The 115343-nt window shown below is 39.0% G+C and carries 99 protein-coding genes, 5 tRNA genes and 3 rRNA genes (2 of these 107 cut by a window edge); 55 read left to right on the top strand and 52 right to left on the bottom strand.

Annotated features, from left to right (window positions below):
• Both H9L23_RS20385 and H9L23_RS20380 read right to left on the bottom strand, forming a co-directional pair.
• Nucleotides 1-1289, bottom strand: the 5' portion of a protein-coding gene (locus H9L23_RS20385; RefSeq protein ID WP_187592049.1) for a hypothetical protein. Its footprint begins 85 nt before the window's first position; only the first 1289 of its 1374 coding nucleotides appear in the window; it begins with the start codon at nucleotides 1287-1289; the stop codon falls past the left edge of the window.
• Between the two features lie 56 nt (nucleotides 1290-1345).
• Nucleotides 1346-1867: a ComF family protein gene (locus H9L23_RS20380; protein WP_246474750.1), complete on the bottom strand. Its 522-nt coding sequence runs from the start codon at nucleotides 1865-1867 to the stop codon at nucleotides 1346-1348.
• Between the two features lie 1201 nt (nucleotides 1868-3068).
• Here H9L23_RS20380 and H9L23_RS20375 point away from each other — a divergent pair.
• The 5 genes from H9L23_RS20375 to rrf all read left to right on the top strand — a co-directional run bounded on the left by H9L23_RS20375 (nucleotide 3069) and on the right by rrf (nucleotide 8438).
• Nucleotides 3069-4589 (top strand): 16S ribosomal RNA (locus H9L23_RS20375).
• A 251-nt stretch (nucleotides 4590-4840) separates the two neighbouring features.
• Nucleotides 4841-4915: transfer RNA gene (locus H9L23_RS20370), tRNA-Ile, on the top strand.
• Nucleotides 4916-4930: 15 nt separating this feature from the next.
• Nucleotides 4931-5003: transfer RNA gene (locus H9L23_RS20365), tRNA-Ala, on the top strand.
• A gap of 364 nt (nucleotides 5004-5367) precedes the next feature.
• Nucleotides 5368-8244: ribosomal RNA gene (locus H9L23_RS20360) — 23S ribosomal RNA — on the top strand.
• A gap of 82 nt (nucleotides 8245-8326) precedes the next feature.
• Nucleotides 8327-8438 (top strand): 5S ribosomal RNA (gene rrf / locus H9L23_RS20355).
• Together the 16S, 23S and 5S rRNA genes with 2 tRNA genes alongside form the textbook arrangement of a ribosomal RNA operon.
• A gap of 742 nt (nucleotides 8439-9180) precedes the next feature.
• On the opposite strand, the gene rlmN is transcribed toward rrf, so the two are convergent.
• The 4 genes from rlmN to H9L23_RS20335 all read right to left on the bottom strand — a co-directional run bounded on the left by rlmN (nucleotide 9181) and on the right by H9L23_RS20335 (nucleotide 12461).
• Nucleotides 9181-10236: a 23S rRNA (adenine(2503)-C(2))-methyltransferase RlmN gene (gene rlmN / locus H9L23_RS20350; protein WP_187592048.1), complete on the bottom strand. Its 1056-nt coding sequence runs from the start codon at nucleotides 10234-10236 to the stop codon at nucleotides 9181-9183.
• An 88-nt stretch (nucleotides 10237-10324) separates the two neighbouring features.
• Nucleotides 10325-11299, bottom strand: a complete 975-nt coding sequence (gene rluF, locus H9L23_RS20345; protein ID WP_187592047.1) for a 23S rRNA pseudouridine(2604) synthase RluF — start codon at nucleotides 11297-11299, stop codon at nucleotides 10325-10327.
• A gap of 36 nt (nucleotides 11300-11335) precedes the next feature.
• Nucleotides 11336-11848 (bottom strand): NADPH-dependent FMN reductase, encoded by a 513-nt coding sequence (locus H9L23_RS20340; protein ID WP_187592046.1) that lies wholly within the window; start codon nucleotides 11846-11848, stop codon nucleotides 11336-11338.
• Between the two features lie 115 nt (nucleotides 11849-11963).
• A complete protein-coding gene (locus tag H9L23_RS20335) occupies nucleotides 11964-12461 on the bottom strand; it encodes a DinB family protein (RefSeq protein ID WP_187592045.1) in 498 nt (165 codons plus the stop codon).
• A 177-nt stretch (nucleotides 12462-12638) separates the two neighbouring features.
• Between H9L23_RS20335 and H9L23_RS20330 the strand changes: the two genes are divergently transcribed.
• Nucleotides 12639-12878, top strand: coding sequence for a hypothetical protein (locus H9L23_RS20330; RefSeq protein WP_187592044.1), 240 nt, complete (start codon nucleotides 12639-12641; stop codon nucleotides 12876-12878).
• Nucleotides 12879-12917: 39 nt separating this feature from the next.
• Nucleotides 12918-13205 carry a type II toxin-antitoxin system RelE/ParE family toxin gene (locus H9L23_RS26975; protein WP_187595540.1) on the top strand — a complete coding sequence of 96 codons (288 nt, stop codon included), beginning with the start codon at nucleotides 12918-12920 and terminating at the stop codon, nucleotides 13203-13205.
• Here H9L23_RS26975 and H9L23_RS20320 read toward each other — a convergent pair.
• Nucleotides 13202-13891, bottom strand: a complete 690-nt coding sequence (locus H9L23_RS20320) for a helix-turn-helix transcriptional regulator (protein ID WP_187592043.1) — start codon at nucleotides 13889-13891, stop codon at nucleotides 13202-13204. The two genes, H9L23_RS26975 and H9L23_RS20320, sit on opposite strands and share 4 nt — an antisense overlap.
• A gap of 141 nt (nucleotides 13892-14032) precedes the next feature.
• Between H9L23_RS20320 and H9L23_RS20315 the strand changes: the two genes are divergently transcribed.
• Nucleotides 14033-16510, top strand: coding sequence for a hybrid sensor histidine kinase/response regulator (locus H9L23_RS20315; protein ID WP_187592042.1), 2478 nt, complete (start codon nucleotides 14033-14035; stop codon nucleotides 16508-16510).
• Here H9L23_RS20315 and H9L23_RS20310 read toward each other — a convergent pair whose 3' ends face one another.
• The 4 genes from H9L23_RS20310 to H9L23_RS20295 form a co-directional block, all read right to left on the bottom strand.
• Nucleotides 16511-17842, bottom strand: coding sequence for a sigma-54-dependent transcriptional regulator (locus tag H9L23_RS20310; RefSeq protein WP_187592041.1), 1332 nt, complete (start codon nucleotides 17840-17842; stop codon nucleotides 16511-16513).
• Nucleotides 17843-17913: 71 nt separating this feature from the next.
• On the bottom strand, nucleotides 17914-18228 hold the full coding sequence (locus H9L23_RS20305) for a hypothetical protein (protein WP_116169014.1): 315 nt from the start codon (nucleotides 18226-18228) through the stop codon (nucleotides 17914-17916).
• 79 nt (nucleotides 18229-18307) lie between these two features.
• Complete coding sequence (locus H9L23_RS20300) at nucleotides 18308-18619, bottom strand: hypothetical protein (RefSeq protein ID WP_025145419.1); 312 nt, start codon at nucleotides 18617-18619, stop codon at nucleotides 18308-18310.
• Between the two features lie 81 nt (nucleotides 18620-18700).
• A complete protein-coding gene (locus H9L23_RS20295) occupies nucleotides 18701-19015 on the bottom strand; it encodes a hypothetical protein (RefSeq protein ID WP_187592040.1) in 315 nt (104 codons plus the stop codon).
• Nucleotides 19016-19447: 432 nt separating this feature from the next.
• Between H9L23_RS20295 and H9L23_RS20290 the strand changes: the two genes are divergently transcribed.
• The 25 genes from H9L23_RS20290 (at nucleotide 19448) to feoB (ending at nucleotide 54289) form a co-directional block, all read left to right on the top strand.
• Nucleotides 19448-19520: transfer RNA gene (locus H9L23_RS20290), tRNA-Thr, on the top strand.
• A 120-nt stretch (nucleotides 19521-19640) separates the two neighbouring features.
• Entirely contained in the window at nucleotides 19641-20807 is a 1167-nt protein-coding gene (locus H9L23_RS20285) for an amidohydrolase family protein (protein ID WP_187592039.1), read from the top strand.
• 198 nt (nucleotides 20808-21005) lie between these two features.
• Nucleotides 21006-22127, top strand: coding sequence for a Fic family protein (locus H9L23_RS20280; protein WP_187592038.1), 1122 nt, complete (start codon nucleotides 21006-21008; stop codon nucleotides 22125-22127).
• The gene (locus tag H9L23_RS20275; RefSeq protein ID WP_187592037.1) at nucleotides 22128-23090 is read left to right on the top strand and encodes a D-2-hydroxyacid dehydrogenase family protein; all 963 of its coding nucleotides are present in this window, start codon (nucleotides 22128-22130) and stop codon (nucleotides 23088-23090) included.
• A gap of 53 nt (nucleotides 23091-23143) precedes the next feature.
• Entirely contained in the window at nucleotides 23144-24100 is a 957-nt protein-coding gene (locus H9L23_RS20270; protein WP_187592036.1) for an NAD(P)H-dependent flavin oxidoreductase, read from the top strand.
• Between the two features lie 109 nt (nucleotides 24101-24209).
• Nucleotides 24210-24515, top strand: a complete 306-nt coding sequence (locus tag H9L23_RS20265) for an acylphosphatase (protein WP_187592035.1) — start codon at nucleotides 24210-24212, stop codon at nucleotides 24513-24515.
• Nucleotides 24516-24594: 79 nt separating this feature from the next.
• Nucleotides 24595-26073, top strand: coding sequence for a lipopolysaccharide biosynthesis protein (locus H9L23_RS20260; protein WP_187592034.1), 1479 nt, complete (start codon nucleotides 24595-24597; stop codon nucleotides 26071-26073).
• Between the two features lie 56 nt (nucleotides 26074-26129).
• Complete coding sequence (gene dut, locus H9L23_RS20255; protein ID WP_187592033.1) at nucleotides 26130-26564, top strand: dUTP diphosphatase; 435 nt, start codon at nucleotides 26130-26132, stop codon at nucleotides 26562-26564.
• 110 nt (nucleotides 26565-26674) lie between these two features.
• Nucleotides 26675-28369, top strand: a complete 1695-nt coding sequence (locus tag H9L23_RS20250; RefSeq protein ID WP_187592032.1) for a tetratricopeptide repeat protein — start codon at nucleotides 26675-26677, stop codon at nucleotides 28367-28369.
• On the top strand, nucleotides 28347-29138 hold the full coding sequence (locus H9L23_RS20245; RefSeq protein WP_187592031.1) for a DUF4292 domain-containing protein: 792 nt from the start codon (nucleotides 28347-28349) through the stop codon (nucleotides 29136-29138). The genes H9L23_RS20250 and H9L23_RS20245 overlap by 23 nt, the downstream gene beginning before the upstream one ends.
• A 187-nt stretch (nucleotides 29139-29325) precedes the next feature.
• A complete protein-coding gene (locus tag H9L23_RS20240; protein WP_187592030.1) occupies nucleotides 29326-30621 on the top strand; it encodes a murein hydrolase activator EnvC family protein in 1296 nt (431 codons plus the stop codon).
• A gap of 43 nt (nucleotides 30622-30664) precedes the next feature.
• A complete protein-coding gene (locus tag H9L23_RS20235) occupies nucleotides 30665-31024 on the top strand; it encodes a Sec-independent protein translocase subunit TatA/TatB (protein WP_187592029.1) in 360 nt (119 codons plus the stop codon).
• Between the two features lie 11 nt (nucleotides 31025-31035).
• On the top strand, nucleotides 31036-31236 hold the full coding sequence (locus H9L23_RS20230) for a Sec-independent protein translocase subunit TatA/TatB (RefSeq protein ID WP_029986031.1): 201 nt from the start codon (nucleotides 31036-31038) through the stop codon (nucleotides 31234-31236).
• Between the two features lie 18 nt (nucleotides 31237-31254).
• The gene (gene gatA, locus H9L23_RS20225) at nucleotides 31255-32673 is read left to right on the top strand and encodes an Asp-tRNA(Asn)/Glu-tRNA(Gln) amidotransferase subunit GatA (protein ID WP_187592028.1); all 1419 of its coding nucleotides are present in this window, start codon (nucleotides 31255-31257) and stop codon (nucleotides 32671-32673) included.
• A 199-nt stretch (nucleotides 32674-32872) separates the two neighbouring features.
• The gene (locus H9L23_RS20220) at nucleotides 32873-34276 is read left to right on the top strand and encodes a lytic transglycosylase domain-containing protein (protein WP_187592027.1); all 1404 of its coding nucleotides are present in this window, start codon (nucleotides 32873-32875) and stop codon (nucleotides 34274-34276) included.
• 290 nt (nucleotides 34277-34566) lie between these two features.
• Nucleotides 34567-36888: an NADP-dependent malic enzyme gene (locus H9L23_RS20215; RefSeq protein WP_187592026.1), complete on the top strand. Its 2322-nt coding sequence runs from the start codon at nucleotides 34567-34569 to the stop codon at nucleotides 36886-36888.
• Between the two features lie 6 nt (nucleotides 36889-36894).
• Nucleotides 36895-37479, top strand: coding sequence for a Holliday junction branch migration protein RuvA (ruvA, locus tag H9L23_RS20210; RefSeq protein ID WP_187592025.1), 585 nt, complete (start codon nucleotides 36895-36897; stop codon nucleotides 37477-37479).
• A gap of 11 nt (nucleotides 37480-37490) precedes the next feature.
• Entirely contained in the window at nucleotides 37491-44693 is a 7203-nt protein-coding gene (gene sov / locus H9L23_RS20205) for a T9SS outer membrane translocon Sov/SprA (RefSeq protein ID WP_187592024.1), read from the top strand.
• A gap of 113 nt (nucleotides 44694-44806) precedes the next feature.
• A complete protein-coding gene (gene gcvH, locus H9L23_RS20200; RefSeq protein WP_025145401.1) occupies nucleotides 44807-45187 on the top strand; it encodes a glycine cleavage system protein GcvH in 381 nt (126 codons plus the stop codon).
• Nucleotides 45188-45197: 10 nt separating this feature from the next.
• A complete protein-coding gene (locus H9L23_RS20195) occupies nucleotides 45198-45623 on the top strand; it encodes a VanZ family protein (protein ID WP_246474749.1) in 426 nt (141 codons plus the stop codon).
• 45 nt (nucleotides 45624-45668) lie between these two features.
• Nucleotides 45669-45794: a hypothetical protein gene (locus H9L23_RS26930; RefSeq protein WP_262892374.1), complete on the top strand. Its 126-nt coding sequence runs from the start codon at nucleotides 45669-45671 to the stop codon at nucleotides 45792-45794.
• Between the two features lie 149 nt (nucleotides 45795-45943).
• On the top strand, nucleotides 45944-48760 hold the full coding sequence (locus H9L23_RS20190; RefSeq protein ID WP_187592023.1) for an outer membrane beta-barrel family protein: 2817 nt from the start codon (nucleotides 45944-45946) through the stop codon (nucleotides 48758-48760).
• A gap of 324 nt (nucleotides 48761-49084) precedes the next feature.
• Complete coding sequence (locus H9L23_RS20185) at nucleotides 49085-51856, top strand: outer membrane beta-barrel family protein (protein ID WP_187592022.1); 2772 nt, start codon at nucleotides 49085-49087, stop codon at nucleotides 51854-51856.
• A 97-nt stretch (nucleotides 51857-51953) separates the two neighbouring features.
• On the top strand, nucleotides 51954-52169 hold the full coding sequence (locus H9L23_RS20180; RefSeq protein WP_025145397.1) for a FeoA family protein: 216 nt from the start codon (nucleotides 51954-51956) through the stop codon (nucleotides 52167-52169).
• A 5-nt stretch (nucleotides 52170-52174) separates the two neighbouring features.
• Nucleotides 52175-54289, top strand: coding sequence for a ferrous iron transport protein B (gene feoB / locus H9L23_RS20175; RefSeq protein ID WP_187595538.1), 2115 nt, complete (start codon nucleotides 52175-52177; stop codon nucleotides 54287-54289).
• 587 nt (nucleotides 54290-54876) lie between these two features.
• On the opposite strand, the gene H9L23_RS20170 is transcribed toward feoB, so the two are convergent.
• Complete coding sequence (locus H9L23_RS20170; RefSeq protein ID WP_025145395.1) at nucleotides 54877-55353, bottom strand: Lrp/AsnC ligand binding domain-containing protein; 477 nt, start codon at nucleotides 55351-55353, stop codon at nucleotides 54877-54879.
• Between the two features lie 346 nt (nucleotides 55354-55699).
• On the opposite strand from H9L23_RS20170, the gene H9L23_RS20165 reads away from it, so the two are divergent.
• The 3 genes from H9L23_RS20165 (at nucleotide 55700) to H9L23_RS20155 (ending at nucleotide 57476) form a co-directional block, all read left to right on the top strand.
• Nucleotides 55700-55844 (top strand) — tRNA-Asp (locus H9L23_RS20165).
• A 187-nt stretch (nucleotides 55845-56031) separates the two neighbouring features.
• Entirely contained in the window at nucleotides 56032-56340 is a 309-nt protein-coding gene (locus H9L23_RS20160; RefSeq protein ID WP_187592021.1) for a hypothetical protein, read from the top strand.
• Nucleotides 56341-56459: 119 nt separating this feature from the next.
• Nucleotides 56460-57476, top strand: a complete 1017-nt coding sequence (locus H9L23_RS20155) for a LacI family DNA-binding transcriptional regulator (RefSeq protein ID WP_187592020.1) — start codon at nucleotides 56460-56462, stop codon at nucleotides 57474-57476.
• Between the two features lie 57 nt (nucleotides 57477-57533).
• Here the strand turns inward: H9L23_RS20155 and frr are convergent, their stop codons facing one another.
• The 5 genes from frr to nagA form a co-directional block, all read right to left on the bottom strand.
• Entirely contained in the window at nucleotides 57534-58097 is a 564-nt protein-coding gene (frr, locus tag H9L23_RS20150) for a ribosome recycling factor (protein WP_187592019.1), read from the bottom strand.
• A 42-nt stretch (nucleotides 58098-58139) separates the two neighbouring features.
• The gene (gene pyrH, locus H9L23_RS20145; protein ID WP_187592018.1) at nucleotides 58140-58844 is read right to left on the bottom strand and encodes a UMP kinase; all 705 of its coding nucleotides are present in this window, start codon (nucleotides 58842-58844) and stop codon (nucleotides 58140-58142) included.
• Between the two features lie 138 nt (nucleotides 58845-58982).
• A complete protein-coding gene (locus H9L23_RS20140) occupies nucleotides 58983-62252 on the bottom strand; it encodes a TonB-dependent receptor (RefSeq protein ID WP_187592017.1) in 3270 nt (1089 codons plus the stop codon).
• A gap of 130 nt (nucleotides 62253-62382) precedes the next feature.
• Nucleotides 62383-63345, bottom strand: a complete 963-nt coding sequence (locus H9L23_RS20135) for an MBL fold metallo-hydrolase (protein WP_187592016.1) — start codon at nucleotides 63343-63345, stop codon at nucleotides 62383-62385.
• Between the two features lie 10 nt (nucleotides 63346-63355).
• Complete coding sequence (gene nagA / locus H9L23_RS20130) at nucleotides 63356-64447, bottom strand: N-acetylglucosamine-6-phosphate deacetylase (RefSeq protein ID WP_187592015.1); 1092 nt, start codon at nucleotides 64445-64447, stop codon at nucleotides 63356-63358.
• 85 nt (nucleotides 64448-64532) lie between these two features.
• Between nagA and H9L23_RS20125 the strand changes: the two genes are divergently transcribed.
• The 4 genes from H9L23_RS20125 to H9L23_RS27130 all read left to right on the top strand — a co-directional run bounded on the left by H9L23_RS20125 (nucleotide 64533) and on the right by H9L23_RS27130 (nucleotide 67167).
• Nucleotides 64533-65738, top strand: coding sequence for a purple acid phosphatase family protein (locus tag H9L23_RS20125; protein ID WP_187592014.1), 1206 nt, complete (start codon nucleotides 64533-64535; stop codon nucleotides 65736-65738).
• Nucleotides 65739-65807: 69 nt separating this feature from the next.
• Nucleotides 65808-66326 (top strand): helix-turn-helix domain-containing protein, encoded by a 519-nt coding sequence (locus H9L23_RS20120; RefSeq protein ID WP_187591635.1) that lies wholly within the window; start codon nucleotides 65808-65810, stop codon nucleotides 66324-66326.
• Nucleotides 66327-66361: 35 nt separating this feature from the next.
• Complete coding sequence (locus tag H9L23_RS27180; protein WP_187592013.1) at nucleotides 66362-66721, top strand: IS3 family transposase; 360 nt, start codon at nucleotides 66362-66364, stop codon at nucleotides 66719-66721.
• Nucleotides 66637-67167 carry an IS3 family transposase gene (locus tag H9L23_RS27130; RefSeq protein WP_449427094.1) on the top strand — a complete coding sequence of 177 codons (531 nt, stop codon included), beginning with the start codon at nucleotides 66637-66639 and terminating at the stop codon, nucleotides 67165-67167. Before H9L23_RS27180 ends, H9L23_RS27130 begins: the two co-directional genes overlap by 85 nt.
• A gap of 120 nt (nucleotides 67168-67287) precedes the next feature.
• On the opposite strand, the gene tsf is transcribed toward H9L23_RS27130, so the two are convergent.
• The 8 genes from tsf to pnuC all read right to left on the bottom strand — a co-directional run bounded on the left by tsf (nucleotide 67288) and on the right by pnuC (nucleotide 73412).
• A complete protein-coding gene (gene tsf / locus H9L23_RS20105) occupies nucleotides 67288-68133 on the bottom strand; it encodes a translation elongation factor Ts (protein ID WP_187592011.1) in 846 nt (281 codons plus the stop codon).
• 129 nt (nucleotides 68134-68262) lie between these two features.
• Nucleotides 68263-69096 carry a 30S ribosomal protein S2 gene (rpsB, locus tag H9L23_RS20100; RefSeq protein WP_025145384.1) on the bottom strand — a complete coding sequence of 278 codons (834 nt, stop codon included), beginning with the start codon at nucleotides 69094-69096 and terminating at the stop codon, nucleotides 68263-68265.
• 18 nt (nucleotides 69097-69114) lie between these two features.
• Nucleotides 69115-69501 (bottom strand): 30S ribosomal protein S9, encoded by a 387-nt coding sequence (gene rpsI, locus H9L23_RS20095; protein ID WP_187592010.1) that lies wholly within the window; start codon nucleotides 69499-69501, stop codon nucleotides 69115-69117.
• 3 nt (nucleotides 69502-69504) lie between these two features.
• The gene (rplM, locus tag H9L23_RS20090; protein WP_010602007.1) at nucleotides 69505-69948 is read right to left on the bottom strand and encodes a 50S ribosomal protein L13; all 444 of its coding nucleotides are present in this window, start codon (nucleotides 69946-69948) and stop codon (nucleotides 69505-69507) included.
• A gap of 386 nt (nucleotides 69949-70334) precedes the next feature.
• On the bottom strand, nucleotides 70335-71162 hold the full coding sequence (locus tag H9L23_RS20085) for a hypothetical protein (protein WP_187592009.1): 828 nt from the start codon (nucleotides 71160-71162) through the stop codon (nucleotides 70335-70337).
• Between the two features lie 49 nt (nucleotides 71163-71211).
• Nucleotides 71212-71745, bottom strand: coding sequence for an ORF6N domain-containing protein (locus H9L23_RS20080; protein WP_187592008.1), 534 nt, complete (start codon nucleotides 71743-71745; stop codon nucleotides 71212-71214).
• A 42-nt stretch (nucleotides 71746-71787) separates the two neighbouring features.
• Nucleotides 71788-72753, bottom strand: coding sequence for an AAA family ATPase (locus H9L23_RS20075; protein WP_187592007.1), 966 nt, complete (start codon nucleotides 72751-72753; stop codon nucleotides 71788-71790).
• Entirely contained in the window at nucleotides 72750-73412 is a 663-nt protein-coding gene (pnuC, locus tag H9L23_RS20070; RefSeq protein ID WP_187592006.1) for a nicotinamide riboside transporter PnuC, read from the bottom strand. The genes H9L23_RS20075 and pnuC overlap by 4 nt, the downstream gene beginning before the upstream one ends.
• Before the next feature lie 148 nt (nucleotides 73413-73560).
• Here pnuC and H9L23_RS20065 point away from each other — a divergent pair, with 148 nt between their 5' ends.
• Nucleotides 73561-74649, top strand: a complete 1089-nt coding sequence (locus tag H9L23_RS20065; RefSeq protein WP_187592005.1) for a mechanosensitive ion channel family protein — start codon at nucleotides 73561-73563, stop codon at nucleotides 74647-74649.
• A 72-nt stretch (nucleotides 74650-74721) separates the two neighbouring features.
• Here the strand turns inward: H9L23_RS20065 and H9L23_RS20060 are convergent, their stop codons facing one another.
• From H9L23_RS20060 to H9L23_RS19995, 14 genes are all read right to left on the bottom strand, one after another.
• On the bottom strand, nucleotides 74722-77013 hold the full coding sequence (locus H9L23_RS20060) for a Tex family protein (protein ID WP_187592004.1): 2292 nt from the start codon (nucleotides 77011-77013) through the stop codon (nucleotides 74722-74724).
• Nucleotides 77014-77129: 116 nt separating this feature from the next.
• Nucleotides 77130-77507, bottom strand: coding sequence for an iron chaperone (locus H9L23_RS20055; RefSeq protein ID WP_187592003.1), 378 nt, complete (start codon nucleotides 77505-77507; stop codon nucleotides 77130-77132).
• Nucleotides 77508-77540: 33 nt separating this feature from the next.
• Entirely contained in the window at nucleotides 77541-78116 is a 576-nt protein-coding gene (locus tag H9L23_RS20050) for a pentapeptide repeat-containing protein (protein WP_187592002.1), read from the bottom strand.
• Nucleotides 78117-78473: 357 nt separating this feature from the next.
• The gene (locus H9L23_RS20045; protein WP_025145374.1) at nucleotides 78474-79460 is read right to left on the bottom strand and encodes a pyruvate dehydrogenase complex E1 component subunit beta; all 987 of its coding nucleotides are present in this window, start codon (nucleotides 79458-79460) and stop codon (nucleotides 78474-78476) included.
• Nucleotides 79461-79656: 196 nt separating this feature from the next.
• On the bottom strand, nucleotides 79657-80013 hold the full coding sequence (locus tag H9L23_RS20040; RefSeq protein WP_187592001.1) for a bleomycin resistance protein: 357 nt from the start codon (nucleotides 80011-80013) through the stop codon (nucleotides 79657-79659).
• A 2-nt stretch (nucleotides 80014-80015) separates the two neighbouring features.
• Complete coding sequence (locus H9L23_RS20035; RefSeq protein WP_187592000.1) at nucleotides 80016-80465, bottom strand: nucleotidyltransferase; 450 nt, start codon at nucleotides 80463-80465, stop codon at nucleotides 80016-80018.
• Nucleotides 80446-80664: a hypothetical protein gene (locus tag H9L23_RS20030; protein ID WP_187591999.1), complete on the bottom strand. Its 219-nt coding sequence runs from the start codon at nucleotides 80662-80664 to the stop codon at nucleotides 80446-80448. Before H9L23_RS20030 ends, H9L23_RS20035 begins: the two co-directional genes overlap by 20 nt.
• 29 nt (nucleotides 80665-80693) lie before the next feature.
• Nucleotides 80694-81251, bottom strand: a complete 558-nt coding sequence (locus tag H9L23_RS20025) for a GNAT family N-acetyltransferase (protein ID WP_187591998.1) — start codon at nucleotides 81249-81251, stop codon at nucleotides 80694-80696.
• A 2-nt stretch (nucleotides 81252-81253) separates the two neighbouring features.
• Complete coding sequence (gene tnpA / locus H9L23_RS20020) at nucleotides 81254-81694, bottom strand: IS200/IS605 family transposase (RefSeq protein WP_187591997.1); 441 nt, start codon at nucleotides 81692-81694, stop codon at nucleotides 81254-81256.
• 116 nt (nucleotides 81695-81810) lie between these two features.
• Nucleotides 81811-84672 carry a PD-(D/E)XK nuclease family protein gene (locus H9L23_RS20015; RefSeq protein WP_187591996.1) on the bottom strand — a complete coding sequence of 954 codons (2862 nt, stop codon included), beginning with the start codon at nucleotides 84670-84672 and terminating at the stop codon, nucleotides 81811-81813.
• Between the two features lies 1 nt (nucleotide 84673).
• The gene (locus tag H9L23_RS20010; RefSeq protein WP_187591995.1) at nucleotides 84674-87892 is read right to left on the bottom strand and encodes a UvrD-helicase domain-containing protein; all 3219 of its coding nucleotides are present in this window, start codon (nucleotides 87890-87892) and stop codon (nucleotides 84674-84676) included.
• Between the two features lie 76 nt (nucleotides 87893-87968).
• A complete protein-coding gene (locus tag H9L23_RS20005; RefSeq protein WP_187591994.1) occupies nucleotides 87969-88763 on the bottom strand; it encodes a tRNA threonylcarbamoyladenosine dehydratase in 795 nt (264 codons plus the stop codon).
• Nucleotides 88764-88771: 8 nt separating this feature from the next.
• The gene (locus H9L23_RS20000; RefSeq protein WP_187591993.1) at nucleotides 88772-89773 is read right to left on the bottom strand and encodes a PDDEXK nuclease domain-containing protein; all 1002 of its coding nucleotides are present in this window, start codon (nucleotides 89771-89773) and stop codon (nucleotides 88772-88774) included.
• Between the two features lie 140 nt (nucleotides 89774-89913).
• Entirely contained in the window at nucleotides 89914-90570 is a 657-nt protein-coding gene (locus tag H9L23_RS19995; RefSeq protein WP_187591992.1) for a TatD family hydrolase, read from the bottom strand.
• Between the two features lie 271 nt (nucleotides 90571-90841).
• Between H9L23_RS19995 and H9L23_RS19990 the strand changes: the two genes are divergently transcribed.
• Nucleotides 90842-91375, top strand: coding sequence for a thioredoxin family protein (locus H9L23_RS19990; protein ID WP_187591991.1), 534 nt, complete (start codon nucleotides 90842-90844; stop codon nucleotides 91373-91375).
• Nucleotides 91376-91462: 87 nt separating this feature from the next.
• Here H9L23_RS19990 and H9L23_RS19985 read toward each other — a convergent pair whose 3' ends face one another.
• The 7 genes from H9L23_RS19985 to H9L23_RS19955 all read right to left on the bottom strand — a co-directional run bounded on the left by H9L23_RS19985 (nucleotide 91463) and on the right by H9L23_RS19955 (nucleotide 97169).
• Entirely contained in the window at nucleotides 91463-91672 is a 210-nt protein-coding gene (locus H9L23_RS19985) for a hypothetical protein (protein ID WP_187591990.1), read from the bottom strand.
• A 129-nt stretch (nucleotides 91673-91801) separates the two neighbouring features.
• Complete coding sequence (locus H9L23_RS19980; RefSeq protein ID WP_187591989.1) at nucleotides 91802-93535, bottom strand: glycoside hydrolase family 3 protein; 1734 nt, start codon at nucleotides 93533-93535, stop codon at nucleotides 91802-91804.
• A 91-nt stretch (nucleotides 93536-93626) separates the two neighbouring features.
• Complete coding sequence (gene nadD / locus H9L23_RS19975) at nucleotides 93627-94199, bottom strand: nicotinate (nicotinamide) nucleotide adenylyltransferase (RefSeq protein ID WP_187591988.1); 573 nt, start codon at nucleotides 94197-94199, stop codon at nucleotides 93627-93629.
• A gap of 136 nt (nucleotides 94200-94335) precedes the next feature.
• Entirely contained in the window at nucleotides 94336-94527 is a 192-nt protein-coding gene (vapB, locus tag H9L23_RS19970) for a type II toxin-antitoxin system VapB family antitoxin (RefSeq protein WP_187591987.1), read from the bottom strand.
• Between the two features lie 36 nt (nucleotides 94528-94563).
• Nucleotides 94564-95130: a guanylate kinase gene (gene gmk, locus H9L23_RS19965; RefSeq protein WP_187591986.1), complete on the bottom strand. Its 567-nt coding sequence runs from the start codon at nucleotides 95128-95130 to the stop codon at nucleotides 94564-94566.
• A gap of 79 nt (nucleotides 95131-95209) precedes the next feature.
• A complete protein-coding gene (locus H9L23_RS19960) occupies nucleotides 95210-96073 on the bottom strand; it encodes a YicC/YloC family endoribonuclease (protein WP_187595537.1) in 864 nt (287 codons plus the stop codon).
• Between the two features lie 367 nt (nucleotides 96074-96440).
• Entirely contained in the window at nucleotides 96441-97169 is a 729-nt protein-coding gene (locus H9L23_RS19955) for a lysophospholipid acyltransferase family protein (protein WP_187591985.1), read from the bottom strand.
• Between the two features lie 70 nt (nucleotides 97170-97239).
• On the opposite strand from H9L23_RS19955, the gene H9L23_RS19950 reads away from it, so the two are divergent.
• From H9L23_RS19950 to H9L23_RS19940, 3 genes are read left to right on the top strand one after another with little or no spacing between them, the layout of a single operon-like run.
• Nucleotides 97240-97953: a hypothetical protein gene (locus H9L23_RS19950; protein ID WP_187591984.1), complete on the top strand. Its 714-nt coding sequence runs from the start codon at nucleotides 97240-97242 to the stop codon at nucleotides 97951-97953.
• 4 nt (nucleotides 97954-97957) lie between these two features.
• On the top strand, nucleotides 97958-98674 hold the full coding sequence (locus tag H9L23_RS19945) for a hypothetical protein (protein ID WP_187591983.1): 717 nt from the start codon (nucleotides 97958-97960) through the stop codon (nucleotides 98672-98674).
• Between the two features lie 7 nt (nucleotides 98675-98681).
• A complete protein-coding gene (locus H9L23_RS19940; protein ID WP_187591982.1) occupies nucleotides 98682-99392 on the top strand; it encodes a hypothetical protein in 711 nt (236 codons plus the stop codon).
• A 315-nt stretch (nucleotides 99393-99707) separates the two neighbouring features.
• Here the strand turns inward: H9L23_RS19940 and rnc are convergent, their stop codons facing one another.
• The 3 genes from rnc to H9L23_RS19925 form a co-directional block, all read right to left on the bottom strand.
• A complete protein-coding gene (gene rnc, locus H9L23_RS19935; RefSeq protein WP_187591981.1) occupies nucleotides 99708-100436 on the bottom strand; it encodes a ribonuclease III in 729 nt (242 codons plus the stop codon).
• Nucleotides 100437-100531: 95 nt separating this feature from the next.
• Nucleotides 100532-101785, bottom strand: a complete 1254-nt coding sequence (gene fabF, locus H9L23_RS19930; RefSeq protein ID WP_025145352.1) for a beta-ketoacyl-ACP synthase II — start codon at nucleotides 101783-101785, stop codon at nucleotides 100532-100534.
• Between the two features lie 21 nt (nucleotides 101786-101806).
• Complete coding sequence (locus H9L23_RS19925) at nucleotides 101807-102043, bottom strand: acyl carrier protein (protein WP_008508386.1); 237 nt, start codon at nucleotides 102041-102043, stop codon at nucleotides 101807-101809.
• Between the two features lie 158 nt (nucleotides 102044-102201).
• Between H9L23_RS19925 and H9L23_RS19920 the strand changes: the two genes are divergently transcribed.
• The 7 genes from H9L23_RS19920 (at nucleotide 102202) to H9L23_RS19890 (ending at nucleotide 110736) form a co-directional block, all read left to right on the top strand.
• The gene (locus H9L23_RS19920) at nucleotides 102202-102621 is read left to right on the top strand and encodes an IPExxxVDY family protein (protein ID WP_025145351.1); all 420 of its coding nucleotides are present in this window, start codon (nucleotides 102202-102204) and stop codon (nucleotides 102619-102621) included.
• Between the two features lie 152 nt (nucleotides 102622-102773).
• Complete coding sequence (pyk, locus tag H9L23_RS19915) at nucleotides 102774-104204, top strand: pyruvate kinase (protein WP_187591980.1); 1431 nt, start codon at nucleotides 102774-102776, stop codon at nucleotides 104202-104204.
• Between the two features lie 194 nt (nucleotides 104205-104398).
• Nucleotides 104399-104641, top strand: a complete 243-nt coding sequence (locus tag H9L23_RS19910) for a GIY-YIG nuclease family protein (protein ID WP_187591979.1) — start codon at nucleotides 104399-104401, stop codon at nucleotides 104639-104641.
• 2 nt (nucleotides 104642-104643) lie between these two features.
• A tRNA-Ser gene (locus tag H9L23_RS19905) sits at nucleotides 104644-104731 on the top strand.
• 303 nt (nucleotides 104732-105034) lie between these two features.
• Nucleotides 105035-107656: a phosphoenolpyruvate synthase gene (gene ppsA, locus H9L23_RS19900; protein ID WP_187591978.1), complete on the top strand. Its 2622-nt coding sequence runs from the start codon at nucleotides 105035-105037 to the stop codon at nucleotides 107654-107656.
• Nucleotides 107657-107837: 181 nt separating this feature from the next.
• A complete protein-coding gene (locus H9L23_RS19895) occupies nucleotides 107838-109973 on the top strand; it encodes a S9 family peptidase (protein WP_246474748.1) in 2136 nt (711 codons plus the stop codon).
• A gap of 91 nt (nucleotides 109974-110064) precedes the next feature.
• Nucleotides 110065-110736 carry a Rossmann-fold NAD(P)-binding domain-containing protein gene (locus H9L23_RS19890; RefSeq protein WP_187591977.1) on the top strand — a complete coding sequence of 224 codons (672 nt, stop codon included), beginning with the start codon at nucleotides 110065-110067 and terminating at the stop codon, nucleotides 110734-110736.
• Nucleotides 110737-110814: 78 nt separating this feature from the next.
• On the opposite strand, the gene H9L23_RS19885 is transcribed toward H9L23_RS19890, so the two are convergent.
• Nucleotides 110815-111576: a M57 family metalloprotease gene (locus H9L23_RS19885; protein WP_187591976.1), complete on the bottom strand. Its 762-nt coding sequence runs from the start codon at nucleotides 111574-111576 to the stop codon at nucleotides 110815-110817.
• 324 nt (nucleotides 111577-111900) lie between these two features.
• Here H9L23_RS19885 and H9L23_RS19880 point away from each other — a divergent pair, with 324 nt between their 5' ends.
• Both H9L23_RS19880 and H9L23_RS19875 read left to right on the top strand, forming a co-directional pair.
• Nucleotides 111901-112425: a DinB family protein gene (locus H9L23_RS19880; RefSeq protein ID WP_187591975.1), complete on the top strand. Its 525-nt coding sequence runs from the start codon at nucleotides 111901-111903 to the stop codon at nucleotides 112423-112425.
• A 47-nt stretch (nucleotides 112426-112472) separates the two neighbouring features.
• Nucleotides 112473-112715 (top strand): phage tail protein, encoded by a 243-nt coding sequence (locus tag H9L23_RS19875; protein ID WP_187591974.1) that lies wholly within the window; start codon nucleotides 112473-112475, stop codon nucleotides 112713-112715.
• 53 nt (nucleotides 112716-112768) lie between these two features.
• Here H9L23_RS19875 and H9L23_RS19870 read toward each other — a convergent pair whose 3' ends face one another.
• Together H9L23_RS19870 and H9L23_RS19865 are read right to left on the bottom strand one after the other, a co-directional pair.
• Nucleotides 112769-112948 (bottom strand): hypothetical protein, encoded by a 180-nt coding sequence (locus tag H9L23_RS19870; protein ID WP_090765130.1) that lies wholly within the window; start codon nucleotides 112946-112948, stop codon nucleotides 112769-112771.
• Between the two features lie 186 nt (nucleotides 112949-113134).
• Nucleotides 113135-113836: an SAM-dependent methyltransferase gene (locus H9L23_RS19865; protein ID WP_187591973.1), complete on the bottom strand. Its 702-nt coding sequence runs from the start codon at nucleotides 113834-113836 to the stop codon at nucleotides 113135-113137.
• 278 nt (nucleotides 113837-114114) lie between these two features.
• On the opposite strand from H9L23_RS19865, the gene H9L23_RS19860 reads away from it, so the two are divergent.
• Nucleotides 114115-115343, top strand: partial view of a DUF6600 domain-containing protein gene (locus tag H9L23_RS19860; protein WP_187591972.1) — the 5' portion only. It continues 484 nt past the right edge of the window; only the first 1229 of its 1713 coding nucleotides appear in the window; it begins with the start codon at nucleotides 114115-114117; its stop codon lies off the right edge, out of view.

Here is a 115343-nt window from a genome sequence, read left to right as displayed (position 1 = left end):
TCGGTACTTAAATCAGCACCTTTCTTTCTGGCCGGACTGTTTACCGAGAGCTCAAAATTTTCCATTTCCTTGTTGATAAAGGATGGGTCAATATTCAAAATATTACCGTTGCTGTTATAAGTACTGTTGGTAGATCGGATTAAATTGCTCCATAAATTAACCTGAACTGCTGCGGCGGTCTTCTTTTGAATGTCCAATTCATTAGTTAAACTGCCCCAAATAATGTTATTTGTTAAATCTAACTGGAGTTTATTGTAGGTATTCGTAGATAAATAATCTGAAAAGCTTAGGGATGCTGTTTTGCGGGGAAAATTTAAATTATAACCGGCAAATGTATTTTGTTTAAGGTTATAGTTCCCTCCTCCAACAGCATATATAAGGTAATTGCCACAATTGTACATCAGATTATTAAAGGCCAACAGTTCCGAATGGTAACCAATATAGGCTGCTACCTGCATATTTTTGATGATACTATTGCTCAAAATTAATTTAGGATCGGCGTTTGATGATAATGAATCAGAAGTAATCCCTACCGAAGCATTTTTAATTATCGCATTTTTAACTGATCCGTTCCCTGTCCTTTTCAAAAAAATCCCTTTCCATTGGCCTGGCTCTTCAGTATACAGTTTCTCCAATCTATCGCTGCAAAACACCACCGGGTCGGTAACCGTTCCATTAACCCATAAATTTCCTTCTATATTTAAGCTGGCATCCTTATGAAAATATACTTTAGCGCCCGGTTGTATGGTCAGCGATGATCCACTTTTAACCGTTAAAGCCCCGGTTATAATATAAGGTAGCGACTTTGTCCAGGTGGTATTGGCAGCAATGGTTTGACTGTTAATAAATACCGCATTCTGGCCATAAGCTAAAAGATTTACAACCTGTCTATTCCCATTGGTATTTAATATGATCGAATCCTGCACTAAAAATGGCAAATTCTCTGTATTTGGGTTAATGGTAATCTTAACAAATAGATTAACAGAATCCTGACCGTTTATAACCAGGTCATTTTTGTTAAAGGTATTTTCTCCATTAATATTAATGCTAAATGCAGAACCATTCCTTCCGGCTAGCATAATTTCTGAAACCTTTACTGCATCCTTATTATTATTTACGATGGTTAACCGCTTCGTTATAGAACCAATTGATGTAAAAATGGTATCGAAAAGCAATTGCGGATTCGCAATAGTTAGTTTTGCTGCTGTATCGGTGGTAATGCGTTCCCCTTTCCGGCAGGCAGATACCAGGCACAAGGTCAATAACACTAAACTTATATTCGAACGCATAAATCAAACTTAGAAAAATGTTTGAGTACTTACAACAGTACCAGAATATAATCAGGTTATTCCGCAAAGGCCAGTGCGGCGATGCTTACTTTTGCGGCTCCACTATTCAATAATTCATTTGCGCAGGCCTCTAAAGTTGCTCCTGTTGTAATTACGTCATCAACCAGTAGGATATGTTTGCCAACGATGCTGGCTTGATCATTTACTTTAAAAACATCCTGCATATTCTCATAGCGGTTGTAGCGGCTCTTTTTGGTTTGGCTTTCGGTAGCATGGTTGCGTAATAAAATTTCTTCACTAAACGCGATCTCCATTTTTTCTGCTATCCCTTCGGCAATAAAACTACATTGGTTATATCCCCTGTGTTTATATTTTTTACGGTGCAGGGGTACCGGAACAATTAGATCAACACTTTCATAAAGTACACTAGCCTTTAACCTTTCGCCAAGCATATTCCCCAAAAGTACGCCAACATCCGTCCTGCCATTGTATTTCAGGTTATGGATCAGGTTTTGCACCTTAGCCCCTTTTCTAAAATACAACATAGCCATTGCAGCATGCATTGGTACCCTCCCCATAATTGTTTGGCCACTCTGTTTTCTGCATGTTGATGGTAATCGGTAAAAGGCAGATCGTAAAGGCATTTCGTGCAGATTAAATGCTCGCTATGGTACAGCGCTACACCACAAGCGTTGCAGAGGTTTGGAAATAGCAAACCAAATAAATCATCACACCATTGTTTAACCAGTAACATATAACTAATTTATAAAATATTTGGATAACTTCCGAAGTTACATAAATCTAGGCGTTGGAGAACTTCGGTAAGTCTAGCTATTTTTTCAGCAAAGCAGGTTTCGTGCTACTATATAAGCATGTTCCCGCTATCCGCTTCAAAGCCTTGGTTCGTTCCTCACCTTCGTGTTTTCCGCTGCTATCGGGTTTAGGTGGCGGAGGGCGGGAGTTATTTACGAAGTTTCTAAAGGCAGAGCGTCGGGGGAACTTCATAAGTCTTTAGGCTTATTATATGCTTTATATATATAAGCCTATTATGTTTTCAAGACCTGATCGGTTTGATAAACCCGTGCTAAACACCTATTCTTCCAAAAAGTTTTAAGCGCAGCGAAACTTTTTGTTGCTGTAAACCATCAACTTACGTAATACCGTGCAATATTCCATGCAAAACCTTTGGACGGAAGGATATTTTTCCTACTTTTGCATCCCGCTTCGGAGGAAGGGTTTTAGTTGAAAGGATGGCTTAGAGAGATGGAGTGCAGGATTTATTTTAAAATAAATATTGCGGAAGAGAAAAAGATTGCTACCTTTGCAGCCCGGTTCGGAAGGACGGAAAGCTGGTTAACACCAGCATATTGAAATAGGGGGAAGAAGAAAAAGAAGGCTAAAAAAATAAAATTTATTTTATTTGGAAGTTCGGAAAAGATCCTTACCTTTGCACTCCCAACCGAAAGGAAGGGCGAAAAAGTTGAAGCAGCGGATGTTGCACAAACAACAAAACAAGATTGAAAATACCGGCACGAAGATAAAGACTAACAAGACTTTAACGGAGTAAAGGTTTAACAATATAAAGATCGGCCGTGAGGTTTACCAGATCAATAAGTTCTTAAAAGAGATGTCAATGTAGCGTAGCGGGGTAATGGAGTACTAATCAAAGTACATGATTATTTTGCTTTATTTTAAAGGTGGTGTCTAACAGACAACATAACAAAAAGAAGACTATTTTTAACAATAGTTAAAACTGGTCAGCATCTTACAACACATTTTACAATGGAGAGTTTGATCCTGGCTCAGGATGAACGCTAGCGGCAGGCCTAATACATGCAAGTCGAACGATAGATAGAAGCTTGCTTTTATCGAAAGTGGCGCACGGGTGCGTAACGCGTATGCAACCTACCTTAATCTGGGGATAGCCCGGAGAAATCCGGATTAACACCGCATAAAAACACAGGATAGCATTATCCAATGTTCAAATATTTATAGGATTGAGATGGGCATGCGTGTCATTAGCTAGTTGGCGGGGTAACGGCCCACCAAGGCGACGATGACTAGGGGATCTGAGAGGATGGCCCCCCACACTGGTACTGAGACACGGACCAGACTCCTACGGGAGGCAGCAGTAAGGAATATTGGTCAATGGAGGCAACTCTGAACCAGCCATGCCGCGTGCAGGAAGACTGCCCTATGGGTTGTAAACTGCTTTTATCCGGGAATAAACCTACTTACGTGTAAGTAGCTGAATGTACCGGAAGAATAAGGATCGGCTAACTCCGTGCCAGCAGCCGCGGTAATACGGAGGATCCAAGCGTTATCCGGATTTATTGGGTTTAAAGGGTGCGTAGGCGGCCTGTTAAGTCAGGGGTGAAAGACGGTAGCTCAACTATCGCAGTGCCCTTGATACTGATGGGCTTGAATGGACTAGAGGTAGGCGGAATGAGACAAGTAGCGGTGAAATGCATAGATATGTCTCAGAACACCGATTGCGAAGGCAGCTTACTATGGTCTTATTGACGCTGAGGCACGAAAGCGTGGGGATCAAACAGGATTAGATACCCTGGTAGTCCACGCCCTAAACGATGAACACTCGCTGTTGGCGATACACAGTCAGCGGCTAAGCGAAAGCGTTAAGTGTTCCACCTGGGGAGTACGCCCGCAAGGGTGAAACTCAAAGGAATTGACGGGGGCCCGCACAAGCGGAGGAGCATGTGGTTTAATTCGATGATACGCGAGGAACCTTACCCGGGCTTGAAAGTTAGTGAATGATCTAGAGATAGATCAGTCCGCAAGGACACGAAACTAGGTGCTGCATGGCTGTCGTCAGCTCGTGCCGTGAGGTGTTGGGTTAAGTCCCGCAACGAGCGCAACCCCTATGTTTAGTTGCCAGCACGTCATGGTGGGGACTCTAAACAGACTGCCTGTGCAAACAGAGAGGAAGGAGGGGACGACGTCAAGTCATCATGGCCCTTACGTCCGGGGCTACACACGTGCTACAATGGATGGTACAGAGGGCAGCTACATAGCAATATGATGCGAATCTCACAAAGCCATTCACAGTTCGGATTGGGGTCTGCAACTCGACCCCATGAAGTTGGATTCGCTAGTAATCGCGTATCAGCAATGACGCGGTGAATACGTTCCCGGGCCTTGTACACACCGCCCGTCAAGCCATGGAAGCTGGGGGTACCTAAAGTATGTAACCGCAAGGAGCGTCCTAGGGTAAAACCGGTAACTGGGGCTAAGTCGTAACAAGGTAGCCGTACCGGAAGGTGCGGCTGGAATACCTCCTTTCTGGAGTAGCACCGCCTACCCGCAACGCAACATGATATTTCAAATAAGGTAGAAGGTAGAGGGTAATAAGGCTGAAGGTCTTAATACTTGATACTGAATACTTTTAAAAAACAAAAGAAACACCCAGAAGAAAACGGTGGGCATACTATAAAGGTATAGCGCAACGGAGACAAGAAGGGTAAGCCAAAAAGGGAAGCAGTAGCGGTAAGATACTATATACTGCGACTAAGTAAAGCCTACCTTAAACAAGAAGTCCCGTAGCTCAGCCTGGTTAGAGCACTACACTGATAATGTAGGGGTCTCCAGTTCAAATCTGGACGGGACTACATTTAAATCCTTTTGGGGATTAGCTCAGCTGGCTAGAGCGCCTGCCTTGCACGCAGGAGGTCAACGGTTCGACTCCGTTATTCTCCACAGAATACATACCTTATTATCGGGATAGATAATATACATTGACATAAAGATTAAGAAAGAAGAAAACGCCACGGGGCACATACAAATAAAAGTATGAAACGGTTCGAGACCGCAGTTTTTTACTAACGAAGCTGGAACGAAGCTTAGGTTGGGGACAATGAAACCCTCCGCCTTTATACCTTCGGCCTTCAGGTTCAGTAAAGTTCTTTGACATATTGGAAGAAGTTAAAAAAGAAGAGCAAACAACAATAGGCGACTGTTGTGTTTGTGCTCACTTAAAGGGATCGCAAGAGACCAATAAGTATGAGACATCATAACAAGAGCAAAAAAAGCATACCATACGGCGCAAAAGGCGTATGAGTAGAAGAAAGTAATAAAGAGTACACGGGGGATGCCTTGGCTCTCAGAGGCGATGAAGGACGTGATAAGCTGCGATAAGCTTCGGGTATTTGCAAATAGGAATTAATCCGAAGATTTCCGAATGGGGCAACCCGGCATGTTGAAGACATGTCACATATAATGAGCAAACCTGCCGAACTGAAACATCTAAGTAAGCAGAGGAAGAGAAAATAACAATGATTTCCTAAGTAGTGGCGAGCGAAAGGGAAAGAGCCCAAACCATTAATGTTACGGCATTAGTGGGGTTGTAGGACTACGATGTGTCATTAGCAAACAGAAGTGGAATGGGATGGGAAGCCCAGCGATACACGGTGATAGCCCGGTACACGTATAGAATGCTAGGCTAGTAGTATCCTGAGTACCGCGAGGTCGGAGACGCCTTGTGGGAATCTGCCGGCACCATCCGGTAAGGCTAAATACTCCTGAGAGACCGATAGTGAACCAGTACCGTGAGGGAAAGGTGAAAAGAACCCCGAACAGGGGAGTGAAATAGAACCTGAAACCGTGTACTTACAAGCGGTCGGAGCATCCAAGTGGTGTGACGGCGTGCCTTTTGCATAATGAGCCTACGAGTTACTCCTCTCTGGCAAGGTTAAGTGCTTCAGGCACGGATCCGAAGCGAAAGCGAGTCTGAATAGGGCGTATAGTCAGAGGGGGTAGACGCGAAACCTTGTGATCTACCCATGGACAGGTTGAAGGTGCGGTAACACGTACTGGAGGACCGAACCGATAAACGTTGAAAAGTTTCCGGATGATCTGTGGGTAGGGGTGAAAGGCTAATCAAACTGGGAAATAGCTCGTACTCCCCGAAATGTTTTTAGGAACAGCGTGGATATTAAGTTTCATAGAGGTAGAGCTACTGATTGGGTGCGGGGGAGTCAAATCCTACCAAATCCAGACAAACTCCGAATGCTATGAAATATGATCTGCAGTGAGGCGCGGGGTGCTAAGGTCACGCGCCGAGAGGGAAAGAACCCAGACCATCAGCTAAGGTCCCCAAGTTACAGTTAAGTTGAACTAACGAGGTCCGATTGCACAGACAGCTAGGATGTTGGCTTGGAAGCAGCCATTCATTTAAAGAGTGCGTAACAGCTCACTAGTCGAGCGATCGGGCATGGATAATAAACGGGCATTAAACTGTACACCGAAGCTATGGGATTGAAATATATCGGTAGGGGAGCATTCTAGCGACAGCGAAGGTACCTGGTAATGGGTGCTGGAGTTTCTAGAAAAGCAAATGTAGGCATAAGTAACGATAAGGTGGGCGAGAAACCCACCCACCGAAAGGATAAGGTTTCCTGATCAACGCTAATCGGATCAGGGTTAGTCGGGACCTAAGGAGAACCCGAAGGGGAAATTCGATGGACAACTGGTTAATATTCCAGTACTTTTTATAACTGCGATGTGGGGACGGAGTAGTGACACTGCCGCGATCTGACGGAATAGATCGTTAAAGACAGTAGGTATTAGATTGGTAGGCAAATCCGCCAGTCTAGCTGAAAGTCGATAGTACCGCAAGCCTTCGGGTGAGTGGATAGCGCAGGTAATCAGACTTCCAAGAAAAACCGCTAAGCTTCAGGTTATAAAAACCCGTACCGCAAACCGACACAGGTATCCGGGAAGAGGATTCTAAGGTGCTCGAGTGAATCATGGCTAAGGAACTCGGCAAAATGGCCCTGTAACTTCGGGAGAAGGGGCGCTGGCAGCAATGTCAGCCGCAGTGAAAAGGCCCAGGCGACTGTTTAACAAAAACACATGGCTTTGCAAAATCGAAAGATGAGGTATAAGGCCTGACACCTGCCCGGTGCTGGAAGGTTAAGAGGGGATGTCATCCGCAAGGAGAAGCATTGAATCGAAGCCCCAGTAAACGGCGGCCGTAACTATAACGGTCCTAAGGTAGCGAAATTCCTTGTCGGGTAAGTTCCGACCTGCACGAATGGTGTAACGATCTGGGCGCTGTCTCAGCCATGAGCTCGGTGAAATTGTGGTCCCGGTGAAGACGCCGGGTACCCGCAACGGGACGGAAAGACCCCATGCACCTTCACTACAATTTAACATTGACATTGGATACAGGATGTGTAGGATAGGTGGGAGGCTTTGAAGCGGCGTCGCTAGGCGTCGTGGAGCCAACGTTGAAATACCACCCTTTCTGTATTCGGTGTCTAATCCCTTCTTAAGGGAGACATTGTTTGATGGGTAGTTTGACTGGGGTGGTCGCCTCCAAAAAGGTAACGGAGGCTTTCAAAGGTAAGCTCAGTACGCTTGGTAACCGTACGCGGAGTGCAATAGCATAAGCTTGCTTGACTGTGAGACATACAGGTCGATCAGGGTCGAAAGACGGATATAGTGATCCGGTGGTTCTGCATGGAAGGGCCATCGCTCAAAGGATAAAAGGTACGCTGGGGATAACAGGCTGATCTCCCCCAAGAGCTCATATCGACGGGGAGGTTTGGCACCTCGATGTCGGCTCGTCACATCCTGGGGCTGGAGAAGGTCCCAAGGGTTCGGCTGTTCGCCGATTAAAGTGGCACGCGAGCTGGGTTCAGAACGTCGCGAGACAGTTCGGTCCCTATCTGTTGTGGGCGTAGGAATTTTGAGTGGGGCTGACCTTAGTACGAGAGGACCGGGTTGGACCAGCCTCTAGTGAATCTGTTGTTCCGCCAGGGGCATTGCAGAGTAGCTACGCTGGGAATAGATAAGCGCTGAAAGCATCTAAGTGCGAAACTAGCCACGAGATGAGAATTCCATATAGGACCGTAGCAGACTACTACGTTGATAGGCTACAGATGTAAAGCTGGCGACAGCACAGTCGAGTAGTACTAATCATCCGAAGCTTTCAAAGCAAACAGACTGTTGTTTGTTCTTCATAATAACTTCTTTCAATAATATGTCATTTAAGCTCGAGATAGCTTATCTAAAGAAATTTAGGTGCCTATATCGGTGGTGTCCACCTCTTCCCATTCCGAACAGAGAAGTTAAGCCCACCAGAGCCGATGGTACTGCGGTAACACGTGGGAGAGTAGGTCGGTGCCAAATCTTAAAAGAAACCCTTTAACAACAATGTTAAAGGGTTTTCTTCGTTTATAAGCTTTTTTGCAGAACGTTTTATTTCCCACCATTTGATATTAACTGTTCAGGATTATTTTCAAAAAATTAAGTAGTGAAAAAGGGTTAAGGTAATTACCAGGTTCTATTTCTTAATGGCCTTAATTTCTTAATGGTAAAAAGATCTATGCGTTATTTCCCACCATTAAGGAGTTAAGAAAAGTTAAGGGTTTGCTCCCAAAGATAAAGCTGATTTATGCAGATCAATTCCAGCATCCATTTTACATCTTCCATCTTTTACATCTTCTATGTTCTGTCCTGGCTAAAATAGCCCTGATGGCAGCGGTACCGATTATTAAGTAGTGAAGAAGGGTTAAGGTAATTACCAGGTTCTATTTCTTAATGGCCTTAATTTCCTAATGGTAAAAAGATCTATGCGTTATTTCCCACCATTAAGGAGTTAAGAAAAGTTAAGGGTTTGCTCCCGCAGATAAAGGTGATTTACGCAGATGAATTCCATCATCCATTTTACATCTTCTGTCCAGGCTAAAATAGCCCTGATGGCAGCGGTATCCCTTTTGGGAAAATATGAATTGTTTAACAGATAGGTTTCCCAAAAGGATTTAGCGTACAGCAGGACCGAACCCAACCCATGCGCAAAGAAACCTGCGCTCCAAATAATACTTTATTCGATGAAAGCTATTTATATTGTTAGGATATAAAAATGATTGGACTAAGCGTTCGCCTCTTCCTTAACGGCCAATTGCCCGCAAGCTGCATCGATATCTTTACCACGGCTACGGCGGATATTGGTATTAATGCCTTGGCTTTTTAAATAATTTGAAAAAGCATCAATTTTATCCCCTTCAGCATTGGTGAAATCAGCAAAAGAAATAGGGTTATATTCTATCAGGTTTACTTTACAAGGAATATGTTTGCAAAACTTTGCCAAATCCATTGCATCCGAAATTTCATCATTAAAATGATTAAAAACGATGTATTCGTAAGTGACCGGATTTTTGGTTTTAGCAAAATAGTATTTAAGGGCATCTGCCAAAGCTTTTAGCGAGTTAGCCTCGTTTATTGGCATAATTTCATTACGCTTTTTGTCATCAGCTGCATGCAGTGAAAGTGCAAGATTAAATTTAGCACCGTCATCACCTAATTTTTTGATCATTTTGGCAATGCCTGCTGTTGATACAGTAATGCGCTTATAGCTCATATTTAGGCCATCAGGAGCAGTGATACGCTCGATGGACCTCAATACGTTTGCATAATTTAATAATGGCTCACCCATACCCATATACACAATATTGGTAAGAGGGTTGTTGTAATTCTGTTTTGCCTGCTTGTCAAGCAGCACTACCTGGTCATAAATCTCGTCAGCGTTTAAGTTACGCTTACGATCCATGTAGCCTGTTGCACAGAACTTACAGGTTAAGCTACAGCCCACTTGCGAGCTCACACAGGCAGTCATGCGATCTTCCAATGGGATTAGAACACCTTCAACAATATTGCCGTCGGCTAACCTGAATGTATTTTTGATGGTATGGTCATTACTGAACTGGGAGTTGTTAACCTGAACAGCATTAATGGCAAAAGAGTCGTCTAAAGCTTTACGAAGATCTTTAGATAGATTACTCATCTGCTCGAAACTCGTAGCCGATTTTTCCCAAAGCCACTGGTATATCTGCTTGGCCCTAAATGCAGGCTGTTGCATCGCTACAAGGTGTTGTTGCAATTGGGGAAGATCTAATGCACGGATATCGGTTTTTTTTGCTGTTACCATTTGTTGCAAAGGTACTTAAAAAGCCGTTAAGCTGAAAGACTAAAGCTAAAAGGCTACTAATCAGTGCGTAATTTTACAATTGCTTAGCTTATCTTCCTCTGCTTCTTGTATTTGACTTACCTGCAGGCTTACCTTTTGCTGGCCTTGAGTTTCTGGTACCAGTATTGTTTTTACCCGTAGGTTTTGAACCTGAGTGAGCACCCGGTTTTTTGCCCGAAGATTTTTGACCTGATGGTTTGGGTTTAAATGCTTTTTTGGGCTGTTCTTCTCTAAGTTCAGGGATTTCCTCCCAGGCATTTGTTTTTTTCTTGGGGGCACTTTTTGTTTTGGGTTTAGCCTCAGAGGATGAGTTTTCGACACTTTTGGTGATGGCTTTCATCTCTTCTTCGGTAAGTTCCCTAAATTCTCCAGTTGGAATACCTTTAAGGCTAATATTCATGATCCGTGTACGCTCAAGTTTGGTTACTTCGTAATCAAAATGCTCGCACATTCTACGGATCTGTCTGTTTAAACCTTGAATCAAGATAATATTGAAAACAAAGGTACTGATCTGGCGAACCTTGCATTTGCGAGTATTTACGCCCAAAATAGGAACGCCGTTACTCATTTCGAAAATAAAATCTTCTGTTATGGGTTTATTAACCGTAACTATATATTCTTTTTCGTGTTTATTCCCAGCCCTTAAAATCTTGTTTACAATGTCACCGTTATTGGTCAGGAAAATAAGGCCGGATGAATCTTTGTCCAATCTTCCGATTGGAAATATTCTTTCGCTATGGTTAACGTAATCTACAATATTATCGCGTACACTGGATTCAGTGGTACTGGTAATGCCAACAGGTTTATTAAATGCCAGCAGGATGAAATTACTTTCTTCTTTAGGTTCTATGTTATGGCCATTTACCATTACTTTATCGCCTGCAAGAACCTGATCGCCTACTTTAGCTCTTTTCCCATTAATAAAAACGGTACCTTTTTCGATATAACGGTCTGCTTCACGGCGTGAACATAATCCACTTTCGCTGATGAATTTATTTAAACGGGTGGCAGAGTTATTATTCATGCTGCAATTTTACGGAATTAAATTGTGTTATCCATTCTATAGGGCAGCAACAAATGCATGAATGGTACTTTTAAGCTTTGTTAAAGTTTCGAGATCTGTAATTTCAGCTTCCTTGTTAATCTTGGCTTTTGCAAAAGGAATAAGCTGAGCAGATATCTTCGCCTCAAGAACGGTTAAAATATCTATTATGGACCGATAGGCTTTTTCACCCTGAGTAGAAGCAACAATCGCTAAAACGGGTTTGCCGGACAATGATGCGTTGCTCACTGTCCAGTCGAGAAGGTTTTTTAACGAACCGGGTAGCCCCATCGCATATTCAGGCGTAGAAATGATGATGCCATCTGCTTCCTGGATAGTCTTACGAAGATCATAAATAACCTTTGGTGGATCTTCTAAATCTAGATCAGGGTTGAAATGTGGAATATTGGCAATGGAAGGAAAAAGGGTTACTTCAAAATCTTTACCTAAAACCTGGCTGATGGCTGCAATATAAAGTCCATTGGTTGAAATAGATTTCGTACTACCCGAAATCGCAAATATTTTTTTCATTGCTAAAAATAGCAAAGCGCGGATAAATTAAGAAGCGGGACTGGTAATCAGATAGTCATTTCAATGAACCATTGAAACGCACCAGGTTTCAACAGTTCATCAGAAAAATAACAACCTAAAAACTCTGATCATCGGCACTTGGGCCATAACTTCCCGGAATTGGAATATCCAGTAACCTCAAATAAACACCCAATTGTGCCCGGTGGTGGGACGTTTGGTTTAAAGAGTGGCGAATGGTTTCATATTTAGAATAATCGGCCAAAACTTGTTTCCCCATACTCAGTATCCAACGCCCATTCAAATTTTCTTCGGTAGCTTTTTCTAAATCAGCTTTTCCGGCTGCGTAATTTTTCTCCAAAATTTTAACCAGGTCATCAGCATTTTCTACATGAGGTTCTGTGTAGGGCTCGGTTTCAAAATCCAGCCCATCCGTAGTTAAAGCCAAGGAAACCCAGCGCGGAAGGTCGGCGATATGGACCGCAAGCGATTTCATTTTCATGCTTTTTTCGTGTGGTGCCCAGTCAAATTTATCTGCTGGTACAATGGCCAGGAATTTTTTTGTGGTATTGAATTCATCAGCCAACTCTTTCAATAATAATTTAATAACGTCCATATTTTTCTGTTTTGTTTTTTCTACTGTGTGTAACTCCATAAGTAATAAATCAGCAATGCTCATGATTTTTAATGTTTGTTTACACAAAGAAAATACGGACCACTGACAACCCTATGGCAGTGTAAAAAAATAATTTAATTGAGAAATGTTTTATTCAAAAAACGTATTATTCTGATAATGACGACATTAACCGTAAATATTGAAAACGAGAAATCTGAAAAAGAGGTAAAGGCTGTACTTGATGCCTTGGGCTTGAATTATGAGGTCGCATCTAACACTAAAGTCAAGAGAAAAGCATCAATTAAGGCTGAAAACGCAATCTATAACCACCTAAAAGATTCTTTTGAGCAAATCAAACTTCATCAGGAAGGGAAAATAAAACTTCGTGATGCCAAAGATTTTTTAGATGAACTTTAAGGTTAAAACGGTTCCTAATTTAAAAGGGAAGTTAAAAAAATCTTTAAGAAACATCGCGGCATAAAATCTGATTTATTAAAGCTTATTAACGATTTAGAGAGAAATCCTGAATTAGGAGCCTACTTAGGTCAAAATATTTATAAAATTCGTTTATCTATTTCTGGTACGAATAAGGGTAAATCTGGCGGAGCAAGAATTATTACTTATGTCGTTGTCATTGATAAAATAGTTTATCTTGCTGAAATATACCTCAAAAGCGACCATTCGACTGTAAATATTGAAGACGTGATACAACGTTTGAATGATGCAGGAATTATTAACACTTAATAATTTACCGGTAGCAAATGCATGTAATCGCTTAATGGAATATGCTGGGTTTTTCTGAAAGGAATCCCCAGATTTTTGAGGCAGATAATCCGTGTGAGGTTAAAATCGCGGTATTGGTTACGGAAGTGGCACCAGGCAATGAGGTGCCAGCTAAATGCATAAAAAATTAATCCAATAGTCTCAACTTCTCTTTTGCTTACCTCTTCCTTATTGTTTTTATAATCGAGTTCAATAAGGTGTTTTTCTGCAATGGCGTGCTGAATAAGAGACAGGTATTCAAAGTTGAAAATCAATCTTTCAGGAATCTGCAATTTGATATGCTGATTTAAAGTTTCCAGCTTTTCTTTTTGACTTGTTTTTAATACTGCTTTTACCTTCGTTAGTGCAGAAGAGTAATGCGTACGTATGGAGTTATCAGCAAAACCATTTACCAAACTTTCTACCAGTAACAATGCATTGGCTTCATCCATATTAAAGGAAACAGGTGGCAAAAAATAGCCTTGAACAAGATAATAGCCTTTATGCTGCTCAAAACTTACCGGTATGCCCTGCTCGCAAAGCGCTTTAACATCGCGGTAAACCGTGCGTATACTCATGTTAAACCTTTCTGCAATTTTCTCTGCAGTTATATATTTTTTGGATTGGAGTAAAGTCAGGATTCCAAAAAGGCGGTCGATACGGTTCATGTTTGGTTTTTTTTAGGCGATGATAAAATTAAAGCTTTTTAACCAATTTTCTTATGGTACGTTATTTGTAAAAGATAAACAGATACCAATTCTAATCGATAAGCCGTTGTAATAATGGTTTAAGGTAATAATCTGAATTAAATGGCGGCTGTTATTCAAAAGCGTTTCTTCCGGGCAATAAAAAGTAAAGTAATTATAGGTTTTCTATTTGCCTGTTTTGCGCTGCTATTGGCATGGGGTATCAGCAAGTTTGCCTTTACCAGGATGCTTAATACCGTGGAAGAAATTTCTGCGCCGAATGACCGTTTAAGGATTGTTAATGATCTTTCGCATAAAATTGCAAGGTTAGACCAGCTGCAGCGCGATGAAGCGTTTAATAAACAGGGTACCTATAGTTTTTTAAAGGAATCACGTAAACTAAGATCCAGCCTGGATACCCTGCGAAAATTATACCGTGGCGATTCTGCACAACTGGCAAGGATAAAATCGATCAAAAATTTACTCTCCGACCGGGATAAACAGTTTGTGAACTACCTTAAAGTGCGGGAAACACTGGTGAATACCAAATCCTTCTCGGATGAAGTGCAGAAACTAAACGAACTGGTGGCTACCCGGACAAGGCAAACCGATAGCGCGGTGTTGACAACCGAAACCACTACCTCAACCACTACGGTTGCGCCGGAGGAAGAACAAAAATCGCGCGGATTCCTGAGTAAACTCTTTGGAAAGAAGAAATCTGACGTTTACAAAATCATCAACGAAGAGTTTAAGGTTAAACGCGATACCTTAAATGCAAAAGCTGAAGACAGCATCATGAAAAGCATGACGGGTTCACTTCGAAATATCGAACTGGAACAACGTCAGAAAAGTCAGAAGTTTTTAAAACGCGAAGCCGATTTATCAAGTGCCAGTAATGCCTTAACAGCGAAAATGCTGCAGATTTTACGTGAAGTAGAAGGCGAAGCTGTTGCACAGGTTGATTTAAATGGCATTCAGGCCAAAGAGGTGGTTAACGATGGGATTACGCAGATTACTACCATAATTATCATTTTCTTTTTGTTGACCGTAATCTTGCTTTACCTGATCCTGGCAGATATTACCAAAAGCAATAGATATAGAAAGGCCTTAGAGCTGGCGAAAGATGAAGCTGAATATCATGGCAAGGCAAAACAGCGCTTTCTATCCAACATGAGCCATGAGATCAGAACCCCATTGCAATCTATTTTAGGCTATGCCGAATTGATTACTCAACAGGATGTACCTAATAAAAAGGATGTTGATGCCATTTATCAGTCTTCTATCCATTTGCTTCAGATTGTGAATGAGGTGTTGGATTATAACCGGATTATTTCTGGAGAATTTAGCTTTAATAATCAGGTGTTTAATATCAGAAAAGCTTTGGATGAGGTAGTTTCGGTAATGCGGCCTTTGGCAGAGCAGAAATCCCTTCAGTTAAATGCTGTTCTTGATCTGGCTGACCTTGAATTTGTAAAAGGTGATGCTTTCAGGTTAAAACAGATCTTATTCAATTTATTGGGCAATGCCGTTAAATTTACCTTAAAGGGCGAAATCCGCCTGTCTGTTTCTTATAAAAAGCAAGGCGATGATCTGCATTTTCATTTCGCGATAAAAGATACCGGAATTGGCTTCGAAGAGAAAGATATTCCTAAAATATTTAATGAATTTGAGCAAATAGAATCTCCGGAAAAATATATCATCAATCAGGCAGGCACTGGCCTAGGGTTGCCCATCGTTAAATCATTGATCGAGACTCAGGGAGGAAGAATTTATGTTAAAAGTAAACCTGGAATTGGAACCACATTTAATATTTACATGAAATATGAAAATACATCTGAAAGGGTAAATGATGCTTTGGATCTAGAACATTACGCCATTGTTAACCCCGGTTCTGTTTGGGTAATTGATGATGATAAGCTGATTCTTGACCTATGTGGAATGATTTTCGAGAAAAACAAAATTCCCTACAGGAGTTTTACCCAGGTAGCCGATATTCTTCATACCGAACCGGAACCCGATTTAAAATATGTTTTGATTGATATGCGCATGCCAGAAATGACTGGTTTCGAACTTTGTCATTTGTTAAAAAAGAAACTGCCCTCTAATATTAAGTTCTATGCCATTACCGCGCAAGTTCTGCCAGAAGAGCGTGAAATGGTTTTAAGTGAGGGCTTTGACGGGCTGATTATGAAACCGTTCAGGGCAGTTGATATTCTTTCGATTTTTGATAAAACGGAAATCTTAGCCGAACAGCCCGAATTTGATTTCTCATCTATCGAAAAAATGACTTTTGGCGATCAGCAGATGCTTGAAAAAATCCTGAACCGTTTTAAACAGGATTCTATTGACGATGCAGCCGAACTGAAAAAACATATTGCAGAAAATGACCAGGAAAAAAGCAGGTTACTGGTCCATCGTTTGGCCGGGCGAACGGCGCAGATGGGTGCTAAAACCCTCGCAAATGCTTTCCGTACCCTGGAAATAGAAATTGCCGAAAAGGGGTTAACCGATTATAGCAAAGCCGAAGTTTTGGTGCAGATTAAAAAATTGGATAGCCTGATTGCTTTTATAGCGCAAATGGATTATGCCAATGCTGAATAATTATTCAATCCCGTAGCGCTCCATTTTTGCATATAATGTTTTACGGTCGATATTTAAAATCTTTGCTGCTTTTGATTTATTGTGCCTCACTTTGATTAAAGTTTCGGTAATCAGTGTTTTTTCGTTCTGTTCGTTTACCGCTTTCAGGTCAGATGAATTGCCCGGGGCCGATTGATGTTGAACCGAAATCATCATTTCATCAGGTAATGCTTCAATTTGGGCAACATCACCAGGGCTCAATAATACCATACGTTTAATCACATTACTCAGCTCGCGCAAATTGCCAGGCCAATCGTAACTTAACAATAATGCTTTAGCTTCAGCAGATACGCTTTTAACGTTCCGTTCTAAATCGCGGTTTGATAGCTGAATGAAGTGATTGATGAACAGTTCCAGATCTCCACCTCTATCGCGCAATGGCGGAAGCTGGATTTTAAATTCATTTAAGCGATGGTATAAATCTTCCCTAAATTCTCCCTGTTGCATGCTGTTGGTCAGATCATCATTTGTAGCCGTAATAATGCGAACGTTTACAGGGATTTGTTTGGTACTGCCTAAAGGCTGTATCACCCTTTCCTGTAATGCACGAAGCAGTTTAATCTGCACTTCGTAACTCAGGTTACCAACTTCATCCAGAAACAATGTTCCTCCGTTGGCGGCTTCAAACTGACCTTTTTTATCATTTAATGCACCTGTAAAGGCGCCTTTAACGTGCCCGAATAATTCACTTGCGGCAAGATCTTTTGATAAAGCGCCGCAATCTATTGCCACAAAAGGTTTATCTGCCCGCTTACTCTGTTGGTGTAAAGTTCTGGCTGCAAATTCTTTTCCGGTTCCACTTTCACCCTGTATAATTACCGACATATCAGTAGGTGCAACCAGGTTAATGTGACCATATAATTTATCGGCAATGGCACTTTTACCCTTAATAAAATCGCTGTTTATTTCTTTAGGTTCATCACTTTTGATATTCTTTTTTGCTAAAGAATTTTTGATCACCATCAATAGCTCATCGGGGTTAACCGGTTTGGTGATGTAATCAAAAGCGCCTAACTGAATTGATTTTACCGCGGTACGAACATCATTAAAACTGGTCATAATGATTACCGGGATAGATAGGCCCAGATCACGAAGATGGGTAAGCACTTCAAAACCTGTCCCGTCGGGAAGGCGGTAATCAATTAATAGTAAGTCGAATTCACTGTTCTCTACTTGTTTAAAAGATTGCTTTACATGGGTTACAAGGGTAACCTCGTGACCGTTTTTTGTTAAAAAACCTTCAAGTAATTGAGCAAATGTTGTATCGTCTTCTAGAATCAGGATTCTCGCCATTTAACAAAAATAAGAAAAGCCGGACATAATCCGGCTTTCTTTTGTAATAGGTAGATGTAATATTTGGGTTTTTATTGTACGGGTTTACCGTCTTTATCAATTTTAACCGAACCAGTTTCTGCTTCTTTTTTAACATTGATCAAGTAGTATTCCTTTGTTCCTTCTTTAACAGACCAAGCTTCAGTAGCAGTCCATCCTTTATAAGCATCAGATTTTAATGCTGTTGTTACCGGCTCAGGTAATTCTTCCAATTTAACCGGAGTTTTTACCGCACTATCTTGAACTGCAACAATTGCAGCATTTTTAATTGTATTTACTTCACTTGCCTGTACTGCTGAGAATCCTGCAAAAGCTAAGAACGCAGCTGATAAAATTAATTTTTTCATCTTGTTTCTTTTTTAGTTTATGCGCAGCCCGAAGGCCGCGCTTATATTGATTATGCCTTTATGGCGTATTTATTTGAGATTATTGAACTGGTTTACCGTCTTTGTCGATTTTTACCGAACCGGTTTCAGCTTCTTTTTTCACGTTGATTAAATAATACTCTTTGGTACCTTCTTTAACCGACCATGCTTCAGTAGCAGTCCATCCTTTGTAAGCATCAGATTTTAATGCGGTGGTTACCGGAGCAGGAAGTTCTTCCAATTTAACTGGAGTTTTTACTGCACTATCTTGAACTGCAACAATTGCAGCGTTTTTGATTGTATTTACTTCACTTGCTTGTACTGCTGTGAATCCTGCGAATGCTAAAGTAGCGGCTAAAATGATCTTTTTCATGATATTCTGTTTTAAATATGATTGGTAACTTTCGTTACTGTTTAAATACTTATTAATTATGGAGCGCTAATTTTATATTGATTATTGAACTGGTTTACCGTCTTTGTCGATTTTTACCGAACTGGTTTCAGCTTCTTTTTTCACGTTAATTAAATAATACTCTTTAGTACCTTCTTTAACTGACCATGCTTCAGTTGCGGTCCAACCTTTATATGCATCAGATTTTAATGCGGTTGTTACTGGCTCAGGAAGTTCTTCCAATTTCACTGGAGTTTTTACTGCGCTATCTTGAACTGCAACAATTGCAGTAGTTTTAAAATCTTTTACTTCACTTGCTTGTACTGCTGAGAACCCTGCGAATGCTAATACTGTAGCTGCTAAAACGAATTTTTTCATGGTATATATTTTAAAATTTATTTGTGTAACAATACTTGCTAATGTTTCATAATGGTGCCAAACCAGTTTTTTTATTTAAATAATTGATTTACAGTTGATTGTTGTTGTGCCAAAGTTTTAATGTTGTGGAGTTTCTCCACACTTTGTGGTGAATGACTACAAGTTTTGCAGTTATTTGCTGCATACTTATCGCTGCTTGGCATCGTGATACCCCACTTAAATTGGATTTGTAATGAAAAAGCACAGCTTTCAGCGTATGATCATGCCATCAAGTGTAACCTTATATCATAGAAGCAGATTTTAAGTGTAATTTAGAAATAGCAACGCTTGAAAACCTCTGATTGTTAAACAGGAATATCTGACGAGGCAAAAAAATAAATTTCAACTTTTGAAAAAAGAAGATTTTTTTCTATCATTGCAGCCCGATTAAAAGCCTCCTTAGCTCAGCTGGTAGAGCAACTGACTTGTAATCAGTAGGTCATTGGTTCGATTCCGATAGGAGGCTCTTTTTCTTTTCCAATTTTCTAAATTCTTTAGAGAAAATTTAAAAATCATTTCATTTTCAAAAATAACCCTGGCTTAGAAAAATATTTTTTTAGCTGCTGGTATTGCGCTAATTTGCAGCATGCTAAAATACTTTTCAGCCGATTGGATTTTTCCTGTTGCTTCGGCTCCGGTTAAAAATGGGGCGGTAGCTGTACGCCCGGATGGCGAAATTGTTGGAATCTTAACTCAAGAAGAGATCGTAAACCTTGGTCTGGATGTTACAAAACATAAAGGAGCCATCGTTCCTGGTTTTATCAATACCCATTGCCATTTAGAACTTTCGCACATGCTGGGGCAAATTCCTGAGCATACCGGATTAGTAGAATTTGTGCGCAGCATCATTACAAGCAGGCAAGGCGATGCAGGGCAGATTAAAGCTGCGATGGAAACTGCCGACCAAAAAATGTTCGAAAACGGTATTGTAGCTGTTGGCGATATTTCCAACCAAATTTCCTCTAAAGAGGTAAAAGAAAACAGCAAAATCCATTACCATACCTTTATAGAGGCTTTGGGCTTTAATCCTGAACGTGCAGGTGCTATAATGGATCAAGTTAAGAGTATTAAGCAAGATTTTGAACCACTGCCAGCATCTATCGTTCCACATGCCCCCTACACTGTATCTCCAGAATTATTTGAATTAATCAGGGATGAAGCCGAAAAAGCCAATACTCTTATCAGTGTGCACAATCAGGAAACGGACAATGAAAATGCTTTTTTCGAAAATAAAACAGGCGGATTTTTAGATCTATATCAGTTTTTAGGATTGGATATCACGTTTTTCGAGCCAAGCCATAAAACCTCATTACAAAGCTGGCTACCTTATATTAAGGAGCAAAAAACTTTATTGGTACACAATACCGTTTCTAACAAAGCCGACATCATGTTTGCAAAAGCGCATAACCCGAATTTATATTGGTGCCTTTGTCCGCAGGCTAATCTTTATATCGAAAATGCCCTACCCAATGTTGATTTACTAATAAATGAAAAAGTGAAAATTACTTTGGGTACCGATAGTTTGGCGAGCAACCATCAGCTTAATATCCTGTCTGAAATGATTACCCTACAAAAACATAAGCAGGTTACTTTTGAAAAACTTTTAAGCTGGGCAACTATAAATGGAGCAGAATTTTTAGCGCTCGATAAGGATTTAGGAACAATAGAGCCTGGCAAAAAACCGGGGTTGAATCTGATCCAGCTTTCAGCTAATTGTATAATCGAAAGTGATAATGTAGAAAGATTAATTTAATTGGTCTTACGCCTTAAATTGTTGTTTTTTTAAGGCGAAGATCTAATTTGCATTAGATTTTAATAGTATTTCATCTTTTTCACCTTAAAAAAGTAATTTTTTAAGGTGAAATGTGTTTCCCTTTGCTTATTTGAGGTGATTTTGTGCTTTGACATTAAATATCCGGATTTTTAATGTCAAAAATGATTATATTTGAATATGCCATTTGCTATTAATCCAGATCGTACCAAACCCTGGAACTCGCTTCCTGAACTTCCAGTTGATTCAGTTATCTACCTTGACGTTGATATTCTATTACAACTTGGCAATAGTAAAGCAGCATTAGGACGTCTTCAAGGTAGAAGTATTGCTATTCCCAATCAAGGGCTGCTGATTAATTCAATTAGTTTGCAAGAAGCAAAAGCATCGAGTGCGATTGAAAATATTTTCACTACGGATGATGAACTTTATAAAGCATATAGCGAAGAAAATGTCGGTCAAGTAAATGGTCCGGCAAAAGAAATTCTATATTATAGAGAAGCATTATGGGAAGGTCATCAATATCTTCAGGAAAATAAACCTATCGATAGGGAATATTTTATTAAAATGTACCGGATTGTTAGTCGGTTCAATGATGGGATACGGCCACCAGTGGCTCAAATTGTAATTAAGGAAGGTGGATCTGGTCCTAATGCCGGAAAAGTGTTTTATACACAACCCAGGGGAGCGGGTATAATCGAAGCTAAAATGGATAACCTGATTAAATTTCTTAATGATGAAATAAACTACCCGTTGGACCCATTACTTAAAATGGCCATAGGACATTATCAATTTGAGGCAATACATCCATTTCGTGATGGTAATGGCAGAACAGGAAGGATTTTTAATATTAATTATTTAACGCAAAAAGGATTACTAGACTACCCCATACTTTTTTTAAGCAAGTATATTATGGAGAATAAAGAAGCATATTATGCTGGTCTTGCAGGAATTACTCAGCGTGGAAGTTGGAAAAATTGGATACTTTATATGCTTAAGGCTGTTGAAGTAACAGCGAATATTACTTATGATAAAATAAATGATATCATTTCAGCTAAAGAGTCAATTACAGCCGCTGTTTTGGAAAATACAGATATCCAGCGACCAGATTCATTAATTAATTCAATATTTACGCAGCCCTTTACCCGTGTTCAACATTTGGTTAAAAAAGGTATATATGCAGAAAACACTGCAAGAAAGTATTTGGATCAATTAACCGAAATGGGGATTCTTGAAAAGAGATTGGTAGGCAAAGGACATTATTTTCTTAATTTAGAGTTGTACAGAATTCTTTCAGAATAAATGAAAATAGCCATATTAGACGATTATCAGGATGCGGTTAGAAAATTGTCGTGTTTTAGTTTATTGCAGCAGCAGGAAGTTGTTATTCTTAACAAGACCGAGAGGGATCTCGATGTCCTGGCAGAAAAAATAAAAGACGTTGAAGTATTAGTTTTGATCAGAGAGCGGACAGCCATTACTAATGACTTACTTTCCAGATTACCCAAACTGAAGCTGATTAGCCAAACCGGGAAAATTTCCAATCATTTAGATTTGATTGCCTGCTCTAAATATAAAGTGGCGGTGGCTGAAGGCATTGGTTCTCCGATTGCTCCTGCCGAATTAACATGGATTTTGTTAATGAATGTTTTAAGGCAGATTCCCAATGCCATTGAAGGAATGAAAAAAGGCAATTGGCAGGTGAATATCGGTGAAAGTGTGAACGGAAAAATCATCGGGATTTGGGGGTATGGAAAAATCGGTAAAATTATAGCAGGTTATGCAAAAGCTTTTGGCGCAAAGGTTTTGGTATGGGGCAGTGATCAATCGAGATTGAACGCGATAGGCGATGGCTTTCAGGCTGCAGAAAGTAAAATCGATTTTTTTAAAACTGCCGATGTGATTACACTTCATCTACGTTTAAACCAAGAAACCAATGGGATTGTAAAAGAGGAGGACTTAAATTTAATGAAAACTTCTTCGGTGCTGATCAATACTTCCCGGGCAGAACTTATAGTAACGGGAAGCCTTATTAAAGCTTTAAAAGCAGGTAGGCCGGGTTTTGCGGGTATAGATGTTTACGAAAGTGAACCCGTTTACCATGTAGATTTTGAATTGCTTAACATGCCGAATGTAGTTTGTACCCCACACCTTGGCTATGTAGAAAAGAACAGTTACGAGCTCTATTTTAGCAAAGCGTTCGAAAATATCATCAATTACATCAACGGAAAACCGACAAATATTGCCAACCCCGAAATACTTTAAGCATGAACGGCCATGGTACGTATCACCACGTATCATAACCTAATAAAACTCCTATGAACCCAATATGTAAACTTTTCAACATAAAATATCCTATTATCCAGGCCGGAATGGTTTGGTGCAGTGGCTGGAAATTGGCTTCGGCAGTTTCAAATGCAGGTGGTTTGGGTATTATCGGTGCAGGCTCCATGTACCCGGAGGTTTTAAAAATACACATCCAAAAATGCAAATTAGCTACCGATAAACCTTTCGCGGTTAATATTCCTTTGCTCTATCCCAACATCCAGGAAATTATTGAGGTAGTAATAGAAGAAGGAGTAAAGATTGTGTTTTCTTCTGCAGGTAATCCGGCAACATGGACAAGCATTTTAAAAGAGAAGGGAATTACGGTTGTCCATGTGGTTGCGAACATAAAATTTGCCTTAAAAGCTCAGCAAGCCGGTGTAGATGCCATAGTGGCCGAAGGTTTTGAAGCCGGCGGGCACAATGGTAGGGAAGAAACAACTACAATGTGTTTGATCCCGATGATAAAAGAGGCGGTAAAAATTCCGGTTATCGCAGCCGGTGGTATCGGGAGTGGAAAAGCCATGTTGGCTGCTTTTGCTTTAGGTGCCGATGCCGTTCAGGTAGGTTCTGCTTTTGCTGTTGCCGAAGAATCATCTGCTCACCCTGCTTTTAAAAATAAAATTATTTCGGCCACTGAAGGTGATACCAAACTGGCTATGAAAAAACTGGTGCCTGTAAGGTTATTAAAAAACGAATTTGCTGATGCGGTTTCAATGGCTGAGGCCGAAGGTGCCGATCGGGAACGTTTAATGGAGCTTTTAGGCAGGGCCAGGGCAAAATTGGGGATGTTTGAAGGCGATATGGAAAATGGTGAACTCGAAATCGGTCAGGTTTCTGCTATGCTTAAAAAAATTAAGCCTGCTAAATCCATTCTTGACGAAATTTGGTCCGAATTTAAATCCGAATTACAAGGATTTAAATACATATCTGGTGAATTAGATTTATAAACAACATTTTATATTGCCAGGTCATTAACTTTACAACATTTCAACTTTACAACATCCGGACATAAGGATACACAATTGGTTTACTAACTTTGCAACGTTAAAATTTAGTATGAGCGAAAAAAATATAAAATCTTCTGAAGGGGTAAAGCATCTTAATATAATGATAACTGGTAAAGTGCAGGGCGTTGGGTTTAGGGAGACTACAAAAATTATTGCCAACCAAATGATGGTAAATGGTTTTGTAAGAAACGAAAAAGATGGTTCGGTTTACATTGAAGCAGAAGGCGAAGAAATTTTTCTCGAAGAATTTGTAAACTGGTGCCATGAAGGTCCGGACCGCTCGAGGGTAGAAAATGTAGCTGTAAGCGATGGCGAAGTAAAAAACTATCGTAATTTTGAAGTCTTAAGAAAATAAATTGCTGAATTGTTGGATTGCTATATCGCTCCGGTAATGGAGCTTATCTCAATACGCAATACTCAAATCTCAATATTAAATGTCGGTATATAAAAAGTTTCTTGGACAGACCATGATTTATGGTATCAGTACCATTTTTTCGAGGTTGTTCAATTTTATTTTAACGCCAGTTTACACGGGTGTTTTCGCCCCTGGTGTTTATGGTGTTTTTACCAAAATGTTCAGTTATGTATCCATCATCAATCCAATATTGGCTTTTGGTATGGAAACCACCTTCTTCAGGTACTTAAATAAACATGAAGATCGGAAGCAGGAAGTGTACAACAATAGCTTTTTGGTAATTGCTTTTATATCCACCCTGTTTTTAATCACCGCATTAATTTTTTCCGATTACCTGGCCAGGTATACTTTGGATGGAAACATCGCTGAATTGGCCGATCAAAGATCTTATGTGCATTATTTCGCGTGGATTTTATTTGTGGATGCCATCAGTGTAATTCCATTCGCAAAATTAAGGGCCGATGGAAAGCCATTTAAATATAGCTTAATCAAGTTTCTTAACATAGGCACTTTTGTAGGCTTAAACCTGGTGTTCATTTACGTGATCCCATTCCTCATCAAACATGATATATTAAGCGGCTGGTTCACCCCATGGTACAAAGGCCGTTGGGTAGGTTATGTATTTGTAGCCAACTTAATAGCAAGCGTGGTTACTTTGCTCATGCTTATTCCGCAATTTTTAGAAATCCAGTTTAAGTTTAACAAAAGCTTATTCAACAATATGCTGGGCTATAGCTGGCCTGTTTTGGTGGCCAATTTATCGTTTATCATTAATGAAAATTTAGATAAAATTTTATTGGGAAAATACCTGCCGGAGAGCATCGCCAATCATGATGTAGGTATTTATGGAGCCGTGTGCAAATTGGCCATTTTCATCAGTATTTTTAATACCGCTTTTAGGTTAGGTGCCGAACCGTTTTTCTTTAGTCACGCTAAAAATGCAAATGCAAAGCAAACCTATGCCAATATCCTGTACTACTTTGTACTCGCTTTATCCATCCTTTTTGTAGGCTTAACAGCCAATATCGAAATCATCAAACATTTTATCAATTCAAGATATTGGGTGGGGCTTAACGCAGTTCCGTTTTTATTGTTCGGTTATGTTTGTTTAGGTATTTACATGAATTTATCGGTGTGGTACCGCTTATCCGATCAAACAAGGTATGGCTTATATATCTCTTTGGTTGGCGCCGTTTTTACCATCATCATGAATATTATCCTGATTCCTAAATTCAGTTATATGGGTTCTGCATGGGTATCCATGTTTGCCTATTTTATTATCATGGTTATTTCTTATTTACTTGGACAAAAACATTACCCCATTCCCTATAAACTTAAAGCAATGAGTGCGTATATATTGGTTTCTATTGTGATGGTATACTTATCTTTTTGGGTTTTTAAACGCAATATTTACATTGGAAACGGCATTTTAGTGCTATTTCTACTGGGCATTTTCTATTTTGAGAAGAATAATGTGGCGAAAATGCTCAAGAAGTAAATCAGGAGGATTAATTATCTCAGATCTAGTATCTCCAATCTCACATCTTATAAAAAATGGAAATAAAAATTATCAACACATCCGGGCACCCGCTTCCTCAGTACGAAACCGCACACGCGGCAGGAATGGATCTTCGCGCTGCAATAACCGAAGAAATTATTTTGAAACCTTTACAACGGTTATTGGTACCAACGGGTTTATTTATCGAATTGCCTATAGGTTTTGAAGCACAGATCAGGCCAAGGAGCGGGCTGGCTTATAAACATGGCATCAGTATTGTAAATTCTCCGGGTACAATTGATGCCGATTACCGTGGCGAAATAAAAGTTTTATTGGTAAATTTATCAGATACAGATTTTAAAATCGTTAATGGCGACAGGATTGCCCAAATGGTAGTGGCTAAACACGAAACCGTGAGCTGGCAGCCGGTTACCGAACTAGGCGAAACAGCACGCGGCGAAGGCGGTTACGGACATACGGGAAAAGTTTAAGGATCGAATGATAGAATTAGTGATTAGATATACATGATTGAATTATTAAGACTTGATTTTGCACTTTGCAAATTCATTCATTCAAAATTCACGCATTCAAAACTATAATTATGGTTAGAGGGACTATTTTTCTTGTATTAGGTTTTATATGTACCCAAACATTTGGACAAGGAACGGTTACGCCAGCTACCAACCGCGACAGCAATATGGTAAAACAGTTGTTTTTTGCGGGCTTGCGCGAGAAAATGTCCGAAAATTATGTGGTTGCCTCTACCAATTTTAATAAAATCGTTGGTTTAGATCCGAATAACCATGCGGCTTATTTCGAACTGGCCAATGCCAATCTCCGTTTAGATAAACTGAGCGAGGCTGAACAGAACATCAAACAGGCCATTAAGTTAAATGCCGATAATTTATGGTACTGGCGTTTGCTTGGCGAAGTATATAAACGCACCAATAAAATGCCCGAACTGATTGATGTGTTTAATCAGCTCATCCGCATTGATCCCGAAAATGATGCCTATTATTTTGATAAGGCCAATGCCCAGTTTTTAGCCAATCAGTTAGATGATGCTAAAAAAACTTATGATGAAATACAGGTTAAATTTGGCGATTCTCGAGATCTGACAAATGCCAGAAAACGCTTTCAGGCAAATGGTAGTGCCACCGAAAGTGATATTGTTAAATTACTGGAAGGCAACCAGGCCGACGTAAAAAATTATTTATATGCTGCAGGTCTGCTTTTGCAAAAAGGAAATGATCCTGAAGCATTAAAGGTGCTGGTTAAAGCACAACAATTAGAACCCGGTAACTTTGAGGTTAACCTCGCTTTAGCTGATATTTACCGCAGGCAAAAAAATGATGAAGCCGCCTTTGCTTCCCTAAAGCTTGCTTTCCAAAGTGCTGAAATGCCCTTAACCGAAAAGGTTAAAATTATAGCGGCTCTGTTCCCGAAGCTGAGCCAGCCTATTGTTGCTAAAAACGTAACCGAGCTGAGCAGGCTGGTTGCCGAAAAAAATCCGGCCGATGCCAAAGCTTTAGCGCTTTACGGCGACGTGCTTTATCAGCAGAACAACCTCAAAGAGGCATTGGTGCAATATCAGGCCGCTTTAAAACTCAACGAACAGGTGTATGTGGTTTGGGAGCAGGTCATCAATATCCAAACCTTACTGGGGCATTACGATGAAGCTATAAAAGTGGGCGATGAAGCGCTAACCATTTACCCAAATCAGGCCAGTTTATACTATTACATGGCTTACGCGCAGTATAAAACAGGTAAATACGAGCCTGCAATGAGCAATTTAAAAACTTCGCTACAGTTAGATGTTGAAAATAAGAGTTTACAGGCACAGATTTATGCCTTACAGGGCGATATATTTATCAACCAGAATAATTTTTCAGCAGCAAAAACCGCATTTGAAAAAACCATTTCACTGGAGCCTGATAATTACCTGATCATGAATAATTATGCCTATTATTTAGCGTTAAAGAATGATGATTTAGCAAAAGCTGCAAAATATGCAGAAACAGCGGCCAATGGAATGCCAAACAATCCATCCATTATCGATACTTATGCCTTCATCCTGTTTAAGCAGCAAAAATACGACCTGGCAAAAACATGGATAGAAAAAGCACTGCAAAACAATAGCAATAAAAATGGTGTTTACTTGGAGCGCTATGGAGATATACTTTTTATGAAAGGTGAAAAGGATGAGGCAGTTATCCAGTGGCAAAAAGCAAAAGAGGCCGGAAACGGATCAGAAGTATTAATTAAAAAGATAAATGAAAAAAAGTATTTTAAATAGCATGTTCCTGTTGGGAGCAGTAGTTTTTGTTTCGGCATGTAAGCCTAAAAAAGAAGTTGTAGTGGCCCCGCCAACCCAAACGGAAACCAAAACCGATAACTCTAAAGCAGAAACCCTAACGCTATTAAATAGTAAACAGCTTAAATTTAATACCCTTTCTTTAAAAGCCAAGGCAACTTTGGATATTGGTGGCGATGTTAATGATGTGACCATGAATTTCAGGATGAAAGATAAGGAAGCTATTTGGGTTAGTATTACAGCGCTAGGTGGCGCATACGAGCCAGCAAGAGCATTAATTACGCCAGACAGTATTAAAATTATGAATAGGGCAAAGAGCGAATACCTAAAAAAGCCCTTCAGCTACATTTATAACTTCACCAATAAGCAAGTTAATTTTAATACACTTCAGGCAATTTTAACCGGTAACGCCATGGGCGAATTTTTAACCCAGCAATCGGATGTTAAGCAGGAAAACGGCGCTTGGGTTGTTTCGGGAAGCAAGGCCGAACTGGATTACAAGCTGCTTTTCAATACCCTTTTCAAGGTGGCCGAAACCAATTTAAATGACGTTAGAAACGGCCAGGCATTAAAAGTAACTTATTCTGATTATCAGAAACTAAACGAATCTTTATTCCCAGGTGCTTTACAGATCAAAACACTCTCTAAAGCGAAAAAAATAAACATCGATCTGCAGTTTGTGAAAATTGATGGCAATGTTCCTGTCGATTTTCCGTTTAATGTACCAAAGAGGTTTACGGTTGTGAAATAAGCTTAGCACATAATAACTTAATATCTATAATTGGCTTGCCAAAGGTATCTACTGCTTCAGTATGGTCACTTTGGCAATCTTTGTATTATATGAAGATTAGGTGAAGACAGTTCTGTAATAAGTGATTATGACTTTAGTATCTCGATTTTAATACTTTTTACTATAAAATTTTTATACTTTTGGCTTAATGAAGCTACAAAAACTCCTATTTATCCTTTTTTTAAGCGTGTTAACCCTTTCGGCGGTTGCACAAACTGAAAGTCAGCTCAGAAGGAAAAAAGAAGCTATTGAACGTGAAATAGAACAACTTCAAAAGAATCTGAATAAGACTGCCAGCGGTAAAAAGCTTACCCTACAGCAGATTAATGCCATCAATGCCCAGATCAGGTTGCGTCAGGATAAAATCGGCACAATCAACTCTGAAATTAAAAATCTGGATAACCAAATCTCTCAGAACACAAATACCGTACATACATTGCAGGGTCAGTTGGGCGATCTTAAAAAAGAGTATGCGGGCATGATCCGTTTTGCACAGCGAAACAGGAACTCGTACGATAAAATGATGTTTATTTTCGCCTCGAAAGATTTTAACCAGGCCTATAAAAGGATCAAATATTTACAACAGTTTAGTCAGTACAGAAAAAAGCAGGCTGGTTATATCGAAAATACGCAGCAGGACCTAAACGGGAAGATTAAAGTGCTTGATAAAACACTCCGTGAAAAAAGTGACCTGTTAAAAGAGCAGGAAAAGGAACGTGAGCGTTTAGGCAGAGATAAGAGTGAACAGGCAGTAGTGCTGAACAAGTTGAGTAAGGATGAAAAGCAGTTTAGGCAGGATATCAATACCCGTAAAAAACAACAAGCACAGATAGATAAAGCCATTCGTTTAGCGATACAAAGGGCTATTGAAGAGGCAAGAAGAAAGGCTGCTGAAGAAGCACGTATTGCAGCGGCAAAAGCTGCAGCTGAAGCCAAAGCCGCAGCAGCAAGAGCGAAAGCAGAGAATAGACCTGCCCCAGCAGCTCCGGCGGCCGCTAAGGAAAAAAGTACAAATGAATTATTAACTAACGATGCCGGCTCGGCTAAATTAGCAGCAGGCTTCGAGAATAACCGTGGCAGATTGCCTTATCCTGTTTCAGGAACAATTACTGAGCATTTTGGTGTTCATAAGGTAGATCAGGCATCTATGAACAATGAGGGGGTAAATATTACATCCTCTGAAGGTGCGCCAGTGAGAGCAGTTTTTGATGGTGAAGTTTTGGGAATAAGTCTTATTTATGGTAAATATGTAGTTATACTAATGCATGGAAATTATTTTACCATCTATCAAAATCTTAAATCGGCCAGTGTGAGTAAAGGTGATAAGGTAAGTACCCGTCAAACAATTGGAGTTCTTGCTAACTCGGGCGATATTGCTGAGCTGCATTTCGAAATTATGAGGGGGCAAACAAAACTAAATCCAGAGGCCTGGATTAGTAAATAGATTAGTTTTTAAATTGTTTATATTTGTATAAATTATATTAGTGATGTATCAAGGCACGTTATTAGAGTTTTTAAACATGGGTGGATCGGAGATCGTGCTCATTTTAGTGGTAGTCCTATTATTGTTCGGTGGTAAAAAACTACCTGAGCTGGCAAGGGGACTTGGAAAAGGGATCAGAGAGTTTAAAGATGCATCTGATGGTGTGAAGCGTGAAATCCATAGGAACATCAATGCTATGGATTTAGATAAAGAAGAAGCGGAAGAAACAGCGGTAAACCATAGTCAACGTCACCATCCAACAGAAGAAACACCTGTTGATGAAAAAGTTACGGCAAGTGTGCCACATACCGAATCAAGCACCCCGGTTGACGAAAAAATTGTAGCAGACAATCATAAAGTTTAAACAAAAAAGTTATGTTAAATACAACAATAGCAGCAATGCTTGGAACACCAGAAATTATCATTATTGCGGTAGTGGTATTGTTATTATTTGGTGGCAAAAAAATCCCTGAACTAATGAGAGGTTTAGGTAAAGGTGTTAAAGAATTTAAAGATGGAAAAGATGGTGTTGATGGAGATCAGGTAGATCCATCTAACCGTGATAAAACCGTTTAATTGCAATAAATTTTAGTTTTGAAGAAATACAGCGCTCTAAAAGAGATTCAGGCACTCATTTCGCAAAAGCAATTAACTTTACCCGATTTATTGGCTTATTATTTTAAGCAGATTAAAGATAAAGAACACCTCAATGCATTTAACGAGGTGTTTTTTTATTCGGCCGAAGTTCAGGCAAAAGCGATTCAGCAAAAGATAGATAATGGTACTGCAGGTAAACTTGCAGGTATGGTGATTGGCATTAAAGATAATATCTGTTACAAAGACCATATCGTTACTGCATCTTCAAAAATGCTCGAAGGCTTTGTATCCCCATATTCATCAACTGTTGTAGAACGTTTATTGCAGGAAGATGCCATTATTATCGGCCGTTTAAACTGTGATGAGTTTGCTATGGGCGGCTCAAACGAAACTTCATACTATGGGGCGGTTAAAAATGCAGCAAACCCTGAGCTTGTTCCAGGTGGGTCTTCCGGTGGTTCGGCCGTAGCTGTTCAGGCTGACATGTGTTTGGCCACCCTGGGTACCGATACAGGCGGCTCAGTGAGGCAACCGGCTGCTTTTTGCGGACAAATCGGTTTAAAGCCCACTTACGGCCGTATTTCGAGGTATGGTGTAATTGCTTATGCTTCATCATTTGATCAGGTTGGGCCGATTACCTCTTCAGTAGAAGATGCTGCCCTGCTTCTGCAGGTTTTAGCTGGCGCTGATGAACATGATTCGACAGTTTCTCCTTTAGCCGTTCCCGATTACCCTGCGCATTTAAATGAACACAAAAAACAAAAAATAGCTGTTTTAAAAGAAACCATCGAAAACGATGCCCTCGATCCAGAGATTAAATCGGCTATTTTAGCTTCAATTGAAAAGTTAAAAGCTGATGGACATAGCGTTGAATATGTATCTTTCGACCTTTTGGATTACCTGGTTCCGGCTTATTATATTTTAACAACAGCCGAAGCCTCTTCAAACCTTTCGCGTTACGATGGTGTGCACTATGGGCACCGTAATACCGAAGCGAAATCGTTAAACGAACTGTATAAATTATCACGTGCCGAGGGGTTTGGCGAAGAAGTAAAACGCCGTATCCTTTTAGGTACTTTTGTTTTAAGCGCCGGATATTACGATGCTTACTACCAAAAAGCACAGCAGGTACGTCGCCTGATCAGGGAAAAAATGGATGCTTTATTTCATGATTATGATTTAATTCTTTCTCCTGTGGCACCAACATCCGCCTTTAAAATAGGCGATAACGTACAGGATGCACTGGTAATGTACATGGCCGATATTTTTACCGTGCTGCCATCTTTAAGCGGAAATCCGGCTATTGCTTTGCCTTTGGGCAATAATGAAGCTGGTTTGCCGTTAAGTATTCAATTTACAGCCAAACATTTTGAGGAAGATAAGCTTTTAGCTTTTTCTCAGGCATTTTTATCATAGTTTTATCGTCATTGCGAAATACGAAACAATCTTAACGCAAAACAGCGTTAAATTGAAGTATGGCAATGGCATTTCATGAGTCGTTTCCCATAATAAATCTGGGAATTATTTGTGCCCGGTTCGTTTATTTACGGAATGGGTGAGGTAAGGGTTTGTTGATGATAACTACCGCGGCCAATGAAAGTTTAACCAATAGCCCATGATTAAAAAATTACTTTTTGCTTCAATTTGTGCTTGCTTAGGATACATTTCTTCCGCTTCCGCGCAACAAACCCTTAAACTCGATAGTCTTCCCAAGGTATACAACAACATCTTTATCAATACCGATACCGTAGCCGTACCAGCAGTTTCTGAAAACCCGCTAACCATGGGACAGAACTTTATCTACAAGCTCAGGCTCGATTCTATCGCTAAAACCGTTCCGCTTCCTTATAACGAATACGTTCAGCAGTATATCGATATCTATTCCAAGCGTAAGGATATGTTCGGGAAAATGATGGGTTTATCCAGTTATTACTTCCCGATTTTTGATAAGGCCTTAAAAGATTATAACATTCCGCAGGAAATAAAATATTTAACTATTGTTGAGTCGCAGATGAATCCCCATGCCATTTCGCGTGTGGGTGCAACCGGTATCTGGCAGTTTATGTTCGGTACAGGTAAAGCTTATGGTTTAAAGATGGATAACTTTGTTGATGAACGCAAAGATCCGATCCAGGCCAGTTATGCTGCCGCGGCTTATTTTAGAGATGCTTTTGAAGAATTGGGCGACTGGCTTTTGGCCATTGCAGCCTATAACTGTGGAAAAGGCAATGTAAACCGGGCCATAGATAAAGCAGGATCAAGGGATTTTTGGGTAATCAGACAGTTTTTGCCCAAAGAAACCAGGAATTATGTGCCGGCATTTATTGCCGCGGTTTATGTGATGAACTATTCCCACAAACACCAGATTACAGCACAGGCTTCGAACATGTTCCTTAAAACCGATACCGTTCAAACTACCCGTTTTGTATCCTTAGCTACCCTGGCCAAAGCGCTTAATATCGAAGAGGAAGCCATGATGGCCTTAAACCCTTCGTATAAGAAGAAGATTGTAAATGGTACCGATGATGAACCAAAGCGGATCGTAATGCCAAAATTAAGGGATATCGATTATGCTGGTATTTATGATGTGCTAAACAATCAGGACGTTGATGTGAGCATGAAAGTGGTAGAAGCCAGTACCGACGACGTAAGGGATTTAAGAAAGAAAAAAATAAAAACCGTAACTGCATCTTCTGTAGTTTACCATAAAGTTACTGCCGGGCAGAGTTTAACAGCCGTTGCTGATAAATATGGTGTCGAAGTTCAGGATCTGCGGGTTTGGAACGGCCTGAAAAGCAAAACCCTCGTGCCGGGACAGAAGTTAAAAATCTATGCTAAAAACCGTACTCCTTTAAAAGTACCATCTTCGTTTTTAAGTTATAAAGTAAAAACCGGCGATACCCTCTCAGAAATTGCTGAGAAATTCGATGGTGCAACTGTGCAGAGCATCCGCAGAGATAACCGTTTATCAAAAGCAGGTTTGCAGGTGGGCATGGTGCTAAAGATTAGTAAGGGGTAAATTAATATTCATCTTGCCGCATTATCTAAACCAGTCTTCATTTCTACAATAAGGGAGAGATCTACGAAAATTATTCAAATATCTCTCTCTCGAATATTCAGGATTGCACTTCATCCGATAGCTATGGGATCGAAACGACAATCTACCAATATGGCACCCTAATCAGATTAATAAGTAATTACCTTAACATCTGTTAGCCCCACATTTTATTTAACTTTTTTTGAAAGGCTTTTTATTTTAAGCCTCATAAAAAGAATTGTACCTTTGCACGGTCACTAATAAGTTACTTAATGAGTAATACGAATAGAAAGCAAGATGCGTTGGATTACCACTCGCAAGGCCGTCCGGGAAAGATACAAGTAGTACCCACCAAACCCACAACATCGCAAAGGGATTTAACCCTGGCATACTCTCCAGGAGTTGCTGAGCCTTGTTTAAAAATAGCAAACAATAAAGAAGATGTTTATAAATATACCGCAAAAGGTAATTTAGTTGCTGTAATTAGTAATGGAACGGCTGTTTTAGGCCTTGGTAACATCGGTCCCGAGGCTGGTAAGCCCGTAATGGAAGGCAAAGGCCTTTTATTTAAAATATTTTCTGATATCGATGTGTTCGATTTAGAACTGGATACCGAAAATGTAGACGATTTTGTAAAGATCGTTAAAGCATTGGAGCCAACTTTTGGGGGGATTAACCTCGAGGATATCAAAGCTCCGGAGTGTTTCGAGATTGAGCGCCGTTTAAAACAGGAGATGAATATCCCTGTAATGCACGATGACCAGCACGGAACAGCCATTATTTCTGGTGCAGCCTTATTAAATGCCTGCGAAATCCAGAAAAAGAAAATCGATAAAATTCAGGTGGTAGTAAGCGGTGCTGGTGCTGCAGCTGTTTCCTGCTCTAAAATGTACCTCAGTTTAGGGGTTAAAAAAGAGAATTTGGTGATGTTCGATATCAATGGGTTAATTGATATCCACCGCACCGATCTGGATGATATCCGGATGAGCTTTGCAACAACCAGAAAAGATATTGCCAATATCGGAGAAGCCATGAAAGGCGCTGATGTTTTCATCGGACTTTCGGCTGCAAACGTAATTTCTCCGGAAATGCTGGTAGGTATGGCCAAAAACCCGATTGTTTTTGCTATGGCCAATCCAAATCCGGAAATAGCCTACGAGCTGGCCATTAAAACCCGTAAAGATCTCATTATGGCTACCGGCCGTTCTGATTATCCCAACCAGGTGAACAATGTATTGGGTTTTCCTTATATTTTCCGTGGAGCGCTGGATGTTAGGGCAACCAGTATTAACGAAGCCATGAAAATTGCTGCGGTTAAAGCCATTGCCGAACTGGCCAAAAAGTCGGTTCCAGAAGCGGTTAACCTCGCCTACAATGCCCGTAACCTTAAATTTGGTAAAGATTACATCATTCCAAAACCTGTTGATTTCAGGTTGATCACCGAGGTTTCTACAGCTGTGGCCAAAGCGGCAATTGAAAGCGGAGTGGCCAGAAAAATCATTACCGACTGGGATGCTTATAATGAAGAGCTGAGGAAACGTTTAGGTTTGGATGACGCCATCATGAGGGCGGTAACCACCAAAGCCAAAATGGCCCCTAAACGTGTGGTATTTGCCGAAGCTGATAACTATAAAATCTTAAAAGCAGCCCAGATTGTAAAGGATGACAACATTGCTATTCCGATTCTTTTAGGTAACAGAGAAAAAATCCAGGCCATTATTGATGAACACGCTTTAGAGCTGGAAGGTGTTGAGATTATCGATCAAATGCAGAACCCGGATAAAACCAAACAATATGCCGAAGCGCTTTTCAAAAAACGCCAGCGCAAAGGGGTTTCTTCTATGCGTGATGCAACTAAATTATTGAGAGACCGTAACTACTACGGAGCATCCATGGTAGAGTTTGGTGAGGCTGATGCGATGATTTCGGGCTTAACGAAAAACTATGCCGCCACCATTAAACCTGCTTTACAGGTAATCGGTGTAAAACCAGGGGTGAAACGTGTGGCTGGTATGTACATGATGATGACCAAAAAAGGTCCTGTTTTCTTTGGCGATACCACTGTAAATGTTGATCCAACGGCAGAAGAACTGGTTGATATTACTTTATTAATCGATAAATCGGTAAAACAGTTTAACATCAAACCACGTATTGCACTTTTATCGTATTCAAACTTTGGATCAAACGATGGTGTAACCCCGAATAAAGTAAGGGAAACCGTTAACCTGCTCCATAAAAACCACCCCGAAATTGTGGTAGATGGTGAGATGCAGGGAAATTTTGCGATTAACAATGAGTTGCTGAAAGATAACTTTCCTTTTAGTACATTAGCTGATGCGCCGGCCAATACGCTTGTGTTCCCAAATCTTGAGTCAGGAAACATTGCATACAAATTGTTACAAGAACTTGGTGGTGCAGAAGCAGTGGGACCGATCCTTTTGGGACTGAATAAACCTGTTCATATTGTTCAATTAGGTAGTTCGGTACGCGAAATTGTAAATATGGTTACCATTGCCGTTGTAGATGTTCAGGCTAAAGAAGAAATTGAAACATCAAAACGAAAAGGTATATTTGGAAAAACAACTAAAAAGTAGAATTGCATGTACGCCTATATTGATGGTAAATTGACATTCAAAAACCCAGCTTATGTTGTGGTTGAAGCCGGAGGTATAGGCTACCATATTAACATTTCTTTAAATACATACAGCGCTTTGGACGATGCAGAAAGGTGTAAACTTTATACCTGGCTGCATGTAAAAGAAGACGCACATACATTATACGGCTTCGCTGATGAGGGCGAACGCCGTTTATTTTTACATTTGATTTCGGTATCAGGAATTGGACCGAATACCGGCAGGATGATTTTATCGTCCATTACCCCTGTTGAAATCCAGACCGCAATTGTTAAAGCAGATTTGCCTCTTATTCAGAGAATTAAGGGGCTTGGTGCAAAAACCGCACAACGCCTGGTTTTGGAACTACAGGACAAACTGAAAAAAGAAGGGGCAGATTCATTAATTTCTATGCCTCAGCACAATACTGTTAAAGATGAAGCGTTATCTGCATTGGTAATGCTCGGGTTCGCCAAACAAACCGCCGAAAAAACTATAGACCAGATATTAAAAGTGACAGAGGGAACACTTTCGGTAGAGCAACTAATTAAACAAGCTTTGAAAACCTTATAGACTAACTGCCTTTGAAGAGAATATCTACATTTCTGTTTCTCATCCCCCTTTTCTTAATTGCTTCTCAAAACACTTATTCCCAGGTTGTTCCAAGCAAAGCGGATACCATTACGCCAAAAAATAACTTCGGACTCAAAGAAAAAGAGCGTCTGGGGCTTAGTCCGGCCGTTAATCCCTTTTATCCGGCACCAAATAACTTAAGGCGCGTTGTAGAATACGATGCTAAAAACAAACGTTATGTGGTTAAAGAAATCATTGGCGACCGGTTTGTTTTAAATACCCAGTATTTAACCATTGATGAGTACCAAAGGCTGGTTAACAGCGAGATCAAACGTGGCAATTGGCGCAGCATTTCAAACGCCGAGGTTAGCGATTACCGCAGTACAGGTATTATTCCGCAGATCCAGGTAAACAGTAAAGCGTTCGAAAAATTATTCGGTGGTACCTCCATTGATATCCAGCCACGTGGAGAGGCCGAACTTACTTTTTTAGGCCGGATAAATAAAAATGAAAACCCGCTTTTTAACGAAAGACAGCGGGTGCAGACCAATTTCGATTTTAACCAAAGGATCCAGATGGATCTGGTTGGAAATATCGGAACCAAACTAAAGATCAAAAGTAATTACAATACCGAGGCACAGTTCGATTTTGAAAATCAGATCAAACTCGATTATACCGGTGGAGCAGATGATATAATTCAAAAAATTGAAGCAGGTAATGTAAGTTTACCTTTAAATACCTCATTAATTACCGGAACACAGGCCCTATTCGGTATTAAGACCCAACTGAAATTTGGCCGTTTAAATGTAACCAGTGTTTATACCCAGCAAAAATCACAATCGAGAGAAATCAAGATTACCAATGGGGCACAGCAAAATACCACAACGGTAAGCATCGATAATTACGAGGCCAATAAACACTATTTTCTGTCGCAATATTTCAGGAACAACTATAATAAAAACCTGGCTAACGCACCCATTATTACCTCGCCGATCCAGATCACCAAAATAGAGGTTTGGATTACCAATAAAGCAGGTAATACCAACGACTCGAGGGATGTGCTGGGTTTAATGGATTTAGGCGAAAATGTGCCATTTAACAACAATCTGCTTACAGGCGGAACCTCAGGCCTTCCAGCCGGAACAACCGCAACAGGTTTTCCGCAACAATCCAATAACTTAATTGCACAGTTAAATGCTTTTCAGGGAGGCGCGGCAAGGCAAACCAACTCTAATGCCATTCTTTCTTTCTTCCAGAACACCCCGGTTAACACCAGTAATACCGATAACTTTGCCAAACTGGTTTACGCCCGGAAATTAACCGAACGCGAGTTCACTTTTCAGCCACAATTGGGATATTTATCCTTAAATAATCCTTTAAATGCTGATGAGGTTTTGGCTGTGGCTTACCGTTATACCTATAATGGCGTAGAATATCAGGTGGGTGAGTTTTCTACAGATATTCCTTTTGATGCTGCAAACCCAAAAGTACTTTATACCAAATTATTAAAGAACGAAACCACTAAAATCCAACTGCCAACCTGGGACCTGATGATGAAAAACATCTATTCTATCGGTGGATACCAGATCAGCAGTCAGAATTTTAAACTCGATATTTACCGCATTGATAACGAAACCGGTGTAGATAATCCGGTGATGACCGAAGGACAAAATACCGCCAACAAACAGTGGATTGCCCTGACCGAGTTTGACCGTTTAAACCAGCAAAATGAACGCAGGCCGGATGGAGTATTCGATTTTGTGGCAGCCAATAATGCATTTGGTTCTTATTCTACAGCAAGCAATGCTAACCAGGCCAGTTTATTCGGTACAGGCAGTAACGGACAAACTTCACTGATTACCAATACCAATTCGGGTTATATCACCATTGATCCTGCAAATGGAAGGATTATCTTTCCGGTGATTGAACCTTTTGGTAAAGATTTGGCTGCAAGGTTTTTACCAAGCGAACAGAACCTGATTAATAAATATGCCTTTACCGCACTTTACGATTCGACACAGACTATTGCCAAACAACTGTTCCAGAACCAGAACAGGTATGTAATTAAAGTAAATTACCAATCAGATATTTCTTCTGAATTTAGCTTAAATGCCATTAATGTTCCTGAAGGATCAGTAAAGGTTTTCGCCGGCACCATGCCATTAACCGAGGGAGTAGATTTTACAGTCGATTATCAAGGCGGCCGTGTAAGTATCATCAACCAGGCCCTTTTAATTTCTGGTCAGCCGATTCGGATTACCACCGAGAATAACGAACTTTTTGGACTGCAGCAACGTTCACTTTTCGGAACCCGTTTAGATTATCGCGTAAACAATAAGCTAAACCTGGGGGGTACCATCATGAACCTTACCGAAAAACCACTCACCCAAAAGGTGAATATCGGTGAAGAGCCCATTTCGAATACCATCTGGGGAGCAGATATCAATTATAGCTCACCTTCAAGGTTTTTAACAAAACTGGTTGATAAACTTCCGTTCATTTCAACCAAAGCGCCATCAAGCGTAACTTTTTATGGAGAGTTTGCACAACTGATTCCCGGTCACCCAAGGGCACTGAATTTTGCCGGAAGTAAAAACGGGGTAAGTTATTTAGATGATTTCGAGGCATCAAGATCAGTGATCGATTTAAAGAGCGCTATCGCCTGGCAGCTGTCGGGCACGCCGCAACTTTTCAGCGAATCGAACAAATCCAATGATTTATCTTATGGCTACAACCGTGCAAGAATAGCCTTTTATAACATCGATCCTACTTTTTATAATTCAGCTGCATCTACTACTCCGGCCAATATCCGAAACAACCGGAACGAACTTTCCAACCATTATGTAAGGGAAGTAATTGAGCAGGAAGTTTTTCCTTTTAAAGAAACAGCAACGGGGCAGGCCTTAAACATTACCACCCTTGATGTTGCCTACTACCCAACCGTTAGAGGACCATACAACTTCCGTACTACCGATTTTAGACCTGACGGATCTTTATTACAGCCTAGAAATAACTGGGGCGGTTTTCAGCGGAAAATCGAAACCAACGATTTCGAAGCCTTAAATGTGGGCTTTATCGAGCTTTGGGTAATGGATCCATTTATCTACAAACCAAATTCTGCCGGTGGTGATATGTATTTCAATTTAGGTAATATCTCCGAAGATATCCTTAAAGATGGAAGAAAATCATTGGAAAATGGTTTACCGGCTTCAAACGATCCCAGTAAATACGAAGAAACCGTTTGGGGCCGCGTACCACGATTACAACCAGTAGTACAGGCTTTTGATAACAATCCCGATTCGCGCCGTGCACAGGATGTTGGTTTAGACGGACTATCGGATGCAGATGAAAAAATAAAATTTGCTGCGGCAATCACCCAGATCAAAGGGCAGTTAAATGCTACTGCTGCTACAGCACTTGATGCCGATCCATCATCAGATAATTACACTTATTTCAGGGGACCAGCTTTAGATCAGATCAATGCCGGTATCCTTAAACGTTACGAAAAATATAACGGAACAGAGGGTAACTCAAAAACTTCACAGCAATCGCAGGCTGAATTAGGTCTCGAAAATTCGGCTTCTACTTCCTTACCTGACGGGGAGGATATCAACCGCGATAATAACATGACCCAAAGCGATGAATACTTTCAATATAAAGTTTCTATCCGTCCCGGAGATCTAAATGTTGGACAGAACTTCATTACCGATAAAGTAACTTCGCAGGTTAAATTGGCTAACGGAAATACACAGGCCGTTACCTGGTATCAGTTCAGGATTCCGATTGGTCAATATCAGGACAAGGTTGGCGGCATCCAGGATTTTAAATCGATCCGTTTTTTCAGGATGTTTATGACCAACTTCGCTGATACTGCGGTATTGCGTTTCGCTAAACTACAGTTGATCCGTGGCGAATGGAGAGAATATAATGCCTCTAACGTTGCCGCTCAGGTAATTGTTGATCCATCTTTACCCGCTTTAACCCCTGATAATTCTACCATTGAAGTATCTACTGTAAATATCGAAGAAAACGGTAAACGCTCGCCAATCCCTTACGTAACGCCTCCAGGTATTTTACGTGAGCGTGATTACAGTAACTACCGTGGCGATACCAGGTTAAATGAGCAATCTTTATCTGTTACCGTTAAATCGTTAAGAGATGGTTATGGCAGGGCGGCATTTAAAACTGCCTACAGCGATTTCAGGTCTTACAAACACCTGGAAATGTTTGTGCACGCAGAGGCGGTTAATAACCAGCTTTTAAGTGATAACGATGTTTCGGCCTTTTTAAGGATCGGTACCGATAACCAGGATAACTATTACGAATATGTAATGCCTTTAAAGGTTACTAATCCCGGAACAAGCGATCCTGACGCGATATGGCCGGAAGCCAATAGGATGGATATCGATTTAACACTTTTCCAGAATGCCAAGCTGGCCCGTAATGTGGCTAAATTGGCTAACGGGCAGCCCTGGCCAACCAATGTTCCTTTTACCTATACCGATGGGGCGAGAACAATTGTGGTTAAAGGACAGCCCGATATGAGTAAGGTGAGGGTTTACATGGTGGGGATTAAAAACCCATTACGTGCCGCCACTGATGATGGTATCCGCGACGACGGTCAGGATAAAAGTGCTTTGGTTTGGTTTAACGAATTAAGATTAACTGAATTTGACGAGAAAGGTGGCTGGGCCGCAACAGGAAGATTAAACTTAAAACTGGCAGATTTTGCCGATGTAAATATATCTGGCAGCAAATCTACTGTTGGTTTTGGTTCTATCGATTCGAAAGTGAGCGAAAGAAACCGTGCTGATAATGTATTACTGGATGTTTCTTCGGCAATGGAATTAGGTAAATTCCTGCCACAAAAATCAGGTGTAAAAATCCCGATGTTCGTAAGTTATTCAAAACAGGTTTCTACCCCACAATACAATCCAAGAACGCCGGATATCGAACTGAAAAATGCTTTAGACCAATCAACCAAAGCGCAAAAAGATTCAATCTTAAATTTTGCACAGGATTATACGGTTAGAAGGGGCATTAACTTTACCAATGTGCGGAAAGATCGTGTGAACACCAGTAAACCAGTCCACCTTTGGGATATTGAAAACTTTGCAGCCAGTTATGCTTACACCCAGTATAATCACCGCGATTTTATTAACCAAAGCAGTATCCAGAATACCTATAGGGCATCTTTACAATACAGTTATTCTAAAGAAGCGAAAACCATAGCACCTTTCGAAAAAATTATCAAATCGAATATGCTTGCTTTGTTAAAGGATTTTAACTTTAGTATTTTTCCAAGTGCCATTAATTTTAGGATTGATGTAGACCGCTTATATTCAGAAAATACGTTAAGGAATAACGACCCGAATAATACCATTAGCCTTTACCGAAACGGTTATGGTACCACCTTTAACAAGAACTTTACCATGAGCCGCGTTTATGGTATCGCCTGGAACCTTACCCGCTCGTTACAGTTAGATTTTAACGCCACAAACTATTCGATTATCGATGAACCAGATGGAAGAGTTGAGGGATTAAAACGCGATACTGTTTGGCAGAATTTAAAGCGTTTGGGCCGTACTACCGATTATAACCATAATTTAAATGTAACCTATAACCTGCCGATCGATAAAATTCCGGGTTTAAATTGGGTTACGGTTAAAACACGTTATGGTACCAACTTTAACTGGCAAACCGAGCCACTTTCTACATTACGCGATCCAAATATTAATTTGGGTAATACCGTGCAGAACAGTAGAACGATCCAGGTAAACCCAACACTAAACCTAACCACCTTGTACAATAAGTTTGGTTTTATCCGTAACACTGGCAACGATCAGGACGGCAGTAAGGCAAAGAAGTTTTTCATTAACCTGTTAACGAGTTTAAAAAATGTTAATGCCAGTTACGTGCAAACCAAAGGTATTTTCTTGCCAGGTTATATGCCAACAACGCAGTTTTTTGGTCTCGATAAAGCTACCGGGGCACCAGGTTTAGGCTTTGTTTTTGGTAGTCAGCGCGATATCCGCGAAATGGCGCTGGGTAATGGATGGCTAACTACCGATACCCTGCAAAACCAGTTATATGTAAATACACTCCGCGAAGATTTTCAACTTACCGGACAGATAGAGCCGTTTAAAGACCTACGGATTACTTTAAAGGCAAATAAAGCGCAAACCAGAAATTTCTCTACCAATTTTAGGTATGTGGCCAGTGTATCCTCATTCGAAAATTTAAGTGCCATTACCACAGGCGATTACAGCATTTCATATATTGCTATCGGTACAGCTTTTAAAGAGAAAAACTCAAGTACTGTTTCGAGCCTGTTTAACCAGTTTATGGCCAACCGGATAATTATTTCGAGAAGGTTAGGCGCCCAAAACCCTAACTCATCAGGTATTAGTGGAGGTTATGCAGATGGTTACAGCAAAGAAAGTCAGGATGTAATTATTTCTGCTTTTATGGCGGCATATTCAGGGAAAGATGCAAGTAACTCAAAAATGAATGCCTTCCCTAAAATACCGCTTCCAAACTGGAATTTAACTTATAGTGGCTTAACAAGTATCCCTTTTATTGCCGATAAATTCTCATCTGTTGATATCAGGCATGGTTACCGTTCGGCCTATAATATCAATGGCTTTAACTCATTATTGCGCTATCAGGAAACCAACGGCGCTTCGAGCAGCAGGGACGTAAACAATAACTTCCTGCCAGAGTATCAGTTTGCGCAGGTAACCGTTTCAGAGTATTTTGCACCATTGGTTGGGGTAGATACCAGGTTTAAAAATAACCTGACCGCCTCTTTCGAATTAAACCGTTCGAGATTACTGGGTTTGAGTTTATCAAACAGTCAATTGGCGCAGTTATCAGAAAACAATATGGTTTTAGGTTTGGGCTACCGGACCAATAAATTCCGTTTTCCATTTGGATGGTTTAAAAGCCTGAAAATGGACAACAACATGGATTTTAAACTGGACGTGGCCATCCGCGATAACAAAACGGTTATTTACCGCGCAGATATTACCGAAGCAGAAGTTTCATCAGGAGCAAAAAACATCAGTTTAAGACCAAGTGTTGATTATGTGTTAAACCAGAAGTTTAATATCAAATTATTTTACGATTCGAACATTACAAAGCCTTACACCTCGCAAACTTTTAATACTTCGTTCAGTAATTTCGGTTTTAGTTTAAGGTTTACGCTGAATTAATAAATAAAGGAAGAAATTATAGCGTGATGAATGCTTTTTTGAATCTGCAAAATGAATTAACATCTGCAAATCTCAAAAATCCTGATTAACTTTGAAAAACTAATTTAGAACAAATGAATTTTCCATCAGAATTAAAATACACTAAAGACCACGAGTGGGTTAGAGTTGAAGGTAACGAAGCTTTTATCGGTGTTACCGATTTCGCTCAGCGCGAATTAGGTGATATTGTTTATGTTGACATTAACACTGTAGGTAGCGAAGTGGCAAAAGAAGAAGTTTTTGGTACTGTAGAAGCCGTTAAAACTGTTTCTGATTTATATATGCCAGTTACCGGAACCGTATTGGAAGTTAACGCTGAATTAAACGATAATCCAGAATTGGTAAACTCTGATCCTTACGGACAAGGCTGGATGGTTAAAGTATCTTTAGCTGATTTAGCTGAAGTAGAAGGTTTATTAACAGCAGAAGCTTACCAGGAACTGGTAGGAGCTTAATCATCATATTTTGTACAAAACACTAAAACATCAAAAATGGGCCATTCTCTGGACCATCATTGTTTTAGTGTTTTGTAATATGCACATTTCCGATTCTGTCGGGAAAAGTGGCTTTTTCTTTGAAGGCTTTGATAAAATGACCCACATGGGGTTTTTCTTTGTCTTATCTGTCCTGCTCTTCTTTGGCAAGATAAAATATCAGCATACCTACGCTTTCAGAACATTAACCATTTTTAAAATTTTGCTCATCAACGCAATAATCGGCGGCGGAATAGAGTTACTACAATGGAAAGTTTTTACCTATCGCTCAGCAGAGTGGTGGGATTTTGGTTGCGACATGTTAGGCGCATGTATGGCTGTTTTTAGCTATGTTCTGCTCCACAAATTAAATTTCGATGAAACCATGACGAATAAGCCGCTTACCAAAAACAATTAATGTATTCGGAATAGCTTCATTGCAATGGAAAATAAAATTATATCAATGAAAAAGAAAATAAGCATTGTTTGTGTAGTTGTGGCCATTAGTTTAAGCGGATGCAGTATCTTTAAAAAAGACTGTCACTGTCCAAAAGTGTACTATAAAAGTTATCCTTCACTAAGGAAATAACATCCCTTTTCCTTATTTCTTTCAAAGTTTGGAGGCCTGCCAACAGGCTGTATTTAAAATGTTACCAAGCTTTTAACACACCTTAACAAACCTTTCGGCTTTTCTATAGTCTGATAGCTTAGTTTTATATAATAATATCTAATTTTTTGATGAAAAGAAACGTTCAGAGGGCAATATTTATCGTGCTCCTATTTTGTGGTTATATCGCTCAGGCCCAAAATACTGGTTCTATCAGCGGTAAAGTAATTAATGCTAAAGATAAAAAACCGGTTGACTTTGCAACTATAGCAGTTAAGAGTTTAAAAGATTCAAGCGTTGTGGCTTCAGGTCAAACTAACCCTGATGGAAGTTTTAGCTTTAAAGCCATAGCCCCAGGTAAATACCGTATTTATTCGGCCTTTTTAGGTTTGAAAACCGCAACCAAAGATGTTGAGGTAGCTAAAGCCGCTGTTAATGCCGGTGATATTGCCATGAGTGATGATGGTGTGGATCTAAATACCGTTAACGTTACCGCAACCATCCCCATTGTAGTAAAGAAAGATACTTTGGAATTTGATGCCAAATCAATCAAGGTACGCGAAAATGCGGTGGTTGAAGATCTTTTGAAAAAAGTACCAGGTGTAGAAGTAGCAAAAGATGGTAGCATTAAAGCCCAGGGCGAAACCATTACCAAGGTAAAGGTAGATGGTAAAGAATTTTTTGGTAATGACCCATTATTGGCGACTAAAAACCTTCCTGCCGATATGGTAGATAAAATCCAGGTAATTGACGAGCTCTCTGAGCAGGCACAGTTTACCGGTATTGATGATGGAACAAGAAATAAAATCCTGAACATCACCACTAAAAATGGCATGAAACATGGCTATTTCGGAAACAGCACCGCAGGTTATGGTTCTAACGACCGTTATGATGCCAGTTTGAATGTAAATAAGTTTGATGATGACAGGCAGATCAGTTTTATTGGTCAGTTTAATAACGTAAACAAACAGAATTTTGGCCAGGGCGGTGGTGTAGGTAATGGTTTTGGTGGTGGAGGCGGCGGCGGCCGTGGTGGTTTTGGCGGCGGCGGCGGAGGAAGTAGCTCTGGCGGTAGCGGCGGTATCACTAATACCAACGCCGCGGGTTTAAACTTTGCCGATACCTATAAAGATGGCACCCAGTTTCAGGCCAGTTATTTCTTTAATAAAGCAACTTCGGAAAGTATCCAGAATTCGAATATTCAGAACCTTACCGGAGGAACAAATAACATTGCTGAAGCTATAGATAATACTACCGACCGAATTAACCACCGTTTTAACTTTATGGTTGATACTAAGATAAACCCATCGTTATCTATTAAAATACAACCAAACCTGTCCTATACCGAAACAGATGGAAACAATTTGAATGAATATACAAGAACACTTACTGATGGTTCAACCGTTGGTACACAGCGTAACAATACAACTGCTGCAACACCTACCATTAGCAATAATTTATTAATCCGTAAAAGCTTTAAACGCAGAGGCCGTACGTTATCATTAAATGTAAACACAAATATAAACGATAACGATGGAACAAATCTTAACTATAGGAAAGAGACAATTACTGCAGGAATAGCTAAAAGGGACACCATTACCAATCAATTAAATAATACCAACAGTCGTGCCATAAGTAACACCACGAGGGTAGTTTATACAGAGCCTTTAAACAAAACCTTAAGTGTAGAGTTTAACTATCAAAACGGTTATTCAAATAGCGATTCGCAAAGGGATGTTTTTAACTACAATCCATCAACGCTGCAGTTTGATATCGTTGATAACACCTTTTCAAATATCTATAACAACCGTACCTTAACCAATGCTGCAGGTGTAAGTTTAACTACAACGGAGAAAAAATACAATTGGAATATCGGAGTAGCTGCGCAGCAAACCAACAGGGTAAATACCAATTTAACCACTGGATTAAAGCGCACACAAAACTTTATTAATATCACGCCTTCGGCGCAATTCAGGTATAACTTTAGTAACCGTAAACGTTTGTTTATTAACTACCGTGGTTCTACTACTCAGCCAAGTATCGATCAGATTCAGCCGATTCCGGATAATACCAATTCGCAGACCATTTATGTAGGTAACCCGGCGTTAAAACCTTCATTCAATAACCAATTGAGGATTAATTTTAATAACTTCAATATTGAAAACGGCAGGTTTTTCTTTGCAGGTTTAAACTTAACCCAAACCTTTAACAGCATTGGTAACAGTGTTGCACAGTTGCCTAACGGTATTCAACAGGTGAGTTATGTAAATGTTGATGGTGTTTATGCAGGTAACGCCAATGCAACATGGTCTTTACCTTTAATGGCAGAACGTAAGTTAACCTTAAATATTTCAGGAAACGGTGCTTACAATAGAAATGTGAATTACATTATTCCTCAGGGAGGCACAACATCAGTTAAAAATATTACAAATAGCTACACCATTTCAAATGGCTACAAGTTGGTTACCAATGTTGATAAATTTGACTTAACGGGTGGAATAACCGGTAGCTATACCAATTCAACATTTTCAGCTCAGCAATCGGCAAATACACAGTTTTACACCATTAACCCAAGTTTTGATGTAAGTTATGTATTGCCAGCCAACATCAGGTTAGCTATTGATATTGATTATTTCAGAAACTTTGGTGGAGGCGATTTATACAATCAGGAATACACCATTCTTAATCCTTATATCAGCCGTCAGTTCTTTAAAAACAGGGGAACGTTCAAGTTTTCAGTAAATGATGCATTGAACCAGAACACTGGTGTAAGCAGAACAGCTACAGGTACATCAATTACTGATTTAAACTATAATGTATTAAGACGTTATTATATGTTCTCGTTCACTTACTCTTTAACGCGTATCGGCGGAAGAAACATGAGTGGCGATATGCAAATGCCGGGACAACGCGGAGGTGGCGGAGGTGGTGGCCGTCCGAGGATGTAATTTCCAATGGTTGGTGCACCGACCATCAATATGATATAAAAAGTCCTGGTTTTAACCGGGACTTTTCTGTTTTACAACTATTTTCTATCTGTCCCACGGCATAGAAGCGGAAAGAAAAACGCTAGAGTGCTCTTTATTGATCGAACTGAGGTTATGAGATTTTTAATTTTACATGAGGTAGATTTCTCCATTTTGCTGCGCTTCATCTGATAGCTATCGGATCGAAATGACGATTGATCGATATATGTATTTCAAATGTTACCAAAGTAAAAATAAACCTTTATAACAGCCGGTAGTCTTTATTTCAACAATCAAACTAACCGAATGAAACAAATTTTTACGCTTTTTCTTATTTTATCATCATTTTATGTTTACGCCCAGAAAACCGGTTCGGTTAGTGGCAGGGTAATCCAGTCAAAAGATAAAAAACCAATCGATTATGCCTCACTTGCTGTAAAAAACCTGAGCGATTCGAGCATGGTTGGTGCCGTAAGTACAACAGAAGATGGAAAATTTGTTTTCAAAAACCTAAAACCTGGTAATTACAGGTTATATGCCGCATTTTTAGGATTAAAAAACACCACAAAAGATTTTATCATTACTACCGATAAACCAGATGTAGCCATAGGCGATGTTGTTTTGGAAGGTGGTGCAATCGATCTTCAAACGGTTGATATTAAAGCCGAAGTTCCGCCGATAGTGGTTAAAAAAGATACACTCGAGTTTAACGCCAGTTCTTTCAAGGTGGTGGAAAATGCCGTGGTAGAAGATTTATTAAAAAAACTACCTGGGGTAGAGGTTGATAAAGCAGGTACAGTTAAAGCCCAGGGCGAAACCATTACTAAAGTAAAGGTTGATGGTAAAGAGTTTTTCGGTAATGACCCTTTATTGGCCACGAAAAACCTTCCGGCCGATATGATCGATAAAATCCAGATTATTGATGAGCTTTCCGATCAGGCACAGTTTACGGGTATTGATGATGGTTCGCGGACCAAAATTATCAATATTACCACCAGAAAAGACAAAAAAAACGGTTACTTTGGAAACAGCAGCGGAGGTTATGGCTCTGATGACCGTTACGATGTAAATGCAAACATCAACCATTTTAACCAGGATAAACGTTTAAGTGTAATTGCACAGTTTAATAACGTAAACAAACAGAATTTTGGAGGTGGTTTGGGTGGCGGAAACGGTGGGAGCAACGGTGGCCGCGGCGGAATTACCGATACCAAAGCCGGCGGATTTAATTTTTCGGATGTATATGCTGATCAGACAGAAGTGAGTTTGAGTTATTTTGTCAATAAATCTGATAACCTGATCCTCAGGAACAGCGTAACCCAAAACCTGTTGGGCGATGTAACAACGGTTTTTAATAATAACCAGACCAACAATTCAGACCGTTTAAACCACCGTTTAAACTTTATGATCGATACCAAAATTGATTCGCTGACCTCACTTAAAGTACAGCCAAATTTAAGTTATACCGATAACGAGAGTTTAAACAATAGCTCATATACCCGCGATTATAAAACCTATATGATCGATGGTACGCAATCGCTCAGGAACCACAATACCGCACCATCCATCAGCAATAATATTTTGCTGCGGAAGAAATTTATGCGCAGGGGTAGAACCTTATCGTTAAATTTTAGCACAAGTATCAATAATAACGACGCGGATAACTACAATACTAATCCCGAAACCAGGGTTGAAAACGGCGTTATCACCCAAAAAACTACGGATCAGTTTAACGATCAGGAAAGTGAGTCGATCAATCAGAATAGCCGCCTGGTATATACTGAACCACTGGATAAAACCTTAAGTCTCGAGTTTAATTATCAAAATGGCTATAACCACAATACATCCGATCGGTTTACCTATAATTTTAATCCGCTTACCTTGAAATACGATTTATTGGACACAACCTTTAGTAACGCTTACGAAAACACTATTTTAACCAATTCTGCAGGTTTTAGCTTTAATAAAATGGCTAAAAAATACAATTGGAACGTTGGGATGGCTGTTCAAAATACCGATAGGACCAATAACAACCTCAGCGGTGGATATGTACTCAAACAGAATGTCTTCAATTACACCCCTTCAGCCATGTTCAGGTATAATTTTAGTAATAGTAAACGTTTGGTTTTTAACTATAGGGGAAGTACCAATCAGCCAACCATTCAGCAATTACAGCCAATCCGGAACAATACCAATACGCAAAGTATCCCCGTAGGTAACCCCGACCTGAAACCAGAGTTTAACAATACCCTCCGTGTGGCTTACAATACTTTTACCGTGGGAAAAAACAGGTCGCTTTTTGTGAATTTAAACCTTACCCAAACTTCTAACCGCATTGCCAATAGCACCAGTTTAATCCAAAACGGTCCCGATCAGGGTAAACTGGCCGTTACACCGGTTAATGTTAGCGGTGTTTATTCAGGATCCGTTTCCTCTTCTTTAAGTTTGCCGGTTATGGCAGAAAACAAGTTAAATTTCCATATCAATGTGAGCGGAAATTACGACCGCGATGTAAACTTTACCAATTCCTTAAAAAATATCACCAACAGCTGGTCTATTACCAATGGGTATCGTTTGGTTTCCAATTTAGATAAACTCGATTTAACCGCCGGTGTAAATGGTTCCATTAACCGCGCCACTTATTCTGTGCAGCCAAATTCCAATACCCGTTTTTATACTTTTAGTCCAAATATCAGTGTAAGCTATTTATTTCCTGGCGATATCCGCTGGGCTATTGATGCCGATTACAACCAGAATACCGGTAGGGGCGAGGCTTTCGATACCCATTTCACACTCGTTAATTCTTACATCAGCAGGCAGTTTTTCAAAAACAGGGGAACCTTTAAAGCGGCGGTAAACGATTTGCTGAACGAAAACCAGGGGGTTAGCCGTACCGCCAATAACAACACCATCCAGGATGTAAGTTATAACGTATTGCAGCGTTATTTTATGTTTTCGTTTACCTATTCTTTAAACCGCATGGGCGGTAAAAATAGAATCAGGGGTGGCGAAGAAGGCGGGAGAAGCCGAGGTGGCAACGGTGGTGGAGGCTTTGGCGGAGGCAGACAGCGAAACTAAATCATTTAAGCGTAAAGCTGTTTAATTTATGCCACCATATCGACTTTCTTATTTGGAATAAATCTAAAGAAAGGGTAACTTGCGCCAAATTTAGCACATGAAGCTGTCGCACCTAAAAATTGGAGAAAAAGGAACAATTGTAGCATTTACAGATTTAGACATGTCTGTAAAGTTAATGGAGATGGGCTGTTTGCCGGGCGAGGTGGTAGAAGTTGAGCGTTTTGCTCCACTAGGCGACCCAATGGCGATCCGTGTTGCTGGTTATCAGCTTTGCTTGCGTAAAAGTGAAGCCGATGTGATCATTATACAATAAATAAGCTGGGTTTGGATATTAAAGTTGCGTTAGTTGGTAATCCCAATACAGGTAAATCTACTTTATTTAACCGTTTAACAGGGTTAAATCAGAAAATAGGAAACTTTCCAGGTATCACTGTCGATAAGAAAACTGGTTTTACGAAACTTACAGGCGACAAGGATGCCGAGATTATCGATTTACCCGGAACCTATAGCTTATATCCAAAAAGTTCTGACGAAAGCATCGTTTTTCAGGTGCTTGCCGATAAAAACAACAATAGCCATCCCGATGTAATCGTATTGATTGCTGATGCCTCTAATCTAAAGCGAAATATGCTTTTGTATTCGCAGGTGGCCGATTTGGGTATACCGATGATTTTGGCTTTGAATATGATCGATCTTTCTACTAAACAGGGAATTGAGATTGATCTTGATAAACTTGCAGAAAAGCTGGGCATCCAGGTGGTTTCCATTTCAGCAAGAAATAATATCGGAATAGATAAGTTAAAACAGGCCATTGCTAATACCAATAAAATTGCCACCCAGTTTCAGGATGTTGATGTAAATTTTCTGGCACCCGATGCCATTAATGCCATTAAATCAAAACTGAATTCTGATAATGATTATTATGCATTGCAGGTATTGCACCAGCACGAATACCTTACTTTTTTTACCGAAAAAGAGCAGGAAGAAATTGAGAAGATAGAGCAATCACACCATTTCGAGTCTTCTAAAATTCAGGCGGCAGAAACGATTGCACGTTACAAACACCTCAGCAGCATATTATCTGGTGTAGTAGTAGATAAAGGCACCGAAAAGAAATTTTCTTTTAGCGATAAATTAGATGGGATACTTACCCATAAAATATGGGGATTCGCCATATTCCTGTTAATCTTATTTGTTATTTTCAATGCCATTTTTGCCTGGTCATCTTATCCTATGGATCTGATTGAAAGCGGATTTGGTTTTATCACCAGCATAGGTCACGAATACCTGCCTGCCGGTATGCTAACAGATCTTGTATTAGATGGTGTGATTGCAGGTTTAGGCGGTATTTTTGTATTTATTCCGCAAATTGCCATTCTTTTTGCTTTTATATCCATTTTAGAAGATACTGGTTATATGGCCCGCGTTACCTTTATGATGGATAAAATCATGAGCAAGGTTGGCCTTAATGGAAAATCGGTGGTACCGATGATCGGTGGTTTAGCCTGTGCTGTACCTTCTATTATGGCAGCCAGAAATATAGAAAACTGGAAAGACAGGATGATTACCATCATGGTTACGCCATTGGTAAGCTGTTCGGCAAGACTTCCCGTTTATATCCTGATCATTTCCTTAATTATCCCTTCGCAAACAGTTCTGGGTGTTTTTAATTTACAGGGTTTAGCTTTGATGGTGATGTACCTGGTGGGAATTATTGCTGCGGTATTGGTGGCCTGGGTAATGAAATTCATTATCAAAACTAAAGAAAGGTCGTATTTCATCATGGAATTGCCGGTTTACCGCATGCCCAGGTGGAAAAACGTTTTCTATACCATGTATGAGAAATCAAAAACCTTTGTTTTCGAAGCAGGTAAGGTAATTATTGCCATTTCTGTTATCCTTTGGGTAATGGCATCTTTCGGACCAGGGAACCGTTTTGAAGGTATTGATAAAAAGTACGAAACAGCATTGGCCGATACCACAAAAAATACCGATCACATTAAAACTTTGGTGGCTACCGAGAAACTGGAAAACTCTTATGTGGGGATTCTTGGTCATGCGATTGAACCTGCCATCCGTCCGTTGGGTTACGATTGGAAAATCGGGATTGGTTTAATTACCTCCTTTGCGGCCCGTGAAGCCTTTGTAGGTACCATGGCTACCATTTACAGTGTTGATGGAGGTGATGAGGATACAAGCACGATCAGGGAGCGTATGTCGGCCTCTAAGAACAGCCGTACGGGTTTGCCGGTTTATACTTTCGCTACTGGCATTTCGCTGATGCTTTTTTATGCTTTTGCCATGCAGTGCATGAGTACCGTAGCTATTGTTTACCGAGAAACCAAAGGTTGGAAATGGCCGGTAATTCAATTGGCTTACATGACAGCCATGGCCTATATCGCCGCATTGGTTGCTTATCAGTTGTTGAAATAAGACAGTATTTTTTTCGGAGATTATTTTCTAAGTTATCGTCATTCCCTCCTTGGTTTGAAATCTTAATGCAATAAAAAGTTTTGTATCGTAGATGCATGTTAATTGCTGACCCTCAAAAATGATTCATTTAAAGCGTTTGTAACCTTGAGCGTAGTCGAAAGCCTTGTTAAAATATTATCATGATTAGAAGAGCAGGTCAGGTGCAATTATTTAAGTTTCCTCCCGCTTTCTGTTTTATCCCGACTGAAATGTCGGGATGCTCACTCCAATCGGGTCTAGGTGGCCCGGTAAGTGTAGCTATTATAGATTGGGTGCTTATCTGCACAAGTCTTTGTTTATAAACCCGGTAGTAGCGGCAGCTCCTGATTTTTCATCAGGACTATAGCGGATAACGGGACTGCTGTTCCCGAAATCCTACTGAATTTTCATTTTCAAATAAAATCACTAAAATTCCTAAAGGTTTTTACCATATAAGACATATAACATCATTTAAGTTCAGATTTTGATAAATAATAATTAGCCAAATTGGCTTTAGCGTTTTTCCTTTAGTCTTTCTTCTTTAATCTTTCCGCTTTGGTCTTTCTTCTTTATCCTAACTCAATCTGCCGCTTAATACTCTCTTCTAACGAGATCAATGTCTCTGTACGTTGAATACCGTTTACCGCCTGGATTTCTTCATTTAAAACGTGGCGTAAATGGTTGGTATCCCTGCAGATAATTTTTGCAAACATACTATAGGCACCGGTAGTATAATGGAGCTCTACCACTTCCTTAATTTTGCTCAGCTGCGCAACCGCATCTTTATATTGGATTCCTTTTTCGAGATAGATACCCAAAAATGCGCAGATATCGTAACCGGCCTTCTGTGGATCGATAATTAAGTGAGAGCCTTTTATAATGCCCATTTCCTGTAATTTCTTCATCCTAACGTGTATCGTTCCGCCCGAAACAATCAGATCTTTAGCGATTTCTGTGTAAGGTTTAGTGGCATCCTGCATCAATTGCTTTAATATATCGATGTCGAGGTTGTCAATTTCTAAATTGGAATTGTCTTTTTTAAGCATATTTTTGAATTATGATAAGCGAATTTACAAATATTTATCAATATTATAAAAATAAAATTAAATGTTTAAAATATTTGCAAGGTATTGGATGTTCTTTTACATTTGTATCAAGCAATTAACAAAAAGGAAACGTTCTTTCAAAATTGTTTAACATAATGTAGGGTGGTGAAACAGGCAGACACACCTCCTTGTCTCGGTGGCGGAGAATAATGGGAATATATCGGTAACGGTACTAACCACTCCTTGAAGGTTCGATTCCTTCCCCTACAGCGGCTTTAGTCCTAAGTCAAGAGTCCATAGTCTTTAGTAGACTTATGACTGAAGACTTTGGACTAATGACTAAAATTGTTGGGTGGTGAAATTGGCAGACACGCCTCCTTGTCTCGGTGGTGGGGAATAATGGGACAAACGCAGTTTATTGGGTTGACCACAAATTAATTTTTTGAACTGTAGCTAACTACCCCTTGAAGGTTCGACTCCTTCCCCAACAGCATTTTTTATGAATAATAAGTTAGTTAATTGAGCAATCCTGGATAGGTTGCTCTTTTTCTTTTTAAGGGTAGTTTATTTTCATTATTCTCAATATGAACGTAAGTTCAGTGCTAATCTTTTTTAAAACATATAATATTTATCTAAATTGTACTTAATAACTTAAGTTAATAATCTAAATAAATCGAAATGAAAAAGTTAATGTCTCTCATTGTCCTATTGGGGTTTTGCCCTTTTGTATCTTTTGCACAATCTGAATCAGTAAATTATGGAAGTTTATTCGGAGCTCTTATTGGGATCGGAATAGCCATTTTGGTGTTTCTTGCATTGAGACAGTTAGTATTATGGTATTGGAAAGTTGAAATAATAATTCAGAATCAACAAGAACAAACAAAAGGCATACAGGCAATATATAATCTGCTAGATGAGAATGCAAGGTATTCTAAAGCATTATTAGAAGAAATGAAAAAACAAAATGAAGCGAAAAATGGCATTTAAGTATTTTTAAATTCATTAATATTTTGCCGATAAACTTTAGTTTTTCATTATCGGTTACATTTTTGTAGATATATTCCTATATTACCAGTTCAATTTATTCTAACTGTGTAATGCCTGTAATGAAAAAACGAGTATCCATAAAAGATATCGCCAAACAATTAAATATTTCCATTACAACCGTATCGTTCGTAATTAATGGAAAAGCGAAAGAGAAGAACATCAGCGAATCGCTTACCAAAAAGGTTTTGGATCTGGTTGCCGAATTAAACTACCAGCCTAATGCCCTTGCCACGAGTTTACGAACGGGAAAAACAAAAATTATCGGTTTCCTGGTTGATGATATCTCAGAACCTTTTTTCGCAGGCATCGCACGCCGAATTGATGAAATTGCCTCTAGTTTGGGTTATAAAATTCTTTTTAGCAGTACCCGCAACGATACCGAAAAAGCCATAGAACTATTGCAGATTTTTAAAGACAGGCATGTTGATGGTTACATTATGGCACTGCCCGAAGGTTTGGAGGAAGAAGTTAAAAAACTGATCCAAACAGATGCGCCAGTGGTTTTATTCGACCGCTATGTGCAGGATGTTAAAACCGATTATGTAATTATTGATAACAAAAGCAGTACTCTCGAAGCCACTGAACACCTGATTAACAATGGTTATAAAAATATTGGCTTTGTAACGATAGATACCTTTCAGCAGCAAATGGTCGATCGTTTATCGGGTTACGAAACTGCTGTAGAAAAGCATAAGCTACCTGCTATTGTGAAAAAGATCAGCTATGTTAGTTCTGCTGAATCGATCAAAGAGATGACAAAGTTCTTTAAAAAGGAAAAACAGCTGGATGCCGTAATTTTTGCGGCCAACTACATTTGTTTGGATGGTTTAAGAACTTTCAGAAAAGAGGGTATCCATATCCATAAAGACCTCGCTGTGGTATCTTTTGATGATTTCGAGATCCTGGAGTTCTGCGAACCACCCGTTACGGCAATTGCACAGCCGCTTGAAGCCATTGCAGAAAACATCATGAAAATTTTATTGAACAAGCTTAAAAAAGCAGGTAGAAATGTTGAAAATGCACAGGTATCGCTGCCAACAGTATTAAATGTAAGGGCATCGAGCTCAAAAAAATAAAATAAAAAAGGGAATAGATTTTAAATCCATTCCCTTTCTAATGCTGTTTGATACAGATTAAACGGTCATTACGTCTTTTTCTTTCGCTTCTGCGTGTTTATCAACCTTAATGATATAAGCATCAGTTAATTTCTGTACTTCACCTTCGCCTGTTTTAATCTCATCATCAGAAACGCCTTCACCTTTTAATTTTTGAATTTTGGTATTGGCATCTTTACGGATGTTACGAACGGTAATACGGCCTCTTTCGGCTTCTTCTTTTACTTTTTTAACCAGGTCTTTCCTGCGTTCTTCAGTTAAAGGAGGTACCACCAAACGGATCACAATACCGTCATTTTGAGGATTGATGCCAATATTGGCTACCTGGATGGCTTTTTCGATTACCGTTAAAAGTGATTTTTCCCAGGGTTGGATCACAATTGTTCTTGCATCAGGTGTATTGATGCTTGATACTTGCGATAATGCTGTTGAGGCACCATAATAATCAACAAAAATACCATCCAACATTCCAGCTGATGCTTTACCAGCTCTGATTTTAGTTAATTCAGCTTCACAATGATCGATTGCTCTATCCATTGCAGATTGAGCATCCATTAATTGTAATTGTATGAGGTCGTTCATAATCGTGTGTATTTCTACAAAAATAATATTTTTTTTAAATCCTTACTTTACCAGGGTTCCAATTGCCTCGCCGCTGGCGATTTTCATGAAATTACCGTGCTTGTTCATATCAAACACAATAATCGGGAGTTGGTTTTCTTCGCAAAGGGTAAAAGCCGTCATATCCATTACATTAAGGCCTTTATCATAAACTTCTCTGAATGAAATTTCTCCGTATTTTGTAGCTAAAGGATCTTTTTCAGGGTCTGCGGTATAAATTCCGTCAACACGTGTTCCTTTTAAAACTACATCGGCTTTAATTTCGATTGCACGTAAAGCTGCTGCAGAATCGGTGGTGAAATATGGATTTCCGGTACCGGCGCCAAAAATAACCACGCGGCCTTTTTCTAGGTGGCGAACAGCTCTTCTGCGGATAAACGGCTCACAGATTTGTTCCATTTTAATAGCGGTAAGCAAACGGGTTTTAATACCAACTTTCTCTAAGGCATCTTGTAAAGCCATAGAGTTGATCACGGTTGCCAACATGCCCATGTAGTCAGCCTGAGCCCTGTCCATCCCACTTTTTTCGGCGCTTAGGCCTCTAAAAATATTTCCTCCTCCAATTACGATGGCAATTTCTAAACCTTTATCGTGTACTGCTTTGATATCTTCTGCATATTGCTTAACACGATCATTATCAATACCGTATTGTTTGTCGCCCATTAGCGATTCTCCGCTAAGCTTAAGTAGGATGCGCTTGTATTTCATGACCTCAAAAATATCAACAATTTTTTAATACCGAGCTATGCTTTTTAATAATTGATGTAAATTGTTTATTGGATTTTATCTGAAACAATAAAAGCTGCTATTAAAGAGCTTTTATTGTGAAAGAATATGGATTATGAATTAATTAAAAATGTAACGCACACCAAATTGTGCCTGCCAACGCGAAATCTGATCGGTAATATTTTTATACGTTGTGGTATATGGTGTTAAATTAGCCTTATCCTGATATGGGAATGAATAAGTAGGTTTCCCTGTAGTAGCATCTAAACCTTTATAGGCCAATAATACAGCGGTATTATAAGTTGATAACGGGATATTTGGCGTTTGATATAAGCCCCAATCGCTATTTAACAAGTTGCCAAGGTTAATGATATCCAGCGTAAACTGAAGTGTATTTCTTTTCCCTTTCGGACCAACAAAGAAATCCTGTGCAATGTGTAAATCTGCCCTTTTAAAGTACGACATGATGGCGCCGTTTCTTTTTGCAAATTCACCCCGGTGTTTGCTGAGGTAGCTATCCTGAGTAATATAGGTGTTCAACTGGTTCCAGATCTGATCCTGGGTGCGGGTATCGCCAGCAAAATCAGGAACCAAAATAATATCGCCTTTGCTTTGCGGGATGTAAACCAAATCGTTCGCGCCGCCATCGTTATTGATATCCCCAGATGAAACATAACTGAATGCACCATTATTGGCCGATTCGAAGATTAAACCAATTGTGGTAGCCGCATGTTTAAAATACTCTTTTTTATAGCTTAAGGAAGCAATAACCCTGTTTGGCTGAATAAAATTGGTATTGGCCAGAACATCCGAATTTGCATCGCCGGCAATTGCCCTTTGCGACCAGATTGAACTTGCAGTAGAACCACCATCGTTTACAGATTTCGATTGGCTGTAGGTATAGGCTACACTGGCATTAAAACCATTGAAAAAAGATTTTTGCAACTGACCGGTAATGAAGTATGAATAACCTTTTTTGGTGTTTTGCATGTAAATGAATGGCGAAATCGACGGATTTGCTGCCGTAGTACCTGTTTGTGTAGATTTTACGGTATAACGCTGCTGTCCTTCAATACCGGGAAGGGTTATTAAGCCTGTTGAATTGTTTGGCAATGCTGCATTAGAAAAATTTACTGCATTGATATCTTTAGTATAAGATGCTTCTAAAGTGGCAATAATGCCCATTGGTAATTTTTGGTCAACCGCAACATTCGTTCTCCAGATCTGAGGGTATTTAAAATCTTTTGATGCCGCATCTACCTCATAAGAAGTATTGGCAGCTGCTGTACCAGGAGCAGGGCGGTTGGCATTTACGTTCGGATTAAAAATCAAACGTGGATCTCCAGCGGTTGAAACAGTGCTTGAGCTGAATAATGTTCCGGTGTTAGAGGCCTGGTTAGAGATCCAAACATAAGGTACCTGACCGGTGAAAATTCCGGTTCCGCCACGTAACTGTGTGGTTTTATCGCCAAAAACATCATAATTGAAACCTACACGTGGTGAGAACAATAATTTTTTGTTCGGGAATTTAGAAATGTCTACCTGCAAACCATTTTGGAAGGTTAATGCAGCCAGATTTGGATTTGGATCCAGTTTGGTAGGGAAATAAGTATAATCGGCACGGATACCATAGGTTAATTTGAAATTATCACTCACCTGGTATTTATCCTGTGCATATAAACTTAAATTATACGACGACATTTTTGCGAATGGAAATGATCCATCGGCCAACGCTGAGTTACGGTATGAATAACTTACCGCGGGCTGGTTATTGATAAAATCATCAGCGGTTTTAAAATAATACAGACCATTATAATTTGGGGCAAAACCATTCAGGAATTTGTTTAACTGGTTGCTGGTACCGATGGTAATTTCGTGTTTACCGGCATAAATCGAGAAATCGTCAGAAAACTGATAAATGTCGGAGTTTAGCAAATTGTTAGCGGTGAATACTTCGTAACCAAAACTGGTTAAGATGCCGCCGTTTCCGTTACCGATATCAACCATTGGCAGTTCAGCACCGTTTGAAGCGCGGAAATCTCTCAAGGCTGAATAACCAGCTGTTAATTTGTTCGACATGTTATTTCCGATCCTCGTGTTTAACTCCACAATACCGATGTTAAAGTTATTGTTAATGGTATAACTCGAACCGAGGTAAGGCATAGAGGTTGAAGAAGGTGAGCGGCTACCATTTAAGCCTGCCGGAATACCCGATCCACTGGCAACAACCTGTCTGTTCGATTTCAGATAGAAATATTTTGCACTTAAGGTATTGTTTGCATTGATGTTCCAATCTATTTTTGCCGTGATTTTATCACTTTGTGTTTTGTAAGGATAATTTTCGTAAGGACCGGTTGCATAATTGTATTTGCTCATTAAATAGTTCGATAACTTATCCAATGTTGCAGCATCTGCTGTCGAAACGTTTGCTCCTGATAAGCCTGGCCTTGATGCTACGAACGATGTTGCTGGTGTACTGATCCTTTCCTGTTCACCCGAAACAAAGAAAAATAATTTGTCCTTAATAATCGGTCCGCCGATATTTAAACCACGCTGATTGTAACTAAAATCAACAACAGGTATTTTGGTTACCCCGGCAGAATAGCCTGTTAAATCAGTTCCCCTGGTATAATAATAGGCCGATCCCTTAAAATCGTTTGTTCCTGATTTTACAATGGTATTGATACCTGCTCCGGTGAAAGACCCCTGGCGGACATCATAAGGGGCAATATCCACCTGGATCTGCTCAATCGCATCTAATGAGATCGGTTGAGAATTCGCCTGTCCACCCAAACTACCCGATAATCCGAACGAGTTGTTAAACAGGGCACCATCAACCGTTAGGTTATTATAAGAACCGCTTCTGCCGCCGAAACTCAAACCGCCAACGGTTGTAGAGTTTGCTGATGGCGTTAATTTGGTAAAATCGGATAATGACCGGCTGATGGTTGGTAAGTTATCGATCTGCTGTCTGGTAATGGTTTCCCTTGCGCCGGTACGTGAGGAGTTGATTACCTTATCCTGCGTTCCTTTTACCACCACATCGGCAAGATTTTGCGAGGTTTCGGTAAGCGAAGCGTCAATCCTTAAATCTTCACCAATAGTGGTGTTCAGGTTTTCTTTAACCAGTTCGTTGTAACCAACGTAACTAATTTTAATGGTATATGGCCCGCCAACACGTACGTTGGGTAGGTTATATCTTCCATCGGCCCTGGTTAGTGTGGAGTATTTTGTACCTGAGGGAATGTGTATGGCAGTAACCGTTGCGCCAGGTATAACCCCTTTCTGATCTTTAACTGTACCAATAAATGATGCAGTGGTAACTCCTTGTGCGAAACCATAAACGGTTATCACAAGCATAAATGAGAATAATAGTAACAATTTTTTCATTAGTTCATGTTTTTTATTGGTGATGAAGCAATTATAATTTGTTGTTACCCTTATCGTAATAAAATTATGATATTTCACTCAATTTTCAACAAAAATACGCTGACTTAATGCTGCTAATGTTCTATTTAGATTAATTAATTGTTAAGTACTTGCCTTGTTCAGGGAAAATTAGCTTTAAATCTTTCGGTTTTCCTGAAATCAATTGCTTTTTTACCATTTCGGCGGTTTTTTGTGGAGGCTTAGTGTGAGTGATAATGAAGGAAACCTTTTTAAATGCTTTTTCGTTCGTTAAAGCCTCCAGTTTAGAAAGTTCGCTAAAAAAAAGTTTTGGTGTAAGGTGCCCGAACAATTGTTTATAGGGCTGTTCGTTAGGGAAAGAAACCTCTAAAAAAATAGCCTTTAACTGGCCTGCATTGATCAAAGGCGCTATACTTTGCCACAGCTTAGCGAGTTTATCCGATTTTTCTATTTCATCTGCTCCCGTATCGCCCAAATAAAGCACATCACTATCTCCGTGGCCGATCAGAAAAGCAGTGCTTTTGTAAGGGTTACCATGGCTGAGTTCAAAAGCCTTAACTTTCATTTCTGTCCCATCAAGAGGATAAGTAACGCCTTCAACCAGCGGAAAATAAGTGTATTTTTTCAGTTGTGGTTTTTCGCCTTCGTTGGCAAAATTGGCCCAGGCGTCCCAGGTAAAATATTTATCCCTTAAAATGTTGAGCACAGCAGGTAAACCATAGATGTTTTTTGCTGTATCGGCAGGAGAATTAATAATTAAGCCAGCAACATGATCTAAATGGGCATGCGAAATCAGATACCCCTTAATCTTTTTGCGTTGAATTTCTTCACTGATTCCTTTTAGTGACTTAAAGTCGATGGCTTTTTGGATACCGGCATTTATGGTTCCTGCATCAAGGCAAACGTAATTTTCGCTTCCTTTTGGAGCAATCAGGTAAGATGATAAATTGCTTTCATCATCACCGCCTTTAACACCAAGCGGTATAATGGTAAAAGCAGTATTTATTTCCTGCGACCAACAATGACTGGCATAAATGGAAAGAAATATAAGTGCTGAAAGGATTCTTTTGAACATATTGGTTTGATTATACCGTTCCGCCTTTAAAAATGATCTCTTTTAAATTTAGTGCATCATCAAGCACTACTAAATTAGCCTGCTCACCAGCTGCGATATTTGCTGTTAAGTTTTCAATTCCGATTAATTTGGCCGGATAACTCGTTGCCATTTTAACTGCATCATTTAAACTGATGCCACAATAAGAGACACAGTTTTTAACGGCTTCTAACATCGTTAGCGACGAACCCGAAAGTGTGCCATCGGGCATTACATATTTATTCCCTTTTTGAATATGCTGATAAGGGCCGGTAGAGCAGGCCGTAACGGCATCAGTAATCAGGAATAAACGTTCTTTTAATAGTTTCTGTGCAAATTTAACCACTTCGAAATCTACATGCTGACCATCGGCAATAATGCTGGCCATCGCTTTATCGTGGCTGAAAACGGCGGTGGGTATGCCAGGCTCGCGGTGATGGATTGGGCTCATGGCATTAAATAGATGTGTAGTGGTTTGAATGCCTTTATTATAGGCTGCAGTAGCTTCCTCAAAAGTGGCATTGCTATGGCCTAATGAAACCACCACACCACTATTCAACAGATATTCAATCACTTCTTCATCCTGAAGTTCGGGTGCAATGGTCATCATTTTGATCACACCATCTCCAAAATCGATCAGTTTTTTAATTTCATCTAACGATGCCTTGCGTACAAAAGCTGGAACATGTGCTCCGAGGCGTTTAGGGTTTAAAAATGGGCCTTCTAAATGCAAACCCAGGCAGTTTTTGGCCGCAGAGCGATGTTCTTTTGCTACTTTGATACATTCGTTAAAAACTTCCTTTGAATTTGTGGCCATGCAGGCCAGAAAACCGGTCGTTCCTTTTTTGAGCAGATCGTCTTCCATGATGCTTAACGATTCGATGCTTGGTTCGGCAGAAAATAATCTGTCGCCAGCTCCATAAATCTGCAGATCTATAAAACCCGGAACAACCAAGGAATGGCTGTTTTCTTTAGGATTACGCTCTTTAATAGCTGAAATGATATTGCCATCGATGATGATGTCCTGATTTTTTTTTAAATCTTTGCCCTGAAAATAGGAGGTATTGGAAATTACTTTAGGCATGTCAAACGTTTGAGTAAATTTAATCTTACACGGTCAAAGTTAAATATTGTCGCTATATATTTGAGTAATAAGATAAAATAACCAAATGAATGAAAATCAGTCCAATAGAAGAAGTTTTTTAAAGGCCGGCCTCACTTTAAGTGCTGCTACTTTGGTAGCCCCAACAATGGCTATTGCAGAGGTAGCCGCTGAGGAAGAAGGATTTAAAATTGCAGTAGGTCCTTATATCCAGACCAATTTTGGCGACTCAATGACCATTCTTTGGTTAACCAACAAAAATGCTGCGGGCTGGGTGGAATATGGCCAACAGGCCGATCAGCTGAACCAAAAAGCTTATGGGAAGGCCGAGTTGGGCTTAATGCAAGCTAATAGCAGGTTAAACGCTGTAACGCTCAAAAATTTAAAGCCCGGCCTGAAATATTATTATAAAATTGTTTCCAAAGAGATTAAAGATTTTCAGCCTTATAAATTAACTTATGGAGAAATGGTGAACAGTTCGGTTGAGGAGTTTGTTAATGCTGATGTGAACAAAGAAGAGGTGTCGTTTTTAATGTTGAATGATACGCACGACCGCCCGGAATCCATTCCGCATTTGTTGGGGCTGGTCCCTGAAAAAAAACAGGACTTTATCTTTTTTAATGGCGATATATTCGATTATCAGACCGATGAAAAACAGATTATCGACCACATGCTGCAACCTTGTGTAAATCATTTTGCTAAAAATACACCGTTTATTTATGTAAGGGGCAACCACGAAACCCGCGGGAAATTCGCACGCGAATTTCCGCAATATTACATGCATGTTGGTCATACTGCTTTTACTTTAGGGCCGGTGCGCTTTGTGATTTTAGATACCGGTGAGGATAAAGAAGATGCACATCCGGTTTATGCTGGTATTGTCAATTTTGATGATTACCGGGCTCAGCAGGCAGAATGGCTTAAGTCGGAAATCAATTCGAAAGAATTTAAAAAAGCACCGTTCAGAATTGTGATGATGCATATTCCACCGCGTTTCTCGGGCGATGCGCACGGACCAAAACATTGCACAGAATTGTTTGAGCCTTTATTGAATCAGGGAAAAGTTGATCTGGTATTAAGCGGTCATACGCACAAATACATGGTGCACCAGCCAGATAAAAACTTAAATCATTATCCTTTAATTATTGGTGGCGGGCCTAAAACAGGCACAAGAACGATCACAAAAATAAAAGCAGATAAAAACAAAGTAGTGGTGAGTATGCTCGATGATTCGGGTAAGGAAGTAGGGGCTTATACCGCTTTTAGAAAGTAGGAGGGTTTGAAAAGGAGTCAGGTTTTTACACTGCCCCCAAAAAGTTAGACACTTTATGGGGGCATTTTTATGAGTAGAAAAATTAAATACGGTTTAGAGTTAAAATTACTGTTGGTAAAACAGGCGATCAATGGAGAAGGTTCGGTTCGTGCTATTGCTAAGGAAAACCAGATTAACCATACGATTTTGGATAAATGGGTTAGTTTTTATAAAGCCTATGGAATTGAAGGATTACAATTGCAGCCACGTCAATACGATGGCGATTTTAAGTTAACAGTAATAGAAACATTAAGAACTGAAGGCTTATCTTTATACCAGGCCTGCATCAGATTCAAACTTCCTTCAGTCAGTATGCTCAGCAATTGGCAAAAGAAGTATGAAAGTGAAGGTGTGGGGGCACTTTTCAAATCATGTAGGGAAAAATTTATGGATGCACCCGATAAAAAATCTAAAAAGAATAATCCTAAACAAACCAGGGAGCAGGAGTTGGAAAAGGAAAACAATTTTTTGCGTGCCGAAAATGAATATCTAAAAAAGTTGTATGCCTTAATTCAGAAGGAAGAAGCAGAGAAAAAGAAAAAGCGCTGATCATCCAGGGATTAAGGCAGAAACACGATCTTAAAATGTTGCTACAGGCAGCAGATATGGCTAGGAGTACGTTCTATTACCACATCCAGAAAAATAAAAAAGCAGATAAATACGATCATCTTAAAATACAGATCAAGAACTTATATGACCAGCATAAGGGCAGATTAGGGTATAGACGGATGGTCTATGCCCTAAGGGAGCTGGGCTTTCATCTCAATGATAAAACAGTTCTGCGCCTCATGAAGTCGATGGGGCTGAAAAGTGTGATCAGGGTAAAGAAATATAAAACCTATAGGGGCAGTTCGGTAAAGTGGCCGAGAATGTATTGCAGCGTAACTTTAGAGCAGATAGGCCTTTCCAAAAATGGGCAACAGATGTTACAGAGTTTAAAGTAGGCGTACAAAAGTTATATCTTTCGCCTATAATAGATCTTTTTAATGGTGAGATAATAAGTTACAAATTGTCGGAAAGGCCGAATTTTAAGCAAGTAACAGAAATGATCAAAGAAGCTTTTATACGCATACCCAAGCAACAAACAGCGCTTATCTTACATTCCGATCAGGGATGGCAGTACCAAATGAAGGCGTACCAAAAGCTCCTTCAGGAAAAAGCTGTTATACAGAGCATGTCAAGGAAGGGAAATTGCCTGGACAATGCAGTCATTGAAAACTTTTTTGGAACTATAAAATCCGAACTGTTTTACCTGAAAAAATATCAAACCATAGAAGAACTAAAAATGGAAATCAAATCTTACATAAGCTATTATAATAACGACAGGATCAGACTTAACTTAAAAGGAATGAGTCCGGTAAAGTACCGAACTCAAATGTGGAAAAATTAAATTATTTTTGTCCAAACTTCTGGGGGCAGTCCATTTTAAAACTTGACTTCTTTATGCGAATGCAAGAGCATAAAAAAAGCCCCAATTTCTTGGAGCTTTTTAAATATGTTTTTCTAGTGCTTATGCACCTAATTGTACACGTTTGAAAGCAGATACTGTTAAACCTTTAGAAGTGTTATCTAAAAATTTACGAACATCTACTGAGCTATCTTTAACAAACTCCTGGTTTAATAAAGTACTGTCTTTGTAGAATTTATTCAATTTACCAGCAGCAATTTTTTCAACCATTTCTTCTGGTTTGCCTTCTTGACGGATAACGTCTTTAGCAATCTCGATTTCACGTTCAATAGTAGCAGGATCAACACCGTCTTTATCAACAGCAATTGGACTCATTGCAGCAATTTGCATTGCAACATCTTTACCAGCTTCAGTAATATCTACGCCATTAGCGCCTTCAAATACTACTAAAACACCCATTTTACCATTAGAATGGATATAAGAAACGATTTTTTCACCAGATATATTTGCATATTCTTGGATAACGATCTTCTCTCCGATTTTACCAGTTAGTTCAGTTATGGTTTCAGCAACTGTACGTCCGTCTTCCAAAGTAATTGCTGATAATTCTTCAGCAGAAGAAGGATTGTTGGCAACTGCAGCAGCCAAAACGGCTTGAGCCAGGTTACGGAAATCTTCAACTTTAGAAACTGGCTCAGTTTCGCAAGCTAAAGCAACTAATTTACCGTTTGTTCCATCAGCTGAAACAGCGATTGATACCAGACCTTCAGAAGTAGCATTACCAGAACGAGCGGCAGATACTTTCTGACCTTTTTTACGCAATAAATCAACAGCAGCTTCGAAATCGCCGTTAGCTTCAACTAAAGCTTTTTTGCAATCCATCATACCAGCACCAGTTTGTTGGCGTAGTTTATTTACATCTGCGGCAGTAATTTGTACTGTAGACATTTTATTTCCTTTTTTAAAGTTTACAATCTTGTTATAACAATTACAGGTTACAAGTTACAAGCGCCAAGTTAAACTCATGTTAAGCCAACTTAAAACCTGAAACCAGTAACCTGCAATTAAAAAATATTACTATTCTTCTGTTTTAGTTTCTTCTGATGCTGACGCTTCAACTTCTGCCTCAGCAGCTTTTTTACGTCTTGGCTCTTTTGCTTCCGGAGCATCAGCCGCAGCTTTAGCAGCTACTGCTTCTTTTTCAGCCTCATCATCTTTTTCGCGTTTACGCTCATCTAAACCTTCTTCGATCGCTTTGATAATTACATCAGTAATTAAAGAGATAGATTTTGTAGCATCATCATTCGCCGGGATAGGGAAATCGATGTTAGAAGGATCAGAGTTTGTATCAACCATCGCAAAAGTTGGGATGTTTAATTTTAACGCTTCAGTTACTGCGATGTGCTCTTTCTTAACATCAATTAAGAATAAAGCTGCAGGTAAACGGTTTAAATCAGCAATACCACCTAAAAGTGATTCTAATTTAATACGCTCACGCTGAATCATTAAACGCTCTTTTTTAGATAAGATCGCATAAGTACCGTCTTTAGTCATTTTATCGATGTTAGACATCTTTTTGATTGACTTGCGAACAGTAGCAAAGTTAGTTAACATACCACCTAACCAACGCTCAGTTACGAAAGGCATGTTTACTTTTTTAGCTTGTTCAGCTACGATTCCTTTTGCTTGTTTCTTTGTAGAAACGAATAATACTTTACGTCCTGATTTTACGATTTGTTTAATCGCAGCCGCAGCTTCTTCAGTTTTAGTTAAAGTTTTATTTAAATCTATAATGTGAATTCCATTACGCTCCATGAAAATGTAAGGAGCCATTTTTGGATTCCATTTACGGGTAAGGTGACCAAAGTGTACACCTGCATCCAATAAGTCTTGATAAGTTGTTCTTGCCATTGTGTTTGCCTCCTGTGATTAACGTTTACTGAATTGGAATTTCTTACGGGCTTTAGCACGTCCTGGTTTTTTACGCTCAACCATACGGTTATCACGTGTCATTAAACCTTTAGCACGTAAAGCAGGTTTTTTCTCCGCATCTAGTTCAACAATCGCCTTAGCAATAGCTAAACGAACAGCTTCTGCTTGTCCTTTTACTCCACCACCTTGTACGTTTACAGTAATATCATAACGGCCGGTAAGTTCAGAAACCTCTAAACTTTGGTTTACGATATATTGCAAAGGTAAAGTTGGGAAATATTCTTTGTGATCTTTACCGTTAACGGTAATTGCGCCAGCACCATCTTTTAAGTAGATACGTGCAACAGCTGTTTTTCTTCTTCCTGAAGTGTTAGTAACTGACATTTCTTAAAGTTTAATGGTTTTTGGAGACTGAGCTGCATGAGGGTGAGTTTCACCTGCATACACAAAAAGATTGGTGTAAAGTTTTTTACCCAATTTAGTTTTCGGTAACATACCACGTACCGCTTTCTCGATTACACGTTGAGGGTGTTTCGCCATTAACTCCTTAGGAGAAATAAAACGTTGACCACCTGGATAACCAGTATAAGAAACATATTGCTTTTCGCTGAATTTGTTTCCTGTCAATTTAACCTTGTCTGCATTGATAACAATTACGTTATCGCCGCAATCTACGTGTGGGGTGTACTCAGGCTTGTTTTTACCACGGATGATCATAGCGATCTTCGATGACAAGCGCCCCAAAATCTCGCCTTGCGCATCAACAACAATCCACTGTTTGTTAACAGTTTTCGCATTGGCCGAGACAGTTTTGTAACTTAACGTATTCACTTGCTTGTATTTAATTTATTAAACAATTTATTATTCCCATTAAATTTGGGACTGCAAAGATAGGTAGAATACTTTTATTATCAAATAGTTGAAGAGAAAATTTTTGATATAAAATTGTCGTCATTGCGAAGAGCGCAGCGATGTGGCAATCTAATTGGCGATTTTTTGTAAAGCAAAACCTATAGTTCTTTTGGTTGTTCCAGTCGGGCTTTGCGCTAAATCTTTTTTGTTTTTTTAAGCTTTGACAAATTTCTTGCTACAGTGCTACTAATTTGTCAAAGCGAAAAACAAAAAAGGATATCGCTGCAATCCCGTTTAGGAAATGTGGGTTGGCGGAAGTATGTTAAGTTTTTAAAAAAAAACCTGGCTAATCTAAAAATACAATTCTAAGACTTTGTAATTATTGTAGATACCAAAGCTGGCGTTTCGGTAACCGTCAGGGTATAGATTCCGTTTTTAAATACGGTAACTTTCCCACTGCCGGTGTTGCTCTGTGAAACATAATTGCCATAATTTGCCGTTACATCTGCATAGAACTTAGCTGTCGAAAAGTTTTGATCAACGTCTGGTGAACCATTATTGATTTTTATTTGCTGAAGGCCAAGGTCATTATAAACGAGGGAGTAAATACCTGCAAGCCCTGCGATGAAAGATTTACTGACATACAGATTTGAATAGGCATAGTTTTCAAAATACGCACCAAACTGAACATTCGTGCTTGTGCTTGAAACGAGTCTTAGGGTATAACCAGTTGTTTTAAGCCGGTCGGCATAACTGGAAAATGACGATGAATAATTTTTATCAAGGCTGTTCCAAACCGAGTTTATGCTAAAATCGTTAACAAGCCTTAAGGTTTGTTCCTGATCAAGAGAGTTCTGGTCATTTTTAATAACACATCTAATCTTAAAATCGCCTGTTTGATTTACTGCATTAAATTTGAATAACAAACTGGTTCCCTCTAGCTGTGCAGTTATTTCTGATAGCTGAGTTCCAGTCTGGCCGTTCAAGCTAAGCGTGATATTGTCTTTGTCGCTGTAATCTTTAAAATACCTGACTCCGATATATATTTCTGATGATTTAGATTGAAGCAGGTACTCCGGCGAAATGATAATCCTTTCAATTTTCTTCGGTGTAGATTGTGAATTTTCACCTTTCTTAGCGCATGAATAGAAAAGAATACTTATAAGAGCAAGTAAGAGCGTATGTTTTTTCATTATTGATGATTAGATACTCAAAAATAGTATTTTAAAGAGAAAATAAAAATTACAAATCATCTGGCATGTAGCCAATTCTTTTCCTTGGCCCAATTTTCTTATCGATCAGTTTATCCAGATAAGTAAAAACCAGTTCGATGTTTTTATCCTGATTGCTTACTTTATGTTTAATTTCTTCAATTTCGAGTTTAAGCTCGCCACTGTCGATAATGAATTGACGTATGCGCGTGAAAATCCTTACAATCTGAATATTTACCTGTATGGCTTGCTTGCTGTTTAGTACACTTGAAAGCATTAGTATACCATGTTCGGTAAAAACAAAGGGTAGTTTTCTTCTGCCACCCCAACTTGAAGTCGCAATTTGCGACTTCAAGTTTAACCACTCCTCATCAGTGAGTTGAAACATGAAATCTCCAGGGAATCGATCGGGATTTCTCCCAACTTGCTCATTAAGGCGTTTAGTTTCTACACCATAAAGCTCAGCCAGATCACTATCAAGCATCACTTTAAGGCCTCTTACCTCGTAAATTTTATTAACTACAATATTGTCAGGGATGATAGGAAGCACTTGTTTAGCTGTCATATCATTTTGGATTTGAATTGAAGATACAAAAAATAGAATTATTTATTGCAAAGTAGAATCTATAATTTTTTTGATTTTCTCTTCACGTTCATGATAATTTCCACTTATGTGGATATAGTTAATACCCCGCTTTTCGAGTTCCCTTTTAAACAGATTAAACATTTCCAAACGCCTGTCGCCAAAATCGCGGAGATGATCAGCAACCCATTCTACATCAATATCCAATAAGAAATATAAATCGTAACTGATTTCATTTTCAAGATCGTTAAGGATATCTGGAACCTGATTTAAATAATATTGCGAATATATTTTTGTGGTGATTAAGTCCGTATCGCAAAAAACGATTTTATTGGCAATGCTTGTTTTTTCTTTTATCCTTTCTGTTTGTGCTTTACCTATTTTGATAATGTCGTCAACAGTGATATCGTTAGAGGTAATTAATTCGCGTGCAACTTCGGGAACAAAAACGGTATGGTAATGTACAGCCATCTTTTCGGCCATAGTCGATTTTCCGGTGCTTTCCGGTCCGTAGAAACAAATCTTTTTTGTAAAATATGGTCTCACTTGTTCAGGGATAAATTCCCAATATTGGAAAGGATGGTTTCTGATCAGCGTAGCAGAAATCGGGACGAATTTCCTTGGCTCATCAAAGAGGATATGTTCTGCCTGTAAATTATGGGCGAAGGGTGGTCCATAAAATTCAGAACTGAATAGCATATCAATTTTTGGATAAACCTCCCGCATTCTGATGGCCCATATATTGGTTCGCTCACTTAGGGGCAAGGTTTCGTCATCAAAATCATCAGCAATAATGGCTGGCTTAATATTGGGCTTGCTTTTAAATATTTGCTTTATCCATTGAAAACGCAATACCGGGTCAATTTTGTCTTCAGGGGTAAAGCTCATCGATACAATCAACTCATCGCAATGTGCAGCAGCAAAATTAATCAGGGCAATATGCCCTTTATGGATTGGCATAAACTTGCCTATAACTAATCCCCTTTTCATGCTGTTTTAGAATAACTTCTGTATTCTTTAATCCAATGCCACAGTGCAAAGGCCGCTATAATAGTGAAGACGAAATATTCTACCCCCATAAACTTGATGCCTTTTAAAAAATATAAGTAAGTAGCCACAACATCAATAATTAACCAGATAATCCAACATTCTACCCTTTTCTGGATCATTAAAAAAGTGGTGATTACACTCATTACAAAAATAAACGAATCAACAAAAGGGTAGGCACTTGGTAAATTAAATAACAATGGAAGCCAATTATGGAGCTGACCAGCTAAAGTACCCATCAAAAATGTGCCAACAATGCCAACAGCCAGTAACATTAAAAACTGCCTCAGGGGCATAAAGCTGATTTTAAGTTCTTTGTTTTTATCTTCTTCACCAGGTTTCGGATTGGTCCAGCGCCACCAGCCCATAATATTGGTTACAAAGAAGAAAACCATTAAAAACATATCGGGATAAAGCTGGCTTTGGTAATATAAAAAGGCTGATAGAAAAACATTAACGATACCTGCTGGCCAGCTCCAAACACTTGCTTTTGCAGAAAGAACAACAGAAATAATCCCGGTAATTACTGCGAAAAATTCCAGATAGCTCATTTTATAGCCAAGAACCGTAAAAAATATACTATGGGCATCAAAAAAACTCATTTCTTTCTTTTAAAAGATCTATAAAAGACTAATGTAAATAATTTATTTCCGCCTATTGATTTTCTGTTGGCAAACAATCCAAAAATATAGCTGTTATAAGAATATCTATTGGCTTACCGCCGTATTTATTAACCAGCAAATTTCTTGTATGCAGTATATCGACCAGATTTTCGGTTATCCAATTCCTTTGTTTTTTAAAAACCTGATTATTGGTTTAGTAGCAGTTTTGCTGGGGATTATGATCAAGTTTATCATCCATAAAACTTTTATCCTGCTTTCGCGCTGGTGGGATTTTATTATTATAAAATCAACCATTAAACATTTAAGAAGGCCGGTTGCGGTTTTTATTCCATTGTTGTTGCTTAATTTTTCGCTTACATTAATGGAGATGTCGCCCTCATTTAGGTTGCCCATTACGAAAGCGTTAGAAATTGCCTTAACCATCACTTTTGCATTAATATTGGTGCGTTTAATAAATGTATTGGAGGATTACTTTTACCTGAAATACGATCTGAATAAGGAAAATAACCTGAAAGAGCGAAAAATAAGGACGCAGCTACAGTTTGTTAGGAAATTTATCGTTTCGCTCATCATTTTAATTACTGCAGCCATTATTTTATTGAGTTTTGATAGTATGCGCAAAATTGGGGCGGGTTTGCTTACGGGGGTTGGAATAGGGGGAATTATCATTGGTTTTGCTGCGCAAAAATCACTGGGAAATTTATTGGCGGGTTTTCAGATTGCTTTTACGCAGCCCATCAGGATTGATGATGTTTTAATTGTGGAGGGTGAATGGGGAAAGGTAGAAGAAATAACCCTCACTTATGTGGTGGTTAATATATGGGATCAACGCAGGTTGATTTTACCGATAAACTATTTTATAGAAAAACCTTTTCAGAACTGGACACGAGTTTCTGCCGACCTGTTAGGAACTGTTTTTTTATACCTTGATTATACTATTCCTATTGAACCTTTGCGCGAGGAACTAACGCGTTTGCTGAATGCAAATGTATTGTGGGATAAACGGGTAAATGTAGTGCAGGTTACCGATAGCACTAAAGATGGTGCCATTGAGGTGCGTTTTTTAATGAGTGCCTCCAATTCGTCAAAAGCTTTCGATTTAAGGTGTTATGTAAGGGAAGCAATGATTTATTTTATTCAAACCAATTATCCGGAAAGTTTACAAAAGAAAAGGTTGGAGTTTAGGGATATAGATAGATCGTCATTTCAACCGTAGTGGAGAAATCTATTTCGAATGTGTTCAAAGATTTCTCCATTCCGTTATCGTTCAGTCGAAATGACGATTTTTTTATTTAAACATACCTTTTAGCTTTGCTAATTTTTCCTGTAAATCGCCATCAGCATCTTTTGGTTCATTGCGGGGTTTAAAATTAGGCTTACTGTTGTTAGGTTTGTATTCTTGCTTTGGCTTGTGCTCTTTAGACTCCCGACTACGGACTTCAGACTTCGGACTAGTTTCAGTTTTCATAGATAGTGAAATCCTTTTACGGGCAACATCAACTTCCATTATGGTAACTTCTACCTTTTGGTGCACTTTTACTATATCATTAGGGTTGGCGACAAAACGGTTGGCCAATTGGCTGGTGTGTACCAGGCCATCCTGATGAACGCCTATATCAACAAAAGCACCAAAATTGGTAATGTTGGTTACAATTCCCGGCAGTTTCATGCCTGTTCTTAAATCGGCAATTTCATTTACGCCATCAGTAAAGCTGAAAGCCTCAAACTGCTCACGTGGGTCGCGGCCTGGTTTTGCCAGTTCTTTTAGAATATCATTCAAGGTAGGCAAACCAATTTCATCGGTCACATATTGTTGTGGCTTGATCTGTTTTTGCAACTGTGTATCTTTCATCAGCGCTGCAACGGTTGTTCCCAGGTCTTTAGCCATTTTATCTACTACGGCATAACGCTCAGGGTGAACGCCACTGGTATCCAAAACATTCTCCGCATTGCGGATGCGTAAGAAACCTGCAGCCTGCTCATAAGCTTTGTCGCCTAAGCGAGGGACTTTTTTCAAACTTTCGCGGTTTTTAAATGCGCCGTGGGTATTTCTGTAATCAACAATATTCTGCGCTAAAGTTGGCCCTAAACCTGATACATAAGCTAAAATTTGTTTAGAAGCTGTATTTAGCTCTACCCCAACAGCATTTACAGCGCTGATTACCGTATCATCTAAACTCGCCTGTAATTTATTCTGATCAACATCATGCTGGTACTGGCCAACACCGATAGATTTTGGATCGATTTTTACCAATTCGGCCAATGGATCCATTAAACGGCGACCAATTGAAACGGCACCACGCACCGTAATATCCTGCGTAGGAAATTCTTCTCTGGCCACATCTGAAGCGGAATAAATGGATGCGCCACTTTCGTTAACCATTACGATGGTGATGTGCGGTAAATTCAAAGCACGAACAAACGCTTCAGTTTCTCTTCCTGCGGTACCGTTACCAATGGCAATGGCTTCAATATCATATTTTTCACAAAGTTGTTGGATGGTGAATTCGGCATTTTTTACATTGCCTTGTCCGGTATGAGGGTAAATTGCTGTGTTTTCTAATAACTGACCTTGCTTATCTAAACAAACCACTTTACAGCCCGTACGGAAACCAGGATCAATCGCCAATACATTTTTTTGCCCCATTGGTGCCGCCAATAACAACTGACGTGCATTTTCTGCAAAAACACGGATCGCTTCTTCATCCGCCTTCTGTTTGGTTAATACGCGTAATTCAGTTTCCATTGCTGGTTCCAACAAACGTTTATAACCATCTTCTAAAGCCTGCTGAACTTGTTTTGACGCTGCATTATTACCTAAAATAAACTGATTTTCTAAAATAGCAACCGCTTCTTCTGCAGGAGGTAGCGCATCTAACCGTAAAATTAACTCTTTTTCGCCACGGCGCATGGCCAAAACCCGGTGTGATGCAGCTGTTTTAACCGGCTCGCTCCATTCGAAGTAATCTTTGTATTTAATACCTTCTTCTTCTTTTCCTTTAATTACTTCCGATTTAAAAGCTGATTTTTCCTGAAAATAGGTGCGCATTTTGGTACGGGCTTCAGCATTTTCAGATATCATTTCAGCAATGATATCCCTGGCACCAGCCAAAGCTTCATCGAGGGAGTTTACACCTTTTTCAGTATCGATAAATTTATCTGCTTCCGTACTTAAGTCAAAATTGCTTTGATCAAATATTTGCAGGGCTAAAGGTTCCAGTCCTTTTTCTTTTGCCACCGATGCACGTGTTTTACGTTTTGGTTTATATGGCAGGTAAATATCTTCTAGCAGCGAAATGGTTTCCGCTTCGTTAATCTGTTTTTCAAGTTCTGGGGTTAATTTACCGAGTTCGGTCATCGATTTTAAAATCGCTTCACGGCGTTTGTCCAAATCGCGTAATTGCAACACCCTATCGCGGATTGCGGCTACCTCAACCTCGTCTAAACTACCGGTTGCCTCTTTACGGTAACGTGAAATAAAAGGTACTGTTGCACCTTCATCTAACAGGTTTACGGTTGCGGTTACTTGTTTTTCTGCAACTTTTAATTCGGCTGCAATTATTTTATGGTGGCTTAACATATCCTAATGGGTAAAATTAAAGGAAGCAAAGCTAATGAGGATTTGCGTTATTTAAGGATTTTTAAAATGAAGTTTTCCACCGAAATTTGTGAGTAAGTTTTTGAGAAAAAATAGCGTCACATCGCTTTCTTTTTCTTCACTTTCTCTAGATCTTTTTCCGCTTTAAACTTTGTTATCCTCGTAATCAGTTCCAGAGGTAGGGGCTTATCTAAAGGAAACTGAACGGCACCCTTGCTCCATTTATAATTGGCAAATTCATCCTTAAAATTTTCTATACCTGAGCTGGTTGGATAAAAACCGATGTGTTTAGCATAACCTGCAAAATATACCAGCACAGTGTGTTGTTTAAATGCTGGCATACCGTAGCTGATCACCTCTTTAGCTTCTGGTGCCGCCTGCTGGATGGTTTCACGAACCTTTTGCAATAACTTTTGCGTTTCAACAGGGAACCTCGCGATATATTGATCAATATTTTCTGGTTTAGGCTGATCCATATCTGATGGTTTTGCAAGGTGAATTTACAAATATTATTCGCTAATCTGTATATCGTATTTGTGCAATAACCCTGCGAGTCCTGATTTTGAAAATCTTGCTTTTTTGATCCTGTTGTTATCCGGATCTATGGAATAATTGTAAGCTGTTTTGAAATCTGCTTTTTCGAGGATAGTCCTATCAAAAGTAGCATTTAATAAATCGCAATTCTCAAAAGTTGCGTTTGCTAAGTCACTTTCAGAAAAATCGACTTCATGCAATTGAGAATTTTTAAAAGCCGTTTTCTTTAGTTTTAATTTATAAAAAGAGGAATGGTCCAGTTTGCAGTTGTTAAAGCTGAATGCCAAACCAAAATCGTTGCAGTTTTCGAACCGTAAGCCCAGCATTTTACAGCCTTGAAAATTGATGTCTATAAAAGAGGTTTTGGTTAGGCTGGCCAAACTTAAATTGCAGGAAATAAATTCGCAGTCTAAAAACTTCACACCACTTAAGTCAGACCCCGAGAAATTGCAGTTGATGAATTTACAGTTTTCGTATTCTGCTTTTGTGAGCGCCCGTATAGTAAAATCGGTTTTTTCGAATGTTTGGTCGGCTATGTAATTGTCGGGCATATAGGGAATTTATTTTACGACGAATATAAAAATTTAGTGTGGTTTTTTGGCTCTGAGCAGGAAACTGAATTGTGTTTTTTATACAGACAGGGGTTAACTAAACCAGACAGAAATGGAAATACTTTTTGGTTGCAGCAACCTTGAATATGCTGACAAGCTTATCCAAAAAGATTGCAATGAATGGCGGGGCTGATTAAACCGAAGGATTACTGAACATAAATTTTCGAATATTTGCCACGGAAACACAGAGGACACGGAAAAGGGGAAATAAAAAAATCCCCCAAATTTCTTTGGAGGATTTATATGTTTTTGGTCTTCGACTACGCTCAGACTGACAGACTACGCTGAGACTGGCATTTATTTTTTAACGTACATTACTTCTTTTACCGCTTTAACTACACGATCAGCATTTGGTAAGCTCGCCGCGATTAAAGTTGGTGAGTATGGAAGTGGAACATCGGCACAGGTTATGCGTAAAACCGGTGCGTCTAAGTAATCAAATGCATGTTTCTGTACCATAAATGCAATCTCTCCAGAAAGAGATGCTAAAGGCCAGGCTTCTTCTACAACAACCAAACGGTTTGTTTTCTTAACCGAAGCAATAATGGTATCATAATCGATAGGACGTACGGTACGTAAATCGATCACCTCAACATTAATTCCTTCTTTAGTTAATTCTTCTACGGCTGGATTAACCACGCGTGTTAACATTTTACCGAAAGTTACGATGGTTACGTCAGTACCTTGTTTAGTTACATTAGCTTTACCAAATTCGATATAATATTCTTCTGCAGGAACGTCGCCTTTATCGCCGTACATTACCTCTGATTCCATGAAAATAACCGGATCCGGATCAATGATAGCTTGTTTTAATAATCCTTTTGCATCATAAGGAGTTGAAGGAACAACAACCTTTAAGCCTGGTGTGTTTGCAAACCAGTTTTCGAAGTTTTGAGAGTGCTGTGCACCTAATTGACCTGCGTTACCAGTTGGGCCGCGGAAAACCATAGGGCATGAGAACTGACCACCACTCATTGATAAAATTTTAGCAGCACCGTTGATAATCTGATCAATAGCTACTAATGAGAAGTTAAAGGTCATAAATTCCACAATTGGAATAAGGCCTGCTGTTGCGGCACCAGTTGCAATACCTGCGAAACCTAATTCGGCAATTGGGGTATCGATAATACGTTTCGCACCAAACTCATCAAGCATACCCTGACTTACTTTGTACGCTCCGTTATATTCTGCTACTTCTTCACCTAATAAAAAAACGCGGTCATCTTTACGCATTTCTTCGCTCATGGCTTCGCGTAGTGCTTCTCTAAATTGGATTTCTCTCATTGTAAATTTTAATAACGGTGGCAAATATAATTATTAATCGCTTTGAAACCAAAGGCTAAAATGCCTATGTTTTGTAATAATTATAGGTGTTTTAATTCATTATTCAGCGTTTTTTAAGCGGTATTTTTTGCTAAGTGGTTTAAGAAAGAAATATTATTGGGTAATTGCCTTTTTGTTAAGCTTTTTGTATTAAAGCTTAGGCTTTTTCCGAAATATCTTCTCCAAAATGGATAATATTGCCGCTGTTATCTAAAATGGAGAACTGCCTCATGCCCCAGGGCATATTTTTTAATTTTCCGTTTGGATGGACTACTCCTTGTTCGGAATAGGCAGCATAAAGTTCATCAACTGCAGTAACATAAATATAACAACCTGTGTTTTTAGGGATGCTTTCGTCATCAGTGGGCCACAGGTGGATGCTAATGTCGTCTTTACTAAAAATAACATAACCATCCCAATTGTTATGGAAGGTGAAACCCAGTTTTTCGGTGTAGAATTTTATGGTTTCTTCTGCATTTAACGAGGCAAGAATTGGCGTAGCAGTTTTAAACATTGTTATAAATTTTCTAAATCATTAATATCCTTTGCCCTTGCGGCCGATTTTTTAGCAAGTAAAAGGTCATTATAATTTATAGTTCTGATTTTTAATCCATCTTCTTCAAAAAAAACTGAATTTGGATAACATTCATCAAAATTTAATCCTTTTACAATAATCATTAAATCAATTGATACCGGTGGACGTCCGAAACTAAAAACCTCCCAATCTGGATGATGAAGAAAGTTGTCTTTGGTCATATCAAACACAGGCATTCCAAATTGAAAAAAAGCATTGAATATTTTTCTATAATTTTCTTCCGTTCTCTCAACCCAAATATCCATATCCCCAGTTGTCCTTGAATATCCATGAAGTATTACGGAATATCCACCCACCAGAATATACTTTACACCCTGGTTATTAAGAGCCTGAATAAATTCGCGGAAATCATCATTGAAAATATTTCCCATTACTTTCTACTTCTAATCGAAAATATAGATTTATCCATCTTTGGGGATTATTTTCAGGATAGTTATAGGCTACGCTATTTAAATAGTTCGCAATCCTTAAACGCTCTTGCCACGACAGATTTTTATAATAAACCCTATCGGCTTTACTAGCTTCTTTTGCGGTTTGTGCACTAAATGCTGTTCTATCTAAACGGTACATACTCAAATATAAAAAATGTTTAGTTTGATTTAATGATTTGGATTTAATAATCCATAAATCTCGCTATCTAGAAATTGCCCCCTAAAATAGTAATCTTGTTTAAAATGCGCTTCTTTTACAAAGCCATGTTTAATTAGCATTTGCCTTGATGCATCATTTCCTACATTGATGTTTGCACTGATGGTATGCAGGTTAACTTCATTAAAGCCAAAATTGATTGATCTTTTTAGTGCTTCGGAGATAATTCCCTGTCTCCAATAATCAGGGTGGAGCATATAACCAATCTCTGCACGGTGGTTGGCAAAATCGGTTCGCCAATAACCTACAGAGCCAATCATCTGGTTGGGGTTTTCTTTTAAAGCAATTACCCAGGCAAGATTGTCGCCATTTTCATAGCCATTTCTGAAACGGGAGATAAAATCCTTGATTTCGAAAATATCTTTTGGCCTTTCTCTATCAATGTATTTCATTACCGTTTCATTAGTGCGCATGGCAAAAAGGGTTTCGGCATCGGCAAGATCGTGTTCGCGTAGGATTAGGCGTTCGGTTTCGAGTACAGGGAATTTTGTGAAATTTAAGGTTAGCATTTTTAAAGATCTTCTTTTTCTAATGTAAAACCATATTTATCTACAAATTCTTTGACTTCAAATTGAAATGATTTTTTTGCATGATGAATTTCTTGATTTTTAATATAGCTGGTGACAGCTTGCAGCCCAGATTCGCTAACTGATACGGCAAAATAATCTTCCTGCCACATAAAAGGAGTATCTGTCAACATATTTTTGTTGATCCAATATTCAGATTCTCCCTTAATGAGTTGGGCTACTTTTGCAATTGTTTGTTCTCTTCCTAGAGATATAAGACAATGCATGTGTTCTGTGTACCCATTAATAGCTTGTAGAAAAATAGCTTTTTCTCTACAGTTTTCTATAATATGATTTTGAACTTTATAGCGGATGTTTTTTGTTAAATAGGGATGTCGGTTTTTGGTTGAGAACACCAGGTGAACCCAAATTCTTACATACGACATATTTGATAGATTGATTAGTCTAATATAAGAAATTTTTGCAGTCTGCTAAAGCAGACTGCGAAGAAAAGCGATGTTATCTATTCATTGGCGTTGGCTGAAGCCAACAGCAATGAGAATTATTTCCCAAACAAAGTTTTATAAATAGAATATTTGTAGTTATCCTCAACCGCGCTGGCTACAAAATAAGGGGCTTCAAAAAGTTCGGTCAGTTTTTTTCTTAGTTCGGCAAGAAATTCGGGTTTAATTTCTTCAAGATAGGCCCCAGATAGGTTTTGCCTGCCCGATTTAAACCAAACGCCGTCTGCGCTCATGGTTTTTACTACATATAAATTAGGTTCAACAAAGCTTTTCCCAGAGAACTGTTCGTAAGCGTAGGTGTATAATAAGGTTTGGATTAAGGCTTTGTTGATGTGTTTGCCGTCAGAGTTAAATAATTCAGGTATATCCTTAAAGGTTAATTTATCACTTCCGGTTTTGTAATCGATAATTTTGGTTACGCCATCCTTTACATCCACACGATCGATAAAACCAAATATTTTTACGCTGACTTCTTTTCCTTTTAGCGGGAAACTAATCTCTGCCTCAACTTTCTGTTCGAGGCTGATGATGTTGAACGGCGTTTGAGCTTCATCCTGATTTAAAATGATATTTACATAAGCATCAACAATTGATAAAATTACCTTTTGCATTCCTTTATATTCCATCACCGTATCTGGATTTTTAAACATCACGGCATTAAAACCCTTTTGTATCAGCGTGGGAATCTGTTTCCTTTTCTCTTTAATCCGCTCTGCAGTAATTTCTGCCGATCTTAAGTCCTCGTAAAAATATTCCATCACTTTGTGCAAAATCGAACCGATTTCGTTGGCTTCTACTACTGCACTGATCTCTTTAGGTTCTTTAATGCCTGCAATGTAATTGAAAAAGAAATCTATCGGATTGGAAATGTATTGGGTAAGTGCAGATGGTGAAAGCACCTTCTTTTTATCGAGGTATTTTTGAAGTGTTTCCTGGATAAAGGCATTATTAGTTTTTTCGATCTTGATTTCTTTAAAAGGTTCGGTTTTTACCTCGAGATTAAGTTCGTTATAGTTGAAATCGAAACCGCTTTCATACTCAAGCTGCTTTAAAATCCTACTGGCTTCACCTGAAGTAGATTCATCTGTCAAGCTATTATAGACAAAATTGATATTGTTTGCCCGCTGTAATAGACGGTATACCATGTAAGAGGAAATGGCGTCCAGATTTTCGAGTACAGGCAAACCATAAACACGACGAATAGAATCAGGAATAAAACTATTGCCAATGGATGATTTTGGAATAATACCTTCATTAAAGCCTAAAATCACCACTTTGTCGAAATTTAAGTTGCGGGTTTCGAGCAATCCCATTACTTGAATCCCGTTCAGCGGATCGCCTGAAAGTGGAACTGCAATAGCCTGCAGTGATTTTTGAACGAGGTAAATTACAAAGGGGATTTCTTCCTTACCAATGTGGTTGCTAAAGGTATCGTGCAAACGATTTAATTCCTGTATGGTTTTTACAAATAGTTCTGCATCGATTTTTTTGAGCGTTTTTGCATTGGATAAACGGGTTAACACATAATCGAGCACATCAAGTAAATTTGTGACCACATGCTGCGGATCGTCGATTTTTTTATAAAAAGTTTCAAACAGTCCACTTTGGCGCAACAGGCGTTTATGGTCGATCTCCACCTGGTTTTCTTCCAACAATGCAGTTAAAATTTTATCCCGCATTTTTTGGGTAAGGCCTGTTAAGGGATGGGTTAAAAAAGCTTCTACATTTTTGTAACTTACTTTATCCCGCTGTAAAATCTCTAGCTGACTCCCCAACCATAAATCAACCAAACCGAATATACTCGAGGTTGACAAAGCAAAACCCATGGTTACATTGAGGTCGATTTCTTTTCCATTCAGGTGAGTTGGAATTGTTTGTAGTGTCGGAATCAACAGGCTTTCATCAGCCAAAACCACTACTGTTTTTCCAACAGTTTCTGCTGCGGTATAATCTTCGGTTAAAATATTGTTCAGGATTTTAGCCTGTGCCGATTGTCCCTGAACCTTATAAACATTTACATGGTGCGGGGCAGATTTCATTAAACTTTCCTGCCCTGCAAATTCATTTTTCAATCCAAGCTGGTTGATGTTTTTACGTAAAAATAAACCTGCCTCCTGCGAGGCATCATCTAAATAATAGGTGTCGGCATCAAAATAAAACAATGCTTTGCCGGTTTCCTGTAACTGGGTAAATATTTTAGCCTCGGCACTGCTCAAAGCATTAAAACCGACGAAAATAATCTTCCCTTTATCAAAATTGGAAATAAACTCCTGATGGTTGGTAATATCATCCGCCAGATAACGGTAAACCGAACCATTGGTTAAATAACCCTGCTCTTTAAGCATAGCGTGATATTTATGGTAAAGCTTAGGCATCCTTCGCCACATCTTTATGAACAGTTCCTGCTGTTTTTTATGTTTACCTTCCGAATAGGAAGTCCAGAACTGTGCAAGAAACTCGTATTGCTCTGGACTTAAATAATCGAAATCTTTATTGATCATCGAAATATCTTCCAGGTCACGGTACAATTTCCCGGCATCTACCAGATCGGCATCAATCTGGTTGAAATCACTTAATATGATCTTTGCTAAGGGAAAAAACTTATGGCTTGATATGTTTTCCAGCTTCTCTTCTGCAAGCAGTTGGTTATAAATTCTGTGAAGGGTGAAAAACTGCAGGTAAAAATCGGCTATTTTATAACTGGTAGAACTGGCAAAGAATTCCTGTATGGTAAAAAATGACGGGCTGAAAAATGGTTTCCCAATAATATCGGCAAGGTGTTTTTGCAAATATGCAGATGGACGTTTGTTGTTAAAAACAATGGCACAGTTTTCAAGCTGATTTCCAAACCGGGCAACTAAATCTTCGGCAACTTCCTGTAAAAATGGTTTTATCTGCATATTATACTAATTTCAATTTGCCTTTAACTGCGTAGAAAAGATAGGTTTTGATATTCTGATAACCCATTTCAGTAAGTAATATTTTGTAATTATTTACCTGTTCGATGTGTTTATCGCTTTCTTCCAACGTAAATTTATAATCGAGGATAATTACTTCATCTGCGCTGATCAATACCCGATCAGGACGGTGTAGTTTCCCATTGGCATCAATGATGTTTTTTTCTACAATGCTTTCACTTGCTTTATCTAAAATTTCTTTGAGCTCTGGGTTGTTCAACACTTCAAGTGCTGAATTGATTAACTGCTGTTTTTCTTCTTCTTTGATAATGCCCTGCAAAACCAGGTTTATCGCATAATCTTCTATTTCTTGTGTATTACTGGCGCTGGCCAGGATATCGTGTAATAAGGAGCCTTTTCTCCCTGATTTTTCAATGTTAACCAGGTGTTTTAAATGTTTTTCTGCGGAGGGCACGTAGAGTTCAGATAAGCGGTTTGTAGTTGGATAGCTATTTAAATTAATAAAATTCGATTCTTCAGCTTTACTTTCAACCGTTACATCGTCAACGATTTCGTACACGCCGTTTTCATCAAACTGCTCATCAAAAGTGAAATTGATTACATCACCCATATTGGATAATTTCAATTCCTTTTTGGCCATTGTAGCAATGTAGAGGTAATCTTTAGAACGTGTGGTAGCCACATAAAGCATGTTCAGCGCATCCATATTATTATAAAGCAGCTCTTCGTAATAAGCTTTCGCAATTGCAGAATCGGCTAATGCCTCATTGTATTTTAAAGGAATACCTTTTAATTCTTTATAAACCGTTTCTTCTGATGAAACCCAGAAAGTACCATTGGGTTTACCTTTAATTTCCCAATTGCAAAAAGGTACAAAAACAGCCCTGAATGCTAAACCTTTTGATTTGTGAATGGTAATAATCTGTATGGCATCGGCACCTTCTGGTGAAGGCAATGATTTTTTAATACCGTCTTCTTCCCACCAGGTTAAAAATGATATAATACCTTTTTCACCCAGTTTTCCGGCAGAAGCGGTCAGGTCTCTAAAGGCTAACAGATAAGGAAGGTTGGCAGTTAAGTTTTTTAAACCATAACTTTCAATCAAAATCTCCACCAATTCCGGTAGCGGAAGCTGCAGCCAGCTTTGCCAGTTTTCGCACAAAGCAACGGGTAAAACCGCGGTAAGCGTGCTTAAAGGTTTATTGGTGAGGTTAAGGTAATAATTGGCATCAATCTCTTTATCGTGCAAAGAATGGTAAAGTGCAATACAATTGGCTTTGTATAGGGCCGTTTGCGTTTCTAAACCGATCAGTACTTTTAAGGTGTTAATGATGAGTTGTATAGCTGAGTTATTCGAAATTAATAAGGCATCGCCAGACAAAACAGGCAATTTGTGCTCCATTAATTTTTTAACGGTTAATAAAGCTTCGCTGTTGGAGCGTACCAAAATGGCAATATCTTTTAGCGCATATTGCTGCTCATTTTTGAGGTGGTTTATTTCTTCAACAAGATCGTCCAGGGCAATATCCCTAAAAACAGTTTCGGTAAAGCGAGCTTCATTTGGGGCATGATCTTTACCAAATTTTTTGATTTTTATGGTTCCGCCTTTTAGCGTATTTGTGGCGAAATTTTGGGTCGATCCGCTATAAATATCAGTTATAATCTGTTGGTAATGCTGTTCCTGCCACCATTTGGAAATGCTTTCGGGTTTGGTAGCCAGATTTTCATTCAGCTCATTCTGCAAGGTAATTGGAATGGCTTTGTAAAGGAAATTATTAAAAGTGATGATGTTTTCTGCGCTGCGGTAATTTTCTTCTAAACTTTCTTCGAGTACATTTTCTGCACCAACATCAAGCTTGGCGTGTTTATGCAGGATGTTCCAATCCCCATTGCGCCAGCGGTAAATGGATTGTTTAGTATCGCCAACAATCAGGTGATCGATCAAATCCTGACTTGGTGTGGCCATCGCATTGGTCAACAATGATTTAAAACTTCCCCACTGACTGGTAGAGGTATCCTGAAATTCATCAAACAAGAAATTGCGGTAACGGTTGCCAACTTTTTCCCAAATGAAAGAAGGATTATCCCCGGCATCTTCGGTAATTCCCGAAATCAGTTTTTGTGCATCGCTGATCAGCAGGTTATCGTTTTCAGCCCTATATTCTTTTAATAACACGGCAATTTCCTGCATCAACCTTAAATAATATAGGTTTTTATTAAAAGCAATAGCAAGGCTATAATTAGGTAAGTGCGTTAAGTAATGGCTTTTTAATTTTTGAAGAATCGGATTTACCGTATCATAAGCTTCAGGGAAATTTGCATTTTTTTGAAACCACTCATCCGGCTCGTCAATTAAATTGAAAAGGGGCTCTGTTTTAGAAAAATCTCCTCTGGCGATTAAAATAATTTTGGCTAGCGGACTACGTGATTTGCCTTTCAGGTGCTCAGTTTCTACGCCGATTACATTCAGGGCTTCGTTTGCTTCGGTTGCCAGTGAAACCAGTTCCTCTTCAAAGTTTTTGATTTCTGCCTTCGTAACACTGATGTATTTTTTAAATAATTCGTCGATGTTCTCTAAACCTAAAGCACTAACCGCATCTTCAAAAATCTGGAAACGTTCAGAAAATATTTCGCCGATCAGGTTATAGAGTTCGAATTTATAATTCCAGCTTTTGTTATCACTGATGCGCTCGATGGCCAGATCGATTATCCATTGCAAAAGCTGTTTATTATGATCTAAAGCTTCATCCAGTTTGTTTACGAGATCATCTTTCACCTTGTCATAATTCATTTCTAAATTATAATCGGCGTTAAGTCCCAGTTCAAATGCAAAGCCGCGGATCACTTTCTGTACGAAACCATCAATAGTGCTTACCGAAAAACGGCTGTAATCGTGCAGAATCTTTCGGTAAATCTTATCTGCTTTAAATTGTAATTCCTGAGGACTTAATATCGGATAGGCAAGTAAAATGAGTTTCCGATAATCTTCTATTTTTTTTGATGGATTTCCCTTTGCTAGTCCAAGCAGTACCTCCAAAATTCTGGTTTTCATTTCTTCGGTGGCCTTGTTGGTAAAGGTTACCGCTAAAATTTCGCGGTATTTATTGTCGCCACTAAAAAGCAAAGTAAGGTAATGTGCAGTTAAACTGAACGTTTTACCGGAACCTGCGGAGGCCTGAAGAATTTTGAGGGGTTGGGGCATAATGTGATTTCTCGAATTTTAAACTTACAACAATTTAAAATTTTCACGAAATCATGATATTAACAATTTAGCTCAATCAGGCTTTTTTGTTTTTTCTTTTATTGAGTGTTTTATGACTGATCCTTGCCGGACGTTCGGCCATTTCAATGGGCAGGCCAAGCAAATCGCGGATGACCACAGATGCGCATGCACCGCCAAATGCCGCAGGAAGGTAAGAAACCGTACCATAAGCAGAACGTTTGAAATTACTTCCATCAGTCATGATCATGGAGTTTTTATCCATTTCTTCTGTAGAAAAAACTGCTTTTATTTTTGCTGCATTAGGAAGTTTATTCAACCTTTTGCGCACATAACTTGCAAATACACATTGATAAGTATCAGGAAGAAGTGTAATTCTCAATCGTGTTGGATCCATTTTACCACCTGCCCCCATCGAACTCACGATTGGGATGTTTTTTTCTAAGGCAGTTCCCAACAAAGTAATTTTAGGCATCACACTATCAATACAATCCATAATGTAGTCGAATTTTGATTCTAAAATTTCCCTGCACTTTTCGGGTGTTAAGAAGGTATTTACTACATGAAGTTTTAATTCAGGGTTAATAGCCAGTAAACGTTCCTGCATAATTTCCGCTTTACTTACACCATGATTGGTTGCCAGGGCTGGCAATTGCCTGTTCCGGTTGGTTGGATCTACCACGTCACCATCAACAATAGTCATTTCGCCAATACCTGAACGGCAGATAAATTCGGCAGCAAAAGAGCCTACACCACCCAATCCGATCACCAAAACGTGTTTCGATTGAAGTTTATCTATTCCATCATTCCCAACAAGGAGGGCAGAGCGCGAAAGCCAGCTAACATCAGACATATTAATTTTTATAAATTCCTTACTTTTTCAATTTCTTTCTTCATTTCATCTATTAATTGCTGCTCTGTAGGCAGATAAAGCTGATATTTGCTTGCAATAATAGTTTTATTGTTTTCTGGAAGTGATATTTTCACTACCGCATCATTCTTGTCCGTGCATAGTAAAATACCAATAGTTGGGTTTTCGAAACTTTGTTTTTCAAAACGGTCGTAATAATTTACATACATCTGCAATTGCCCCATATCTTGATGGCTCAGTTTAGTTGTTTTAATTTCTATTATAACAAAACACTGAAGGAGCCGATTGTAAAAAACAAGATCTATAAAAAATTCATCACCATCAATGTGTATACGTTTCTGTCTTGCCACAAACGAGAAACCATTTCCAATTTCCAACAAAAAATCTTGTAGGTGGCTAATGATCGCTGTTTCTAAATCCTTTTCGTAATAAGCTGTTTCTTTTTTTAAGCCCAAAAATTCTAATACCATTGGGTCTTTAATAATCTGTGTTGGTTCTGTAGGCTGTTTCTCTGCTCTAGCTATAGCTAAAACTGATTCAATGTCATTGCTCAAGAGTAAGCGTTCGAATAATTGGCTATTTACTTGTCTTTCTAATTGTCTTGCCGACCAGTTATTTTTTTCAGTCTCAGCAATGTAGAAATCTTTTTTATCTTGACTATCAATACTTATCAATATTTTGTAATGTGTCCAACTGAAATGCGTCCGCAGTGCAGACGCAATTGGAAAAGCACGATAAAACTGTCTATTTCGCTCCAATTGGCGAATCGAAAAACCCGTTCCTAGTTGTGGCTGAAACTCATCGGATATAGATTTAATAAGGTATTCGCCATAGCCGGCCCTATCTTTACCTTTTTGTTCTTCTTCAAAAATAACTTTACCGATTTTCCAATACATCAGCATCCTTTCTGTTTCAACAGAGCGTATTGCTCTTTCTTTTGAAGAGATTATGATTGATTGGATTTGCTGTAAAAGCTCTTTCTTCAGTCGCATTAATTCAGTTTATAGAAATTATAATGGTTTCTTTGTACAAGAATTCCAAAAATAAGACCAGCAAATATAATATTTTATGTATTCAGGATTTTAATACTAATTTTCTAAAAATATTAGTTTTAAAGAGGTTAATTGAAATTTTATATTAAATTCAATTTATTCCAGTCAGCAAAAATACGAGCTTTAAGTTCATCAACTGTACATTTTTTTAAAATGGCTGCGGTCTGGTAAATTTCTTCAATCGAAATATCAGCATCATCAGTTTCCAGGAAAAATTGATCGGTATTTTGAATCAGCTTAGCTGCGCCAGAATTTTCTTTTAAAGCCGTTATTCCAAAAGAAAGGAGGAAGCCTTTATCCAAGAGCTGGTTGCCAAGCTGCTCATTTTTGTTAAAACCATGGATAATCATGGGTACTTTAACTTTTAATCGTTGTTTAATGGCAATCAACTCTGAAAAGCATTTAACGCAATGTAAAATCAGGGGTTTATTGATTTTTTCTGCCAGTTCGATCTGTTTTTCCAGAATAGTGAGTTGATTTTCCAGTTTTTCACCCCTAAGCCGGTCTAAACCACACTCACCAATCTGTTTTACATTTGTTTGATTGGCCACAACACTTAGGTATTTCATTTGCAGTTCGAGCTGATCAATTTTAGCAAACCAGGGATGTAGCCCAACCGAAATTGGCTTGGTTTTAGGCATCGCTAAAAAGATATCGCTGGTTAAGGACAAACTTTGAATGCTAATAACCCCAGGCTGGGTAGCAACTTTATGGGTATGTATATCAAGGAAATCCATTGCGAGGTAAAGATAATATTTTGATGGATCATGTGGGATGTAAGATATAATAGAAAATAAACTGAAATCAATTAAACCTTATTCCCAAGTGCAAATCCATTAATGACCAATGACCAATGACCAATGACCAATGACCAATGACCAATGACCAATGACCAATGACCAATGACCAATGACCAATGACCAATGTTTACGCTCTGTAAAGAATTTGCTAATCATCTATAACATTACTAGACTTTATTACATTTGCTATTATTATTCATTTAAAATCATGAAAAAATTAATCATTTTGTTAACTGCTGTGTTAATTTCGGCTACGGCATTTAGTCAGGCGAAAAAGGAAGGCATTCATATTTATAACCCGCAGGCCGATGCCAAAGCAGAAATTGCTGCTGCTGTTGCAAAAGCGGCTAAAGAAAATAAACATGTTTTATTACAGGTTGGAGGAAATTGGTGCACCTGGTGTATCGCGTTCCATAACTTAGTTGATAGCACCGCTACACTGAAAAAATACATCAACGATAATTTTGAAACCGTTTTGGTTAATTATAGTCCTGAGAATAAAAATGAAAGTGTTTTGGCTAGCTTAGGATATCCTCAACGTTTTGGTTTTCCGGTATTTTTAATTTTAGACGGCAAAGGAAAAGTATTACACATTGAAAATTCATCTTATTTAGAAACGGATGAAGTTGCTGCCAATGGTAAAAAGAAAGTCGGACATGACGTTAAAAAAATTACCTCATTTTTAAAAGGCTGGACCACTACAGCAGTAAATCCTGAAACTTATAAAGCGAAAGCTAAATAAAGGATATAAGGCCTAAGTGCGAACAATAAAACTGAAGCCAAAAAGTAAGAAAGCCGTCCTGATTTTTAAATCAGGACGGCTTTTTTGTTAATCGTCTAGCTCATCTTCGTCTACCTCATCATCGAGGTTTAATTCATAAGAGGCTCTTGAAGCTTCATCAGCCTGCTCCAGTAAATCTTTATCATGTTCAATACTGGTATCGTCGCCACTAATTTCATTGATATTTTCTACGTCGTCTTCTCTGCGCAAAGCATCGTTCGGATCGTTTGAATAATTGTCATCTTCTGGATCTATCATAACTTTGGGATTTTATAATTAGATAATCGTTTTGAAGGTGAAATTGTTTTAGGAAAAAGCTGAAAGACTAAAGGAGAAAGACCAAAGAAAAGTATATTCCGTGTAAATCTTCGCCTCCGTGGCTAACACTTATAACCCTTCCCCAAATTTATAAAATGGTGCCACACTCACCGGTAATTTACCTGTTGGTACCAACCTGTTATTGATCACAGCCGCCGCAGAAATCTGCATAAAATCTTCTTTCTGATAAGCTATAACTAAACCTTTACTGTTTTCTAAACCTGATAAACTCGCCAGGTTGTATGGATTGGCAAACAACGCAAAAACCGCATTCTTGGCAGATAATTCTTTAATAAAGTTTTTTACACCAGCATTTAAGAGAATTCCATTAGCAGGGCGCGATCTACTGTCGTGAATACCCACAATTACCTGATCAAAAGCACCGATTTCACGGGCAATGTTCGAAATCTGTGCAGCGCTTGCATCTTTATCCAGCACATAATAAACAGAGTTATAATATCCTTTCGAAACCTCTTTTTGGAAAGTGGTAACCGAAGGTACACCGATGCTGATAATGGCCGTTCTTCTGATCGGAATAAGGCGCTTGATATAATCTTTACCTTTCAGCAGCGTTACCGATGCATTAGCCAGTTCCTGTACCAATGCATTGCTAGCGGTGCGGTTTACACCTGCAACAACACCCTGCGTTACAATCGTATCGCGTTTAGCCAAACCTGCCCAGTATTTTGCCGTTAAAATCTTACGCACACTTTGGTCAATTTCGGCCATGCTCACGCGATCCTGCCTTACAGCTTTACGCACCAGTTTAATGGCCCTGTCGCTATTTTCAGATAGCTCAATAATATCATTTCCAGCAATGATGCCCATTAAATCGGCTTCACCGTCTTTGAAATATTTTACAACGCCTTTCATATCCATCGCATCAGAGATAATCAAACCTTTAAAGCCTAATTTCTGCTTTAAAATGCCCGTAACAATCGGTTTAGATAGGGTAGAAGGTAGGTTTGGTGTAGCATCTAGCGATGGGATGTTCATGTGGGCAATCATTACCCCCGAAGCGCCTTGTTTGATCAGCTCTTTAAAAGGATACATTTCTAAAGTATCCAGCCGCGTAGCAGAGAAAGTAAGCTGTGGTAAATCATAATGCGAATCCACATCAGTATCGCCATGACCAGGGAAATGTTTCAACGTGGTTAATAAACCACCATCCTGCATGCCTTTCATATAAGCGGCAACTTTAGTGGCTACGTTATATTTATTTTCGCCAAAAGAACGGTAATTGATTACGGGATTTTTTGGGTTGTTATTGATATCGGCGTCAGGAGCTAAATTCATCTGCATCCCCATACGCTTGTAATCTTTAGCCACTTCAAGGCCCATTTTGTACAATAATTCTTTGTTTTGAATGGCGCCCAAAGTCATTTGATAAGGATAGGAAATGGTACTGTCCAAACGCATACCCAAACCCCATTCACCATCGTTTGCCACAATTAATGGAACCCTGCTCAGTTTTTGATAAGCATTAGTCGCTACAACCTGCCTGCCTGGGCCTCCCTGAAAAAAGATTACGCCACCCAATTGTTCTTTTTTAATCACCTGACCAACTGAATCGGTGTATTTTTTACCCAGATTGGTATGCGCCCGCACAAAAAATAGCTGTGCAATACGTTCTCGGCGGTTAAGTCTGTTAAAAACCGAATCCACCCATTTTGGTTGGTTGGCCAGTAATTCTAAATAGGTTTTTTGTTGTGCACTTACAGAAAATGCAGTGCCGCAGAGGGCAATCAGTATAAATAAATTTCTTCTCACGTGTTTTGTTGTATCAGCTGCTAAATTAATCATCTAAAGGCTAATTAAACAAAAACCAATCCAAGTAATCGATTTAATACAATTTGTTGTAAACCTGTTGATTTATGGCAGCAAAGATTTGATCCTATCTATACATCCCTTTACCCTCTATGAAGTCGATCACCTTATCAGGAAGGAAAAACTGAACATTTTTTTTCTCCTTTATGGCCTTGCGGATAAAAGTGGAGGATATTTCCATTAAAGGGGTATTGGTAAAAGTAATTGCGGGCTGGTTTTCCCACTCGCTAACATCTGCTCCAGGACGTGGGTACACATAAATCTGATAGTTTTTTAAGAGCACCTCGTAGTTTTTCCATTTTTTAAATGAAACCAGGTTATCAGCGCCCATGATCAGTACAAATTCTTTTTCAGGGTATTTTTCGTGGAGATAAGTTAAAGTATCAATGGTATACGAAGGCTGCGGCAATGCAAATTCAATATCACTCACGCGGATATGCTCTGCATTTTCGGTAGCCAGTTTGGCCATTTCCAAACGATCGTACATATTGGTTAAACCACTTTTCTCTTTTAAAGGATTGTGTGGAGAAACCACTAACCATACTTCATCAAGTTCGGTATGATTAGCCATATAATTGGCAATAATTAAATGTCCGGTATGGATGGGGTTATACGAACCGAAGAAAAGACCAGTTTTCATTTTGTCGTTTTCAGTATCTATTAGTCGTCATTGCGAGGCTGGACTGAGGGAGCCGAAGCAATCTAATCTGCCAAAAAAGATTGCTTCACCCTTTTGCGCTTTTCCATCGCTGCAGTTCGCAATGACGGATTTATTTTTAAATCAAATTTAATGGTTCATCAAAATCAGCAGTCATTTTAAAGAAATCTTTGGCATAGCCAAATTGTCTTTCTTTCAGTTTTTTACTGGCTTTCGATTTTTTCTTTAGGGATGAGACAAAATCAGACACTTGCTTCTTCAGGTCTGAAGGCAATGAAGATATTTGGCTATATAATTGAATATCAGTCATCAATCAAATATAAAGATTTCTGCGCTCTTAAGAAAACTATTTTTTCAAAAAATCCCCCACCAATTTTTCTGCTTCTGCGCAGGCTGTCGCCAGATCGTAATTTTTTAAAATCACATCAAATTTATCGGCATAAAGCAATTCTTTCTCCGCTTTGATAAAACGCTCCTGTAATTTTTCAACGCTGTCGGTACCGCGGCCGCTTAAACGTTCTTTTAATACCTCTAAAGATGGCGGCTGTACAAAAATAGCCAGTGCATCTTCTTCGTATTTTCTTTTCAAACGGATCCCGCCTTCTACATCAATATCGAAAATTACATGTTTACCATCATTCCAGATGCGTTCGATTTCTGAACGTAAAGTGCCATAAAAAGTTCCGTTGTAAACCTCTTCAAACTCTACGAATTCCTGATGGGCAACTTTGTGTAAAAACTCTTCCTTACTGATAAAATAGTAATCGTTTTCATGTTGTTCAGTACCTCTCGACTCGCGTGTTGTGGCAGAAATAGAAAAGCTCAGTTCAGGAAACTTTTTTAATAAATGATGTACTATAGTGGTTTTACCTGCTCCTGACGGTGCCGAAAATATGATTAATTTGCCTTGCATGCTTTAAAAATGTTGGAAGGTTGGAAAGTTAAAGATTGGAAGGTTGCATGTAAAATTGCAACTTTACAACATTTCAACCTTACAACACATTCAGTAACTGTTCTTTTATCTTTTCTAATTCTTCTTTCATACCCACAACAAACTGTTGCATCTGGGCATCATTTGCTTTTGCACCCATGGTATTAATTTCCCGGCCAATTTCCTGAGAGATGAAGCCCATTTTTTTACCATTTGCCTCTTTGCTTGCCAAAGTTTGCAAGAAATAATCGCAGTGGCTTTTTAAACGTGTTTTTTCTTCTGTGATGTCGATTTTATCGATGTAATAGATCAATTCCTGCTCAAAACGGTTCTGATCGATATTTACTTTACCCACGGCATCATCTAAAAACTGAGTAAATTTATCGCGGATAGCCGAAATCCTTTTAGGTTCAAGCTCCTCAACAGATTTAAAATAAGAAAGGATGTTTTTAATCCTCAGTTCCAAGTCGGCCTTTAAAACCGAGCCTTCATCTTCTCTAAATTTATTGAAATTAGCCAAAGCCGAGGTAAAAATCTGGAATAAATGATTCCACTCATCCTCACTCACACTTTCTTCCTTATAACTGATTACATCAGGGAAGGTTAATGCAGTTTGCAATAAGTTGCTACTTTCAGCACCTAATTCTTCATTAACAGCAATAAGTTGTTTGTAATAGTGAGTTAACAGTGCAGTATTAATGGTTGCGCCTGTAACTTCACCGTTGGTGCGTTCTACATTGATGCTTAAACTTACCTTTCCACGTTCGATGTCTTTGCTGCAGATGTTGCGCAAGATCAGTTCTTTATCAGAAAAAGCTTTAGGATATTTTAAATTCAGCTCAAGGAATTTACTGTTGAGCGATTTGATTTCGACACTATACTTTGCATTTGCATAATCGGCTGTTGCTAAGCCGTATCCTGTCATGGATTTTATCATGCGCAAAGATAGGGTTTTAAGCCGAAAGGAGAAATAATAATGGTCAAGGAGCCCAGAGTTATAGCTTGTCGGATAAAAAGCTTTATAATTAGAAAATCAGCGTACAGTATTTCTTCGGGGATTGCAGTCCCGTTTTACACTTTATCCCGATGAAAAATCGGGATGTCCGTTTCAACCGGGTTTATATACAAAAGTGGGGTAGCTTTTGGCTTGGGTCTGATCCCCACAGGGTGCGTACCGAAGTGTTTAAACCTGATGGGAGTGAGCATCCCCGATTTTTCATCGGGATAAAACGGACAGCAGGACAGGTTTAGCCAAAAGAGCTGGATCCCTTATTTCCTAATAATGAATGATGCTATTTTTCCAGCATTCCTAAAATGGCCTGAAAAGATTTTGCTTTCAATTCTTCCAAATCCTCTGCTACCAAACCCTTCACCTCGATTGCTTCGCCAAATACTGTTTTAATCAATCCGGGCTTCAATAATAACGGATCTGTTCTTGGTAAATGTGCTCGGCTGTTCAATATCGCAAAAGGTAAAATAGGTGTTTGTGTCTCTATCGCCAAACGGAATGCCCCATCATAAAATGGATTTAAAGGTAGCTTAGATTTATTCATTGTGCCTTCAGGAAAAATCAAAATTGATTGACCATCGGCCAGATCTTTTCTCAGTTCAGCTACCGAATGGTCACGGCTTTCCCTGCTGCTGCGGTCAATCATCACCACCAAACGTTTGTAAATCCATCCAAATACCGGAATTTTAAGCATTTCTATCTTCCCCAGCGGACTAAAAGCCTGTGGAATGCAGATTACAATGGCTAAAGCATCTAAAAAAGAACTATGGTTACCCACATAGATATACGATCTGGAGGTATCAATCTTAGTTCCCCCTGCCGAAAACCACAGGAAAGTTAACAGGCTAAAACCCCATGCCCAGCATTTTAAAAAATAGAAAGCGATTTTTCTTCCGGTTTTCTCGTTAAAAATACCCATACTGATAATGATAAAAGGACAAACTACGAGCATGATCAGAAAGAATATTATTGCTGAATACAGTAAATAAAATCCACCCAATAGTTTTCTCATAGGGATTAACGTTTCTTTAACAGTTTGCAAGGTTAACAAATGTTAATTTTACAAAAAATATCTTATAGATATGAAAGCATTTTTGATCATGTTATCACTTTCATTGCTATTGTTCATTTTGCCTAAAAAAACGCTCGCTCAAATTACAACAGCAAAAGGAGTTATTTTAGAAAAAGGAACCCAAATCCGTATTGCATTGGCTGTGGTAACCAATATTAATAATAAACAGGCGGTAGGAAGTAACGATATGGGTTTCTTTCAGGTGAAAGCCAAAGCCGGCGATACTCTATTGATTACCAAAAGGCATTTCGATAATATTTATGTGGTGGTGCCTGGCAATCAGGATCTTGTTATTAACCTGGTTAGGGCAGATATGCTGCTTGATGATGTAACAATTAAGGCGGAAAACAAACAACAAAACCTATCGGCTGTTAGGTTAGAGCACCGTAAGAAAACTTATTTTTATGGTAAAAAGAGAAACCCGCTTTATTATGTGCGTTACCCATTGGCCGCAATAATGGAACTGTTTAGCGCAGAACGAAAAAATTCAAAACGTTTTGACCGTTATTATGATAACGAGACAAAAGAGTTGGAAATTGACCGGTTTTTTAATGTTAGCCTGGTTAAAAATAACACCAGTTTAACAGGAAAGCAAATGGATAAGTTTATGTTGGATTATAGACCGAAACATAAACAGATTAAAAACTGGAACACCTATGATGCCGCTGATTACATCAAAAAATCTGCAAAACAGTATTTAGATACTCTAAATACCTCATTATAATAAAATGAAACCTTTAAAAGCTATTCTGTTACTCATCATCTTAATGCAAGGCTTAAAAATTAAAGCCCAGGATTTTGTATTGAAAGGTGTGGTGATAGAAAAAGGTTCTAATGTGCGTGTTGCTTTAGCTGCGATAACCAATTTACGCAGTAAAATGGGTGCTAGCAGTAACGATATTGGAATATTTCAGCTAAAAGCCAAAATTGGCGATACTTTGTTGATTATAAAGAAAAATTTAACCGATCAGAAATTGGTGATCAATACCGATGATGATCTGGTGGTATATTTACAAAGGGGAAGTACCATGCTCGAAGAAGTAACGGTTAAAGGCCAGACTAAAAAGCAGGAGATGGAAAGTGTTAAGCGCGACGTTAAAAGAAATGGATCATTTTTTGAAGGCAAACCGCCATTGGTTTTATTAATTCCCTTTGGTGGCAGTCCAATAACATTTTTCTACGAATTATTTGGGAAAACACCGGCCAGGGCACGTAACTTTAACCGTTATTACAAAAAGGAATTAGGCCTAATGGAAGTAGATAAATTCTTCAATAAAAGCCTGGTTTCGAATAATACCACATTAAAAGGGAAAGACCTCGACAAATTTTTGCTCGATTATTACCCAACCCGCAGCATGGTGAGTAACTGGAACAATTACGATGCTGTTAAATACATCAGGGAATCGGCCAAACAATATACCGATACCCTGAAGCACACAAATTAGCTACACAATGAAAAATTTAAAATTTGTCATCATACTTTTCGTTCTTACTTCAATTGGCTTTTTCGCAAAGGCACAAGAATTTATTATCAGAGGCGTGGTTATCGAAAAAGGCTCAAATATCAGGATTGCCTTATCAGAAATTACTAACCTGCGTACCGGAATTGGGGTGGGCAGTAATGATATCGGCATGTTCCAGCTTAAAGCTAAAATTGGTGACACGCTTTTAGTTATTAAGCGCGACCTGATCGATCAACGCGTAGTGGTAAACAGCGAAAAGGACCTGGTCATTTACCTGGTTAGGGGAAGCACTACGCTGGCTGATGTAACGATTGTAGGAAATACAAAAAAGCAGGATCTGGACGATATTAAGCGTGAATTTAAAAATAAGGGTGTGTACAATGGCGGTAAAACAACAGTTTTATCAGCTATATTCAGTCCTTTAAACGCATTGTATAATTTATTCGGCACAGATCCGAAAAATGCACGAAGATTTGGCCGATATGCTGATAACGAGATTAAACAGTCACAGATCGATGTATATTTCAACCAGAGCATCATAAAAAACAATACTGAGTTAAGAGGCGATACTTTAGAAAAATACATGCTAAACTGTCGCCCTGAATTTGATAAGGCCCAATACTGGAACAGTTACGATTACATTAAATACATCAAAGAATCTTCGAAGAAGTTTACCGATACGCTGGGGAAAGGAAAGTAGGTTTAGTCGGGAGTCCTTAGTCCGTAGGCTTGAGTCTGTTTGGAGTTGAGAGTTTTGGTCGCAGATTCTAAAGTCTGAAGTCCAGGGTCGGAGGTCTGAAGTTTTAAACCATACCGACAATTAATCGATATTCCTAACAATCCTAACTATTAAGCATTAGGAGTTAACAATTTTATTTAAGTTAACCAATTAACCAGTTATACAATTAACCTAATGAACTAATGGCAAATGAACCAATTAGTAGTTAACCGATTAACCAGTTTTTACAGTTAACCCAATGCCCCCAATAAAACAAATGACTATTGAACCAGTGAACTAAATACTCAACGCTTCACAAGCCTTCTCTGCCGCTAATTTTTCTGCGTTTTTCTTGTTGTAATCTCTTCCGGTGCCTACTTTTTCGCCTTCTACTACGGCACTGATGGTAAATAGTTTTGCGCTTTCGCCTTCACCGTTTTCTGCCAGTTCGAACATAACGTCCTTACCATGGCGTTGGCACCATTCAATCAGTTTACTTTTGAAATTGGTTTCAGTAAGCTCTAAGGTGTGGATATCGATATGTGGTTTTACGATTCTGCGCAACAAAAATTCTTTGGTAAAATTGTAGCCTTTGTCCATATAAATGGCACCTATAATGGCTTCAAAAGCATCGCCCAACATCGAATTGTGTTTGGTTTGTATACTCACCGAGCGCTGATCGAACTGGATAAGCTTATCGAAACCGATTTTTTTCGCCAATTGATTTAAATTGGCGCGGTTTACGATTTTTGAACGCATTTCGGTCAGGAAACCTTCTTCTTTGTACGGATAATGTTTAAAAAGCAGCTCGGCTATAACCGAGCCCAGAACAGCATCTCCAAGAAATTCTAAGCGCTCGTTGCTGCTTCTGCTTCCGTTTTTTAAAACTTTTGCTACAGAACGGTGCCTGAACGCCATTTTATAAAGCGTAACATTCCCAGGAACAAAGCCTAAAATGTTTTTCAGCTTTTTAACAAACTCCTTTTCGGGAGAGAGATAAAGTTTATATAATTTTAAGATCGGCATTAAATAAATAACACAATTAACGGCTAATTAGCATATTTAACTAAGTTATCTATTTTTAATTAGCATACAAAATTATATAGCAGCGCTGTTTTAAATTAATCTTCGTATTTCTTGAAAATCACAGAAGCGTTATGGCCACCAAAACCGAATGTATTACTTAAAGCAGCCCTAACGGTACGTTTTTGAGCTTTATTGAAAGTAAAATTCAATTTAGGGTCAAATGCAGGATCATCTGTAAAGTGATTAATTGTTGGAGGAACAATATCATTTTTAACAGAAAGAATTGCTGCAATAGCTTCAATAGCTCCGGCTGCACCCAAAAGGTGACCAGTCATCGATTTGGTTGAACTGATGTTTAAACGATAAGCATCTTCACCAAACAATGTACCAATGGCCTTAGTTTCACTAATATCTCCCAATGGGGTAGAAGTACCATGAACATTGATATAATCTATATCAGCAGTTGTTAAACCAGCATCTTTTAGTGCATTGGTCATTACCATTCTAGCGCCCAAACCTTCAGGATGTGGTGCTGTGATGTGATTAGCATCAGCACTCATTCCACCGCCAACAAGTTCTGCATAAATTTTTGCACCCCTTGCCTTTGCATGTTCAAGTTCTTCTAAAATAATGGTTCCTGCACCTTCACCAGCTACAAATCCATCGCGGTCTTTATCAAAAGGACGTGAGGCCGTTGCCGGATCATCGTTACGTGTTGATAATGCATGCATGGCGTTAAAACCACCCATCCCTGCTTCGTTAATAATTGCTTCAGAACCTCCGCTGATGATTACATCTGCCATACCCAGGCGGATATAGTTAAATGCATCAATCATAGCGTTTGTAGAAGAAGCACATGCCGAAACAGTTGCAAAATTCGGCCCACGTAAGCCGTATTTGATCGAGATATGCCCTGGAGCAATATCTACAATCATTTTAGGAATAAAAAATGGATTGTACCTTGGCGTACCATCTCCTTTGGCGAAATTTGAAATTTCATCGAGGAAAGTTTTTAATCCACCTATGCCCGCACCCCAGATTACGCCGATCCGGTTGGTATCTAATTTTTCAAAATCAAAACCACCGTCCTTCACCGCTTCCTCTGTTGATACAAGAGCATATTGTACAAACGGATCTAATTTACGGGCTTCTTTTTTATCCAAAAAATCTTCCGGATTAAAGTTTTTTACCTCGCAAGCGAATTTGGTTTTAAACTTTTCAGTGTTAAAACCCTTAATAGGAGCAGCGCCACTCACCCCGTTAGTCAATCCTTCCCAAAAATCAGGAACATTATTGCCTATAGGAGTGAGCGCACCCAACCCTGTTACTACTACTCTTTTTAATTCCATTTATACTGAAAAAGCGTAATTCTATTTAACGTTTTTTTCCAAATAAGCAATCGCTTGACCAACTGTACCGATGGTTTCAGCCTGATCATCAGGAATAGCTACATTGAATTCTTTTTCAAATTCCATAATCAACTCTACGGTATCTAAAGAATCTGCACCTAAATCGTTGGTGAATGAAGCCTCTGGCGTAACTTCGCTTTCGTCAACACCTAGTTTTTCTACGATAATAGCCTTAACTCTTGAAGCAATATCAGACATAATTTTATAATTTAATGGTTAAATAATTCTGTGCAAAGAAAAATAAATTCTTACAATTTTCAAATGTTTTTATTTCGATACGTAATTTTGGTATCTCAATAACACAGCGAATATAGAATTAGTTTTTTAATTTCGTTCTGTAAATAATTTATTTCGCTTTGAATAAGACTTACCTAAAACTTACCTTAGACCTTGATTTTATACTAATTGCGATCACAGCACCCCTAAAAGACTATGTGCTTTGCCACAAAATTAATACCCGGTTAAATACACAATTTGAAAAAATAGAAGACCACGAAATATTTTTTAATATTGACGAACCGGCCTGGAGTTTCTCCAAATATTACTTTTTTGTGGAGCAAGGCGAGGTAGAATACTACTTAATATGCAATAAAAGCAGCGATGGTTTCCTGATTCCGGAGATGAACAAAGTAGATTTTTTTATTATAATTAAAGAATTTATTGATAAGGAGGATCTTGATTATCTGATTAATGGTCTTAATAAACTGCCTGATATACAGGTAGCTGCAAAAATAGATCCGACCAAGTTAAAGAACAGGGAGAATTTGGTAATATAAAAATTATATACTTGGTGTATTAAATACACTATATTTGACGGTTACAAACGAAGAACAAAAGAACAAAATATATAAAATTTAATGCAGTTTGATTATTTTAGATAATAATTATGCTTTCTTTAAACTGCATTGCTAAAAATCAATTAAATTAAATGAAACCTTTTCATTCGAGAACTAAAATTGTTGCCACGCTTGGGCCTGCGTCAGCAAAACCAGAAGTATTATATAGTATGTTTAATGCCGGGTTGGATGTTTGCCGCCTAAACTTTTCACACGGATCTCAGGCAGATCACCAGGCGGTTTTGGATACTATCCGCGATTTAAACAAAAAATACGATTATAATGTAGGTATTCTTGCCGATTTACAGGGGCCTAAAATTCGTATCGGTTTGGTAAAAGAAGGTGGCATTAACCTGATTAATGGTAAAACTACCGTAATTACCACCAATGAATGTATTGGTAACGAAGAACGCATTTATATCACTTACCAAAACTTCCCTCAGGATGTTCAGGCGGGCGAAATTATCCTTTTGGATGATGGAAAGCTGCAGATGAAAGTTTTATCTACTAATTTAAAAGATGAGGTAGTTTGCGAAATCGTTCATGGTGGTATTTTAACCTCAAGAAAAGGTGTAAACCTTCCAAATACTAAAGTTTCTATCCCTTCTTTAACACCGGAAGACCGTGAAAATTTAGAATTTGTTTTAGAAAATGATGTAGAATGGATCGGTTTATCTTTCGTGCGTAAGGCAGAAGATATTATCGAACTTAAAAAAATTATTGCAGAGCGTGGCAAAACTGCCCGCGTAATTGCTAAAATTGAAAAACCTGAGGCTATTGCCAATATCGATGAAATTATTGCCGTAACCGACGGTATTATGGTTGCCCGTGGTGATTTGGGTGTGGAATGTCCGATGGAAGAAGTACCATTGTTACAGAAAATGATTGTTGCCAAATGTAGGGCAGCTTCTAAACCTGTAATCGTAGCTACACAGATGTTGGAAAGCATGATTACTACCCCTCGCCCAACACGTGCTGAGGTGAACGACGTTGCAAACTCTGTTTTAGACGGTGCTGATGCGGTGATGTTGAGCGGAGAAACTTCAGTTGGTGAATTTCCGCTGATTGTTATCGAAACGATGCAGAAAATTATCCAGAATATTGAGCAGAACAACTATCCTTTCAATCCTGATAAGTTTTTAAAACCAAAATCTCCATCTTTCTTAAGTGATGCCATCTGCGATTCGGCTTGTTTCTTAGCTAAACAAACCAACGCTGTAGGTATTGTATCGATGACTTTGAGCGGTTATACTGCTTTCGAAATTTCGAGCCACCGTCCGGAAGCTTTAACCTTCATTTTTACCAGCAACAGGGCTTTGTTAAATGCAGTAAGTTTGCTTTGGGGCGTTAGAGGTTTTTACTACGATAAGTGGGAAAGCACCGATAACACCATCATTGAGGTGAACGAATTCTTAAAAAGCAAAAAATTGGTTAAACAGGGCGACATCGTAATCAATACCGCTGCTATCCCGATGGAAGCAAAAGGAAAAACCAATATGTTAAAAATTACGGTTATAGATTAATTTCTAATACATATTTTAAAAAATGCTCCTGGTTTTAACCTGGAGCATTTTTTTTATCAATAAAAAATATATATTCGCAATCCCAACCGGAGAGTTGTCAGTCCGAAGGACCCCTATGGGGAGTGTCGATTGAGCACGCCTGGAAAGCAGTAACTGCTTAAATTAAACTTTGTATACTTGCATTAAGGTTAATTATGTTTTATAGTTATATTTTAAAAAGCGAGAAAGATGGAAAGTACTATTATGGAAGTACTGAAAACCTTGAAATCAGGTTAATTAAACATAATAGGGGAGATGTGAAATCGACAAAAGCTAGGCGGCCTTTAACCATCCATTTTTTTGAAGAATTCAATTCAAGAAGTGAGGCTTTTAAAAGAGAACAATATTATAAAACTGTAAATGGTTACATTTATTTGAAACAAAATAAAATTATATAACCGGAGAGGTGTCAGAGTGGTCGATCGAGCACGCTTGGAAAGCGTGTGTACTGCAAGGTACCGCGGGTTCGAATCCCGCCCTCTCCGCCAGTAAAAACATAGCCCGATGATAGTCGGGTTTTTTGTTTTCCGGATTTTTCACTAAGTCACTGTCTTAAAATGAAAGAAGCCCTACAAATAAGTTGGGTCTTTTTTGGTCAAAATCCCACTCCAAAACGACTTTTTGTAACCCATTTGTTGTAAGGATAACGCCGATCTTATAACCATTATTGCGTTTTGAAAAATATACCTGAAAAACGTTGATTTCGTGGTTTTTAGCTTATATTTTTGGATTTGTTTCTTTTAAAAAGTGATTAATAGGAACAGATTTCTACCAGATAAAACAGCAATAATATGAGTGAATATGTAATTGGTTTTCATGAAATCGATAGGTCAGGTATTTTAAAAGTTGGTGGCAAAGGCGCCAACTTAGGCGAACTATCCAAAATTGACGGCATAGCGGTACCTGATGGTTTTTGTGTTACTACTGAAGTCTTTAAAAAGATCACAGAAAACAATCAGGAAATTAAAACTTTATTGGAAAAATTGTCTGATCTTAAAGCTGAAGACCGGATCGCCATTGCTGAAATCAGTAAAATAATCCGGATCACTATTGAAAATGTACCCATTCCTGACTATCTTACTAAAGAAATTGAGGCTTATCTTGGCCGTTTCAAGTATGATGAAGCTTTTGCAGTCCGATCAAGCGCTACAGCGGAAGATTTGCCTACAGCATCATTTGCGGGGCAGCAGGATACTTATTTGAATATTATTGGTAAACAGGCTATTTTCAAGTATATCAGTAAATGCTGGGCCTCTCTATTTACCGATCGTGCCATCGTTTACCGGATTCAAAATGGCTTTGATCACCATAAGGTTCAACTTGCCGTAGTAGTACAAAAAATGATTTCCGCTGAAGCAGCCGGAATTATGTTTACGGCTGATCCTGTTACAGGTAACCGGAAAGTATTATCCATTGATGCCAGTTTTGGCTTAGGCGAGGCCTTGGTTTCAGGTTTGGTAAATGCCGATAACTATCAGGTTTGTGCTGGCAAAATTACCGATAAAAAGATATCGACTAAGAAAATGGCCATCTGGTCTGTAAAAGACGGCGGGACAAAATCACAAAAACTTTCGCAGGAGCAGCAGAATAGACACGCACTTACAGATGAACAGATTTTACAGCTGGAAAAGCTGGGTAGAAAAATTGAAGCACATTTTGGTAGTCCACAGGACATCGAATGGTGCTGTATAGGGGATGCCTTTTATATTTTGCAGAGCAGGCCAATTACTACCTTATACCCTGTACCAGAGGCAGACGATAAGGAAAAACATGTTTATATCTCTGTTGGTCACCAGCAAATGATGACCGACCCTATGAAGCCTCTTGGACTATCTTTATGGCAGTTGAGAGCCGCCCGGCCCATGTTTAAAGCCGGTGGACGATTATTTGTAGATGTAATGGATAGCCTGATTACCCCTACAGGAAGAAAAAACTTACTGGAAGCCATGGGGCAGCATGATCCGCTAATCAAAGACGCGTTGATTACCATAACGGAGCGGGCAGACTTTATAAAATTGCTGCCGGATGAAGGGGAAAGCCCGTTAATTGTTAAAAGCACCAAAGGTTTATCTGCTGCTGATATTTTGGCACAGGTAGGAAACGACCCCGATATTGTTTTTGAGTTAATCAAACATAGTGAAGCATCGATAGAAATATTAAAACAAAATATCCAAATGAAATCAGGACCAGCGCTATTTGATTTTATTCTGGAAGACATTGAGCTATCGAAGAAGATGACATTTGATTCGAAACATATCAATGTAATCATCGCTGCAATGAACGCTGCATCCTGGATCAATGAAAAAATGGGCGAATGGCTGGATGAAAAAAACGTAGCAGATGTACTTTCTCAATCCGTATCAAATAATATCACTTCCGAAATGGGTTTGGCATTGTTGGATGTGGCAGATGCTATCCGTCCTTATCCTGAAGTCATCAATTATTTACAAGAAGTTAAAGACGATCATTTTTTGGATCAACTGCTTCATTTCCAGAGTGGAGCATTAGCTAAGAGTGCTATTGATGGCTACCTAAACAGGTATGGAATGCGCTGTGCGGGCGAAATTGATATTACAAATACACGTTGGAGCGAAAAGCCATCTATATTGATTCCGATCATCCTTAGTAATATCAAAAACTTTGAACCAAATGCCGGAAAGCTGAAATTTGATCACGGAAGATCCCAAGCTCTGAAAAAGGAAAATGAACTATTGGATAGGCTCGCGTTTTTACCAGAAGCTGAACAAAAAATCAGGGAAACAAAAGAAATGATCAGCCTGCTTCGCAATTTTGCCGGTTATCGCGAATATCCAAAATATGGAATTGTTAGCCGTTTTTATGTTTATAAAGAAGCCTTGATAAAAGAGGCTGAAAAACTATTAGAAGCCAGGGTAATTGATGAAAAAGAAGCAATTTATTACCTCACGTTTGATGAACTGAAGGAAGTTGTAAGAACCCATAAACTGAATGCAAAACTTATCGCTCAGCGAAAGGAAGAACATCGGTTGTTTGAAAAGCTTAATCCGCCGCGTGTAATCACTTCCGATGGAGAAATTGTATCAGGTAGATACAAACATGAAAATCTTCCAACAGGTGCTATTGTAGGTTTAGCCGTTTCTACTGGCGTGATAGAGGGACGGGCACGTGTAATTTTAAATATAGAAGATGCTGATCTGGAAAATGGAGATATATTGGTAACCACCTTTACTGATCCCAGCTGGACCCCGTTGTTTGTATCTATTAAAGGTCTGATTACCGAAGTTGGAGGCCTGATGACTCATGGAGCCGTTATTGCACGCGAATATGGTTTACCAGCAGTTGTTGGTGTAGAAAATGCAACCAGACTGATCAAAGATGGGCAACGGATCAGGGTTAATGGAACAGATGGATATGTGGAGATACTGGAAAGTTGATAGACAATAGGATTTAGTCGGAAGTCCGGGGTCGGGGAAATGGAGAGTTAAGGCGCAATGAAATATAGCTAGTACTGTGCATTCTCTTTACGTTCACTTCCAGGCTTGTGCCCATTTTGTATCACGATTAATACCAATCATTTGCCAAAACAGTATTATTTTTATCGCAAGATTAACTAACATGATGAATAAATATTGGCTTACTGTAACGGCTTGTACTTTGGCCATTACAGCAAATGCTCAGCAAAAAGCTTTAACCGTTAGCGATTACGAAAGAGCGGAAAGTTTTATGAGCTACAACACTGCAAAGTATATCGACCATGCCAACGTGCAACCTAACTGGCTCGAAGGAGATAAATTTTGGTATAGCACTAAAACGAATGGTACCGAACAAACTTTCCTCGTAGATCCTGCAAACAAAATCAAAACACCAACAACCGAATATAAAGGCGGTGAAATGTCATCGCGACGTATGGGTGGCCGCAATGAAGTGTTATCACCTGATGGAAAAAAAGCAATTTTAATTAAAGATTATAATCTTTTTGTGAAAGATGTGGCCTCTGGCAAATTAACACAGCTTACCACCGATGGCATTAAAGATTACGGTTATGCTACAGATAACGCAGGCTGGAAACACAGCGATGCCCCAATTTTACGTTGGTCGCCTGATTCGAAAAAAGTAGCTACTTTTCAGCAAGATCAAAGAAATTCAAAAGATATGTACCTGGTAACCACTAATGTGGGTGCACCGGTATTAAAAGCCTGGAAATATCCTTTACCAGGTGATAAACAGATTGCAACCATCAGAAGGGTGATTATTGATGTAGAAAATCCAAAAGTAATTTCGCTCAACATTCCTGCCGATCCGCACCGTGCAACGTTGAGCGATGATATTTCGAGCAGCGGTACTTTTGACGATATCGATTGGAAAGCTGATTGCTCGGAAGTAGCCTTTCTGTCCACTTCCCGCGATCATAAAAACGAGAAATTCCGTATTGCCAATGCTTCAACTGGTGCAGTGAGGGAAGTTTTCGAAGAAACCGTAAAAACACAGTTCGAATCTGGTCAGGGCGCCATTAACTGGCGTTATCTTCCGGCATCAAAAGAAATTATCTGGTATTCGGAAAGAGATAACTGGGGACATTTGTATTTATACGATTCCAGTAACGGGAAATTGAAAAACCAGATCACCAAAGGTGATTTTGTGGTTTCGCGTTTAGTTAAAGTAGACGAAAAAGCACGTACACTTTATTTCTTTGCTAATGGTCGCGAAAAAGGCAATCCTTATTTCAGTTACCTGTATAAAATTGGTTTCGACGGGAAAAATTTAACTCTTTTAACACCAGAAGCAGGCAATCACCAGGTAGTATTTTCACCATCTTTCAACTATTTTGTTGATAGTTACTCGCAGCCAGATGTACCAGCAGTTACTGTGCTGAGAAGCATTGATGGAAAACTGATCAATACTTTAGAAAAAACAGATGTTTCGAGATTAACCGCTACAGGTTGGAAAGCACCTACTTCGGTTTCAGTGAAAGCCAAAGATGGTAAAACCGATATTTATGGTCTGGTTTTTACGCCAACAAAAATGGATGCCAACCAGAAATATCCTGTTATCGATTACATTTATCCAGGCCCACAGGGTGGTAGTGTAGGCAGCTGGGCATTTGCAGCTTCACGTGGCGATAACCAGGCCCTGGCCGAACTGGGCTTTATTGTAGTAGTAATAGAAGGAACCAGTAACCCTGATCGTTCTAAAAGTTTTCACGACATGAGTTACGGTAATATGGCAGAGAACACCTTGCCAGATCAGATTGCGGCCATCAGACAGCTTTCTGCAAAATATCCTATTGATACCACAAAGGTAGGTATCTGGGGCCACTCTGGTGGTGGTTTTGCTACGGCTGCGGCCATGTTCCGTTATCCCGATTTCTTTAAAGTGGGTATTTCTGAGTCAGGAAACCACGACAACAGAAATTACGAGGATGATTGGGGTGAACGCTATAACGGCCTGGTAGAAAATTCAGATTATGAAGCTCAGGCGAATCAGAATTACGCTAAAAATCTGAAAGGTAAACTGATGTTGGTGCACGGCTTGATGGATGATAATGTGCCGCCATATAATACGTTACTGGTTGTAGAGGCGCTTGAAAAAGCAAATAAATCGTTCGATCTCGTTATTTTTCCAAATAGTGCCCATGGTTATGGTGCTTACTCACCATATATGATGCGCCGCCGTTGGGATTACTTTGTACAAAATCTTTTAGGTGCAGAACCACCTAAAGATTACCAGATGAAAGGCCCAACAGCAAGATAATATTTTAAGAGCAACTATAACCGGTTGCTCTTTTTGTATATTGTATTAAACAAAGCCACTTCTTAGCGGTTTAATCTGTAAATCATTAATCATGGGAAAAACCAGAGATCAAAATAACGTTATCATTACCGGTACAACAGGAATGGTTGGTGAAGGGGTATTGATGCAATGCCTAAATAGTCCCGAAATTAATAGCATTTTAGTGATTAACCGCAAACCTTGCGGTTATACCCATCCAAAGCTAAAAGAGATTATTCATGCTGATTTTTTCGATTTCTCGGCAATAGAAAGTCAGTTAACGGGTTATAATGCCTGTTTCTTTTGTTTGGGCATAACTTCAGTAGGTGCTGATCAGGAAACCTATTATAAAATGACCTATACACTCACCATGCACGTTGCGCAAACATTGAGCAAACTCAATAGCGATATGACTTTTTGTTATGTTTCTGGTGGAGGAACCAATGAGCATAGCCGTTTAAAATGGGCACAGGTAAAAGGTAAAACAGAGAGCGATTTAACAAAATTACCTTTCGAACAGGTTTTTAATTTCCGTCCGGGTTTTATTAAGCCATTGCCAGGTCAGAAATATGCACATAAATTCTATAAATACATTAATTGGTTATTTCCGGTAGGTAGGGCAGTTTACCCAAGTGGTTTCTGTACCATGGCCGAGCTGGGCCAGGCGATGATTAATACGTTAAGCCATAACGATGAAAGACGGATTTTGGAAGGCAAAGACATCATCGCTTTAGCTAAAGAATAAGCTCAGGTACGCTTTAGGTACCCGAGCTCATCTTCAGCAGGTTTAAGGATTTGGTTTAGGTTAATTGATTATTTTGGGTTAATATAAGGCAGCAGTTGCGTCTTTATCTTTTTGCGATAATACAGTAGCACCCGAACCGCATTGACCGCCATTCATGATCGATGATGCATCGGTTCCGGTTACGCCAGGTACATTTGTTGCACTTGATTCACCGATAGCAGCCCAGTTAGTGTGTCTGAATGAGATACAGTGACCAAACTCGTGGCAAATTGTTCTGGCACGTTGTGCAAATGAGTTACCTGCAATGTAATTTTTATTGATTTTAACCAAAGCACCTGCACTTCCTCCAGAAGGGAATTGTCCCTGACCGCAAACACCAGATCCTAAATTTTCATTTTTGATCAGGATGTCGTAAGGAGCAGTAGTTACAATACTAAAACGCAAAGTAGAATTTGGAACAGCATTCCATTGAGCAATGGCATTGTTGATCTCGCTGCTCATTGATGTCATGGATGCGTCTACAAAAATCCTGATATTCAGTTTTTTAGTTGCATTTACAATGCTTCCTGTATAATACTGTTCGGTTTTTGGTCCGGCTGTATTAGCAGGAATTTCCATGTTTTTAGGAAATATAATATCTTCCTCAACAACATATTCGTTTCCATTATCGACAATACTCGACTCAGGGAAGCCTAAATTTTTAATGTGCTGTAAAACCTTATCGGCATTTTTAACAGTTTCTTGTGGTTCTGGTGTTACTGTTTCCTGGTTTTTTTTACAGGCTGCAATTACTACTGCAACCATCGCTACGAAAGCGATTTTTTTTAGATTTTTTTTCATGGGATAATAGGTTAGTTAATCCTTAAGAGCTGATGAAACAAATGTAACAGAACGTGTTACACGAATTTTAACGTTGATTAGAATTTTACACGAAAACTTAATTAGGAGCTTTTGTAATGATTTAAAATCATTATTGTATTTAAAAATTTACATAAACAGTCTTCTTTAATGATAATACTAAAGTCAAAAAAGAGTTATTTCCTACGTGTTCTGTATAAATGATTGAGTAAAACAGCCTTGAAAAAAATATTTTTAATAGACTTTTTACACTGCCATAGGGTTGTCAGTGCGCTGTGTTTTCTTTGTTTAACTAAACAAAAAGATATGATACAGGAACAATTATTCGCAGAAACAATGGAAGAAACTTCCCTTGTGTATTTGATGAAAAATTATGCAAACTATAATTTCTGGGCAAATTTAACCCTGATAAACTGGTTGAAAAAACATCCGGAACATTTATTGGAGCAAGAAGTGCCATCGAGTTTTAAAAGTGTAAAATTAACCCTTGCCCATATTTTACAAACACAAGAATATTGGTATTCCATCCTTGCTAAAACCGAATTTGAGTTCCGGGAGTACGGAAGCTTATCAGATGTTTTTGATTCGTTACTTAAACAGTCAGAAAACCTTGCGGTTTATGTTACCGCAATCAGTGAGCATAAATTTAATGAAAAAACAGAAATTCAAAGTCCATGGTTTACCTCCGATTTTCAGAATTTTGAATATGTACTGCATGTTTTTAACCACAGCACCTACCACCGTGGTCAGATCATCACGATATGCCATAATTTAGGAATAACAGGGGCACCAATGACGGATTATAATTTCTATAATGTAATGGCGAAATAAGAATTATTTTATTTATTTAGTAGTATAAAAAACTAAATAAAAACGCTATGGATTTTTTAATGCTGGGGACTATAACCCTTTTTGCCGGTGATTATGCGCCGGTAGGATTTGCGAAATGTGATGGATCGCTGCTATCTATTACTAAAAATGTACAGCTATTTTCTATCCTCAAAACAAGCTATGGCGGCGATGGCAGGTCGAATTTTGCCTTGCCTAAACTTCCGTCAGTAGAGGGTGCAATATATATCATTGCTACAGAGGGCTATTACCCCGGACATCCCGCGGATTAGAAATTTATGATCAACAAAAAAGGTGATGATCTTTCAAGATCATCACCTTTTTTTTATTTCTTATTGTCGTACTTCCGTTGATTGTCCTTGTTCGAAGTCTGATCAGATCGTTGTCCGCCACCATTGGTAATGCCCTGGATTTTTTTATCCGTTTTAACATCATGATTTGCCCGATCTGCTATTGAACTGCCCTGAACCGTTGGATTGTTTTTGGGTGTGCCTGTATTTTTCATAACTATAAAATTTAGTGAATAATATTGCCGAGCGCTACATTAACAACCAATGTGGGAGTTGATATGTTTGATTTTTTCAAAGTCGTTCGTGATGCAGTTGCAATAACCCATAAAAGCCTTCTCGAAATGGTAATTTGACTATGAACTATCACCCATTAACCAATGGCTAATGAACCAATGAACACTCTAGTACAACAAAAATATAGTTGGCTGTTTATGAAGATCTATTTCCTCTTTGCGCCAGTTATAAACACTTTGCGTTTTAATAAATTCATTTTCGGCAGTAAGGTTACTCGCTACACAAACCTGGGTGTTAGGTTTACAACTTTTTAAAACCTCTTCAAAAAGCTGGTTATTGCGGAATGGGGTTTCGATAAAAATCTGAGTTTGTTTATAACGGCTGGCCGATAAATCCAAATCTTTAATCCTTTTGGTGCGCTGTTCCTTGTCTATAGGTAAATATCCCCAAAAGGCAAAACTCTGACCGTTAAAACCTGAGGCCATTAAAGCTAATAAAATTGAACTTGGCCCTACCAATGGAACCACTTTAATGCCGCGTTTATGCGCTTCTGCAACAATATCGGCTCCCGGATCGGCAATGCCCGGACAACCTGCTTCGCTCATTAAACCTACATCTTTCCCGGCGGCAAGCTCAACAAAAAACTGACCTAAATCAGTGCGGTTATGTTTGCCGTAATCGTGTACAATCAAATCTTTCTGAGGAGTTTTTAATCCAGCCTCCTTTAAAAATTTACGGGCTGTTTTACTGTTTTCTACAATGTAGGTATCAATCTGGTTAATGGTATCAACCAAATAAGTGGTAAACGTTTTGTGTGCTACCTCTTCAGCCAATGGTACTGGAATAAGGTATAAAGTGCCTTTTTGCATGCCACAAAAATACTCACAATAAATAGAATTTAAGTTCTAAAGTTTGCGCTACCCACAATATAATCTCCTTTATTAGCAAAGGTGTAGCAAATTTTATTTCTAACTGACTAATTTTCTGCACAATTAAACTTCACTTAAAACGTTAAATATTAGTTAAATATGCTCTGCAACGCAATATTTGAAGGAAAACGCCAAAACTATGCTTGCATATTAAACCTTCTGTAATTTTGGTTCTCTAATTGATACACACACATTAGGTTATTAAAATAAACACACAAATGAAAACACTGAAATCTACGGCACTTGTGCTGGGGCTCTTTGCGCTCCTTGCCGGAACCACAACCCTTGTCAGGGCACAAGACTATCAAAACGATTACCAGGATGATGGTTACAGTACTGGTAATATCTCTTTACAGACTTTTTACGACGAACTTTCTCCTTATGGTACCTGGATTCAGGATCCTCAATATGGTTATGTTTGGCGTCCGGATGTAGATCAAAGTGATTTCCGTCCATATTACACAAACGGACGTTGGGCCATGACAGAATATGGCAATACCTGGGTTTCCAATTACGATTGGGGCTGGGCACCTTTCCACTATGGCCGTTGGGTAATTAACAGTTACAGGCAATGGATCTGGTTACCTGATACCAGTTGGGGACCAGCCTGGGTAGATTGGAGAAGTGGTGATGGTTATTACGGATGGGCACCGATGGCACCGAGTATCAGTATTAATTTAAGCTTTGGCCGCCGTTATTCAGTGCCCGAGTTCTGCTGGAACTTTATTCCACAGCGTAACATTTATATCAATACTTTCCCAAGATATGATTACGGACGCAACAATGTATATATCCGCAATACCACCATCATCAATAATACCTATGTATATAACAGAAGAAATTATTATGGCGGGCCAAGGATTGAAGATATCAGACGTGCAACCAATAGGGACGTAACTGTTTACCGTTATGCACAAAGTTCAAGACCGGGCGCAAGCAGGGTTGGTGGCAGAGAGGTTTCTATTTACAGACCAAGACCAGAACGTAATGCAGTGGATAACCGCAGTGCTGCACCAAGGAGATTTGAACAAGGCAATGCTGGTATTAGCAGAAATGGAAGAAACGAAGGTTATACCAGCCGCGATCAAAGAGGCGGAAATCCAGGTAATAACGATAACCGTTTTGGATCAAGAGATAACCGTACCTCTACACAACCAGATAGAAATAACGGCACTGTAGGCAGAGATAATAATCAGCCTAATAATAGGGGCGAGGTTTATAACAGGGATGCAAATGGCCGTGTTAGCCGTGGAGTTACCAACGGTATCGATAATGGAAACAGACAGGATAATGCAAACCGTGGTCAGGATCAGCAACGTTTGGAGCAGGTGAGACAACAGCGTAATCAGGACCGCATGAGTGCCGATCAGCAGCGTACACAACGTGATATGCAACCAGCACAACGTGGTCAGGATGATCAGCAACGTGCTCAAATGGAGCAACAAAG

It is taken from the genome of Pedobacter roseus, from assembly GCF_014395225.1.
Taxonomy (GTDB): Bacteria; Bacteroidota; Bacteroidia; order Sphingobacteriales; family Sphingobacteriaceae; genus Pedobacter; species Pedobacter roseus.
The sequence above is the reverse complement of the archived record's forward strand: the minus strand, read 5'-3'. Positions and strand labels throughout refer to the sequence as shown.

Excerpts from the sequence above, each read along its gene's own strand:
- H9L23_RS20380 (WP_246474750.1), bottom strand. The coding sequence starts at position 1,867 with ATGGGGAGGGTACCAATGCATGCTGCAATGGCTATGTTGTATTTTAGA.
- rlmN (WP_187592048.1), bottom strand. The coding sequence starts at position 10,236 with ATGGTAACAGCAAAAAAAACCGATATCCGTGCATTAGATCTTCCCCAA.
- rluF (WP_187592047.1), bottom strand. The coding sequence starts at position 11,299 with ATGAATAATAACTCTGCCACCCGTTTAAATAAATTCATCAGCGAAAGT.
- H9L23_RS20340 (WP_187592046.1), bottom strand. The coding sequence starts at position 11,848 with ATGAAAAAAATATTTGCGATTTCGGGTAGTACGAAATCTATTTCAACC.
- H9L23_RS20335 (WP_187592045.1), bottom strand. The coding sequence starts at position 12,461 with ATGGACGTTATTAAATTATTATTGAAAGAGTTGGCTGATGAATTCAAT.
- H9L23_RS20330 (WP_187592044.1), top strand. The coding sequence starts at position 12,639 with ATGACGACATTAACCGTAAATATTGAAAACGAGAAATCTGAAAAAGAG.
- H9L23_RS20320 (WP_187592043.1), bottom strand. The coding sequence starts at position 13,891 with ATGAACCGTATCGACCGCCTTTTTGGAATCCTGACTTTACTCCAATCC.
- H9L23_RS20315 (WP_187592042.1), top strand. The coding sequence starts at position 14,033 with ATGGCGGCTGTTATTCAAAAGCGTTTCTTCCGGGCAATAAAAAGTAAA.
- H9L23_RS20310 (WP_187592041.1), bottom strand. The coding sequence starts at position 17,842 with ATGGCGAGAATCCTGATTCTAGAAGACGATACAACATTTGCTCAATTA.
- H9L23_RS20305 (WP_116169014.1), bottom strand. The coding sequence starts at position 18,228 with ATGAAAAAATTAATTTTATCAGCTGCGTTCTTAGCTTTTGCAGGATTC.
- H9L23_RS20300 (WP_025145419.1), bottom strand. The coding sequence starts at position 18,619 with ATGAAAAAGATCATTTTAGCCGCTACTTTAGCATTCGCAGGATTCACA.
- H9L23_RS20295 (WP_187592040.1), bottom strand. The coding sequence starts at position 19,015 with ATGAAAAAATTCGTTTTAGCAGCTACAGTATTAGCATTCGCAGGGTTC.
- H9L23_RS20285 (WP_187592039.1), top strand. The coding sequence starts at position 19,641 with ATGCTAAAATACTTTTCAGCCGATTGGATTTTTCCTGTTGCTTCGGCT.
- H9L23_RS20280 (WP_187592038.1), top strand. The coding sequence starts at position 21,006 with ATGCCATTTGCTATTAATCCAGATCGTACCAAACCCTGGAACTCGCTT.
- H9L23_RS20275 (WP_187592037.1), top strand. The coding sequence starts at position 22,128 with ATGAAAATAGCCATATTAGACGATTATCAGGATGCGGTTAGAAAATTG.
- H9L23_RS20270 (WP_187592036.1), top strand. The coding sequence starts at position 23,144 with ATGAACCCAATATGTAAACTTTTCAACATAAAATATCCTATTATCCAG.
- H9L23_RS20265 (WP_187592035.1), top strand. The coding sequence starts at position 24,210 with ATGAGCGAAAAAAATATAAAATCTTCTGAAGGGGTAAAGCATCTTAAT.
- H9L23_RS20260 (WP_187592034.1), top strand. The coding sequence starts at position 24,595 with ATGTCGGTATATAAAAAGTTTCTTGGACAGACCATGATTTATGGTATC.
- dut (WP_187592033.1), top strand. The coding sequence starts at position 26,130 with ATGGAAATAAAAATTATCAACACATCCGGGCACCCGCTTCCTCAGTAC.
- H9L23_RS20250 (WP_187592032.1), top strand. The coding sequence starts at position 26,675 with ATGGTTAGAGGGACTATTTTTCTTGTATTAGGTTTTATATGTACCCAA.
- H9L23_RS20245 (WP_187592031.1), top strand. The coding sequence starts at position 28,347 with ATGAAAAAAAGTATTTTAAATAGCATGTTCCTGTTGGGAGCAGTAGTT.
- H9L23_RS20240 (WP_187592030.1), top strand. The coding sequence starts at position 29,326 with ATGAAGCTACAAAAACTCCTATTTATCCTTTTTTTAAGCGTGTTAACC.
- H9L23_RS20235 (WP_187592029.1), top strand. The coding sequence starts at position 30,665 with ATGTATCAAGGCACGTTATTAGAGTTTTTAAACATGGGTGGATCGGAG.
- H9L23_RS20230 (WP_029986031.1), top strand. The coding sequence starts at position 31,036 with ATGTTAAATACAACAATAGCAGCAATGCTTGGAACACCAGAAATTATC.
- H9L23_RS20220 (WP_187592027.1), top strand. The coding sequence starts at position 32,873 with ATGATTAAAAAATTACTTTTTGCTTCAATTTGTGCTTGCTTAGGATAC.
- H9L23_RS20215 (WP_187592026.1), top strand. The coding sequence starts at position 34,567 with ATGAGTAATACGAATAGAAAGCAAGATGCGTTGGATTACCACTCGCAA.
- ruvA (WP_187592025.1), top strand. The coding sequence starts at position 36,895 with ATGTACGCCTATATTGATGGTAAATTGACATTCAAAAACCCAGCTTAT.
- gcvH (WP_025145401.1), top strand. The coding sequence starts at position 44,807 with ATGAATTTTCCATCAGAATTAAAATACACTAAAGACCACGAGTGGGTT.
- H9L23_RS26930 (WP_262892374.1), top strand. The coding sequence starts at position 45,669 with ATGAAAAAGAAAATAAGCATTGTTTGTGTAGTTGTGGCCATTAGTTTA.
- H9L23_RS20190 (WP_187592023.1), top strand. The coding sequence starts at position 45,944 with ATGAAAAGAAACGTTCAGAGGGCAATATTTATCGTGCTCCTATTTTGT.
- H9L23_RS20185 (WP_187592022.1), top strand. The coding sequence starts at position 49,085 with ATGAAACAAATTTTTACGCTTTTTCTTATTTTATCATCATTTTATGTT.
- H9L23_RS20180 (WP_025145397.1), top strand. The coding sequence starts at position 51,954 with ATGAAGCTGTCGCACCTAAAAATTGGAGAAAAAGGAACAATTGTAGCA.
- H9L23_RS20170 (WP_025145395.1), bottom strand. The coding sequence starts at position 55,353 with ATGCTTAAAAAAGACAATTCCAATTTAGAAATTGACAACCTCGACATC.
- H9L23_RS20160 (WP_187592021.1), top strand. The coding sequence starts at position 56,032 with ATGAAAAAGTTAATGTCTCTCATTGTCCTATTGGGGTTTTGCCCTTTT.
- H9L23_RS20155 (WP_187592020.1), top strand. The coding sequence starts at position 56,460 with ATGAAAAAACGAGTATCCATAAAAGATATCGCCAAACAATTAAATATT.
- frr (WP_187592019.1), bottom strand. The coding sequence starts at position 58,097 with ATGAACGACCTCATACAATTACAATTAATGGATGCTCAATCTGCAATG.
- pyrH (WP_187592018.1), bottom strand. The coding sequence starts at position 58,844 with ATGAAATACAAGCGCATCCTACTTAAGCTTAGCGGAGAATCGCTAATG.
- H9L23_RS20140 (WP_187592017.1), bottom strand. The coding sequence starts at position 62,252 with ATGAAAAAATTGTTACTATTATTCTCATTTATGCTTGTGATAACCGTT.
- H9L23_RS20135 (WP_187592016.1), bottom strand. The coding sequence starts at position 63,345 with ATGTTCAAAAGAATCCTTTCAGCACTTATATTTCTTTCCATTTATGCC.
- nagA (WP_187592015.1), bottom strand. The coding sequence starts at position 64,447 with ATGCCTAAAGTAATTTCCAATACCTCCTATTTTCAGGGCAAAGATTTA.
- H9L23_RS20125 (WP_187592014.1), top strand. The coding sequence starts at position 64,533 with ATGAATGAAAATCAGTCCAATAGAAGAAGTTTTTTAAAGGCCGGCCTC.
- H9L23_RS20120 (WP_187591635.1), top strand. The coding sequence starts at position 65,808 with ATGAGTAGAAAAATTAAATACGGTTTAGAGTTAAAATTACTGTTGGTA.
- H9L23_RS27180 (WP_187592013.1), top strand. The coding sequence starts at position 66,362 with ATGTTGCTACAGGCAGCAGATATGGCTAGGAGTACGTTCTATTACCAC.
- tsf (WP_187592011.1), bottom strand. The coding sequence starts at position 68,133 with ATGTCTACAGTACAAATTACTGCCGCAGATGTAAATAAACTACGCCAA.
- rpsB (WP_025145384.1), bottom strand. The coding sequence starts at position 69,096 with ATGGCAAGAACAACTTATCAAGACTTATTGGATGCAGGTGTACACTTT.
- rpsI (WP_187592010.1), bottom strand. The coding sequence starts at position 69,501 with ATGTCAGTTACTAACACTTCAGGAAGAAGAAAAACAGCTGTTGCACGT.
- H9L23_RS20085 (WP_187592009.1), bottom strand. The coding sequence starts at position 71,162 with ATGAAAAAACATACGCTCTTACTTGCTCTTATAAGTATTCTTTTCTAT.
- H9L23_RS20080 (WP_187592008.1), bottom strand. The coding sequence starts at position 71,745 with ATGACAGCTAAACAAGTGCTTCCTATCATCCCTGACAATATTGTAGTT.
- H9L23_RS20075 (WP_187592007.1), bottom strand. The coding sequence starts at position 72,753 with ATGAAAAGGGGATTAGTTATAGGCAAGTTTATGCCAATCCATAAAGGG.
- pnuC (WP_187592006.1), bottom strand. The coding sequence starts at position 73,412 with ATGAGTTTTTTTGATGCCCATAGTATATTTTTTACGGTTCTTGGCTAT.
- H9L23_RS20065 (WP_187592005.1), top strand. The coding sequence starts at position 73,561 with ATGCAGTATATCGACCAGATTTTCGGTTATCCAATTCCTTTGTTTTTT.
- H9L23_RS20060 (WP_187592004.1), bottom strand. The coding sequence starts at position 77,013 with ATGTTAAGCCACCATAAAATAATTGCAGCCGAATTAAAAGTTGCAGAA.
- H9L23_RS20055 (WP_187592003.1), bottom strand. The coding sequence starts at position 77,507 with ATGGATCAGCCTAAACCAGAAAATATTGATCAATATATCGCGAGGTTC.
- H9L23_RS20050 (WP_187592002.1), bottom strand. The coding sequence starts at position 78,116 with ATGCCCGACAATTACATAGCCGACCAAACATTCGAAAAAACCGATTTT.
- H9L23_RS20045 (WP_025145374.1), bottom strand. The coding sequence starts at position 79,460 with ATGAGAGAAATCCAATTTAGAGAAGCACTACGCGAAGCCATGAGCGAA.
- H9L23_RS20040 (WP_187592001.1), bottom strand. The coding sequence starts at position 80,013 with ATGTTTAAAACTGCTACGCCAATTCTTGCCTCGTTAAATGCAGAAGAA.
- H9L23_RS20035 (WP_187592000.1), bottom strand. The coding sequence starts at position 80,465 with ATGGGAAATATTTTCAATGATGATTTCCGCGAATTTATTCAGGCTCTT.
- H9L23_RS20030 (WP_187591999.1), bottom strand. The coding sequence starts at position 80,664 with ATGTACCGTTTAGATAGAACAGCATTTAGTGCACAAACCGCAAAAGAA.
- H9L23_RS20025 (WP_187591998.1), bottom strand. The coding sequence starts at position 81,251 with ATGCTAACCTTAAATTTCACAAAATTCCCTGTACTCGAAACCGAACGC.
- tnpA (WP_187591997.1), bottom strand. The coding sequence starts at position 81,694 with ATGTCGTATGTAAGAATTTGGGTTCACCTGGTGTTCTCAACCAAAAAC.
- H9L23_RS20015 (WP_187591996.1), bottom strand. The coding sequence starts at position 84,672 with ATGCAGATAAAACCATTTTTACAGGAAGTTGCCGAAGATTTAGTTGCC.
- H9L23_RS20010 (WP_187591995.1), bottom strand. The coding sequence starts at position 87,892 with ATGCCCCAACCCCTCAAAATTCTTCAGGCCTCCGCAGGTTCCGGTAAA.
- H9L23_RS20005 (WP_187591994.1), bottom strand. The coding sequence starts at position 88,763 with ATGTCTGATGTTAGCTGGCTTTCGCGCTCTGCCCTCCTTGTTGGGAAT.
- H9L23_RS20000 (WP_187591993.1), bottom strand. The coding sequence starts at position 89,773 with ATGCGACTGAAGAAAGAGCTTTTACAGCAAATCCAATCAATCATAATC.
- H9L23_RS19995 (WP_187591992.1), bottom strand. The coding sequence starts at position 90,570 with ATGGATTTCCTTGATATACATACCCATAAAGTTGCTACCCAGCCTGGG.
- H9L23_RS19990 (WP_187591991.1), top strand. The coding sequence starts at position 90,842 with ATGAAAAAATTAATCATTTTGTTAACTGCTGTGTTAATTTCGGCTACG.
- H9L23_RS19985 (WP_187591990.1), bottom strand. The coding sequence starts at position 91,672 with ATGATAGATCCAGAAGATGACAATTATTCAAACGATCCGAACGATGCT.
- H9L23_RS19980 (WP_187591989.1), bottom strand. The coding sequence starts at position 93,535 with ATGATTAATTTAGCAGCTGATACAACAAAACACGTGAGAAGAAATTTA.
- nadD (WP_187591988.1), bottom strand. The coding sequence starts at position 94,199 with ATGAAAACTGGTCTTTTCTTCGGTTCGTATAACCCCATCCATACCGGA.
- vapB (WP_187591987.1), bottom strand. The coding sequence starts at position 94,527 with ATGACTGATATTCAATTATATAGCCAAATATCTTCATTGCCTTCAGAC.
- gmk (WP_187591986.1), bottom strand. The coding sequence starts at position 95,130 with ATGCAAGGCAAATTAATCATATTTTCGGCACCGTCAGGAGCAGGTAAA.
- H9L23_RS19960 (WP_187595537.1), bottom strand. The coding sequence starts at position 96,073 with ATGACAGGATACGGCTTAGCAACAGCCGATTATGCAAATGCAAAGTAT.
- H9L23_RS19955 (WP_187591985.1), bottom strand. The coding sequence starts at position 97,169 with ATGAGAAAACTATTGGGTGGATTTTATTTACTGTATTCAGCAATAATA.
- H9L23_RS19950 (WP_187591984.1), top strand. The coding sequence starts at position 97,240 with ATGAAAGCATTTTTGATCATGTTATCACTTTCATTGCTATTGTTCATT.
- H9L23_RS19945 (WP_187591983.1), top strand. The coding sequence starts at position 97,958 with ATGAAACCTTTAAAAGCTATTCTGTTACTCATCATCTTAATGCAAGGC.
- H9L23_RS19940 (WP_187591982.1), top strand. The coding sequence starts at position 98,682 with ATGAAAAATTTAAAATTTGTCATCATACTTTTCGTTCTTACTTCAATT.
- rnc (WP_187591981.1), bottom strand. The coding sequence starts at position 100,436 with ATGCCGATCTTAAAATTATATAAACTTTATCTCTCTCCCGAAAAGGAG.
- fabF (WP_025145352.1), bottom strand. The coding sequence starts at position 101,785 with ATGGAATTAAAAAGAGTAGTAGTAACAGGGTTGGGTGCGCTCACTCCT.
- H9L23_RS19925 (WP_008508386.1), bottom strand. The coding sequence starts at position 102,043 with ATGTCTGATATTGCTTCAAGAGTTAAGGCTATTATCGTAGAAAAACTA.
- pyk (WP_187591980.1), top strand. The coding sequence starts at position 102,774 with ATGAAACCTTTTCATTCGAGAACTAAAATTGTTGCCACGCTTGGGCCT.
- H9L23_RS19910 (WP_187591979.1), top strand. The coding sequence starts at position 104,399 with ATGTTTTATAGTTATATTTTAAAAAGCGAGAAAGATGGAAAGTACTAT.
- ppsA (WP_187591978.1), top strand. The coding sequence starts at position 105,035 with ATGAGTGAATATGTAATTGGTTTTCATGAAATCGATAGGTCAGGTATT.
- H9L23_RS19895 (WP_246474748.1), top strand. The coding sequence starts at position 107,838 with ATGATGAATAAATATTGGCTTACTGTAACGGCTTGTACTTTGGCCATT.
- H9L23_RS19890 (WP_187591977.1), top strand. The coding sequence starts at position 110,065 with ATGGGAAAAACCAGAGATCAAAATAACGTTATCATTACCGGTACAACA.
- H9L23_RS19885 (WP_187591976.1), bottom strand. The coding sequence starts at position 111,576 with ATGAAAAAAAATCTAAAAAAAATCGCTTTCGTAGCGATGGTTGCAGTA.
- H9L23_RS19880 (WP_187591975.1), top strand. The coding sequence starts at position 111,901 with ATGATACAGGAACAATTATTCGCAGAAACAATGGAAGAAACTTCCCTT.
- H9L23_RS19875 (WP_187591974.1), top strand. The coding sequence starts at position 112,473 with ATGGATTTTTTAATGCTGGGGACTATAACCCTTTTTGCCGGTGATTAT.
- H9L23_RS19870 (WP_090765130.1), bottom strand. The coding sequence starts at position 112,948 with ATGAAAAATACAGGCACACCCAAAAACAATCCAACGGTTCAGGGCAGT.
- H9L23_RS19865 (WP_187591973.1), bottom strand. The coding sequence starts at position 113,836 with ATGCAAAAAGGCACTTTATACCTTATTCCAGTACCATTGGCTGAAGAG.